This window comes from Paenibacillus cellulositrophicus (genome assembly GCF_009363095.1).
GTDB classification, from domain to species: Bacteria; Bacillota; Bacilli; order Paenibacillales; family Paenibacillaceae; genus Paenibacillus_AQ; species Paenibacillus_AQ favisporus.
The window spans coordinates 2,419,070-2,534,412 of the sequence record NZ_CP045295.1; the positions used below are offsets into that span (position 1 = coordinate 2,419,070).

Consider the following 115,343-nt stretch of genomic DNA (forward strand, 5'->3'; position numbering starts at 1 on the left):
TTGCCGATGGAAGCTTCCAAGCTCGGTTTTCCTGACCGATTCTTTCAGGTGATCAGCTGCAGGCATTCGGAGTTCAATGCGGCCGAAGTGGCCAGGGTGCTGACCGATGACGGAGTGTTCCTCACCCAGCAGGTCGGCGAAAGTGATAAACGCAATCTGGCACAAGCTTTCGGCAGAGGCCAATCCGGGAATGCCAAGCGGGGAACGCTTATGGAGCGGTATGCCGTCGAACTGAAGGAAGCCGGATTCCGGCAGATCGATTGCCGGCAATACGATGCGTTGGAGTATTATGCGACGGCCGAAGACTTGATCTTTTTGCTGAAGCACACCCCGATCATCCCCGGCTTTGGACAGACGGAGTCGGATTTTCAGACGCTGCACCGCTTTATTGCCGAACACCAGACGCCGAAAGGAATCCAGACGAATGCCGACCGGTTTATGATCATCGCTTATAAATGAATGTTTATGGCTAGAATCCGTTTCTTCATCTTCATAGCCTCCTTAGCGCACAGGCAGCAGCTGATCATTATGGTCGGCTGCTGTCTTTTAACATCGTATTATTTATGCCCTCCGTTAGCGATCATCCTTTTAAGATTGTTCCAAAACGGGAGCCAATCCCGCCGCCACGACAACCAGCATCTCCTGCACCATCTCCTCCGCCGGGCGATGTTCAGGGTCTCTGCTCCACTGAATGGCTGTCCCCAATATGCCCCAGCTTATGAGGAGAGCCGTGGATTCCACAGCTTTTTTTGCCTCCGGCGCCTTCGCTTCTTCGCTCAGCCATGTGAACAGGAGATGATAGAGTTCTTTATGAATGGCGCTTTCAAACAGCGGTTCATACGGACTGTTCTCCGGAGTACGAATCATATATTGCCGGGTAAGGGCAAGAAAATCAAAAACGATTTGAATCAAAGACCGCAAGCTGCTCATATTGGATATGGAATGATTAGGTAATTCCCTCTCCAGTTTCTTTTGGAATTTTTGCCTCATCCAACACTCCAGGAAAGCATACTTATCTTCGAAATGCGCATAAAATGTGGCCCGATTAACCGTCGCGCGATCGGTAATGTCCTGCACGGAAATGGAGTAAATATTTTTCTTTTGCTCGATCAGCTCCATAAAGGATTGCAGTAATAACTGACGCGTGCGCTTGACGCGGGGATCGTTTGGGTTTACTGGCATGCTATCACTCCTTGGACTTATAACCTAATAAACAACATAATCGTGCAGATGTTGCCTACACAACGAAAACGGCTTGCTGCTGATTGCCTGCATGGCTGAACCAAATTAATATCATTTATACAGTATAGTTTAGCCGAAAATGACGCTTAAACAACACTGTTAATTAGCTGCTCTCTCTAATAAGTTGGGCCAGCCATAACCTATGAAAGGATGAATTGTTCATGATAGTTATTACGACTCCCACCGGTCAAATCGGCCAGCAAGTCCTTGAACGAATCGTTGATAGCGGGAAGCCGATCCGTGTCATTGCCCGGGACCCTTCCCGGCTGCCGCAGCGGGTGCGCGACCGTGTTGAAGTCTTTCAGGGATCACACGATGACCTGGATGTCGTCTCGAAAGCATTCGCAGGTGCAGAGAGTGTTCTTTGGCTGGTGCCTCCGAACCCTCGATCGGGGAACTCCACGGAATACTATTTGAATTTCACCAGACCGGCTTGCCAAGCCATCCAGAGCCTTGGAGTGAAAAGAGTGGTGGGCGTGTCCAGCTTGGGGCGTGGCTTCGGCAGACATGCCGGGATATTAACCGCAGCGTTTGAGATGGACGCTCTCATCGAAAGCACAGGTGTAAGCTATCGCTCACTGCGTATGCCGTACTTTATGGAAAATATGTTCCATGATCTGGAATCCATCAAAAGCCACGGGACGTTCTATATGCCTATGGCTGGAGATCAGGTGCTCCCGCTCTGCGCTACCCGGGATATCGCCTCGACAGCAGCAGCACTCTTGCTTGATGAATCCTGGAGCGGTCAAGACAGTGTCCCGGTCGTCAGCCCCGATTCTTTAACACCCAATGAAATGGCGCATGTCTTGTCTGAAGTGCTCGAGCGTCCGATTCGCTTTCAGCAGGTTTCCATTGCTGAGTATAAAGCTACCCTATCTCGGTTTGGAACGGAGGCTTGGGTCAAGGATTACATGGATATGGTCATTGCCCAAAATGAAGGCATCTACAACGACGATTTACAAAAGGCACAGCCTTCGGACACCAGCTTCCGCACATGGTGTGAAGAGGTGTTCAAGCCGGTTGTACTAGCCCCCTGATGTCCCTTGAAAAATGACCAAAAGAAATCTATGCATGCGAAACCCGGCGTCCAGTGATACCGGGTTTTTATGATGATTATAGAATTTATAAATTTCTGCGAAGCTGAACCATTCTATAATCGCAAGAAAAACTTCAGCTACATGCGGTCTGTCTTCTTTGAAGGTACGTCGATAGACGTTTTTCTTATGGGTTCGGGTGGACGAATTCGTTCAGGCCCCACGTTTTATCTCGAATTTGCCATAGAATACTATTGTTTTCGCCGATGAATCGCCAAACGTTTGACACATCGGAAACAACGTGCTATATTTATCTTAAATTAAAGATTCTTTATAACAAGGAATTGGCGCAAGCCATTTCATTCATGGAAAAACAGTTTTAAGGGAAGCTTAATTATAAGGAGGAATTATCATGAACGGATTAAAAGGAATTCACCACGTGACTGCGATTACGAGCAGCGCGGAAAAAAACTATCAGTTTTTCACCTATGTGCTGGGCATGCGCCTGGTCAAAAAAACGGTAAACCAGGACGACATCCAGACTTATCATTTGTTCTTTGCCGATGACAAAGGAAGCGCGGGAACCGACATGACATTCTTTGATTTTCCCGGCATTCCGAAAGGCGTTCACGGCACCAACGAAATCGCCAAAACGTCGTTCCGCGTTCCGAGCGATGCGGCACTGAGCTACTGGGTGAAGCGCTTTGACCGCCTGAACGTTCAGCATTACGGCATTAAAGAGATGTTTGGTAAAAAGACGCTCTCTTTCGTCGACTTCGACGACCAGCAGTACCAGCTCATTTCCGACGAGCACAACGAGGGTGTTCCTTCCGGAACGCCGTGGGAAAAAGGGCCAATTCCGCTGGAGTACGCCATCACGGGCTTGGGCCCGGTCTTTGTGAGAATCGCCAATTTCGATTATTTCAAAGAAATGCTGGAGAAAGTGTTCGAGTTCAAAGAAATCGGCCAGGAAGGCTCCTACCACCTCTTTGAAGTCGGTGAAGGCGGCAATGGGGCTCAGGTCGTCGTGGAATATAATGCGGTGCTGCCGCCGGCCCGCCAAGGCTTCGGTACGGTGCATCACGCGGCATTCCGCGTCGAGGACCGCTCCGTGCTGGAACAATGGATTACCCGCCTGGACGAATTCGGGTTCTCGACTTCAGGTTACGTGAATCGTCACTTCTTCGAGTCGCTGTATGCCCGGGTGGCGCCGCAAATTCTGTTCGAGCTGGCGACCGACGGCCCTGGCTTTATGGGCGACGAGCCTTACGAAACGCTGGGCGAAAAGCTGTCCCTGCCTCCATTCCTGGAGCCGAAACGCGAGCAGATCGAAAAGCTGGTGCGTCCGATTGACACCGTGCGCAGCACGATTGAATTTACAAAAGAATAAGGCGTTAGTTAAAAAAAGCAGCTCCTGATTTCGGTCAGGAGCTGCTTTTGTAATAGGACAGCAAGGGCTGAAGCAGGCCAAGAAAGCCTTGCTCGTACAGCTTCCGGTACATCAGATGGCGTTCCGAATCAGGTTCGTACACCTTCGCCTCGGGGTAGGTTACGGCAGCAGCCGCTTCGCGAAAGGACGGGTACAGACCGGCCCCGACGGCAGCGGCCAGGGCAGCCCCGAGCAGCGAAGCCTCCGCTGCGCCGGTCATGGTCAGGCGGACGCCTGAGACATCGGCCTTGATCTGCAGCCAGTGGCTGTTCCGGGCTCCGCCGCCGACCACGTGCATCCGCCGGATCGGACTGCCGCCGACCCGTTCGGCGCGCTCCCGCAGCAGCTCCAGCTGATAGGCGTTTCCTTCCAGCACCGCCCGGATCACGTCCCCCTTCTTATGCTTGGCGTCCAAGCCGATGAATGCGGCACGGGCGCCGGGCTCGGGATGGGGGGCGCCGCTTCCGGTCAAATACGGATAATACAAAATGCCGGTGGGCTGCCCGCCCGCCTCATCCAGCAGCCGCATCATATCCGGGTAGGACATGCCGGCATCCGATAAGGCTTCGCGGGCCCACTCCACCGAACCGCCGGACGAAGAATGTCCTCCCATCCAGTACATGCGGCCCGGCACCGGATGAATGCCGAAAGACAAGCCCGATGCATCGTCGGCATCCCCCAGGGGACGCAGGGGGAACGTCCCGACCAGCGTTTCGGCGGTTCCCATCGAATTGTACGTGCTGTCCGGGCCGTCCGGACAGGCCAGCGAGGCGCACACATGGTCATGTCCGGCCAGGACGACCGGGGCTTCGCCGAGGCCCAGTCCGTTCATGGCCGGCAGCACCGTGCCGACCAGCGTTCCCGCCGGCTGAATGGGCGGAAACAGCTGCGGATCCAGCCCGAAGCTGCGGATCAGCGGCTCATTCCAGGCGCGGCTGTCAATCCGGTATGCGTAGGTTCTGGCCGCCAGCGTCTCATCCTCGGCGATCCTGCCGGTCAGCCGGTAAGCGATGTATGACGCGGCGGACAGCCATACGCTTCCGTCAAAGGCGTCCGGGTACGCTTCCCGCAGCCACAGCAGCTTCGGCAGGCCGTGTTTGAACGACGGGCGCAATCCGGTCATGCGGAAGAGCTCCCGTTCATCCACCTCCTGCCTGATCCGCTCCGCCTGCGGTGCCGAGCAGGTTTCGAACCAGGGCAGCATCGGAGTGCGCGCTCTCCCATCCGCTGGATTCAGCAGCAGGCCGCTCTCCGCCATGCTCGTAATCCCGACGGCATCGATCGCTTCGTCCCGCTCTCTAAGACGCTCTACCGCCTGCTGGATCAAACCGGCCGCGGTCTCCCACAGCACATCCGGGTCATAGACAGTGGTACCGGAGGGGCCCTGCGCCTTCGGGTTCGGTGCCGAGACGACAGCCATTTCCGAGCCGTCGTTCCCGAACACCCCTGCTTTGATATGAGTCGTGCCGATATCCAAAGAAAGCAGCATCCCGATTCCTCCTCTCCAAAAAGGGCTCCTCTACGGGAGCCTTATGTATATTTTTTTATATCCCAATCGTAGCATGTAGGATTTGAAGATAACACCCTCCCAGCCCGGGACGTGCATCACACAGCCCCACTGCCCCCAACAGCATACGCTGCCGGGGTATCCAGCATCCGCCTGGGAGAGCAGTCCTTACCAGGACGAGAGTTCCGTCCGCTTCCAGTTGTCTTGGGCAACGCACACATATACGTACTGGTCGTCCCAGGCCATTTGTCCCTGACTGCAAGGCTCGGTGGATGATTTCGGCGTATGCTTCTCACGGATGCGGAGCTTGTCTCCGTTCACATCCAGCTTGGTGTCCGGTTTATCGGTGCCGATTCCGACATTGCCGTCGCTCCGCTGCATCGTCAGCGGGGAATCGACCACTTCGCCGTCGTCGCCATAGCGGACGAATTGGAGGTCGGACCCTGTGTTGCCGCCCTTCTCTTTCGTGCTGTCCGCCCGTACTGCCCATCTCGGTGTCGTTTTGTTGTCTTCGCCGGCAACGCTGAACTGGAGGTCCCGGTTCGACCCGGTTTCGCCCGCAACCCGCAGGATGCCGTTCATCACATTAAAATTGGATGATTGGGTCCGGATTTCGCTGACGTCCATGTCGTAGGGAATTTCCAGCCGCGTGAACAGCTGGTCCGCATATTGACCGTCCGGCGACATCGTCGTCTCAAACGAGAGGTGTTTATGGTCATGCTGCTCGGGGTTATTTGCTTTGTCGTGGGAGATGATGGCGGTCTTGTCCTTCCCTTTTTCGTCGGCCCAGGCAATCGCGGGCTTGGCGCGGTCGGCCGTCCACTGCAGCCGGATCAGGTCGGACTGATGCCCTTCCTCATTAATCCACTTCTTGTCGGTGGACAAAAACAAGCGCTCATTATGCGGAACGACGATTTCGCTGCCGTTCTGTTTCGTTTGATCCAACACGCCATCTGCCGAGCTCAATGTTCGGTCGGTGCATCCGATGCCTACCAAGCAGACGCCCCCAAGTATTATCTTTGCGATCATCGACTTCGATATTTTCATTGCTATCCCTCCGTTATCATTTCATTCGACTTTATTCATGGAATCAGCCAAAAGCTCCGTTTGATCGTATACTAGACCGCACACTGCGTACATCCATTTCATCAAATTTCCCGGAAAAATGATTCTTTTCGTCTATAAAATTTTAAATCCGATGTGCCGATAGCGGTTTTCAAAATAGGTCTTGCTGGTAATATTTTTCTAAAAGTACCAACACACTGCAAATTACCTCAGCTCCTCCTATTTATATGAATTTGTACCTATACGGCAGTCAACGAGTCCAGCGGAGGGTGATCCATAAATCCGGAAGATAAGGAGGCAAGGAAAATACCAATATATTTGCATCAACTTCAATTCTCCATATTCATCGTCCAATCGTTCTCTCATTGTTCAACATATCGTAGAACTATCAAACCAAAGGAGTTGATATGATTGGCACGTATTCTCGATAAAGCCACCTCTCAGCCGCGCCGCAGATTCAGTCTGACAAACGCTTTTACGATTCGGCGTTCACCGGCAAAATCCCGGCTTGCTTCGATCACGTTACGGATTCCGGCGAACGCTCAACCTAATAGGGTAGATTTAGTAGCAACCGTAGGCGTTCGGGGTGTCACAGGTATTGCACAAGTTCTGTTTAGAGTCTTCCGCGATGGAAGAGAGATTTTCAATACGCTGCAAGGCATTGAATCCGTTGGCTCTGAACAAAACTATGTTGTGACGTTCCAAGCGGAAGATCGAAATGTAAGATCGGGTTCCCATGTGTACACGGTTACCGCCGAAAATACAACGGCAAATACAAGAGTCGATGTTGTAGGGCCGATATCGTTCAGTGGTTTAGCCGTTAAAACCAGAACTTAATGTCGCAGCGAAAATAGCAAAAGCAGCTCGTTCGTCATGAGATGAACTGCTGCTTTTCTATTTTTTTCTTCAAAGCCTTCATGCGGCTTTTACGCCGAGACGATTTCGATCTGCACCGCTTGACCGGGCTCCCCGCAAAGAACCTCATAGAAATCACCGGGTTCGCCCCCGATCGGAGTTGCCTCTACCATCAGGCCGTTTGCGGTAACGCTTAAAGGCGCCGTTTTGGAGGCAAACACGAACCGGCCGCCTTCCCGCAAGCGGACGTTGGTTACCTTGCCTACCTCAGTACACCCGGCAACCGCCGCTGGCGAAATGTATTTGTCAGCCAGCCCAACCGGGTTAACGCTGCCCGTAACCGGGACGACCGCATAGAGGGCGCAGCCTCCTTCCTCCAGACGGATCGGGGTCTGCTCGTCGGCACGCATCAGCCAGCCCTTGCCGGCAAAATGGTCGTACACGGCAAATTCCAAGCCGCCGAGTCCCGGCACATCGGCCGGTCCGATCGAACCCATAACCTGAGCAGAATCCCCACTGATATGAAAGGCAGCCACAACCCCTGCGCTGCCCGCCCGGTTCCACAGTTTAAAAGGAACGTGCTCTTCGGCCGGATTCAGCAGCAGGCAGTCCGGGGTCGGATTGGCCGTCTCGTCGCAGCGGATGACGGCGCCGTCTGCATAGATCAAAGGCCAGATGCGCGACGGATCGGTATTTCCCGGAGCGTCACTGATATAGACCGGACCTCCGCTCACCGCGCGCAGCACCGCACTTTGCACGTCGTCGTGGTTTTTGGACCAGTACATATCCCAGTCTCCCCAGTAAAAGGCCCCATGGTAAAAGGAATTGTAGCCGTTCTGCAGCGCATGCTCCGGAAAACCGCGCTTCTCCTGCGGCACAAAATCGTCGCTGTTGCGCGAAACGGCCGACTTCGGCCGGTGCCATATATTTTCGGACGCCATGCCCATGCAGTTGATGATCGTCCCGTCAAAATGCAGCGCAACCGAAGCCTCCAGCGCCTCGTGCGCAGCGGCGGCAGCTTCGCCGATGGGCATACGTCCCTGCAAGTAGTTCAGAACCGCGCTTTGGCTATCCACCTTGACGAAATCGACGCCCTGGCGGCGCAAAAATCCGTGCCAGGCATGCCAGAAGGCAAAGCCTTTGCCGGCTTCCGGATAAGGGATGAGATTGCCCCGGGGCACCCGGTACAGATGGTCCGCATACGTTCTGGCGATCGGGCTGTCCTCCAGAATGCCGCCCCAGTAACCGGCGATGGTGTGCCATACCCCGACGTGGCGGATGCCATACCGTTCCTTCAGTGCATGCACGGCACGCTTCAAACCGCCGGGAAATTTGACGGGATCCGCTTCAAAGGAAGACAGCTTGCCCGCAGAAATATCGGACCAGCCGTCGTCGATCATCACCCAGCCGACCGGCAGCCCAAGCTGCTGCAGCTCGGCGGCTTTGGCCAGCAGCCCTTCTTCGCTGACCTGATGGTAAAAAGCATCCCAGCTGCACCAACCGAGCTTGTCCAGCATCGCCGGAAACGGCTTCTGTTCCCTCGGCAGCGTCGGATAATCCAGCTCTTTCAGCGCGGAAGCTACATTGCGCTTGACGAGATCGTATGGATCGCTCCCGGCCGCAAAGGCAAACACCAGCGCTTCACAGCGGGTATGCCCTTCCTCATAAGCGGATAATCGAAGCGTAATCCCTTCCTCGGATCCGGCGGCATCCGCACGCCACACCGGTCCCGTCACCGGAAGCAGGTGGCCGTATTTGCCTGCTGTCTTCCACAGCAATGACTGCATTTTCTCCGGCAAACCGGCCAGATCGGTGCTAAAATGAGGGCGGGTCCACCAGTCCTTATGCTGGTAGTTGGCCATCAGCCCCTCGATCTGCCCAACGGGCCGCAGCGTCAGCATGACCGCATGCTCCCCTGCGAACGAGCGCTGCTTGCCGAAATCATTTTCATTGGCGATGCCGGCTTCCACGGATACCAGCATCGTGCCGCCTGCCTTCTCGCGCACAAAAATCCGGGCTTGAATGGACTCATCTTCGCTTCGGTAGTGAAACCGGGTCTCTTCAAAAATCTCCTTTTCCGTCGAACCTTTCTCTGTTTCTGACCCTGTCAGCTGCAGCCGAACCGCTTCCGTCCCCGATTGAAGCCGAACGGAAAGGCCAAACGGCCAGAGCAGAGCTTTCTCTACGCCGTCCGCCCCAAGGTTTTCACTGGATTGAAACGCACCTTGCCCTTCGATACTCATCAACGATTCCCCCTGCTGCTCCCAAAATGACGAACATGCCATCTTCCAACTATCCATACGACAAAGGCCTGAGGGCTGTGCACTTCCATGCCTTCAGGACACGAATCCTGTATCACAACGTTGTGATGAACCTGTTATCATATATTAAAAGTTCGCCGGATCCACCTTCGGTTTCCCGGATCCGTTATTCCCTCGTTCATGCTCCCCCAGCGCGTGAAGCGCAACGGACAAGCTGGCCGCATCCCCGACATGCTCGCCGAGCTCCGACGGCAGAATCCGGCAGGCCGCGAGCGTCCCCGGCAGCGCTTCACGCCGCAGCTCCTCCAGCACGAGCGGCCGGAGCACCTGCTCCTGGCGCGCATAGATGCTGCCGATTACGATCCGCTCCGGATTGAGCGTATCGACGAGGACGGCCAGGCCCCGGCCGAGCTTGCGGCCGATGATGCCCACCGCATGGCGCGCCAGCGCCTCCCCGGCGGCGGCCGCCTCAAACACGTCCTTCGCCGTCCATGCAGCCTCCCCGCTCCCTCCGGATTGCGGGGCCATCCCTCCGGCGCCGGCGGAGGATTGCGCGGCAGTCTCTGCCGCCGCTTCCTTCAAACCGGCAAACAGGCGGGCAATGCCCCCGCCGCTGCAAAAGCCCTCAAAAGAGCCGGCCTTGCCGTAGCCGACCGGCCCCTCCTCCGCCAGGCGGATATGGCCGACCTCACCGGCCATGTCACTTGTGCCGGCATACAGCGCTCCGTTCAGGATCAGACCCGCACCCATTCCTGTCCCGAAGGTCAGGAAGATCATGCTGGACGCGCCGCGCCCGGCCCCCCACCGCCATTCGGCGAGGGCGCAGGCGTTGGCGTCGTTTTGGAGCGCGGCGGGTACGCCGAAGCGCTCCCGGAGCGGCGTGAGGACGTCGATGCCGTCCCAGCCGGGCAGGTTCGGCGGGGAGAGAATTAGTCCCCGCCGGCTGTCAAGCGGGCCGCCGCAACTGACGCCGACGGCCGCAAGCGGCTCGCCCCCGCCGGCCGAAGCGGCCAGGCCGGCCAGCTCGTCGCACAGCGACGCCAGCGCTTCCTCCGGCGTGTCCGGCGTCGGGAAGCTGCGCTTGCCCACGATTTCGATCCGGTCGCCTTCCGCCCTGCCAAGCACGGCTGCGCACTTCGTTCCGCCGATATCGAGGCCTCCCAGCAGCGTGCTCATGCGAAAAATTTCTCCTCCAGCATCATGCACAGTGTATGGTAAATCGGCAGATGCCTTTCCTGGATATCCGGCGTGCCGTCGTAAGGAACGCAGACGGCAATGTCGCACAGCTCCTTCAGGCGTCCGCCGGTGCGGCCGGTCAGGCCGATCGTGGTCATCCCGAGGGATTTGGCCACCTGAACGGCACGAACCACATTCGCCGAGTTGCCGGACGTGCTGAACACGACCAGCGTATCCTCCGGCCGGCCATAGCCGTACACCTGCTGGGCCACCGCCATATCGGCGGCAACGTCGTTGATGAACGCGGTCGACAGGCCGCTCTGGCTGACGAGAGAGATGGCCGGCAGCGCACCCTGCAGCCGGTCGGCGATATAAGCGCCTTCCTCGCCGTGAATGAGCATCTTATCGCGTTCGGCCGGCGGCAAAGTCCGCTTCAGCATAAATCCCTTCATCAGCTCGCCCACGACATGCTCGCAGTCGGCGGCGCTGCCGCCGTTGCCGGCGAGGAGCATTTTGCCTCCCCGGCGAAAAGAAGCCTCCATCGCCTCGTACGCCTGCCAAACCGCGTCCCGGCACGGCTGAAGATCCGGATATTTCGCAAACAGCTGCTCAAAGATCGCGCTCATCGCAGTCACTCTCCCCATGGATGTTCATTCCCTTCAAATGTTCGATGGCTTTGACGATAAACTCAGGGCTGCCGAAGCTGCCCGATTTCAACACCAGCAGACGCGCCTTGCCGTCCAGCGACATGCAGGAGGGCAGCCCCGGCTCAATCTCTTCCAGCACCCGCAGCCCGGTGACGCCCAGCCGGCCGCATACGGCAGCAGAGGTTTCCCCGCCGGCGATGACGACCCGGCGCTGACCGGTACGCACCGCGACATCGGCTACAGCGCCGGCCAGCTCATCCGAGACGATGCGTGAGAGCACCGTACCCGACAGGCCGAGCTCCTCCGCCCGCTTGCGGGTCGCTGCCAGCTTGCCAGCATCGTTCGATGCATGGATCAGCACATCGCGTCCGGCTGCCAGCTTCGCGCCGGCCCGCCGCACGACATCGGCGATGTGCCCGTTCTTACGTGTCGGTTCCAGCAGAAGCAAAGAATCGAGCTCGATGATCGTTACACCCGCCTCCCGGGCGCAAGCAATCTGCGCCGCGGTTTGCGGCATCAGGCTGCCTGCCGCGAGCAGCACCCCTTCGCCCCGTGTGGCATTACCGGCTGAGCCTGCGTTGTCCTGTGAGGCGTCTGCATCTTTGCTCAGTAACCCGCTATTTTCAATAAGGTAAGCAGCCGCCCTATCAACTTGCCCGCCATCCGGCCCGGTCCCGGCAGAGGCCAAGTTCTTCCCTGTTCGTTCTTCTTCATCTGCTCCCAGGTCAGCCCTTTTGTACAGCGCCCCATTTTCCACAGGCCCGGTAGTGGATCGATCTGAGCTTTCCCGGTCCACATCCGCACGCTTCAGCAGCGGCGCGAGCTCCTCATAGAGGCCGGAACTGCCGCACAGCAGCGGCTCATCCAGTACCGCCTCGGCGATGATTCGCAGCGACTGCTGATCGCGGACGTCGAGAATCAGGTAGGCACATTCGCCCCGCATCCGGTTGATTTCCCCGCGTAGAACTTCGGCGCCCTGCTCCACCACGCCGATCGGCAGCATCGCCACCTTCCGCTCCGTCTGCGCCTGCAGGATCGCCGTCAGCTCCGACTCCTGCATCGGATGTACCGGATCATGCCGGAATTCGGATTCGGCCAGCGGCTTGCCGTGAACGTAATGGACGCCGTCCAACGTGACGCGGCCGTTCTTCGGAAATCCGAGCACGACAACCGCGAACGCGGCGGGCACCGCATCCAGCATGGCGTCGAATTCCGCTCCGATGTTGCCGCGGAAGACCGAACACGTTTTGTTGACCAGCCGTGTGCATCCAGCGGCGCGCAGGGCGACGGTAGCCGTGTACACCTTGGCGTAAGCCTGATCCGCGGTATCGAGCCGCGAGTTCGTGTCCACCACGAGCACATCCGGCTGCGGATCCGGCAGACCGTGCCGGAGCTCATCCGCCGGATACACATGCGACGTCAAGCCCGCCTTGGCGAACATGATGCCGATGTCGTTCGCCCCGGTAATGTCGTCGGCAATGACGCCGATCATCCGTCCCACCTCCTCCGCGGCCGGTAGCCGGAGCGCTCCAGGAAGTCCTGCCGGACCGGATCCGGCAGCTCCTGCAGACGTACGCCCGCATTCCCGGATTCAATCACCATCCGGCAGGCCATTTCGAGCGTCTGCAGCGCCATCCGCGCTTCCTTGATGCTGGTGTCATAGACCAGTACCCCGTGGTGCTCCAGCAGCAGCACATTGGCCTGTTTCGCCTTCTCCCTGACCGCTTCCCCCAGATCCAGCGAGCCGGGATGGGCGTACCGGACGCGTTCCACACGCTCCAGGTAGTACATCGTCTCCACAAACAAGCCAGAGGGAAGCGGAATATCGGCGCAGGCGAACAGCGTGCTGTAAAAAGGTGACGCATGCAGCACTGCCCCGACGTCAGGCCGCAGGTCATACACGGCCTGGTGCATCGGCACTTCCTTGGACGGCTTGGGCCCGGCAGCTGCCGGCGCCTCTCTGCCGTCCAGAACGCACTCGGCGAAATCTCCTTCGCCCAGTTCTCCCAGAAACGTCCCCGTGGCCGTGATCAGGAAGCTTGAATCATCCAGCCTGGCGCTGATGTTGCCCGCATTGCCCCAGGCGAGCCCCGTGTCCATCATAAATTTCCCGGCCGCCTGCAGCTCGGCAGCCGTCTCTTCGCGGCGGCCCATATTACAGATCCCACTCCAGAAGGCTGGTTTCTGTCACGGGAAGGCTTTTGTCCGCCGGCACGCGGAACGTTTTGATTTCCGAGGGCTTGAAATCGGCACGGATGCTGCGCTCCCATTTCGGGAGACTGATTTCGGCCGTCGTCGCCTTTTTGTCCGTCTCATACACGCGCAGGATCAGATCATCGTTATCCTCCGCTTTTTTCACAGCGCTGACGATGATGTTGTCCCGGTCCACCGACAGGTACGAATCCGTCTGCGGCAGCTTTCCTTCGTGATACGTTTCAATGATGGCTACCGGCTTGCAGTTCAGCTCCGCGGCCCGGCGCACGGTGCCTGCCTGCTCCCAGCCCTCTTCATGAGGAAGAAGCGAATAGTTGAACTGCTGAATGCCCTGGTCGGTAAAGGCATACTCACCGTCCGCCTCCGGCACGTAAGGATCGTGATGGGCGTAAATCGGGCTGCGCAGCACGGTCAGAGCCAGCTCCTTGTTGTGGATGCTGTAGCTGTACTTGGCGTCATTCATCAGGCTCAGCCCGTACACGCGGTTCGATCCCGGAACGATCCCCGTATAGTCCACCCAGCTCTGGCCCGGCTCTTCCTCGCCGTTATGCTCGCGCTCGATCGTTCCGTAAGGAATTTCGTACGTATGCCGGCTGAAGACACAGTTGACCGGGAAGACGAGCTTCAGCATTTTGAACTTTTCCCGCCAGTCCACGGTCACGCGAACGTCGATTTGGTCCCGGTCCGGATACATCGCAAAATCCTGCACCAGCCGCGAGCTGCCGTATTCGCTTACTACGCGGATGACCGATTTGACCGGCCCGTGCTCGATGCGCAGCACTCTCACCGCCTTGAACTGCCCTGCCGTCCGGTTAAAATGCAGCATGTCGTGGCTCCACGTATCCGAGGTGTCGTCGATGATGACCGGCCGTGCCCCTTCGCCCCGCAGCACCTCATGATCCAGCTTCTTGTCCCGCAGGCTTTTGATAAAGCCCGTGTCCTTGTCGAACTCCAGCCGCAGGCGGCTGTTTTCCAAGACGAGATCGCTGGCCGTGATCGGCTCCCCGACCGGCTTCAGCGATGCCGATTCCAGGAACAGCTTGTAGACCCGGTATCCGAGCGGCGGCAGTTCGGCCATAAAACTCAGACGGTAGCGGCCTCTGGCCGCGGCCTGCGACTTGACGGTCTGGAACGGCACCGGCTTGCCGGTATCGTCTACCAGCACGCTGTTGTCCTTGATTCCGCCAATCTCCAGCTCGACGTTCACTTTGCTGGACCAGGCGTGCGGGTTGAACACGACGATCGGGCGCATCGTTTCATCCTGCTCGATGCCGATGTTCCAGGACAGCGACTGCACCGCATAGTTCAGCGAGCGGTCGGCGATCGCCATCGCCTCTCCGAACAAATATCTCGCGTCCTCATACGCCGGTTCCAGGCTCGTTCCGGCTAGGATGTCATGGAACTGGTTGAACAGCACGTTTTTCCAGGCGCGCGTGAATTCCTCAGGATACGGCTGCCCGGTGATCCATGAAGCGAGCGCGGAGAACTTCTCCGCCGCAATCAGCCGGTTCTCCGCCTGGCGGTTCCACTGTTTGATGCCGGAATGCGCGGCATAACAGCCGCTGGCGTGATGCTGCAGGTCGTCGTGCACAACCGGAAAATCAAGTCCGGAAGCTTCCATGTCCTTGAAGTACCGGTCAGGCGTAGCGAACTCGAGCTTCGGCAGATCCGGCTCCTCGTTCAGGCGCCGAATGCTCTCGATATTTTCCTTGGTCGGCCCGCCCCCGTGGTTGCCCACGCCGTAGAACAGCATCAAGTCGTTCAGCGGTTCCTTGAACTCGCCGAGGCAGCGACGCACGTGATTTTCCAGATCTTTGCCCCAAGACAGGTACTCGAACATAATGCGGAACGTCAGCACCTTGGACCCGTCGTCGGACTGCCACCAGAAGAGCCGGCTGGGCAGGCCTTTTTCGTTCGGCATCGGGCGCATCATCACGTAGTAGTCCATCCCGCTCTTTTTTAAAATTTGCGGGAGCATGGCGTTGTGGCCAAAGCTGTCGACGTTGTAGCCGACTTTGGCGGTCACCCCGAACTGTTCTTTAAAATAACGCTGGCCGTACAAGCCCTGGCGAACGAAGGATTCGCCCCCCGGAATGTTGCAGTCGGGCTGGATCCACCAGCCGCCGACGATGTTCCACCGGCCTTCCTTGACGCGTGCGCGGATTTCCTCGAACATGGCGGGCTCGTTGTTTTCGATCCACTCGTACATGGCCGCCGAGCTGGACGTAAAAATAAAATCCTCCGATTCCTTCATCCGGTCGAGGGCCGAGCGGAAGGTCGCTTTTGCTTCCTGGAAGCCCTCCTGCCACTGCCACAGCCACACCGGGTCGAGATGTGCATTGCCGATCATGTACAGCTTTTTGTCCTTCATACGTGGTTCAGCTCCAATCCATGGTTACTTGGGTGTAAGGATCCATCCGGTTTATTGGAAAAAGCGTCCGGCCTTTCCGGCGCTCAGCACGAAATCCTTCATCTTGTTCATGACCGTCTGCTTGACGGCTTCGCGGCCGGCAGCCAGCTGATCCGGCGCCAGTGCCCGGCACTCCGCATCCGTCATCCGCTCTTCCCGGCCCAGTGCTGCCAGCAGCGACAGTTCCAGGTCGGTCGCGATATTCACTTTGCTGACGCCGCCCCCGTTCAGGGTGAACGCCTGCTGCATCATGTCGGCCGGAACGCCCGAACCGCCGTGCAGCACCAGATGCACCGGGGTCAACGCCCGGATCGCCTTCAGGCGCGCATAGTCGACCTTCGGCTGCTTCACGTTGTAGACGCCATGCGCGGTGCCGCACGATACCGCCAGCGCGTCCACGCCGGTCAGCCGAACGAACTCCGCCGCCTCATCGGGATCGGTGTACAGCTCTTCGTCGGTTTCCGTCTCGACGAAATCGGTCGTACCGATCATGCCGAGCTCAGCTTCAACCGAGACGCCTCTGGCATGGGCGTAGTCGGCCGCTTCTTTGGACTCGCGGACGTTGTCCTCGAACGGCTTTTCCGACGCGTCGATCATGACGGAGGTAAAGCCCGCTTCGATGGCCTCGGCGATGACCGCCATGTCCTTCGTGTGGTCCAGGTGAAGCACCACCGGAACGGTGATCTGCTGCTTCTCCAGCTGGTGGTAGAACTCCTCCGCAAATGCCTTCGGCGTAATGCCGTACCGGATCAGCTCCTTCTGCGAAATCTGGACGATCAGCGGCGAATCTGCCTCCTGCCCTGCCGCCAGAACGGCGGCGATCATGGACGTATAACGCGGTGAAAACGAACCGATCGCGTACTTTCCGGCTTCGGCGGCTTCAAGGGCCTGCTTCAGCGTCAGGACGTTGGACCGGCCCGCAGCTCCTGCTTGGGTCGTCATAGGGTAAAATCTCCTCTCGCTACTCTCTTGTAAATGTGAAAAATGGACCTTGCTTCCGTCCATTAAGTCTGTTCTTCAGTGAAGTCTATTCTATAGTTAAATCTGTTCAGTGAAGTCTGCTCAGCTCATTCTGTTCGCCGACAATTGCTCACGTACGCGCCCCATTCCGAAGGCAGGGCTGGTCAGAAAGCGGCTCCGTTCCTCCGGGGGCAGGCCTTCCACCGCCCGCGCCATCGAGGCCTGAGCCAATACGACGATGTCGGCCGACCTGGCCATCCGGGCCAGCGTCTCGGCCAGCAGGCGCTCGTACGCGGAAGAGATCACCTCCGGCACCAGCCGGACTTCTCTTCCGAGCCGCTCTGCCTGCTGCTGCAGCAGCCGCTGCGTCGGCCCGAGCGTCGTGGCCAGCGTGGCCGCCACGCCGATGGTGCCGGCGGAGCGCACCGCATGCTCCGCCATCGCTTCGTCGATGCGCACGATCGGCACCGCGATCTCCGGCTGTACGGCAGCGCACAGCTCTCCGATGGAAGAGCAGGCGTTCAGGATGCAGTCCGCGCCCTGCTGCTCCGCAATGTGCGCATACTGCCTCCACCGCCCGGCGATGGCTTCCACCCGCCCGCCGTTCTCTGCGAGCTCCGGCAGGATCGAGTCGTCCACCAAATTGATGACGCGGAGGCCGGGCATCAACTGCTGTGCCAGGTCCCTTAAAGGATCGACCGTGACCGGGGTCGTATGAATGACCGCCAGTTTGAAGCTTCCCCATTCCTGCGGCTGGCGCGTTGTACTTGTATCGACTATATCCATGTCCATCGCAAGTTCACCCTTTCCTCATTTCGCTAAGCGCCGACCGGACATCGGGATAATATCCGGCCGCCGCTGCGCCGTACACGGCCGCTCCATAGGCCGCTTCCTCCTCCCCGGGCGAAAGCTCAAGCGCCAGCCTGAGCTTCGCTTCCAGCATCTCTCGGAGGAGAGGGTTCCGGCGGATGCCGTTGCCCGAACCCGCCGCAGCCGAGATGCTGCCGCGCAGCCCCGCCGGCAGCGCGCCGACGTACTGCATCAGCTCGTCGGCCATGCCCTTCAGGAAGCCTGCGGCCAGATGGCCGGGCGTGAAATTGTCCGGCCCGATGCCGCGGATGGAACCCCGAAGGCCCGGATCCTGCCGGGTTCCGTAAAACTGGGTCTGCACTTGAAGCGGCTCATCCCCACTCTGAAGCGCCTCCCGGGCCCATTCATTCATCCGCGCGTAGATCTCGCCTTCATCCGGAGACGTGCCGAAGGCTCTTCCGACCTCTTGAAAGAACGCCAGCAGCATGGCGTAGGACTTGCCCCCGCTAAGGGGGGCACCTACCAGCAGCGAGCCTCCTCCCGGAAACGGTCGGATTTCAAGGCCGGCCGCAGCATCCAACTCCTCCGGAGACACGTCGTTGTCCGTGTAAATGGAAATTTGCGAGCCGGTTCCGACGTTGACGAGCAGCGTCCGCTCCAGCTGCGATACCGAACCGAGGAAGCTCGCCTGGTTGTCGCCGATCGCGCATGCTACGGGCTTGCCGTCCGGCGTTCTACCGGCCGGCTCCGTGCCCTGGCATACGGGCGGCAGAATGGATACATCCATCCCGGCCCGCCGCAGCGCTCCTTCATCAAAGCAGTGCCGGCTCGCCGAGAACAATCCGATCCCGGCCGCGTTGGATGGATCCATGAGCGGTTTGGCGGCGCCCGTCAGCTGCATAGCCACGTAATCGCCGATCGTACATAAGTAAACCGCATCTTTGGGAACGTTCCCGTTTTTCACATGATGAAAGTGGGTCACCAGTCCATAGCCGCTGGCTGACGGATAACCCGTACGTTCCCGAAGATACCGTGCGTAAGAAACATCCCGGTCCTCCATCCGCTCGTCTCCCCGCCCATCCTGCCAGGTGTAGAGCGGGCTGACGCTTTGGCCATCCCCGTTGACATAAAGAATGCCGTGCATCTGGCAGGAAATTCCGACCGCGGCAACGTCCGGCCATTCCTCTTGGCACTCCGCAAGCAACCCTCGGACTTGCTCCATAATCCGCTGCGGATCCTGCAGCCGTTCCCAGTTGTGCTCCCCACGAACCGAAGCATCGTTCGCACATGTTGCCACGCGCACCGCCCGGCCTGACGCAGCCGAAATCAGCACGGCGCTGATCGATGTCGTTCCGATATCAATTCCTGCAAATAACATACGTTGTCCCCTCCCGTATTCGTCCTGCATCTCATCTCGCCTAAGCGATTTCATGGATTTCCTTATTCTTTTTCGAGGGCATAAAGCTAGGCACCTTCAAGCCATCCGCTTTTGCGTTATGAAATCCTTGGCTCGCTGGAAGGCGATTTCGATAGGATGAAGAACGTCTACCGGCGTATTTTCATAAGGAACAGACAGCGTTTCTTTGTCTCCAGCTACCAGCTTTCGGTTTTCGATCCCTTGGTCTTCGAATCTGTTCTCGATCCATCAGACTTTAGATCTGCTTTGATCCTTCAATCTTCGATCTGTTTCGATCCTTTAGCCTTCGATCAGCTCGCTCAGCCCCAGCTCCGCTGCGTATTCCGCCGCCTCCTGGGACGCGTACAGAATCAAGCCGATGCACCAGGAGTGCGACAGGGTCAGCATCATTCCTTTGGGCTGGAAGCAGTTCGTGTTGTAATAACGCTCGGTGACCATGCCTTTATAGGCATTGAAGTCCCCGTCCTCCCGCGCGATAAACTGCAGGAAGCAGGCGATATGGTCGCGGGTACGGTCCAGGTAATACCGGTCGCCGGTATGCTTCCACAACCGCAGCATTTCCGACACGCAGAATAGGCCGTAGTTGTGCAGATGCTGGTTCGACGTGGACGCCTGATCCGCGCCGCGCGAGCGAAAATCGTACTGCGCCAGCAGGGTATGGCGTGGGAAGCACAGATTATACGTCCAGCGGAACGTCATCATCCAGTCCGCCGCGCTGGATGCGAGCTCCAGCCACTTCGGCTGCCGGTCAAACTCATACAGCAGCACATAGGCGGCGACGGCGTTATAGGCGTCTTCCGAGGTCGGCGTCAGATGCACATCCTCCGGAGCGCCGTAAATATATTCATCCCTGATAAACTTCTCGTAATAGCTGCCGGCACGCACGGCGGCTTCGGCAAACCGCGGTTCCCCGAACAAGGCCGCGCCTTCGACCAGCGCCGCGATCCACAGCATGCCGCCGGCGCCGTCCCATTCTTCGACCTCCCCGGTCTCCGCATGGTAATAGGAACCGAAATTGCCGTCGCTCCGCTGGCAGGAAGCCGCAAAGTTCAAGTTCGACAGGGCCGCCGCTTCCCAGTCCGGATGGGATGCCCCATGTTCGCGCTCAAAATCCAGCGCCCGGACCATGAACAGCGTCGCCTCGGCCGCCGTTCTCGCCTGCAGCCAATCGGGCTTCGGATTCCAGCCGGCGGTCCAGCCCCGGCCCTCGATCCAGGACGCCCAGAAAATGCCGCTCGGCGACAAGCCTTCGGCGATTTTGCTCAGCACGTCCATGCCGGCCGCCGTATACTCGGCTATCCCCTGCCTGCGTCCGTACTGCAGCAGCGCATGCGCGTAAGGCGCTCCGCTGACCCAGCCTACGTGCATATGGGGGCGGTCCCCCTGTCCTTTAACGTTGTTGTTCAGCTCGCGGTCAAACGCCGCCGTTTCGTACAATATGCGATGCTCCGGACGATAATGCCACGTATACAGGCCATGGGCGGTCAGCTGCGCCGCCTCGTCCAGATCCATCCAAGGCCGAAGCGGATAGGCCTCGGCATGCAGCCGGTACATCCGCCGCACAAACGGGTCGTACGCGTGGGGATCGCCGGCCGCCGTATACACCCGGTAGCGCAGCGTTACCTGCTGCCCCGGCTCAAACCGTGCGGACGCCAGATCCGCAGGGGCCGGAACCGGATCGCCGACGAACGTCACCGGCTCCTCCCGGTAAGGGAAGTTCAGCCAGACCGCCGTTCCGTCCGCATTGCCCCGAAAACCGAGGCCCGTCAAGCCCAGCTCCGACATTTCTTCCGTGCAGAGCGCCCCGCACAGCGTGTCATTCCAGGCAAACACTACCGGCAGCGCCGCCCGGTCCGAGCGGAAGGACCAATAATCCGATACCATCTGCTCCGGATCTCCGCCCCGGTAGTCATAGCGGGGATAGCGCCGCAAATTTTTCTCAAAGCGATTTTCCTTGTAGAAGGCTCCGGGGATCATCCAGTCCGGCTTCCCCGAACCGATTACCTCTGCCCGCAGCGTCAGCCCCATATTTTTGGGAACGTTCCCGTTATACGTTAAATGAAGGGTGACGTCGTAGCCGCCACAGCTGTCCTTCACCGCTTCCCATCTCGCTTCGGCAGCAAATTCGCCCGAAGAGCCAGACATCGCCAGCCCACCATCCGTCAAGGCATCCACCCTTTCGATCGGAACCTCCAGGGTCGCCCCGTCCAGCGGGCACCATGCTTCGATCAAATGACCGAACCGCAGCGCAGCCTCCCCCTGCTCCTCACCGGGCCGATACACGTTCAGTACGTAACGCTCACCACCGTCTGCCTCTGCCTTCCATCCCACGATTGACTCCCGCCTTTCTTCCAATAGCCTGCTTTTTCCCGGAAACTTTTCTACATTACATATCCAGCTGGTATATCTCGATCAGGTTGTCCCGGAAAATGCGCTTGGCGAATTCCATCGCCGCCTTTTCCGTCATGCTGCCCTCCTGAACTTTCTCGGTTAACACGTCGCCCGCTAGGTTCCGTACCAGCTTCAGGTGCGCGTAGGTTCCTTCGATATGGTTGTAGTCGCCGCCGAATCCCTGGATCTTCGACTGCGGCACCATCTCGATCATTTGATGCAGAATCTGCTTGCCGATCGTCGGCGAGATGATATGCACCCAGGTAAAGTCGGTGTAAACGTTCGGATAATTTTTCGCGATGCTCAAATACGATTGATGGTAAGGAAAACCACAGTGCAGCAGGACGAATTTGGCGTCCCGGTACTGCGCCAGCAGCGGCAGCAACAGCTCTGCGTTCGAGTTGGTCAGGATGTTGCCGTTGCCGGACACGCTCGATTCATGATGGCCGGTGTGAATCTGGATCGGCAGCTCATAAGCGATGGAACGCTGGATGATGAAATGAATGAGGTAGTCCTGCAGCGCCAGCGTCTCTTCCTTCGACAGCCCATCCTGCAGCGTATAGCCCAGCAGCCGGTTGAAGACGATCTCCGCTTCGTGGAACGTCGGCTTAGTGCTGGCGAGGCTCCGCCAATACGCATGGCCCAGCTTCGTTGCGACCATTCCTTCCTGTTTGTATCTATGCAATAAGGCATCCACTGCTTCGAGATAGCCCGGGAACGAATGCACATGCATCCCTGCGGCGTTCTCCACGTCGTGAATATCCTTGAGTGTTCGAAGTTTAAAGGTAAAATCCATAAACATGATCGGCCGGAACAATTCGTAATCCAATTGCGTGGTTTGGATCAGCGTGAACGCCAGGTCAATTTTTGAGCGTTCGTATAGCACCTCCCGGTACCAGTCCGGGTTATTCGTCGCCGCCTTAACTTTATCATTAACCTCCAGAATGCCTTGGACCGTCCAATCTTCAAAGCCGTACAGGTCCTTCATGGCCGTCCGGAACATGTTCGCGTACGTGGTGTTGTTCGCGCGCTGCCAGTACTGCAGGAAGGTAGCCGCTTTCTCTTCGTCACTGCGCAGCCGGCCGCTTAAAGCCCCGCGCTGCATCCCCGCCGTAATAAAGTCGGAATCCAGGTAATGCATCAGGGAGAAAAAATCCTGCTGCTCTCTTTGTCTGATCTGCGGAGTCGCCAAATGCTCGTGTCCGTCGATGATCCGTAGTTCGCTGATATAATCATGTATGCTGCTCATCGGGCCTTTCTCCTTCCAAAAATGGAGCGGCTGCTCCTCTTCTCATCCGAACAGCAGCCGCGTCTATTTATATGTCGTTTCTGCCCATGACCGGGCGATCAGTCCACATTCAGCTCAGGGAAAGCGTTCTTCACTTCTTTTTTGAAATCGGTCACGACGTCGTCAAAGCTGCGGTTGTTCGTTATGCCGTCGCTGGCGACCTTTCTCCACTTGCTCAAAATCTCCTCGCCGTACTTATCCGCTTTGGCTGCCGGAATTTTCACGACGGTTTCGTAATAAGGCTTCAAGACGTTTTCGTCGCCGAACAGCGGGGATTTAAACGTATCCAGATTGGCTTCGTACACTTTGCTGTTGCCCGGCATATTGCCCGTTTTCTCCAGGTTGTGCTGCTGCCATTCCTCGCCGGCGATATATTTGATGAACTCATACGCCAGATCCTTGTTCTTGGATTTTTCGTAGATGCCGCGGTACGTTCCGCCAGAGTAGAAGCCTTCCGGCGTTTTAGCTACACCGTACTTGCCTTTGGCCTTGTCGTCCTTATTATCGACCATAAATCCGGCCCATGCCGGCATCGAAGTCAGCACGACGCTGCCGTCGTTCAGCGCGTTGCCCCAGCCCGCCGACATGAACGGAAGCTTGGCGTCCACGTTGTTTTTACGGATATCCAGCTGGGTCTGATAGATCGTCTGCCATTTCGGATCGATGTTCAGCTTGCCGTCCTTCACCCACGGCTGGGTGTTGTAGGCTTCAATGTCGAACAGGTCTCCGGCGTTTTGGATCAGGTGCACTTTGCCGCCGCTGTCCGCTGCCACCTTTTTGCCGAGCTCAATGATTTTGTCCCACGAGCTGACCATATCGCTGACTTTGTCGGGATCATCCGTACCAAGGTACTTCTTGGCTGTATCGCGCATATACCAGAAGCCGCCCGGTGAAGAGTGGTCGGAAATCGCCCGCAGCTTGCCGTCCTGGGAGCGTCCCAGCTCCTGAACGTAAGGGATGTAATCTTTCACCAGATCCTCGGCGCCCATCGCCGACAGGTCCGTCAAAAACTTCGAATCGATGAATTTGCCGATATACCCGCGCTCCAGGTCGAAAATATCGGGAACGTCGCGGCCGGACTGCAGCGCAGTCAGCAGCTTCGTCTGGTATTGGTCGCCCGGGAACATTTTGACGTCTACGGTGACGCCGGGATTTTTCGCCTGAAACTGGTCGGCCATGTCCTTCACCTGGTCAAAGAACGTCCAGATGACCAAGTGGCCCTTGAGCTCGCCGGATTCGGCGGCTTTGCCCGAGTCGTCTCCGCTTGCCGTACTGCTGCTGTCCGAAGCCTTGCTTCCGCATCCGGCCAGCATGCTGCCGACCAGCAGGACGGACAGCACCATCATCAGCCATTTCTTCGTTTTCAAAACCGATCTCCCCTTTTGGTCGTGATTGAAGTGCATGCGTAACATCTGCCCGCAATTTGTAGAACGCTTTCAATTTACTGTATTATCATGGCAGTCACTGCGCCGTTTCCCGGTCATCACCTCTTTCCCTGGAGTCTGAAAGTCAAACCGGCTTGGATAGCCTGATCCTATCGGTCAGCCTTTGACCGCACCTGCCGCCACGCCGTCGATAATCCGTTTGGACATGAACGAGAAGAAGACGAGGATCGGCACGACTGCAATCACGATGCCCACATACTGTGCGCCAAAGTCTGATGTAAACTGGGATTTCAAGCTCGCGATCATGACCGGCAGCGTCTGCAGGTTGTTGTCGAAGAGGACGATCATCGGCGTGAGAAAATCGTTCCATTTGCCGATAAAAGCGAAGATCCCCAGCGTCGCAAGCCCCGGACTCATAATCGGCAGCACGATCCGGTTAAAAATCTGCCACTCGCCATACCCGTCCATCCGTCCCGATTCAATGATTTCCGTCGGCACCGAGGAATCCGCGAACTGCCGCATCAGGAAAATCCCAAAAGCATTGTGGATCGACGGCAAAATGAGCGGCCAGTACGTGTTCAGCATGTTCAGCGAATCCATCAGCTTGAAGAAACCGATGATGCCGAGTTGGCCCGGAATCATCATCGTGCCGAGCACAAACAGGAACAGTACGTTTTTGTACTTAAAGTTGTATTTCGAGAAGCCGTACCCGGCCAGTGCCGCAAAGTACACGTTAATGATCGTCGATGTGACGGTGATCAGGACGGTGTTCCCGAAGCCCCGCCAAATGTTGACCGTGTCCTTCAGCCTCGCGTAGTTGTCGAGGAACTGGTCTCCCGGAATGAGCAGCAGCCTGCGCGCGATATCCGAGTTGGCATGGGTCGACGTTATGATCATGCTGTAGAAGGGCAGCAGGCATGTCGCCGCCACGGCGATGAGAAAGAGGTACAGAATGCCTCGGGTAAGTATTTTAGCCATGAAGGTGGACCTCCTTAATCCTTCAGCTTCGACGCTTTGGCCGTAATGGCCGTAAAGAACATGACCACAAAGAAAATTCCGTAGGCGACCGCCGCCCCGTAGCTGTAATCAAAGTTTTTGAAAGCCGTTTCATATAAGTACATGACCATCGTTCTGGAGGAGTTGCCTGGCCCGTCTCCGAGCATGAGCGGCGCATCAAACAGCTGCAGGCCGCCGATGACCGACGTAATGAACACGAACAGGAATACCGGACGCAGCAGCGGCAGCGTAATGTGCAGCGCCGTCTGCTTTTTGCTCGCCCCATCCACTTCCGCGGCTTCATACACTTCTCTCGGAATGCCCTGAAGTCCGGCGATAAAGACGATCATGTTAAACCCGAAGTACTGCCAGCAGATGACCCCCGATGCGATGATTCTGGACCACCATGGGCTGTTAAACCAGTTGACCGGATCGTGAATGATCCCCAGACTCATGAGCAGCTTGTTGATCGTCCCGGTCTGCCAGTCGAACATGAGGGAGAAGATGACCCCCAGCGTGACCGGCGTAATGATGTGAGGAAAGAAATAGACCGCCCGGAAGAAATGCTTGCCCCGGATAAAGCGCTCGTTCAGCACCAGCGCGAGCAGCACCGATAAGATGAGCTGGGGAACGTTGGATAGAATCCAAATAATAAGCGTGTTGCCTATCGTCTGATAAAAGAAGCTGTCGTGCAGCAGGCGTGAATAATTCGCCAGCCCCACATAGACCGGATCCGAAAATCCGTCCCATTTCATGAAGCTGAGGTAGAGCGTGTACAGAATCGGCATCAGCCCGAATACGGCAAAGCCGATGAAGAAAGGCGCCACAAAGATGTAACCGTAAAATGACCTGTTGACCTTGGAGCCCATCGTATTCACCCCTTTTTACACTTTACTTGGTTCCGCAAGAGTCCCGGACGATGAGCTTCGGCTTCAGCAGATGGATCGCTTCCTCACTCTTGTCCTGGACGCCTTCAATTTGCTGAAACAATCCTTCCGCCGCTTTTCGGCCGATGGCTTCAAAGGGCTGGCGCACCGTCGTCAGCGACGGGTACACCCATTCCGAGATCGAAATGTCGTCATACCCGACGACCGACATCTGCTTGGGCACGTTCAGTCCGTGCTCCTGGATGGCCCGCAGCGCCCCGGTTGCCGCTTCGTCGTTGGAGCCGATAACGGCCGAGAAGCCTTTGCGCTCCAGCAGCTGCTGCATGGCCTGATATCCGCCTTGGCTGCTCCAGTCCGACTCCACCACCCATTCTGGACGGTAGGTTAACCCAAGCGTTTCCATCGCCTGCAAATAACCGTTAAAACGGTGCTGGTTCGCTGCGGCATGCTGCGGTCCGGAAATGTATGCGATCTCCCGGTGGCCCAGGCTGTGCAAGTATCCGACGATATCGTAGACCCCCGCCGCATTGTCCACGTCGACTGCGAAGATGCCGTCCTTGCCGCCGTGATCCCCGATCAGCGCGATCGGATACTGCGAGTCCCTGATTCTCTCCAGGTCTTCGTCTTTGCGCTTTTGGAAGCTCACCAGGATCACTCCGTCGACCTGCCCTTCGTACAGAAGGTTGAGAAAGGATATTTCTTCGGCATAGTTGGAAGTCCAGCTCAGGAAGGTGCAATTGTATCCCTTCAGATTGGCTACTCCCTCAATGCCCCGGATGATGCCGGAATAGAAAATATTCGAAATGTTGTCGACGACGACCGCGATGCTGTTCGTTCGGTCAAGCACCAGCCTGCGGGCATTGGCGTTGCGGTGGAAATTCAGCTCCTTGATGGCTTTATCCAGCGCTTCCTGCGTTGCTTTTTTAACCTGCTGCCCGTTCAGGTAACGGGACACGGTGCTTTTGCTTGTTCCTGCCAATCTGGCGACATCGTGAATGGTTGGACCCACTGTTATCACTCTCTCCATGTATCGTTTCCCATGTTTCGGCCCCTTCACTTGCCTATCCCACTGATGCGGAATCGTTGGCAAGATACAGCACGAATACCATTTTTGGGAACGTTCCCATTTTACCAGACAGCCTAGGTCCAAGAAAAGGACTTGTTTGGCAGGAGCTGCCATTTCTTTACCGGAAGGATTCACGGCACTAGCAGTTGGTTGTCTGTCCCCCGTCTTAGAGCTATCCATACAGCCTCTCTGAGGTTCCCGTCTTGTTTCCGTCACGGTCCTCCAATCATCCGCCGCCAACTTCATTTTGGGAACGTTCCCAAAATGAAGGAAATGCCTCTCCCACCTTTGCTTCTTCAGGGTTCATGTGGACGGGAAAGGATCTAACAGAAAGCCGAATGACCGGATCAAAACCGATGAAAATTTTGGGAACGTTCCCGTTTTGGTGCAACAACTTGATTAAGATGGGTCTATAATAGCGCTTCCAGGATGGAGTGTCAACGGGTATATCAAAAATAAAAAATAACCATTTTATGGGTGGCGTTTATGGGTGACGGCTTAACATTTTCCCTCCCCACTATTTTTTCCTAAATGAATGACATTTGCCCAAGAAGCTGAATAGGGTGAAGGAAAGCCTATATTTGCGAAGGGAGATACACCAAGGATGTATTACTATACGTGGGACTATCGGGCTCCGGCCTCATCCATCGCCGATCTCGAGAAAGCCATCAACGGAGAATACTCCGCCATCGCCTGCTATGAACGGCTGGCGGGTGCGGCGCCAAGCGAAGAAGAACGCACACAGATCATGGAGATCCGTAAAGACGAAATCAGACACTATCAAACGTTTGCCGGGCTGTACACGTCCCTGACCGGAAGACAGCCGGCACCTGTCATCAATGAGCCCTGCCCCTCCGTCTACCGGGATGGCCTCCTCTTTGCCTTCAAGGACGAACAGAACACGGTGGACTTCTACCATGAAGCCGCCGACCGGGCATCCGATCCGACCGTGAAGCAGGCCTTCCTCAGGGCAGCCGCCGATGAGCAGAACCATGCCGTTTGGTTTTTGTACTTTCTTACAAAGCAGGCCAGGGAATAACCCCTGGCTATTCATTTTTGGGAAACTGTCTTCCGTTCACCAGGCAATAGCCCGCCGTTCCCGGAAATATCCACCGCTGGGGCCGTCCTCTCCCGCAGTGGCCAGCCATACGGCCGTATCGGCCCCCTCCGCCACCGAGAGCGGAGCGTCCGTCCCGCCCATATCGGTCTGCACTCTGCCGGGGCAGACAGCATTCGTTTGAATGCCGTACGCCGCGGCTTCCTGGTCCACCAGCACCGTCAGCGCATTTAGCATCGTTTTGGAAATCCGATAAGCGGAGGAAGAACCCTTGAGCCCAAGAAGACCCTGCATCACCTCAAAGGAACCGAGACCGGACGACATGTTGACGATCCGCCCATACCCTTGCTCCTTCATCAGCGGCACCACTGCCTGGATCATGCGCAGCGCGCCGAAGAAGTTGGTCTCCAGCGTTTCTTTCATCACATCCTCCTCCACGTCCAGGACGGATACGCTCCGATCCAGAATGATGCCCGCGTTGTTAACAAGGACGTCCAGCCTGCCGTGCTCCTGCCGGATTCGATCCATCATCGCATCAATGCTTCCCGGATCTTGCAGATCCACTGCCTGGACCTCCAGCTCAAGACCTTCCGAGCGCAGTTCGGATACGGCTTGCCACCCCTTCTCTTCGCTCCTGCAGCCGATGATCACATGCAGCCCTTTGTGCGCCAACTGTCTGGCGATTTCTTTGCCGATACCGCGATTCCCGCCGGTGACCAGCGCTACCCGCTTGCTGCTCATCAGTAATCGCCTCCTTCCTTCAGTTGACGTCTCCAAACGGTCAGGCATTCCCGCAAATGGTCTTCCGCTTTTCGAAGCGTGTCGATCCGCTCCCCAATCTCCGCCAGCTTGGCTTCCCCCACCCGGATTGCTCCGGGCAAGCATTCCCGCCGAACCTCCTCCGATCCGGCGCACGGATAGGCATCGCTGATTTCTTTGGCGCTTAGTCCAAGGCTGAAGTACAGCTGGATGATCCGGACGCGCTCGACATCGGACAAGCTGTACTCCCGGTATCCGTTATCCAGCCGGACGGGATGAAGCAGCTCCTTCTCCTCGTAATACCGCAGTGAGCGCAGGCTGACGCCCGTCGCGCGGGACAGCTCGCTGATATGCATCATCGTCACTCCTTTCATCGGCCTTGCAGCCATCTGTTAAAACAAGTGTAAACCCTCACATCATGTGAAGGTCAAGCGGTGGTTTACGGTATTTTTATCATCAACTCTGATCGATGGGCTGTCCGTTAATTTTTCTGGTAAGTGCACTGGAGAACGGGGCTGGTTGAGGCCATGACCTCGGTCTTTATGGAGGCTGGTTAAGATGTAATGAAGTCATACTTTCTCGTTTTTAGGACGTCTATATTTAGGAATATCTAAACAGAAGGGACGAATGATGAAGAAAATCACCATGGCCTCGATTTCATTTCTCTGTGCAGCAGCTATCATGCTGCCGGATCACAGCATCGGTACGGCAGCAGCCAGAACCAATAGTGGAACTCATGTCATCATCAATAATCAAGATCTGGCACCAAAAGATGTCCTTATAAAAAACAATCAAATATTTATTAGCTTCACTGAAGCTAAAGCGCTAGATAATATAACTTTCCAATGGAATCATGCTGCAAAACAAGTGACCGCAAAAGTCAAGGATACCCGTCTATTGCTTACCATTAACAAAACAACTGCCCTGAAAAACGGAAAAGCTGTGAAGTTGAACACGGCTCCGTTTATCTATGATGGAAAAACGATGATCCCCCTGCGATTTGTCACGGAAACCATGGGCGGCTCTGTTACCTGGAATCCATCCACTCAGACAGCATTCATCGCAAAGGTAAGCTCATATTTGACCAGCGATCTCCTGAGTGATGAGTTAAGCGTTGCAAGGAATGCAGCAATCAATCTTCCAAGAGTGTCACTGCTGCCTAAAATAAATACTCCCACTTACGAGACTTCAAGTATCCAGTATTATTTTCCAAAAAATGTGCATGATCAATTTTTTGAAACAAACAACAATGTCATCAGTTATTTTGAAATTTCTGGTCATACTGCTTATTTGAAATGGCAAGGTCTAATCACCAATACAGCAAGTACTCAGAAGCAGCTGTATTTTATTTACGGAACGATAACCAACGAAATTGGAATACGGCCTTCCGTTAAAGACTCCACATTCGCCGCCTTCCGTTGGATGCCGCATATCGGATCGACCGGCTATAGCTTGATTCATAAGGACAAATGGAACGATGTTGTGTTCAAGGAAACGGAAGTAGACTCAAATAACGCAAAACCAAACTATATTATTGTTCAAATTCCTGAAGAAGAATAGAAACTGGCCTAGTTACCCGGTGGATCGAAATGTTGGACTGATCAGGCAGGATCTCCCTTCCGGAGAATCGAATTTATCGTTAACGGGAGGCGAGGATCATGGCAGTTTATAGACCGGACAGTGCGAAGACACCTGACAAAATTCGCATTATCGGCTCGGTCGGCAGCGGCAAATCGACTTTGGCAAGAGCGTTGTCCGACCAATTGGGCATCCCTTATTATGAATTGGATAATATGGTGTGGAGGCGCACGGACCATGGAGACGTGAAGAACAGCTTCGAGGAAAGAGACCGCATCCTGAACGGCATTCTCGAGCAGGACCGGTGGATTATCGAGGGCGTCCATTATCAGTGGGTGCAGCGGAGCTTCGCGGACGCGGACCTGATCGTTTACGTCGATACGCCGATCTGGGTCCGCAATTACCGCATACTGAAGCGTTTTACCGTGCAAAAGCTGGGGCTTGCGCAGGGGAACTACAAGCAAACGTTCAGCATGCTCCGCAAAATGTACCAATGGAACTACCGGCACGCGAAAAAGGAAAAGCCGGAAATTATGCAGATCGTGGAGCCATACCGCGGAAAGCTGCGGATGATCCGCAATTCGTCAGTGCGGCAAGCTTTAATGCTGCCCGAAAAGGCCCGGCCCTGAATGGCCGGCAAGTCACAATAACGTAATGAGGTAAAATTCTTTATGAAAAATTTCACATCTCATCATTCTTCTCCTTCAATTTGGATCTATTTTGGTTTGGTTTTTGTCTTATCTATTCCGTTTTGGTTATTAGGTATGGCGGCAAACATACAAAAGGATATCCCGATCAACCTTCCCATTAGCGCTTTGATGTTTGTATGTCCTATGATTGCTGCTTTGATCCTGGTTTATCAGAAAGATCGAACTCAAGGTGTTAAAGATTTATGCAGGAAAATACTTCGCATTAAAATAGAGCGCAAAAGCTGGTATATTCCGGTTTTTCTTTCCATGCCGCTGATCATGGTTATTTCTTACGGAGTTATGAAGAGCCTGCTACCGTCCGTACCCCCACTGTCATTTTCTCCTCTAACAGTCGTTGGTTTGTTTTTGCTTTTTTTTGTTCCTGGGCTATGTGAAGAGATTGGTTGGCAAGGATATGTATATGACAAGCTTGAAAATCGATGGAACGCATGGACTGCTAGTGTAATGCTAGGGGTCATTTGGCAAGTATGGCACGTCATTCCGCATCTTCAAACGGACCATTCTGCAATGTGGATCGTATGGCAATGTGCAAGCTCCGTCTTATTACGGGTTTTGATTGTTTGGGTCTATAAAAACACAGATAAAAATATCATTGCGGCAGTTATTGTTCATACGATGAATAATGTTTGTTCCTTCCTGCTTCCTAATTATGATTCGAGCTACGCTACTTTTTCCGTTTTTCTTGTAACAGCCTTAGTGGTTATGCTGATCGCTTTTTTATGGGGAAAAACATTAACACAGTATAGATTTCATTCCAAGGCGTGAGTCCCCTAAAATGTAACATAAATGCCCCAGCCTCTTCTAAGAAGTGGCCAGGGCATGGCTGCCGGCTTATTTAAAACCCTTGACCTCGAACAGCACCCGTGCTCCCTCCCGGCGCAGTTTTTACTCCTTCACCGGATAGGCCATGACGCTCATCAGCGCGTTCTCGGCCTGCGTAGAATCCAGCCGGCTGTACTGCACAAAAATCGGCGCACTGCCGGTGACCTCCATGGCATAAGGAATCCCTTTCGGTATGTACTTCCCTTCCACGTTCAGATGGGCCGTGCGGATATGATGCGTCCGCTGCCCCCCCACAGTCGCTGTCATGCCTAGGAGCGGTTCCCGGTCTTCGAAAAAAGCGTTGACCGTCACCGTCACTTCTTCTCCGCTTAAGTTCAGCACGCAAATCGATTCGTGGCTTTCCAGCTGGCCGCTGCTCGTCGGTGGAATGTACCCGTCGGGAATAATCCACTGTAACTGACCCTTGGACATTCGAATCCCTCTTTTCGAAAAAAGTTTTGCCGTGCCTCCTTAGCTAGGCCCATAAGACGGAGACGCGGCTTTTTTCCATTATAAACCTCTCAGGGAAGCGATTACATCCAATATTCCTTTCTTTTTGGTTAAAAAACAGGGCGCGCTGCTAAGCCGTAAATTATTACTCTACGGCAGCCTGCTCCACCTGCCGCTTCGCCAGCGGTTTGCGGACGAACGCCAGAAAGATCAGCGCCGATACGGCGACGGACCCGGCGCAGACGCCGAACAGCGTATTGTACCCCGTATACTGCGACACCCAGCCCAGCAGGATGGAACCCAGGCCGATGCCGAGATCGAAGGCGGTCATGTACGAAGCGCTGGCCGCGCCCCGCCGCTCCGGATCGGCAAGCCGAAGGTTCACCGCCTGCATGGCCGGCTGAGCCGAGCCGAAGCCGATGCCGTACAGCACGGCGGCGGTGATGACGCCGGCAAGCCCACCGGCGAAGGCAAGGACGAGCAGCCCCGCCGCCGTAACGGCCAGCGCCGGCACGATCACGTAAGCTTCGCCGAGCCGGTCGGCCAGCTTGCCGGCCACCGGCCGCGCCAGCGTCAGCGCCAGGGCGTAGACGAGAAAGAAGGTGCCGGCGTTCACCCGGACCGATTCGGCAAAGAGCGGCAGAAACGTCGTGATCCCCCCGTAAGCTGCCGACAGGAAAAACAGTGACGAGGTGACGGGAAGCACCGATTTTTCGAAAAAGACGATTTTCCGCCGCTCCGCCTTGACCTGAAACGGAATCCGGGTCAGAAAGACGAGAATGAAGGCTGCGGCGGACAACCCGGTCGCCAGCAGAAACAAATCGTGAAATGAGCCGCTCTGGTGCACCCAGGTCCCGAGCATCGGTCCGACCGCCATGGCGATCGTCATCGCCAGGCCAAACCAGCCCATGCCTTCGCCGCGCCGCTGGACGGGAATAATGTCGGTGACCGATGTGCTCACTGCCGTGGTAGAGAGCGCCCAGCTGGCTCCATGAAGAATCCGCAGTCCGAGAAGAACGGCGATCCCGCCAACCCAGTCATACAGATACATGGACAATACGAAGAACAGCAATCCCCAAATCATGAAGGGCCTTCGGCCGTAACGGTCGAGCAGCCCGCCGACAATGGGACGAAACAGGACGGCGCTCAGCGTGAACACGCCGGTCACGAGCCCGACTTGGGATTCGTCTCCGCCCATCTCCTTGATAAAGAGCGGCATCGTTGGCAGCAGCAGATAAAACCCGGTGAAGAGCACCAGCATGCCGGCCGTGATTTGAATAAAAGACCTCGTCCAGAGCCTTTCCATGGATGAATTCCTCCCTAACCATAAATTAAAGTGGTTTCATGCGCTCCAAATCTTCTGGAATCATAGTGCTGGTTCAATCCCTATGGCGATATTCCTGATCGTCATCTTTCACGACATTTCCATCAATCTTCCTCGGCCTGGATCCGCTCGATCTCTGCCGTGATCCAGGCTTCATCCGCCTCTCCCAGCCGTTTGCGGTAATCGAACATCCGGAGTAGCTGTTTCCGCTGCTTGGCGGGTTCCGGCTGCTGCGATTGCAGGTACGCCTCAAACCGGGACACATACTCCCGGCTTCTTCGGATGATCTGCAGGTAATCCTCCAGACAGGCAAGGCGGACCTCCTTGGTCACGTAGCCGAAATACACCATTTTAAACCGGAAAATCAGCGCGGCCTCCGCTTCCGGATTCGGCTCAAGCGTCTCCTTCATCAGCTCTTCGAACCGCTCCCGGCCGGCATCGGTAATCGCGTATATTTTCCGGGTTCGCCCGCCCTTCGTCTCTTCTTCGATCCGCAGATGAATCCAGCCGGCCTCCGTCATCCGCGACAGAAGCGGGTACAGCGTGCCGGAGCTAATCTTACGGCCAAGCCCCACCGCGTTATTCAAGACGTCCTGGAGCATATATCCGTGCTTCTCACCTGTCATCAGCTCGCCTAGAACGAACAATTCGTACACCTCTCTCACCTCCGTTAAATATGTCGGTCCGATATATATTATATGTCGGATCGACATATTTGCAAGTCCCTATTTTGAAATGATTACCATTATTTTTGGATAGAAAAAGACGTTTTCAGCAGAGAATCCCATATTAGGCTTCGGTCTAATAAACATGCAAAATCACGACATCAGACCATCCCAATACCGATACCCCAAAGGTTTCCGAATCGTCCCTAGGTCCCGGTCCTAGGCCTCTCCTGCCTGTTGACAGCGTTTCCAAAGCGATGACATAATGTTGTACAAAAATCCCGCCTAGGCGGGCGGAGGGAGTAGCCGTGCAGACTTGGAAGAGCCGTTTCAGGCATATGAAAATCAAGAACAAGCTGTCCATCCTGATCGCATTTATCGTTGCCATGACCTTTGCCTTTGCCCTGATTGTGCAGCAGTACGCCTTCTCGGTGTACGACGAGCAGCTGTACGTGAAGTCCTCCCGCGTGCTGTACCTGTCGTCTTCTGCGATCGAAAAAGAGCTCGAACGCCTCGAGCAGCTGTCCTTCAACATCATCACCGACACGCAGATCCAGTCCCAGCTCAAATCCATCGCCCAAAGCGACTCCGATTACGATCGCCTGACCCTGCGCAAGCACATGGTTGACAGGCTCCTCACCTATGTCGGGTCCGAGCCCTCCCTCTACTCGATTCACATGGTCGATGCGGCCGGAGCACAGCAGGATGTCGGCAGCCTGGTTCCCATCCAGGCCGGAAAGCGGGATGTGATCCTCAGGCTGGCGGACAACGCCGAAGGCCAGGCGCGCTGGACCTTCCCCGACGCATCCGATCCGGCCCTGATCCTGACCCGTCAAGTCCGTTCCTACTCGGGCACCATGTTCGACCTGCAGGATATCGGCACCATTTTCATGCGGATCAACATGGAGCGGATCGTGCACGAGCTTGGCGCCGGGGAAGGCGACCTCATCGTGACCTCCGGGCCGGACGTCATTTATCCCTCGCAGCCGCATTTCGATCCCTCCCTCATCCAGAGCTCCATCACTTCCGAGACCGGATATTTTATCAAGGAAATTCAGGGAAAAACGTACTTTGTTGCCTATAACCGTTCTTACGCCACCGGGTGGACCTATCTGAACGTGACCCCGTTCAACCAAATTTTCCGGCAGATCGTCCTGATCAAGGAAATCGTTATCGGCGTCTTCATTCTGATATTCGCCTTCGCCATTCTGTGGGGCATCCGCTTCTCCCGGGGGTTGACCCGCCCGATCGAGAATCTGATCGCCCGCATGAAGCTCGCAGAGAAGGGGAACTTCGCCGAAGCGAACATTCTTGCCGGCGATCAGGAGCCGCCCGCGATGGACGAACTCGGCCTGCTGCACCGGACGTTCCGCCTTATGGTGGAGAGGATCAACGATCTGATCACTGAAAATTACGCCAGCCGCCTCCTGATCAAGGAGACCGAGTTCAAGGCGCTGCAGGCACAGATCAACCCGCATTTTTTGTACAACACGCTGGAGTCCATCAACTGGATGGCCAAAATCAACAAGCAGACGCAAATTTCCCAAATGGTGCAGGCGCTGGCGTTTCTGCTCCGCAATTCGGTCAGCCTGAAGGAGCCGATCCTGACGCTGAAGGAGGAGCTGGAAATGGTGCAGCATTACATCACGATCCAGGAATTCCGCTTTGAAGAGCGACTGTCCTTCCACATGGACGTTTCCGAACGGGAGCACTTCCGGAAAATTCCGAAGCTGACGCTCCAGCCCCTGCTCGAAAACGCGATTCATTATGCGCTGGAGCCTTCCGTCGGCACGTGCACCATTTCCTTGACCAGCCGGGAGGAAGCGGACGCGTTCATCCTCATCGTCGAAGACGACGGCCCGGGCATGGCGTCAGATACGCTCGAGCTGCTGCGGGAAGGGAGGCTGACCACGGCGGGGAATGGCATCGGCCTGCTTAACATCGACGAGCGAATCCGCTTTGCGTTCGGCGAGAATTACGGGCTCTTCATCGACAGCGCTCCCGGTCAGGGGACCCGCATTCATATCAGGTTACCGAAAGAACTGGAGGGATCCGAGCATGTATAAAGTGCTATTGGTAGATGATGAACGCATCATATTGGACGGCATTTCGCAAATGGTCGACTGGCAGGCCTTCGGAACAGAGCTGACGGGAACGGCCCAGAACGGATTGCAGGCTTACGACCTGATCGCAGCCGATCCGCCGGACATCGTCATCAGCGACATCCGGATGCCCGGACTCGACGGGCTTGGACTGGTCGCCCAAACCCATGCCACCCACCCGAACGTCAAATTTGTGCTGCTGTCCGGATTCGGGGAGTTCGAATACGCCAACCGGGCCATGCAGTACGGGGTCAAGCACTACCTCCTTAAGCCGACCGACGAGACCAAAATCGCCGAGGCGCTGAAGGAAGTGACGGCCGAGCTGAATCAGGAACGCCGGCGTGAAGCTTTTACCCTGGACATGAAACGGCGCTTTGAGAAAGTCATCCCTCACGTCAAAGAACAGGTCCTCCGCGAGTTCGTCACTAATAAAACCTACGGACGGCGGGATCTCGAGGAATACCGCAGCCTGCTTCCCTGCGACTTCGGGCGCCCCGTCCGGCTGCTGCTCTGCCATATTGAGGGCGAAGCCGATTATGAGCACCAATTTGCCGTGAAAAATATCGCCGAGGACCTGCTGCAAACGGCGCTGATGAGCACGACGCTGGGCGACCACGCGCTGATCCTCATCTCCGATCCGGAGGACCAGGAGCTGCTTCACAGCCGGCTGCAGGATATCCGCCGCACCTTCCGGCTGTATTACAAAATGAACGTGACCGTCGCCGTCAGCGATCCCGGTCCAATTACGTCCGCGCGGAAGCTGTACCGCGAAACGCTGCAGTGTCTGAACTACCGCTTCTATCTGGACGAAAGCGGGATCATTACACGGAAGGATACGTTTGTGCCCGACGGCGGCGTCAGCGAGTTTGGCTTTGACGAAGAGCGCCTGATGCTGCCCGTGCGCTCGGGTGACCGCGAGGAGGCTGGGGTCGCCCTGGCCGAGTTCATCGCCGAGCTCAAACGGGCCCAGCTCAGCATCGAAATGACGAAATCGTACGCGATTTCGATGTATGCCGCGCTGGTGCGCCTGGACGGCCCGGAACGGATGGCGGAGGCCTACAAGCGGATCTCCGAGATCGCCGACATGGGCTCGCTGCAGGCGATTCAGTCGTTCCTGGAGGAGACGGTCCGGGATATGACCGGGCGCAACTACGAACGGAACGCGTTCAAATACAACGCCATCGTGCGGAAGGTGATTGACATCGTAGAGGAGCAGATCGGCAACGCCTCCCTGTCGCTGAACCTCGTCGCGCACGAAATGCTGTACATGAACGCCGACTATCTAGGCAAGCTGTTCAAAAAGGAGACCGGCGAGAAGTTCTCCAACTACGTCATGCGCATCCGAATCCAGCGGGCGACCGAGCTGATGGCCGAAAATCCCGATGCCAAAATCTTCGAGATGGCCGAGCAGCTCGGCTTCGGCGACAACCCGCAGTATTTCAGCCAGGTGTTCAAAAAACAGATGGGCTGCACGCCGTCGGAGTATATCCGGAAGCTGACGGGCGGCATCTCTGCTTTTTAAACAAACAGGTCGGTTTTTTTCCTTACCCGGATCGCCGCAAGCGTTGATAATTGGAAATGTAAGCAGTATCAGATAAAGCACACCAATCTACCGTTAATCCTATGGGGGAGGAAATGACATGAGAAAAGCGTTAAGCGCCGTTCTTCTTTTTTCCTTAATCACCGGCCTGATCGGCTGTTCCGCCGGGGGCAGCAGCGACAAATCGGCCAGCGGAGGCGACGCCGCGCCTGCGACGACTACATCGGCCGGCGAGAGCAAAGATCCGGTCAAGCTTCGCATCGCCTGGTGGGGCGGCCAATCCAGACATGATTACACCCTGAAAGTGATCGAAATGTACGAGAAGCAGCATCCAAACGTCACGATCGAGCCCGAATACGCGCCGTTCGACGACTATTGGAAGAAGCTCGCGCCGCAAGCCGTCGCCGGCGGGCTGCCGGACATCATCCAGATGGACATTTCGTATTTGAGCCAGTACGCCAGCCGCAACCAGCTGGCCGACCTGAAGCCGTTTACCGACAGCGGTACGCTGAATGTCGCCGACGTCAGCGAGAACGCCCTGAAGGGCGGCGAGGTCGACGGCAAGCTCGTCGCCTTGAACCTCGGGGTCAACGCCCTGCAGACGACCTTCGACGTCGAGACGATGAAGGAGAACGGCATCGACATCCCGTCCAAAGACTGGACCTGGGACGATATGGGCAAGCTTGGGGAGCAAGCCAAGGCCAAAGGCTTCCAGATCGGCGGATTCGCCTATCATCACGAGGTGTTCTTCCCGTATTACCTGAGAACGATCGGCCAGAAAATGTACAGCGACGACGGGAAAACGATCGGCTATGCCGACGACCAGGCTTTTATCGATTATTTCACGCGATATCAGCAATGGTATGACAAGGGCTACATCCTCTCCCTCGACAAAGAAGCGCAGAAGAAGGGCGTCGCGGAAGAGGACGAAATCGTTCTCGGCCACTCCATCTCCGGCATCGGCTGGTCCAACCAGTTCCTGGCGGTGGCGAATCTGGTCAAGGACCGTCCGCTCGAGCTGAATCCAATGCCGGGTCCGGGCACAAAGGAAGGGCTGTTCCTGAAGCCTTCCATGTACTTCTCCATCGCGGAATCGTCCAAGCAGAAGGAGGAAGCGGCCAAGTTCATCAGCTTCTTCATCAACGACATCGAAGCGAACAAGCTGATCAAGGGCGAACGCGGGGTGCCGGTATCCTCCAAAGTGAAGGATGCGCTGAAGCCGATCCTGACCGAGAACGAAGCGAAAATCTTTGATTATGTCACCTGGGCCGAATCGAACAGCAGCCCCGCTGACCCGCCGAACCCGATCGGATCGGTGGAAGTCGAGAAGCTTCTGCGGGATTTGAGCGAAAAGATTCTGTTCAAGAAAATTCCGATCGACCAGGCGGCGGCGGAATTCCGCAAGGAGGCCAATGCCATCCTGGCCCGCAGCCAGAAATAACCTGAAGGGGAATCCTCATACTGCCTGAAGGAGCCGGGCCCCGGTCGGGTTCGGCTCCTTCCTTTTAGCTTAAAAAAGCCGTGGTTTCTTCAACGGTGGGCTACTTTCGCTCACAACACCGTACGTATCCAATTTTGTAAGCTTAGGGGTTGACGATAATGAAAAGGCTGCGGGATAACGAGCACCTCACCGGTTACGTGTTCACGTCTCCGTTCGTGCTGGGCTTTCTGATCTTTACGCTGTATCCGGTGCTGTCTTCGCTGTATTATTCCTTCACCGACTACAACCTGATGGAGGCGCCGAACTGGCTCGGCCTGGACAACTACAAGCGGATGTTCATGGAAGACGATAAAATCGGCAAATCGTTTCAGGTCACCTTTACGTATGTGCTGGCCAGCGTGCCGCTCCGTCTGATCTTTGCCCTGTTCGTCGCCATGATCCTGAACGTGGCTACGAAAGCGGTGGGGCTGTACCGCTCCGCCTTCTACCTGCCGTCCCTGATCGGCGGCAGCGTCGCGGTGTCGATCATGTGGCAGCAGATCTTCGGAGATCAGGGGCTGGTGAATTCCTTCCTGAACCTGATCGGCATCCACACCTCGACCTCGTGGATCGGCAATCCGAGCACCGCGCTGTGGACCTTGATCGCCCTGTCCACGTGGCAGTTCGGCTCGTCGATGATCATTTTCCTGGCGGGGCTGAAAAATATACCGAAAGACTACTATGAGGCAGCGGGTGTGGACGGCGCCAATGCCGTCCGGCGGTTCTTCAACATCACACTGCCGATGCTGAGCCCGATCATCTTGTTCAACCTGACGCTGCAGACGATCTCGGCATTTATGACGTTTACGCCGGCCTACATTATTTCCCGCGGGGAAGGCGGTCCGCTCGACCAGACGCTGCTCTATTCGCTGTACCTGTACCGCAAGGCGTTCTCGCACTTTGAGATGGGCTACGCTTCGGCGCTCGCCTGGGTGATGCTGCTTATCGTCGGATTTCTGACCCTGCTCATCTTCAAATCCTCGACCCGCTGGGTTCACTACGAGACGAAGGGAGACTAACGGCCATGACCATGTCCACACCCAAGCGCGTTTTGTACCATGTGCTGGTCGGCATCTTCGCCCTGTTCATGATCTATCCGATTCTGTGGCTGGCGGCCAGCTCCCTGAAGCCGAACGACGAAATTTTCTCGACCGCCTACAGCCTCATTCCAAGCCGGCTGGAATTCGCCAACTACGTCTCGGGCTTCATGGGGTTCGGCGGGACGACGTTTGCGACTTTCTTCAAAAATTCGTTTATCATCGTCGTTCTGTCAACGGTCGGCGCCGTCGTCTCATCGGCTCTCGTAGCCTTCGGCCTGGCGCGTACGAAATTTTTCGGCCAGAAGTTCTGGTTCGCCGCCATGATGGCCACGATGATGCTGCCGCAGGACGTCGTCATCGTGCCGCAGTACGTCATGTTCGCCAAGTTCGGCTGGCTCTCGTCCTTCAAGCCGCTGATCGTCCCGCATTTCTTCGGCACACCGTTTTTCATCTTTCTGATCATGCAGTTTATCCGCACCATTCCGGGCGAGCTGGACGAAGCGGCGAAAATCGACGGCTGCAGCAAATACGGCGTGTTCTACCGGGTGGTCCTCCCGCTCATCGGACCGGCCTTGATCACCAGCGCGATCTTCTCTTTTTACTGGAGATGGGACGACTTCATCAACCCGCTCATCTATTTGAACAGCCCGGATAAATTCCCGGTCTCCCTTGCGCTGAAGCTGTTCCTCGACGGCGAATCGCTGAACAACTGGGGCGGCATGTTCGCTATGGCCACACTGTCGCTTCTGCCGGTCGTGATCGTATTTTTCATCTTCCAAAAATACATCGTTGAAGGCATCAGCACCACCGGTTTGAAAGGATAACAATAATGTTTTTATAAGCATGCCGTCCACTTGCTCAAAATAACGGAAAGACCGGATTCCTTAAGTAAGGATATCCGGTCATTTTCATGTTAACTTTCAATTTCTACGATTCCACTCTTCACCATAGAATCAATCGTAATGCCCGACAATTCGTTCTCCATCGTCGTTTGGACTTTCGTATAAACTCCGTCTAATAAGTACGGCATTTTACTTCCTACCGGACAAGTCGGGTTGGTATCCCGATGAATCATAAAAATCTCCTGGTTATCTTCCATCGTAGCTCGGTATACATCCAGCAGCGTGATTTGATCCGCCTTTTGAGCCAGGCTTATCGCGGCATTCGTTCCAAGAGTCGATGTAATAAGACCGGCTTTCGTAAGCTTTCTCATGATTCTTCTAATTACCGCCGGATTGGCGTTCACACTCATCGCAAGCAATTCGGACGTGGTTCGGCCCTTTTTATTAAATTCAAGAAAGCATAAAATATGAACCGCGACAGAGAACTGTTGGCTTCGATTTCCCATTTTTGCAAGGTCCTTCTTTCCGATTAAAACTTATGTTTAGTGTATTGATTTTCGAAAAGCAAATCAAATTTAAAATAAATGAGGATCAAAGAGTCAGCTTGACTTCTTAAGGATGAATCGTTAATATGTAACAGTAACTGTTACTGATACTATTAATTGGAGTGGTTGATATGCATTATCATGTTAACGGCGTCGAACTTCATGTGGAAGAGCATGGGCAAGGAGACACGGCTCTTGTGTTTTTGCACTTTTACGGCGGATCCGCACGAACCTGGACTAGAATTGTTGACGTTCTCAAGGAGGATTACCTTTGTATAACCTATGACCACCGGGGATGGGGAGACTCAGATAAGTCCGCTTCATCTTATACCATTAAAGATCTGGCCGATGATGCGCATGCGCTGATCCAAGAGCTTGGTTTAAAGCGGTATGTACTCGTGGGTCATTCTATGGGCGCTAAAACGGCGCAATTGTTGGCTTCACGTCATCCGGCCGGTTTAGAAGCTTTGGTCTTAGTTGCACCATCTCCCCCGACACCTCAAGATATGCCGCAAGAAATGAGAAATGCCATGGTTCATTTTTATGATTCGCGTGAAGGAGCGGAAATCGCTTTGGGCAATATCGCCCTGCTTCCTCTTGAAGAACATATCCGCGAAATGGTGCTTGAGGATATGCAAAGGAGCGCACCTTTAGCCCGTGCGGCATGGCCTGAAGCCGCAATGCTTGAGGATATATCTGCAGAAGTGAACAACATCCATATTCCCACCCTGGTGCTCGCCGGAGAATCTGATCCGGTAGACCGGTTGGAAACACTAAAAAGCGAGCTGCTGCCGCGCATACCACATGCAGAGCTGCACATCATTCCCCAGACCGGCCACCTTTCTCCCTTAGAAGCACCCGGCGATATCTCAGAAGGAATCTCACACTTTTTGGCCAAGCAGAAATGGGGTAATGGCGAGTGATAATGGAAAACGGCAGGTCAGCTGTAAGCTGAATCCCTGCCGTTTTTTTGCGCTTACACTCCTTGTGACGGAAAAGCAGAAGCTGCGCATTTATCATGCTGTTGTATGGTATGAGGTGCCTCTGCCGAGGCCTGCCGTTTACTTTTTCTCGAACAGACCGTGACGGTTATTGGGCCGGCCGTTCAACCGGATTCCATCGCCATTCTTGCTGTTCTTGCGCTTGGTACCGTTCAGGCGGTCTGTCAATTCGTTAAACCAGGCTTCGTCATAGGTGGCCAGTGCTATGTCAATCAGACTTTCGACGTTGTTCTTATCTGCAAGCGGGTTGACCGGCAGCGATCTCAGCCAGGATTCACGTACACCGATCACGCGTCCAACCGCTTCCTCGTTGTCGGACTGAACGACGCGTACTCTCGCGATGCCTTTCTGAGCGTCCACCGTCTCAATGTATCCGTGAATAAACTCACCGTCTACCGTCTTCCCTTGGACCCAATCGCTAACTTCGAATCTCATCATTCCACCGCCCATCTTTAAGTATATACAAACTGTAACCAGAAAAATCACAAAATGAATATACTGTAATGATACTAAACACAGTTGGGAATGTCAAATCTGCCAACGACCATTTCGCAAACGACCGATTACATGGATGAGAAGCCACCTGCCGCCATATCCCCCATCTATAGTGTATGCAGTCAGCAGGCGATAGGTTCGTTACTGCCTTTGGAATGCGACCTTTAAACCTAGTCCGATATACAGCGCTCCTACAACTTTGCCGCTAAGTCGGCCCAAACGACGGATCCATGCCGTCCGCCGTACCATCCTTCCGAGAGCAGACACACTTAATACAATTATGGTTGTATATAGTGCACTTAATACCACAAAAATGAGTCCGAGGATCAAAAACTGCCGCCCCCCCACTGGGGCTGTCATCGTACGGGACGGGTTCATGCGCCAATCCATGAAGAAGGAACAGCCGCAAAACGCCGCCCGCCTGAAAGCCGTCCTTACAGGCTGACCTGTGGAACACACCGGGCTGATGCACGCTAACTGCCGATTCCCAACGGATCCAACGTGTGCATGAGCTCTCAGTTTTTTAATGAAGATCATCGCTGCGGCTCTGCAGCCATTGCTGGAATTCGGCGGGGGTACCCACATTATCATCCAATACGGCCGAATAAATATCGAAGCTCTTCACTTGATTTCCATATTCGGCCCGCTTTGCCCATTCAGTTTTGATGCTTAAAATAGCAGCGGTCTTGGCAGGAGTAAGGCGTGCGGGCATCGTTTGAATATGCAGCAAATCAGGCTGTTTGTCAGGCTCGTCTACAAACCAGATATCCAGCTCCCACCGGTGGCCGCTTGCGGACCCATAGGTCAATCCAAGAAAATAACCGTCTGGGTAAGCCGGATCGGTGTTCCATTGGCCCGTATCGTTAATAAATTTCATCTCCCGTACTCCCGGATTGGACATCAGCTGCAAAGAAATTCCAGAGACAGCAGCCATATCCAGTTTGGAGCAGACCACCGTCACATCCAAGTCTCTCCAAGCCATTAAACCTAGCGCAGCGCTCCCTACGATTACGGGCTTACCGGCTGCTGCCAGCAATGGCATCAGGTTCATTTCTTCAGCAACCGAACCCGCTTCAACCTGCAGCTGCTTTTGGCGGGCAAGCAAATCCTCTTGGTTCATCATCATTCCTGCACCCTCTCTATATCCGCTAAATTGGTCTTATTTTCTCCGGCTGTCAAATTCGCCACTTCCAGCAGCATCATGTTCTTCGTCCTCTCAGGAAAAGATAGCCGGGTACCCTCCAAAATGTTCTCTTAACATCATTATAATGTTTTTAGAGGAATTTTTAGAGGAAATCGATAGATGAACTGCATGATTTGGTGAGCACGAAATGTGGTAGGATCATTATGGAAAGCTGTTGTAGTATCTGTTGTAATATAATGTAAGAACCTTAATGAACGAATCAAAGGCGGTGAAGATTTGAAAGGTCTGATTAGAGCATATAAGGTATTCATTGCCGTGTTTGCCGTCATTGTGGTTGCTGCCATTGTGATTGGGACAAGGGGGCTGAATGGGCAGGAAAATCATACTTATGTGCTGCCGGCCGGGTACACAGGATGGGTAGCGGTCATTTACAATCAAAAGGGTTATCCCGAGCTCCCGAAAGAGGGAGACGCCATTGTAAACCGCATTCCGAAAAACGGAGTTTTGAAGACGTCAAGCGCACCGACAGCCGGCGGGATGACATTTTTTTATGCAGATGATCATGGTCAACGGACTGAAGTGGGGATGGGAATGATTCAAGGCCAGCACATGGGCACGGATACGATCCCGCGTCCGGACGGTACGAAAGAAGAAAAAACGATCAATGCGTTTTATGTCGGCACCGAGCAGCAGTATTACGCTCATTTACAGGAGCAGCCGTGATAGATCAAACTTAAAGCCACACTGCTGTTATCCTCCAATCATCCACCATGAAGAGCAGCTGTAGCGCCTCGTCCACTGAACCCCTCCCCCAGACTCCTTCTTTTATGGAAAATACAAATAACCCACAGGAGGGTCACGGGCAAAGTGTCCTTCCTGTGGGTCACTGATCACAGATCATCTGCGGTCAACGTGTAAAACGTCTAAACTCCATGTTAATGAGACGAACTTACCTTATTTCTAGGGTCCGCCCCGCTCGGTTTCGGTCTGCGGTTCGTGCGTCCATTGGAATTTCCATTTCCATGCCCCTTGGACTTGTCGTTCGCATTTCCCTTCGAATGGCCTCCCGCATCACGCTTCAAGCTGCTGTTCGCGTTCCGATCAGGTTTGCGGGCACCGCTCACCGCCGCCTTTGGGGCACGATCCTGCTTCGGTTTGCCCCGCTGCTGCCCATCGTCCGTCCGCCCTTTACGAGCATCTCCAGCTTGCGGCTTGCGGGAATGGCCAGCTTGCGCCTTACCCGGCCGGTTTGCCGTGGAATTCCCCAATGGGCGATTTGCCGCTGCCGCTTGGGGCTCCATCGGATAGTCATGCCCCTTCACTTCGGGAATGGCCTTGCCGATCAGCTTTTCGATGTCCTTCAGGTACGGCAGCTCGTCTGCTTCGCAGAAAGAGATTGCAGACCCGCTCATTCCCGCCCGGCCCGTGCGGCCGATACGATGAACGTACGTCTCCGGGATATTCGGAAGATTAAAGTTAATGACATACGGAAGCTCGTCAATATCGATCCCCCTGGCAGCAATGTCGGTCGCCACCAAAATGCGCGTCGTTCCGTTTTTGAAATGGTTCAGGGCGTTCTGCCGGCTGTTTTGCGATTTGTCGCCATGGATCGCCTCCGCCGTAATATTCGCTTTCTTCAGCGCGCGAGCCACCCGGTCGGCTCCCCGTTTGGTGCGGGTAAACACCAGGGCCGACTCGATCGACGGATCCTGCAGCAGTTGGTTGAGCATCTGCAGTTTGCTTCCTGCCGCCAGCAAATAAACCGACTGCTCGATCCGCTCGGCAGTTGAGGAGACCGGCGTCACTTCCACTTTTACCGGATTGACGAGCAGCGTTTGGATCAAGCCGTTGATTTCCGGAGGCATCGTCGCCGAAAAGAACAGCGTTTGTTTCCGCTTCGGCATGACAGCGATGATCCGCTTCACATCATGGATAAAGCCCATGTCCAGCATCCGGTCGGCTTCATCCAGCACGAGCATTTGAATATGCTGCAGATCGATGTGCTTCTGATGGATCAGGTCGATGAGCCGGCCTGGCGTGGCGATCACGATATCCGCGCCCTGCTGCAGCGCCCGTTCCTGCGGCTTTTGCGGAACGCCGCCGACAATGACCACCGCACGCAAATCGGTATACTGGCTGTACGCCTTCACGTTATCCATAATCTGAATGGCCAGCTCTCTCGTCGGCGTTAAAATAAGCGCGCGGACCCTGCGGCCCGCCCCCGGTTTGCGGGGCTCCCGGCTCAACAACTGTATGATGGGCAGGGAAAATGCAGCGGTCTTGCCGGTTCCCGTCTGGGCGCAGCCCAAGAGATCCCGTCCGGCCAGCACGGCCGGAATGGATTGTGCCTGAATCGGCGTCGGCTCGGTATAGTTCTGTTTGGCCAGCGCTTTTAAAATATTCGGGTCAAGCTTCAAATCTTTAAAGTTCATATATGCTCCTTTTACTTTAAACCTGTATTCTTTAATCACGAAACCTGTGTACTTTTCATCCAAGTCACCACAAGCCGTTCTTTTATGTCGTAATACATAACGATACCACATTTGGACACCAAAAAAGAAGCGGAATCTTTCTCCGCTTCCTTAAAAATGATTCATATGGACTAAATTGGCAATAAGCTTCACGGAACTGAGCACGGATCAAGGGAATGAATGCACAATGAAAGTGTTCTACCAGCTATAATACGGATGATGGCAAAAGAGACCGGCAGGGTCAGCTCACCAAGCTGTTCCCCGCCGGTCTTCTTGCTGTTGGATCAGTAAATAGTTGGATCGTAAATTACCGGATCGTTACCTTCGTTTATTTTCCCGCCTGCCCCAGCTTGGCCAGGGCGTTATACAAGATCTGGGCCGTTTCGGCCCGGGTGGCCTGGCCATCCGGATGAAACCGGCTAGGCCCCTGCCCTTGAATCAGTCCGGCGGCGTACGCAGACCGGACGGCTTCCTGCGCCCATGCCGGCGAACCGGCGACGTCCGTAAACGGCGCCGTTTCCCCGCCGGTTGCGGCGGTTCCGCCCGCGGCCCGGTAGGCGCGGACGATCATGGCCGCCGCTTCCTGGCGCTTGATCAAGGCGTCCGGCGCGAAGCTTGCGCCGCTGACGCCTTGGACGATGCCCGCCTTGGCGGCGGCTGCGACAGCTTCCGCGTACCATGCCGCGGAAGGCACATCGGTGAAGGGCGCGCTGCCGTCGCCCTTCAGGTGCAGCAGGCGAACCAGCATCGCCGCCATTTCGGCGCGGGTCACCGGCTGATCCGGCGCGAAGCTGCCGCCGCCGACGCCGTCAATGAGATGCTTCGCCGCCAGCTCCCGGATCACACCGGAAGCCCAATGTCCGCTCGTATCGGCGAAGCTTTTGGTGTACTCCAGAACGGCGTAAGCGGCATCCAGCGAGCTCACTTCGGCTTTCAGCTTGCCGCCTGTGACCGTTCCGCCGATATACGTGAGCACGCCTTGGCTGTTCAGGCCATACAGGCCGGTCAGCTTGGCATCCAGCCCCGAAACCACGGGGAGCTCCAGCGTTATCGGCTGCTGCAGCGCCGTGATCGGGTGAACCTGGCCATCCTTCGATATGAGGATCAGGTTGAGGGTAACGAGGCTGCTTCCTGCGCGGAGCACCGCACCTTCCGCCTGCCCGGCCTTCGCCACCCGCTCTGCGGCCTCCGTCTCCGAGGCGCGGGATGCCGCCAGCCGAATCGTGCTGCCTTCGAGCTGATCGGCGGGCACCTTGCCGCTGGCCGCCTGCAGGATGCCTGCGGGCAGCGTCAGCTTCAGGTCAGCCGCGTTCACCGTCAGCGGCTGTCCCTGGAGCAGCGAGGCGGCGCTGCCCGGCAGAATCAGCTCTTCGAAAGGCTGATTGGAATCCAATACGGCTCCGCCTTTCGCCAGAATCGCCGTCAGCTGCGCGGCGTTCAGCTTCCATTTGCCGCCTTGGCCCGGCTTTGGATCGGGCTGGGCAGGCGGAGTTACCGGCGGCTGCACCGGTACAGGAGAGCCTCCTCCACCGTTGCCTGAATTCCCTCCGTTATCTCCCCCGCCGTTACCCGGGTCGCCTCCGCCAGGGTGATCTCCCCCGCCATTACCCGGATCGCCTCCGCCTGGATTATCTCCCCCGCCGTTGCCCGGGTCGCCTCCACCAGGGTTGTCACCATCTCCCCCTCCCGGCTGCTCCGGAGCTTGAACGGTAAGTTCATACTCGGCCGACAACGATCCGTACGCGGCCGATATCACCGTCTTCCCTTCGGCCAGCGCAGTCACTACGCCCTGTTCGCTCACCGAAGCGACGTCCTCATGGCTGCTGCTGAAGGTTACACCTTCTAGCACCTGAATGCGCGTGCCGTCTGCGTAGACCGCTTCCGTTACCGTCTGATCGGTCTCCCCTTCCTTCAGCACTACTTTGCCCGTCAGCGACAACGATTCCGGTTCACCTTCCGGCACCGGGTTTACGCTGACGATCGTCTCCGCGAACAGATCCGGGTTCACCGTGCTTGCCGCCCGGATGACGGCCGTTCCCGTGCCGGCCGCCGTCAACCGGCCTTCCGGCGATACCGTCACCACTTCGCCGCCCTCCCCTGTCGGCTCGGCGCTGTAGACGGACCACGTGACGCCAGGGTCCGCTCCATCCGGCTTCACCTTGGCGGTCAGCTGCCGGGTTTCGCCGACGGCCAGCTTCACGTCCTGCTGCTCGATCTCGACCGACTCCGGAGCCGGAGCCTCCGTCTGCTTCGACAGCGTAAACTCGTCGACGGTTCGTCCGCCGACCGTCTTCGTCACAAAGTGCAGGCTGTCGCCGTCCACTTCGACCGAAGCGTACATTTGCGTCGCTTCATCGTCGGTGATCCGCTGCCAGTCCCGCTTGGTCAGCGAGTAAAATTTCGGTCCGGTTGAGCCGGCCACGACATAGGTCGTCCCCTGCCCGTCCGGGACGATCTCGTTGTTCATCATCGGAAAGGTCCGCAGGTAAATATGATCATGCCCGTTCAGGACGAGATCGACCCGATGCCGCTCGAGCACCGGCGCCCACAGCCGCCGGATGTCGGCCGTATCGTAAATGCTGCCGTACGGGCCGCGGTGAAAGATGGCGATCTTCCATTTTTTATCCGTCCTGGACAGGTCCTGGTCGAGCCACTCCTTCTGCTCCTCGTACTGGTATTCGCTGTTCAGAACGACAAAATGAATGTCCTTGTAATCAAAGGAAAAATTGCTTCCCGTCAGGCTTGGCACACCGTTGCCCGGCTGGTTGAAATGGGCAAGGAAATCATTGTTTTCTTTCGTTCCCATCACCTCATGGTTGCCGATCGCGCCGACCAGTGTCGTGTTCAGGAACGCCTCCTGCGCTTCACTGAACCACCACTTCCATTCCTGCTCGTTGAAGCCTTTGTCGACCATGTCGCCGACATGGACCATAAACTCGGCGTCCGGCGAATCTTCCACCGCCTTCTTCACCGTGCTGCCCCACAGCTTGAACCCTGCCAAGTCTCCCGCCTGAGAGTCGGCGAAATACAGGAACTTGGTATGATCGCCGTCAGCCTCAGCGGTCTTGAACGTGCCCTGCGGACTGTAATGACCGCTTCCGTCACCGACGCGGTACACGTATTCGGTGCCCGGCTCCAGGCCGTTCACCGTCGCCTTGTGCACCCGGACCGCACCCAGATCGAGTGTCTGGTACAGATAGCTTGTTCCTTCCGTTTTCACCGCATTCGGCTGGTCAAACCCGGTAAAATCCGCTTTTTTCACCACTTCAACCACGGTCTGCTCCACAGCCGGGCTCGTATGCCAGATGAATCCGCGGGATGCGGCCGGATCCTCGCCCATGCCGACGTTGATGTTGTACGGCGTTTCGGTACCGGACAGCGGCGACACCTTAAACTCCGCCACCGGGCTGTACTGGTCTCCCTTCATTGCCTGCACCTGATACGTCTTGACCTCAGCCGTCAGCAGCTTGGTGCTCAGCTCGCCCTGTGCATCGGTCGTTCCGACCGGACTGCCGTCCGCGGTGATCTGCGCGCCTTCTACCAGTTCCCCCGACTCGTCTTTGACCGAAAAGACCGTTTCGTAGCCCTGGATGTTGCCGTTCTCGTTCCAGGACAGCGACAGGGCGCTCTTGATATCCGATTTCAGCGGCAGCCCGAAAAAGGGATACACCACGCTGCCTGTACCGGCAAAGGTAACGTTACCGGACTCGAATCGGATTTCGTTTGTTCCGGCGGCGTCCTTTTTCACGTCAAAGCTGATTTGTCCGATCAAATCGCTGTCGGTCAGCCCCGCTTGGTCCAATTGGCTGAAGGTCAGCGCGGCCGTGCCGTCCTCGCCGATAACTGCGCTTGCCTGGGTCGCATCCAGCTTGCCGCCCGGAATAAACTTGAGATTCTCCACCTTGCTCAGGTCAAAAGCAAGCCGGAGCTGTCCTCCCTGCAAGCCGGAGGCCTTCACCCCTTTGATATCCACCGTGTAGGTACGGCCCCCGTACAATTCCTTCGGCGTGTCATACGTCAGCTTCGAGCCGCCCGTGTCCACGTTGAAGGTCCACGCCTCGGTCGTCCGGTTGCCGGCCAGGTCCGTCACCGACACCTTGGCCTGATGCAGCCCGTCCGCCAGCGGCGTCGCCGGGGTGTAATAAATCCGGCCTTCCGGAGGATACAGCGTGTGCTGCACGCGCTGGCCATCCAGGTCGAACCGGATCGAGTCCGGATCGATCAGCGTCGTGCCCGGATGCTGCGCCGGATCATATCCCGCGTCTTCGCCGTACACCTTGATCACCGGCTGGTTGCTGCGGATCGTCTCCCCGTCCGCCGGCGAGAAGTCCTTCAGGACCGGCGGCTCCATGTCGTCCTGATTCGGACCGTACAAGGCTCGGATCTGATCGACGTAGATCGCCCCGGCATCCTTCTTGGCCGATGAAGTTTCCATGTAGCGCACCGGCATATCCATGATCAGCGGGAGCGTCCGGCCTTTGGGCACTTCTGCCTCCAGGTACTTCCACCCGGTCCAGTCAATGCCGATACTCTGGTCGGTAAAGTCGAGCGGTATCGTTCCCTTGCTGTCGCGCAGCTGTGCACGCAGCCAGTGGGTTTTGCCGTCCCCGTACACCCACATGCTGATCTTCTCCGGATAACCCGGGATTTGAATGGCCTCCGCCTGCGTCTTGCTCTGCAGGTAGGCGCCCGAAGTTCCCGGCGTGCCGGTAAAATCATACTCCAGCTTCAGCGAACCGCTGCCGAAACGGACCAAATCTTCATTCGTCTCGATGCTCACCTTGGACGTTTTAAACTGCGCGCCGGCCGACGGCAGGTACTTGTCCAGGCCGTTTTCGAAATCCTCCAGCACCATCGGAGGCTGGCCGATGGTCACATCCATCTGAGCTTCCACCCCCTTGTAGCTCACCACAATTTTGCCGCTCAGCTCATTGCCTCCCGCCGCGGTAAAGACGCCGGCTTCGTCGATCGAGCCGATCGGACCCTCGACGCGCCATGTCAGCAGGCGGTTGTCGGCCTGCACCATCTGGCCGTCGCGGAGCGCTGTTACCTTCAGCGTCTCCGACTGGCTAGGCGGGAAGCTGCGCAGCTGATCGCCAAATTTCAGTTCGGTCAGCGTATCGACTACCTCGACTTTGCCGGCTCCGCTTGCGCCCCCGGACGTGACGGCGATATCCGCCTGTCCGGGCGTGGAACCCGCCGTAAAGACGCCGCTGCCGTCGATCGTTCCGATCGCCGGGTTGACGCTCCACTCCGGCGTGCCGTCCATCGCGGCCGGATGCAGGTTGGCATCGACGCCGGCCGCCTTAAAGGCCGCCGTGGAGCCGGCCAGCACCCTCGCCAGCTGCGGCTGGACGACCAGCTTGTCCACCGGCCCTTCCGCCGCCTTGTTCACAAGCAGCAGCCCGTTGGCCGTCTTGCGCTCCCCGCCGTCCGAGGGAGAGTTCAGCAGCGTACGGCTGGTGTCGCCCGGCATGCGGGCGATAAATGTCGACGAGCCGCCGCCGTCCAGGTTGATGGCGTTCACGACGCCCATCTCCTCCATGATCTGCCCCAGCTCAGCCAGCGTCACGCCTTCGCTGAAGCCCGGCTGGCGCCCGTCGATTTCCAGCATGACGACGGAGCCGTCCGCTTTCGTACCGATCGCCGAGCGCGGATGGGCCGCCGGGTCGCTGTTCGGCTGCGCCGCCCCGTCCTTGACGAGCAGCGCGGAGCCGCCGATGGCCATCGTCACGCCGCTCCAGGCCGGCTCGAGGCCGAAGGAGACCGATGCCGTATCGCCAACCTTAAGGCCGGCGAGCACCGCGCGCTGGCTGCCGGAAGCCGACAGGATGACCTGTCCCGGGGCTATCGACGTGCTGCCTTTGTCTTTATGGACTCCGGCTACCTTCATCCCCAGCGTCTCCCCGCTTTTGACCTCTCCCTTCACGACATCAAGAACGACTTCGTCTCCCAAATCGTTGGTCATGGTCGTGCCGTAGAAGTCGGGTGTGTACAATACGAGATCGTTATTGCCCCGCGTCCGGTTGATGGACGTCAGCTCAGTCTTCTGTCCATCGATCTCCAGCGTCCGCGTAAGCCTCGGACTCGGTCCATATATCGTCGTGCCGTCCTCCTTGATGCCAAACGCGTACCAGTCATTGGGCGGACTCGTCAGTATTTTTCCGCTGCCCATGAAGTAACCGAGCGGGACGCCGGAGGACATATCATAAAAGTCCCCGTTGATCCCGGCGATCACCCGATTCCCCGCTTTGTCGATATCCGCAGCCATTTTGCTGACCGGCTGCATGCCGTATACTTTGCCGTCCGTCATGCCGGGCTCAAGCGCCAGAGCCGGATTGGACGGATCGAACTCCACCATGTGAAGCTTCTCCAACCCGCGGTCCAGCTTCATGTCCTTCCAGGTATAGACCGCGCCCGGTCCGATCTGGACCTGCCGCTCGTCGACGATGCTTCCGGCTGCCGCGGCCTGTGCGCCAGCTTCCGCCGCCAATACGGGCCGCCCGCCGGGCAGAGCCAGGGTCAGAACCAGCGTACCGGCCAGCACCGACGCCCATAGGCTCCTCGTCCGTTTTCTTATCATTCCATCCTTGCCTCCCCTTCGATCTGACAGAATTCGGGTCCTTCATAGAACGCCTTGACAGCAAAGTATAGCGGTAGCGTGTAAAGCCATCCCCCTCTCTTCGTAAAATTTTGTCAGGTTAATGTAAAATAAAATTAAATATTCACTAATAATATAAAATTATATTTCATGGCTGGATAGGAGCTTTGTAACTAAGATCGAGACAAAACCAGAGGTTTGAAGCCCTGTTTTAGCAGCAAATTTCGACAGTGAACTTGAATCCGGCAGGCGCGGCGCACCGCGAACAAAACGAAAGCCCCCCCCAAACTCCGGTCGGATGGCCATGTACCGTCATCGAAAACGACATGCAGCTCGGACTTAACATTATTGGCCGCCTGGACAATGGGGCTTGTGGTCGGCTGCACTGGCACACCTCCAATTTTGAACATAAAAAAGAGCCCTTTGACGGGGCTCTTTTTGAATCAATCATTATTGCCGAACTTCAAACTGTATTCCAGTTCTGTAAGCTTACCTATTTGGTTCTCGAGCTCTTGCTTCATTGTAGCTAATTCGATCATTTGAACATCGGCACTGATTCCCTGTGCTTTTCTCTCATCCACTTTTTTCTGGATGTCTTCAATTTTTTGCTTGATCGATTCAATATCTGCTTTTTTACTTGCGATTTTATTTTGCAGATCAATAATTTGTATAGAATTATCGTCAACAACTTTTTCATTTGCCTTATCAGTGCTCAAAGCGATCCCTCCACTGCTTGCACTATCAACTTTTCCACCAAAGCCATTCGTCAGATCCCGTACCGGCGCGAAGCTTTTACCTTTAATGATAATTGCGTCGCCAACAACTTTACCGTTAATCGTTACAGGGGCTTCCCCCTCTACTTTTTTACCGATAAATGATATTCCGTCGCCGAAGGCTTGGGCAGAAACCATGAACAATGCTCCAGCAATAAAACCTATTACTACCTTTTTCATACACTCACCTCTAAGCCATTTACTCTCAGTATAGCAACCAAATTAAGGAAGTGTAAATTTTACCCTGCCCGGAGAAGAGCTCTATTCTGCCTTGAGTTGATAAATTTATATGGGCTACGTTGCTACATAGCATGATATATCATGTCTTTTCTACCGCAGCTTCCTCCTCTCCGGACTAGATTGAAAAAACAAATCCGGTATCCACGCTTGTTCGCTGCACGCAATAAAAGACATGAGCTCGCCCCTCTGCCCAGATTTGTCGGTTATACCCCAGTTTTGTCGGTTATATCCCATTTCGGCACGCTCCCGCTTCCGATTCACGCTGCTGCCATGACGAACGCCGAACCACTTTATTCAGCCTCCTCCCCATTCGCCTCATATGATATGCGCATTAAATTTACAAATAATATAACAGCAGTTATAAAAAACTTAATTTAGTATATTGACACTATACTGTTATGTCATTATATTGAGAAATGTAAGCGGTTTATTTATGTGACTTTGCCTAATTAAGCAGATGAAATTGAAGAAAGGAGCAAAAACAGGGGGCCGGAGTGCAGCCAGAACGGACCGATCCACGGATCGCCTGCATTCCGAATGCAGTTGGTTACACCGTACTTTACTTTTACGCACGGGGCCGGGACATAACGGCGGGTACACGCACCGTTCCTGTCCGGATGCTGAATGAGGGAGGTATATGAAAAATGACGGTAAGCAAAAAGAAGCTTCGCGGCTGGGCCAAAGGCTATCTGTTTATTCTGCCTTCCATTATTGGCTTCAGCGTGTTTGTCGCCTATCCGCTGTTGTCGTCCATTTATTACGCCTTAACGGAATGGAGCGGCTACGATAAGCCCCGTTTTGTCGGCTTCGACAACTTTAAATACATGTTCACGGAGGACCCGGCCTTCTGGCCTTCGGTCCGGGCGACGCTGTATTTTGTCATCATGAGCGTTCCTTTATCGCTGATTCTGGGCCTTTTGCTGGCCATGCTGCTGAACAAAAGCCTGCCCGGCATCAAATGGTTCCGCACGATTTATTACCTGCCGACCGTCGTGCCGTCCATCGCGACACTCACGCTGTGGCTGTTTATCTATCAGCCCCAGTACGGGCTCGCCAACTCGCTGCTCAGGCTGCTCGGACTGCCCGAAGGCACCTGGCTGACGAGCGAAACGACCGCGCTTCCCTCCATCGTGCTGATCGGCCTGTGGCAGGTCGGATCCGGCGTCATTATTTTCTTGAGCGGTCTGCAGTCTGTTCCCCAGGAGCTGTACGAGGCGGCCGAAGTCGACGGAGCTGTCCGCTGGCGGATGGCCCTGCACATTACGATTCCCATGATTACTCCTATCCTGTTCCTTCAGCTCATACTCGGCATCATCGGCGCCTTCCAGGCCTTCAACCAGGTACAGGTTCTGACCGGCGGCGGCCCGAACTTCTCCACATCCCTGCTCAACTTCAAAATTTACAACGACGCCTTTAACGGCCGCATGTTCGGCTATTCGATCGCGGAGGTCTGGGTGCTGTTCGTCATCATCATGATCTTCACCGCGCTGACTTACCGGTACTCGAACCGGTTCGTGTATTACGAAAGCGACAATTCGAAATAAGGAGGCTCCCTGCTGATGGTGATGCAAACGGAAGTACGGACAACAACCCGCAAACCCAGACGGAAATTCAGCATCCTGGACACCATCCGGTTTATCATTCTGACCATCGGTGCCATCGCCATGCTGTTTCCGCTGCTGTGGATGGTGACCATTGCCCTGAAGGGCAACAATGACGTGTTTAAAATCCCGCCCGAGTGGTTTCCCCGGGAGCTTCACTGGTCTAACTTCGTAACCGGAACGCGGGAGATCAACTTCTGGCAGACGTTCGGCAACTCGATGTTCATCGCGGTGGTGTGCACGATCGGCCAGATCGCCAGCTCCGTGCTGGTCGGCTACGGGCTTGCCCGATTAAGCTTTCCCGGCCGGAAGCTGTGGTTCTCGCTGTTTGTGGGCAGCCTGATGCTGCCGGGCTTTGTCGGCATGATCCCGCTCTTTAACCTCTACACGAGTCTGGGCTGGTACGACTCCTGGCTGCCGATCATCGTGCCTGCTTTTTTCGGGAACGCGACATTTTCATTCCTGTACGTCCAGTATTTGAAGACAATTTCCGTTTCCTTTGACGAGGCGGCCAAAATCGACGGCGCTTCCGACTTCTACATTCTGATGAAAGTGCTCGTACCCATGACAACGCCGGTCATCATGACGATGGTTATCTTCTCCTTCCAGGGAGCATGGAACCAGTACCTCGAGCCGCTGATTTATATTATCGACCCGAGCAAATGGACGCTGTCCCTGGCGATGGCTTCCTACAAAGGCACCTATGCGACCGCCTGGAACCTGTTCATGGCCGCGGATCTCATCTACATTCTGCCGATGCTGCTCATCTTTTTCTTCGGCCAGAAGTTCTTCATGCAGGGGCTTGGCTCCGTCAATTCCGCTTCATTAAAATAATTCGGCCGCCCCGGGCGGATAGGAGGTGGTGCCTGCGGCGGTGGGATCAAGGAAATGATATATCAGGTACAGGTGTCAATTGTATTCGAAATGAGATATCAGGGAGGTCTTTCTATGACAAAGGGTGCAAAAAAGTGGTTTAGCGGCATGCTCACGTTACTCCTGTTCTCCAGCCTGCTCGCCGCGTGCGGCGGTGGCGGGTCATCCGATTCCGCCGGTTCGGCGGGCACGTCCGATTCGGGTGGCACGTCCGGTTCGGAATCGTCCGGCAAGAAGGTCGAAGTAACGATGATCACCTGGGAATCGAAAGAAATGAACGATAAAATCATGGCGGCCATGAAGCAGTTTGAGCAGGAAAACCCCGACATTACGGTGAAACTCATCCCTACCCCACTCGACAATTACGGCGTCAAGGTCAACGGGATGCTGACCGCCAAGAAGGCTCCGGACATTTTTATGACAGGCAACGACATGCTGCTGGACAACGCGTCCAAGGGACTGCTGTACGACTGGACGTCCCAGGCGGAGCAGGACAAGGAATTCATGGACGGCTTCTACAAAGGCGTCGTGGACAGCTGGCATTATGACGGCAAGCTCGTCGGTCTGCCCGGCCTGCTGAATACGTATGGCATTTTCTATAATAAAAAAGCGTTCCAGGACGCCGGTCTGACCGAGCCGAAAATCGGCTGGACTTATAACGATCTGTTCACAGCTATGGAGAAGCTGTCCAGCAAGCAGGGCGGTGTGCAGCAGTTCGGCTATTACGCTCCGCTTGATCCGTTCTATCTGTCGCTCTATTCGGTCTCCTCGGGCGCCGCTCCGTTCGCCGACTCCATCCTCAATCCGACCAAAGTGGAGATCAGCGACAAGTTCGTGGAAGGCGTGGAGAAATACAAAACCGCTATTGCAAACGGTTACATGAATCCGCCGACCTTTGATTTGACCAACGTCATGAGCTCCTTTAAACAGGGCAAGGTGCCAATGACGCTTCAAGGCCAGTGGGTTGCGGACGATTTGATCCGTACGGCGCCGAAAGATCTGCAGTGGGGCTTCGTGCCGATGCCGGTCGTGAACACCCAATCCGAGATTTACGACGCGGTGGGCTGGTGCAGCCCGACAACGGTCAAAAATCCGGAAGCCGTCTGGAAAGTGCTGAAATTCCTGGACTCCAAAATGTACGAAGAAGTGCTTCCGCAAACGCCGGTCGCTCCGGCAGCGTACCAGGCATCCTCTTCCGCTTACTTTGAAGCGCTGAAGACGGCGGGCCATGCCGATGTCGGGGAAGGTATCGACCACATTTTGAAATCGCCTGATACGCAGCCGGTCCGCTTCCTCTCGTCCTGGGCAGGCAAAGCGAATCCGTTCATCGAAGCTTCCTGGAAAAACGTCCTGATGGGCAAAGCGCCGATCAGCGAGCTGAACACGATGGCGGATAAGATCAACAAGGTCATTTCGGAAGCCAAGTAACAAGTCGCGGGATTAACGGTCCCCTCTGCCCTTCAGGCGTGTATACTCCTGCAAAACTCCTGCCTTTTATTTATCCGGACGCCGGATGCAGGCGGGGACCGTTCATATAATCCATCGTTACAGCGTTCCACAACCACCATAAAGGAGGAGACTTTAATGACTAAGAGCAAACGCCGCATGAACCGGCTGTTGAGTGTGCCGCTGGCGGCTGCCCTCACCCTCGGCTCCGTCACCGTCTGGGGACCGGGCACAACCTATGCGTTCAGCGCCGAGGACGGAGACACGGCCATCGAAGCGTTTAACGCCAAGTTCTGGGATCCGGCGGCCAATATGTTCTGGAGCAGCACCGATCACAAGGATCACCAGGGGTTCTGGGTGGAAGCCGAGCTGTGGGAATTGGTGATGGACTCGTATCTCCATACGTCAGATCCCGAGCTGAAGGCGCAGCTGCGCAAGCAGATCGACGACGTGTATACCGGCACGGTAGCCAAATACGGCAGCAACTGGACGAACAACCCCTTCAACGACGACATTATGTGGTGGGCGATGGGCAGTGCGCGGGCGTACCAAATTACCGGCGACCAGAAGTATTTGGACGCGGCAAAGTACCATTTTGACTGGGTATTCAATACGCAGTGGGACGAAGACTTCGCCGGCGGCGGTATCTGGTGGCTGAACAGCGAGCATAACACCAAAAATGCCTGCATCAACTTCCCGGCGGCTGAGGCGGCGGTCTATCTGTACAACGTCACCAAGGATCAGCATTATCTGGACGCCGCGAAGCAAATTTTCAAATGGGGCAAAACGATGCTGACCGACGGCAACGGTAAAGTGTTCGACCGGATCGAAAAGGAAAAAGGGCCGATCCCGGACGCGACGCACTACAACCAGGGTACATACATCGGGGCGGCCGTAGGCTTGTACCGCATTACCGGGGACACCTCTTATCTGGACGAAGCGGTTAAGGCGGCGGTTTTTACCAAAGATCATTTGGTCGATAACGGCGGCGTGCTGAACTTCGAGGGACCAAACGGTGACCTGAAGGGCGGCAAAACGATCCTGCTCCGCAACCTGTCCTTCCTTCAGAAGGCGCTGGACGAGCGGACCGAAAGCAAATACAAGGACTTCGGCGCACAGTTTGACGCCTGGGTCTCCTTCAATGCCGAGCTCGCCTGGACGCACCGGAACGCCGACAATATCGTCGATGGCAACTGGGCGGGACAGCTGCTCTCCGGCACTTACGAGTCCTGGTCGTCCGCTGCAGCCGTGGAAGCGCTGAATGCGCTGAAGCCTCAGGATGCCGAGATTCATTATCCGGAAAAGGACCCGTACAGCAAACTCGAAGCCGAGCGTTACAACATCGGTCAAGGCTTCATCCTGGAGGGTGCGCTGGAAGGAACGCTGCAGCTGGGCGGCATCGAGGCGGGTGACTTTGCGGCCTATAAAAACGTGAACTTCGGCACATCCGGCGCCAAAGGATTGATCGCGAGAGCGGCCAGCGGAACCGGCGGCGGCAACATCGAAGTCCACCTGGATTCGCTTGACGGGCCGAAAGCCGGAACGCTGAACGTCGAAGGTACCGGCGGGTGGAACAACTACATCGATGCCGTCACCGTGCTCAAGGATGACCAGGGCAATCCGGTTACCATTACCGGCACGCATGACGTCTATCTCGTTTTCACCAAAACGAAAGACCAATACCTGTTCAACCTGAACTGGTTTAAATTCACCACCGGCGACCCGACCCGCACCGATGCTTATGCCAAGCTCAAGGGCGTTAATTATGACAGCAGCGAGGGCCTGAGCAAAGCGCAGGGCGGTTTCCTCGACGCGATCCACAACAACGCCTATGCCTCTTATAAAGGCATCGATTTCGGCTCCGGCGCCGCCGGCATAACGGCACATGTCGCCAGCGGCAATCAGGGCGGATCGATCGAGGTGAAGCTGGATTCCCTGAACGGCCCTACCGCAGGCGTCGTGGAGATTCCGGCCCTCGGCGGCTGGGATCAATGGGTGGACATCATGGCGAACCTTGATGATAAACTCGCGGTTGGCGTGCATGACGTGTACCTCATTTTCCACGGAAAAGACGGCAGCGACTTCCCCTGCAACCTGGACTGGTTCACCTTTACGACGATGAAGGGCACGGCGAGAGATGCTTACGCCAAGCTGGAAGCTGAAAACCGGACGAACGGCGTCGGTTTCGGCACGGAAAGCGGCGGCGGCCAGACCTATCTGGCCGGCATTTTCGGTCCGAACAACGGGTACGCCATGTACAACTACGTTGACTTTGGCGACACGAGCCCGACAAAGTTCCATGTCAATGCGGCCAGCGATACGAGCGGAGGCACGGTCGAGGTGCGCATCGATAGCCTGAACGGTCCGGTCATCGCCAGCAACAAGGTCACCGGAACGGGCGGCTGGCAGAACTTCAAAGTGTTCTCGACCGATGTGACGACACCGGTGACCGGTAAACATATCGTGTTCCTGCTCTTTAAAGGTTCGGACTATCTGTACAATCTCGACAAATTCACCTTTGGCGATCCGTCCGTCTTTACGAAACCGAACCCGCCGACGGAACCGGTGGAAGATCACGTGCCGCCGGGCGACGTGGAGAACGTGCTCGTCAGCCGCGGTGACGGCCAGCTGACCCTGACCTGGGACGGCCCGTACGATTTGGACGCGGACAAAGTACGGGTCACTGTGACGAGCGGCGGCCAGCAAGTGGGTGACGTTCTCGAAGTGAAGCGCGGCATTCAAAAAGCCGTCATCCCGGGCATCGAGGACGGCAAGGACTACAGCATCCTGCTCCAGGCTGTGGACAAATCAGGCAACGTGTCCAAAGGCGTTACGGTGGACAGCAAGGTTGAGCCCGCCTTCGCCCTGACGGTGAACGGTAATGCCGTGAAGGACGGCGATACGCTGGACGACAGCGCGGTACTGTCCTTCCAGGCCGGCGGTGGCCTTGCCGCAGGCGGATCGGCCGTGCTGACGCTGGCCGGCAAGGAATACAAGGTCGATGCGCAGCAGGCTGGCGTTGACGTGGCCCTGGCCGGCAAGCTGGGCGACCAGACGGTCACCGTCGACGTTTACGGCGGCTCGGGTGAGCCGTCCCGGACGACGCTGCAGCTGCATGTGACGACCGGCCCGGCCTCCATCCAGCAGCTGATCGACCGCTACAGCGCCGCCGGCGACCTGGGCGGCGGACTCGTGCCGCAGCTGACCAATGCACTGAAGCAGGCGCAGCACCAATGGGACGGCAGCAAACCGGACCAGGCCGTGAAGCACCTGCAGGACTTCCTGAAGCATCTGGACAACAAAGGCCAGAGCGGCAGCGTCACAGATGACGCCAAAGCCGTGCTGACCGCGGATGTGAACGCACTGATCGCCCAATGGCAGGGTGCGGGGAAGTGATTTGCGCGTAGGTTGTGGATAGTGGTAAACGAGGGGCTGTCTTTCACGGAATCATCCGTGAGGGGCTGCCCCTTTGTGGTTTTGGCGAGAGAACGAGGTTGAAATCGTTGCAATCATGCAGCTATTTTGTGCGGGAGCACTAGAGGTAACCACTTCGAAATTACGAATGTCCGTGCCAGTATTTTTGTGCAATATTTTTGTGATCCATCCCGCTTTATTTTTGTTGACAAATCAACAATGTAGATGCTATATTCCTCATACAACGTTGATTCATCAACCATATGAAGGGAAGGAGCTTATTTTTATGAATAGGATGGACAGCACCACAATACTGCCGTTTCGCATCGAAATTGCGCAAAGTGCACTCGACGACCTGCGGGACCGTCTCGCCCGTATCCGTTGGCCTGACGAGCTGCCGGATGCCGGTTGGGATTACGGCGTGCCGCTCGGCTATCTCAAGGAACTGGCGGAGTACTGGCTCAATTCATACGATTGGCGCAAGCACGAAAAGCTGTTAAACGGGCTGCCACAGTTTACTGCAACCATCGACGGGGCCAACGTTCATTTCCTGCATATCCGTTCCCCGGAGAAAGATGCGCTGCCGCTGATCCTTACCCACGGTTGGCCGGGCTCGATCGTCGAGTTCCTCGATCTCATCGGACCTCTCTCTGATCCACGGTCTCACGGCGGCGATCCGGCTGACGCTTTCCATCTGGTCATTCCCTCGATCCCAGGCTTCGGGTTCTCGGGCCCCACCCTGGATAAGGGATGGAATATGCGCCGGGTTGCCCGGACTTGGGCGGAGCTGATGAGTCGCCTCGGGTACGGCTGTTATGGCACCCAAGGCGGCGATTGGGGCGCAGGCATTTCCCGATTGTTGGCCGAATATGACAGTGAGCATGTGTGCGGCGTCCATGTGAATTATTTGCATACCGTTCCAGCGGAGGACTTCGATCCGAGTGAACTGTCTAAAGAAGACCGTGAAAGGCTCGAACGCGCACAGAGTTACCGGTCCGCGCCGGCAGGGTATGCGAGGCTCCAATCCACCAGGCCCCAAACTTTGTCCTATGCGCTCACGGACTCGCCGGTCGGGCAGCTGGCATGGATCACCGAGAAGTTTTACGAATGGACCGATCCTGCCTGCAGGGTGGACGCCGACCGGCTGCTAACGAATGTGATGCTCTATTGGCTTACGGGAACCGCCGGATCATCAGCCCGATTGTATTACGAAAGTTCGAAATCGAAGGGGCCCCTTCGGTGTCCCGTACCATTGGGCGTGTCCGTGCTGCCTTACGACTTGGCATTACCGGTATATTCTCTTGCACAGCGCCAACATCCCATCGTTCATTGGACCGAGTTTGAACACGGCGGACATTTCGCCGCCATGGAGGTTCCGGATCTGCTCGTTGAGGATATACGAACCTTCTTTAGAAGATTCCGCACAGAACTTCAACCGTCTTAACCCAGCCGGTGGCTTTACACTTTAACGAACCATGCCCTTAGGCCGTCCTTGAAGTTTGGACTTTAACGAACTATATCCCAGGCCATCCCCAAAGGATGGCTTAAGGTTGCTCCCCCTACTCTCTCACCTCACTCCCCCTCAAACAGCTCCGTATACTTCCCGTACCCCTCGCGCTCCAGCTCCTCCCGCGGCACAAAGCGCAGCGCCGCTGAGTTGACCTGGTAATGCTGCCCGGCAGGCGGAGGGCCGTCGTGAAACAGGTGGCCCAGGTACGAACCGGACAAGCGGCCAAAGAGAGCGGTGCGCGCTTTGCCGCTACGCAGGTCAGCCTTTCGGCGGAGGAAGCCTTCGTGGATCGGCCGGGTGAATGCCGGAAGGCCGGTCCCCGCATCGAACTGATCCCGCGAGCAGAACAGCGGATCGCCGTTCACGACGTCCACGTAGATCCCTTCGCGCTCGTTATTCCAGTACGAATTCTCGTACGGCGGCTCATCCGCGCCGTGCTGCGTGACCTCATACTGAAGGCGGGTCAGCCTTTTGCGCAGCTCGGCATCATCCTGCTTTCTGCGCCAATACTTTTCGGCAAACGTTCCCCGCCCCGACCCTTCATGGTAGAGGTTGTAGTCGTAGCGGTGTGTTTTATAGTAGTCCTGGTGCTCATCCTCCGCCGGATAGAACGGCCCCGCAGGCAAAATTTCGGTGACGATGTTCCCCTTAAACCGCCCGCTTGCAGCAAGCTCCCGCTTGGAAGCCTCCGCTTTAGCCCGCTGCTCCCCGCTATGTACAAAAATGGCCGTCCGGTAAGAGTTCCCCCGGTCCATAAACTGCCCGCCCGCATCGGTTGGATCGATCAGCTGCCAATAGATATCCAGCAGACGCTCATACGGAAACACATCGGGGTCAAAAGCGATCTGAACCGCTTCATAGTGCCCGGTCGTTTCGGTCCCAACTTCTTCATAAGTCGGATGCTCCGTATGGCCCCCGGTATAACCGGACACGATCGAATGGATCCCCGGCAGCTCGTCAAAGGGCTGCACCATGCACCAGAAGCACCCGCCCGCAAACGTGGCAAGTTCCCACCCCTGATGTTTGTCCTGCTCCATGCCTTCCTCCCCCTTCTTTTAAAAGTAAACATACCACAGTTCCGCATACCTTGCCCGCCCGGCATGAATTGTCATCCTTGTCCGCAGACAAGCATACATTTTAGTAAGGCTTGACCAGCTTATGACCACCAAACTATTCTCCAAAGGATGATCGGGTTGAAAATACAGTTAATTCCCGGCCGTTACCGGCACCACCGGCACCTGTTTTACCGCCGCCTCGGCAGGAAAATCTCCCTCATTACAGCGGGAGCGGTGCTTCAAGGCTTTGCGATGGCGGTGTTTTTATTCCCGCACAGCATCCCTTCCGGGGGAGGTGCCGGTATTGCCGTGCTGCTGAACCACGGGTTCGGCCTGCCCATGAGCCTCGGCTTCTGGGTTGCCAATTTCGCCTTTCTCATTTTTACCGCCCATCATTTGGGCATATTCAGTGCCATTGGCACCATTTACGTGATTACGGCCACGTCCGTATCGGTCAATTTTTTTGAGGTATATGTCCGGCGGCCGCTGCTGAATGTGTGGCTCGATCTCTTGATCGGCTCCCTTATTCTCGGTACAGGCGTCGCCATGCTGATGAGGCAGCGGGTATCCAACGGAGGCATCGGCTATACCGCCTTGGTGATATATAAGTACAAAAAAATAAAACCCGGCACATCCCTTTTCTGGATGAACGGGGTTATCTTTATTCTGGCGGCCTATGTCGTCAACTGGAGAATCATCCTTTTTGCCATCGGATGCCAAATGATCTCCACCCGGGTCATCAACTACATCCTCGGCCGCAAGCCGCAGCGGAGATGGACGGCCGGATTCGCCTGGCGCAGCAAAAAATAGCAGCTTGCTCCTGCCCATCTGCCGAGACCACAGGATCCATCCAATAGAAAAAGCCGGATCAAGATCCGGCTTTTTGGCGTCCGCCGAACGGCCGAATGAGGCTTGCTGGCTTGTTACGGTAGGCTTTGGCGCGTTTGCCTCCGGACGGCTTTCCTTCCCCGGAATCGACCCGGATCAGGAAAAGGGCAAGAAGCCCGATCACAAACGTCAGTCCGGCAATGGACAGAAACATGCCCGGCCGCGACCATCCCATCATCCACCCGAACAGCGGCGGACCGACGGCCACCCCGAAGAAGCGTACCGACCCGTACAAAGAGGTCACAAACCCCCGTCTTTCTTTGCCGACCGCCCTCGTGATAAAGCTGTTGATACACGGCAGGATCAGGCCCGTTCCTAAACTGCTGACGGCCAGCACCGAGATAAACAGAGTCAAGTGCCCGATAAACGCCAGCAGGACATAAGCAATTGTCATCAGGGTGAATCCGATCACGATGAGCCGTTTCATCAGCTTTTTATTTTCCCCGATTTGGCTGCCCGTCACATAGGATGTCGTGCACATGACAAGCAAAGGAATGGCCAGCACCAGCCCTTTGACGGCTCCCACGATATTGTGTTCCTTTTCCAGCATGTCGGACAGGTAGAAAAGGATCCCGAACAGCGCAAACAAACAGGTCGCTCCGGCCAAGTATGCAGGGATCAGCCATCGGCCCTCATGCTTGAACACACTGCCAAGGCCGTGAATGTATTTCTTGAACGGCATCGGCTCTTTCTCTTTTTTCTTCTCTTTGATCAGGAGCCACGTGAGCGTGATCGAAATAATCACGACCGCCGGGAAGGTGAAAAATACACTGTACCATACGATCAAGGCCACAAGCGACCCGAGAATCGGAGAAATGACCTTGCCGAACCCGTTGGATGCCTCGACCAGGCCGAGCACTTTGCTCTCCTGGGATCCCTTGAACAAATCACCCGTGAGCGCCATGGCAATCGGGGCTGTCCCCGCTGCACCTATGCCTTGAAGCGTCCGGCCCACCATAATCCAGAGGAACGGCTTGGGAAACAGAACTGCCGCAAATCCGGCCAGCAGCCCGCCGATGCCGTACAGAATCAGCGCTGGCACAATGACGACTTTTCGGGAATAGCGGTCGGATAAATACCCCAGAATCGGTATAAAAAAAGCAGCAACCAAAGAGAACACGGTGATGGTCAGACTCGTTTGAAACGATGAAATATGCAGCTTGGACTCCATTTGGGGCAGGATTGGAATCAGCATGGAATTGCCGAACGTCATGATAAAGGGAACCGAGGCAATGGCCGCGATCGTTTTCCCTGATGGACGTTCCTGCTGTTCTTCAGCCATCGCAGGATTGCTCCTTTCTTAGGAAAGTACAACCTTTTCTGCTTAGATTGTCCCTGGAAACGCCGAGTTATGCTTTCCATGCGATGTGACTTTTGTCGAAAGGTCCCTCCTCTTCTGCCCTCCTTTTTTAACGAACCTGATTACCTGTGCCTCTACAGCTGCCCCTGGGAGCGTAAGGTTTATCACTGATTTTTTGTTAAAAAACCCCATCCATAAAGTCATAAAAAAAGTTATACCAATAGTAATAACTTTGAAATGAGGCAGAAAAACACGGATAGGACAACGGTTTGAAGATTATAGTCTAAATTAATCGTTTTTGACGTTTGATGAGGACAAATGTAAACGGTTGTCGTATGGTATTCCCCAAAGATAGTTAGTTACCCGAAGCCCCTCCTCCCAAGGCGCGTTACATGGGGCAGACCTTCGGGTAACCAGCAAGGCCAATTTAACAAGAAAAGAAAGGGGGATCATTTAACAGAACGGCAATTGAACGAAGAGGACATTTCGCGGTCTTGTCTGAAACATTGCAGTCCTGGCGGTTTTGCGCAACCATGTTGCTCCGATCTCTGCTCAATGAACACGTTACATAATTAAGCTTCACAAAGGCGCATCAGAAACAGCATAAGGGGAACCTCAGGGGCAAGAAATCAGATAAGTTTACGCAAAAGGAGGCGAAGGAGTACCATGCGGTCCGTCATTGGATGGCATTTATCTCTGGAATTTGTGACAACATTGGAACGGCTCCAAAGCTTTCCCATTGGAAGATATGGAGGATATCAATGAAAAGAAGATCGATAATCAGCTTGCTGACTGCTTTGATCATCTCGTGCAATCCGGTTCTACCTTTGAACCATCAAAATACAGTGTCTGCTGCTGCAGATAGCCACTGGCTGAATTATAAGTTTGATGGCTTCTCCAGCGATACCTTGAATCAAGGCTTTACCGCAAGTGGTGCTGCCGAAGTTCCCGCGGGGTCGAACTTTATACGATTGACACCGACAACTCCTAACCAAAGCGGAGCAGTATTCAACAATAGTGCCCTCTGTGCTAAAAACAATTATTCATTCAGTACAGCCTTCTCATTTAAAATGAGCGAAAGCCCTGACGGTCCCAGTGACGGGTTAACATTTACACTCCAAACAGGGACATCAAGTCCGTTGTCAGTCGGAGGGGGATTGGGATATTACGGGATTCAACCGAGCTTTGCCATCAAATACGATACTTTTCTGAACACCGTATATAATGACCCTTCTGCTAACTACATCGGAATCGCTGAAAATGGAACGGTGACGAATCAGGCGGGTTGGTACACTGATTTGGATCAGTATAATACAGCGAATGGTACCAATTATGTTTTATCGAACGGTACTCAGTACTATACATGGATCGATTACGATGGTGTGAACAAGAATGTCCAGGTGCGTTTAGGTACTGATTCGGATCGGGCAAGCTCTAAAAAAGTATTGGATGTAGATAACATTGATCTCGGTACTATATTCGATGGAAAACCCTTCCATGCTGGTTTTACCGCCTCGACGGGATATCCAAATTACGAAAATCATGATATCTACAACTGGTATTTTGTAAACGAGTACGCACCGATCGAAACGCTTGACCCTCAAAACGATTATAAGCTGAACGAGGCGCCAGCCCTGCCTGACGATACCAAGACTACAGGAGTAAATACGCCAGTTTCGGGAAAATCAGCGGGAACGGATCTAGATGGTGATACGTTAACGTATTCCAAAGGCAAGGATCCGGGGCATGGAACCGTCACAGTAAATCCGGACGGAAGCTGGACTTATACGCCAGAGACTGACTTTGTCGGTAAGGATAGCTTCACCGTCATCGTAGATGACGGCAAATGCGCTGAGGCGGAGGCGACGGTTACCGTCAATGTCACGTCCAATAATCCGCCAACGGCTCCGGATGACAAAGTAACGACGGATAAGGATATACCCGTGAACGGTACGGTTAAAGGAACGGACCCGGATGGAGATCCTTTGACGTATACCAAGGGGCAGGATCCGAAGAACGGTACAGTCACAGTAAAACCGGACGGAACCTATACCTATACGCCAAACTCGGGCTTTGTAGGTGAGGACAGCTTCACCGTCGTCGTAGATGACGGACAAGGCGGCAAAACCGAAGTTCCGATTACGGTAAGTGTCACGGATCCAAACTCCCCTCCTTCCCCGCCTCCTTTGTGTGGGAATAGAGTGGCATTGATTAACGGGAGTTTCGAGGAAGGTCCCGAACACGGCTCATTTGACCCGGTTAATGGCCCTTTTATGTTCTATGAATCCGAAGTGCCCGGGTGGAAAACAACAGATGATGCCGCCGGGGAAGACAAGCACTTGATTGAAATTTGGGATTATGCCCAAGGTTACGCCGAAGCTGTAAAGAGCGGACCTCCTCCAGCAGACGGCAATCGATATGCCGAAATTAATGCTGTTGAGAATGGAATGCTGTATCAGGACGTCGAGACCACGCCAGGACAAAAGATCTATTGGAGATTTTCCCATAAAGGTCTGTATGGAGTCGACACGATGCAGCTTCGTATAGGTCCGGCAACAGATAACCCATACGATACCTCAGTGATTCAGCAGATGTCGGATGGCAATACGGCCTGGGGAACTTATACGGGAAGCTATACAGTGCCGGAAGGTCAAACCACGACACGGTTTGGGTTTGAAGCCGTCTCGACGTCCAACGGATCCATCGGACACGGCAACCATCTGGATAATATCTTCCTGGGTACCGGACCATGCGGTATCGTAACCAAGACCGTGGACCAGACCCAAGATGTTAAAGCAGGCGATACCCTCACCTACACGGTAAATTTCAAAAATGAAGGCGGAGATGTCGCGGATCATACCGTATTGGCAGATCCCATCCCTGCAGGCACCGAATACGTTCCTGGATCCTTAGAGATTACCCAAGGTCCGAACACAGGAAGCTTAACGGATGCAGTTGGCGATGATCCAGGCGAATTTGACTCAGCCGCCAACAAAATTGTTGTTCGTATAGGAACTGGTGCAACAGGGGACGATGGCGGAAGAATCCCGAATACGGATGCCCTTCCTGAAGGAGCGACCGTTCAATTTAAGGTCAAAGTACTTCCTGACTTTAATGGAGATCAGATTACGAATAAAGCTGTCGTCCATTATGATGACTTGTTAACCAGCCAAACCGAGACTCGTGAATCGAATGTAACCGAAAGTGCAATTACTCAAAACCAGTCTCCGCCGGCCCCATGTGTTGGAACCCAAGTGGCATTGACAAACGGCAGCTTTGAGGAAGGCCTTGCCAGAGGAACTGCTGTTGATGGATCAGGACTCTACTACAATGAATCTGATGTGCCTGGTTGGAAAACAACAGACGATGCTAAAGGGAAGCCTATCATTGAGCTTTGGAACTGGAAACAAAATATCCCAGCAAATGTTAAGGACTGGCCAGCCCCCCCTGATGGAGAGAGATGGGCAGAACTCAATGCTTTTGAAAATGGCATGCTTTACCAAGATGTAAAGACAACGCCTGGACAAACCATTTATTGGCGTCTATCCCATATGGGTCGGCAAGGATCTGACACCATGCAGCTTCGGATCGGTGCAGCAACGGCTAATCCCTACGATACGGCAGTGCAGCAACAGATGACCGATGGAAACACTGCTTGGGGAACCTATACGGGAAGCTATACGGTTCCGGCCGGTCAAACGGTAACCCGATTCGGTTTTGAGGCTGTGAGTTCAGCTGGCGGAAGTATAGGCGCAGGCAACTTCATCGACGACATCTTCCTAGGTACCGGACCATGTGGTAGCGTAACCAAGACTGTGGACAAGTCCCAAGATGTAAAAGCAGGCGATGTTCTCACCTACACAGTAAACTTCAAGAATACTGGTGGAGACGTCGCGGATAACACGCTATTGGAAGATACCATCCCTGCAGGCACCGAATACATTCCTGGATCCTTGGAAATCACCCAAGGACCGAACCAAGGAAAGCTAACGGATGCCGTTGGCGATGATCAAGGCGAATTTAATCAAGACGCCAACAAAATCATCGTTCGTTTAGGGGTAGGTGCAACAGAGCAAGATGGCGGTAGAATTCCGAATACGGAAAGCATGCCTGAAGGGTCGGCCGTTCAATTCCAGGTCAAAGTGCTTCCCGACTTTAGCGGAGATCAGATAACCAACAAGGCTGTCGCCCAGTATGATAATTTGTTAGACAACAAAACAGAGACTCATGAATCGAACGAAACTAACAGTACTGTCATTAAGAACCAACCGCCAACGGCGTCGGATGACAAAGTAACAACAGAGAAAGACAAACCGACAACTGGCACAGTTAAGGGTACAGACCCGGATGGAGATCCTTTGAAGTATACCAAAGGCGAAGATCCAAAGCACGGTACAGTCGAGGTAAACCCGGACGGAACCTATACCTATACACCGGACCCGGACTTTGTCGGCGAAGACAGCTTCACTGTCATCGTCGATGACGGCAAAGGCGGCACCAAAGAGGTTACGGTGACCGTGGACGTGAAGGAGCCAGGAACTCCTCCTACGCCACCTGCTAACCAGCCGCCAACGGCGCCGGATGATTCTGTAACGACGGAAAAAGATAAACCGACGACTGGCACAGTTAAGGGATCGGACCCGGATGGAGATCCTTTGACGTATACCAATGGCGAAGATCCAAAGCACGGTACAGTCGAGGTAAATCCAGACGGAACCTATACCTATACGCCGGACCCGGGCTTCGTCGGTGAAGACAGCTTCACCGTCATTGTAGATGACGGCAAAGGCGGTACCAAAGAGGTTACGGTGACCGTGGATGTGAAGGAGCCAACGAATCCTCCTACTCCGCCGGCTAACCAGCCTCCAACGGCTTCGGATAGCAAGGTAACGACGGATAAAGGGACATCCGTGACCGATAGCGTTTACGGTACAGACCCGGATGGAGATCCTTTGACGTATACCAAAGGCGAAGATCCAAAGCACGGTACAGTCGAGGTAAATCCAGACGGAACCTATACTTATACGCCGGACCCGGGCTTCGTCGGTGAAGACAGCTTCACCGTCATTGTAGATGACGGCAAAGGCGGTACCAAAGAGGTTACAGTGACCGTGGACGTGAAGGAGCCAGGAACTCCTCCTACGCCACCGGCTAACCAGCCGCCAACGGCGTCGGATGATAAAGTAACAACAGAGAAAGACAAACCGACAACTGGCACAGTTAAGGGGTCGGACCCGGATGGAGATCCTTTGACGTATACCAAAGGAGAAGATCCAAAGCACGGTACAGTCGAGGTAAATCCAGACGGAACCTATACTTATACGCCGGACCCAGGCTTCGTCGGTGAAGACAGCTTCACCGTCATTGTAGATGACGGCAAAGGCGGTACCAAAGAGGTTACAGTTACTGTGGGTGTGACGGAGCCAAGTATTCCTAGTACACCTAGTACGCCGAGTACTCCAAGCACTCCAAGTACACCTAGTACGCCTCCTGCAACCAACCGGCCTCCGGTAGCGTCGGACGACAAGGTAAAGACTGATAAAGGGTCCCTCGTCACCGGTACCGTCAAGGGAACAGACCCGGATAACGATCCTTTGACATATTCCAAAGGGAAGGATCCTGAGCACGGGAAGGTTACGGTGAATCCGGACGGAACCTGGTCTTATACTCCAAATCCAGGCTTTGTCGGTGAGGACAGCTTCACCGTTATCGTAGATGACGGAAAAGGCGGCAAAACAGAGGTTCCGATTACGGTTGACGTTAAGGAGACAAATACTCCGCCGGTCATTTCTGATTCTGGAAACGGTACGACCCCATCGAATCCTGGAAATGGAACTACACCTGCAGAACCAGGAAACGGGACTAATCCAACGGAAACGGGAGGCGATCAAACCTCTCCAGCGGTTCCAGGAGAAGATTCATCGCCGGAAGTACCGGTGAGCCAAGAACTTCCTCCTTCTGCCGTTGAGGTTGATCATGAATTCCCGGCAGGAGAATCTGCTGCGGCAGGTTCTGAACAAACAGGCGTCCAGTGGGGCAGCAAGCTGCCGAATACGGCCACCAACCTGTATAACTTAGGCTTCCTTGGCATCATCATGCTGGTAACAGGCTTGATTTTGCGGCGGAAAAATAAAGCATAATGGCTTTTATTGCATCAGAAGAAAACACTTTTCATTTCGAAAAGTGTTTTCTTCACTATTTAAAAAAAGAAGGGACGCGATGTTAATGCGAAGGAAAGCCGGAGCAATCATGATGGTCCTTGGCATGATCATCGTATCCATCGCCATTTTCCAATATACTGACCACCAACTAAAGTTAAAACATGCTTTGGCTCAAGCAGAAGCCCTGACCGAGGCCAAGTCCAAGGATGCTCCTGCTCCAATCAAGCCCTTGAACACCACAAGTTCTCCTTCCAAGAGCTTGATCAATCGGCAGCAATTCCATCCAAAAGAGAACGACGTGATCGGATTGCTCGAAATACCAAAGATCGGCGCCAAACTGCCTATCATTGAAGGTACCGACGAAGAAATGCTGGATAAAGGTGTCGGTCATTATAGCCCCAGCGTGTTTCCATCGGATGGCGAACAAATATTGCTGTCGGGACACCGGGATACGGTATTCCGAAAATTTGCCGATCTCAAGATTGGAGATCGGTTCATCGTTAACATGCCGTATGGAACATTCGAATATGAAATGAAGAGCTCCAAAATTGTAGATAAAGACGATACGTCAGTCATTCGTTCCATGGAAAAAGAGGTTCTTGTCCTCTCTACCTGCTACCCTTTTCATTATGTGGGACCTGCTCCCGACCGATACGTTATTTACGCCTATCCGGTAACAAAAGATAGGGAGACATAAAACCGATGGTTACCCATAGGTGGTGAAGACCGCCGCCAGTCATCCGTTCAAAAGGAAGGCCCCTTGGAATAAGGATTTCCGAGCGGGCCTTTTTGCCTTGAAACACGTGAATCGCAGTCCCGAGGACTGCTGCAGCTCGCATTCACCTCCCTATAGCTTTATTTATTCAGAACGTATTCAGAGCCATATGATCTAATAGATATATCGGTCTATACGGAGGAATGCAAATATTTTATCAGTCAAAAGTGAGTTATTGGTGGTGAAGGAATGTTATCGAAAATACAGCAAGAAGCATTAAAACAAGCCTGGAAGCATGGAGGTAAGCTCATTCGTTGGAATGACGGAGGCTTTTGGACGTATGAGGGCGTTCTGCCGAAGGCAAGAAATGCCTCGACAAGGTTGCCTGATGTCGAATGGTGCTGTACGACAAATACGATTTTTGCGCTGGTTCGCCGCGGGTACATGGCTATGGATGATTGGCATACCTGTTCGGTCGTACAAGAAGAAACGCCTGAGCAACCGGGAACAATGGAGTGTTAGAAGTTTCAGAGTACATAAATATACCGTATCCGAGAAAACGCTGGGCTGTTAGGGGAGAGAAAGCCGCTTGAAGGTAATTATCGTCGATGATGAGCATCTGGCATTATTAAAAATGGAAAAACTGCTTCAGACACAGACCGCTGTTCATGTTCCGTGGAATGTGATCGGATCCTATATGAATCCGCACGATGCGCTGGCGGCATGCCGGATCGAGGTACCCGATGTGGCCTTTTTGGATATCGAATTGCCGGAGATGTCCGGCATGGAACTGGCTGAGCAGCTGCTCGCCATTCATCCGCAGATGCACATCGTTTTTGTGACTGCCTTTCAACAGTTTGCAGTTCACGCATTTCAGGTGAATGCCCTCGATTATTTATTGAAGCCCGTTCAACCCGCGAGATTGGCTGTCACGCTGAAACGAATCGCACAGTGCTTGAGCCTGAAAGCTGCGGGTTCCGGAACGATCCTGGTCTCACTGGAACAAAGCTTGTTGGCAAGCCAAACCGAATAAGCCAGGGAATGAAACGCTGAATACGATGAACAAAAACACAAAGCAGCCTGCAGAACAGGCTGCTTTGTGCTTTATTCTATGCTTTGAGGGGGCTCGAATTCCCGATGGTCCCCGGAGCTCTGGCTCGGAATCACGAAGGACATCACTGTCCCCTGCCCCAACTGGCTCTCGATCTGAAGTCCTCGGCCGTACCGCTGCAGAAGCCTCCGGTTCGTATTCTTCAGTCCAATGCCACCGGATGACGGTTCGCTCTTGGAATGCGGTTGAAGCAGATTCTGTACTTCCTCGGGAGTCATGCCCTTTCCGTTATCCCTGACTTCAAATCGCGTGCCATCCTCTTCCCGGTGGATGATAATCTGTACGGTTCCGCCTTGAATCCGGCTCAGCAGCCCATGCTTAACTGCATTCTCGACCAGCGGCTGCACCGTGAGTGGCGGTATAAACAGCGATAATTGCGGATCGATATCCCAAATGACCGCCAGCCGCGGCCCGAAACGCGCCTTCTCGATGTATAAATATGCCCGGACAAGCTCGAGTTCATGGGAGAGCGGCACCGCTTCCTCCGAGTTAATAAAATCGATGCTGATCCGCAGATAGGAAGTAAAGGCATCAGCCAGCTCCCGCATTTGATCTAGGTCGATATCGCTTAAAGCCATAATCGAATTGATCGTATTAAACAGAAAATGAGGCTGAATCTGTGCCTGCAGATATGCTGCTTCAAGACGGAGGCGCTCTTTTGCCGATTTTTTAAGTGTCGCCAGGGAACGTACCCGGTATTTCAGCTCAAGCGCATCCACCGGTTTCGCCACATAATCGTTGGCGCCGGCCATAAATCCGGCATAAATATCCTCCGGCCGGCTTCTTGCGGTCAGCAGCAGAATCGGCAGCTCGAAGCTGTTGTACCGTTCACGGACGATTCGCGTCAGCTCATAACCCGACGTATGCGGCATCATGACATCCGAAATGAGCAGGTCCCATGTCGAGGACGAGAGCTGCTGCAGCGCTTCCTTCGCCGATAAAGCGGTTTGAATCTCATACGGCTCCTCCGCAAAAATGCCTGCGAGCACCCTCAGGTTTACCGGATCATCCTCGACGACTAAAATTTTGATTCCAGCGGATATCGATTCGTCCAGCGGTCCACCGGCATGGCCAGTATAAACCGTCTCCATGGAGACTGCCGCTTCTGTGATGAGCAGGGAATCCGATGGAGCATCCTTCAGATCCTGATCCAGATCCGGCTCGTTACGGCCTCCTTCGGAATTCTCATTCTCTAGATCCGCCTGCAGCCAACCTTCAGCCTTAGGAAGCGTGAAGCTAAATACTGCTCCTTGTCCATGGGCCGATTCGGCGGTCAACCTCCCCCCGTGCAGCTCGACCAGCTGCTTGCAGATGCTGAGGCCAAGCCCGATCCCCCCATGATCGTCTTCATCCTCAGCCTGTTCATAGGGAAGAAAAATCCGTTCCAATGCGCCCTGTTCCAGCCCTCGGCCCGAATCGGCCACCTGAATGACAACCGCCTCTTCCTTGGCCTTGGCCGAAATTTCGATGACGCCTTCATCGGTAAATTTGATCGCGTTGTGCAGCAGGTTGAACACAATTTGGGTCAGCCTTTGTTCATCCGCATCAACCGGAGGAAGCTTGTCCGGTATCGACAGGACCACTTGAACGGGTTTCCCATCCGTCATATGAGCCAGCATGCTGACCACGCCGGACACGACAGATTCAACCTGCAGGGCTTCCCGGCGCAGCACGATCCGCTGATCCTTCAGCATGACGGCGTCAAGGAGGTCATTCAGCAGCTGTGACATCCGGCGGCTGATGGTGACGAGCAGCTCCATATTTTGCTGGCTTGCTTCCGACAAGGAGCGTCCCTCGCGGGAAAGGACTGATTGTGCAATGTTGATGATCCCGTGCAGAGGTGTCCGAAGCTCATGGGAAGTGTTCGCCAAAAATTGATCCTTCCGTTCGTCCGCCCTGCGAAGCTCGGCGTTCAGCCTGGCATTTTCCGCCGCATTCCGGAAATACCGCTTAAACCAGTACACCGAAAAGCCGACGACCCCAGCCACGATATCGAGCGGATAATAAATCGGGGTGAAACTCCAGTCGAAATTGACAAAGCCCCAAACGATATTGGAAATGACGCTTGTTGCCGCCAGCAGAATGATAAAGGCATCCTTCCGCTTTTGATACACCATCTTGACGATGAGCGCAAAGAACCAGATGCTCGGAATCAGGTATAACCAACCGAAGACATGATGGGTCCTTGTGATATGAACCAGATTGGCGGGGGCTGCAAGTATAAAGATCCAGTACAGCGCAGAGGCGCTCAAATAAGTAAGGAATACCGGCCCGCGCCGGACTTGCCCGGTAAACCCCCTGCCCATCAGCAGCATGCAGAACGGAACACCCAAATAAGACAACAGCCGTATTTTCAGCATCCAGGTATAATTCAGGGGAAACCAGCTCATCAGCACATACTCGTGGTCCGAAACCACCGTCAATCCCGCGAAAATGAGCAGGAACACAAAGGCAAGCAGCAGCTTCTCCCGCGGGTTGATCAAGACCATAATACCGGCGTACAGCGCATGAAGAAGCAGGATCGTAAACACGACCACCTGAAATACAATCGAATACCACCACTCAAAATCAATCGCCGCCTGCGTTCCGAACCGCATGGACTCGATGATGCCCCCGCGCGTGGGATCATGATAATTCGCCGATTGTACGAAAATATCAATCACGTTCTGCTCGTTCGGAGCAGCGTTTTTGGCGAAAGACTGGATGACCGGAATATACGCTTTAGCACTCGCCGCCGGTTTGCCAGCCTCACCGACGATGTTCCCGTTGACGATCACAACCGATGAAGCTTTAATTTCTTTAATCCATAATTTATAACGCTCGTCCGGCTGCTCATCGACAAGAATCCGGAGCCTGTAGGTCCCGTACCCGAACGACGAACTGCCTTTGTCCTGCCAAGCCGTGCTCCAATCTCCGGGAACATGGATCATACGCCTATCCTGATCAGCTTCGTCTGCCTGGCGGCTATCCGAGATCAACTGATCCGGATAAAACTCCCAATCCCCGTCCAACAAGAGGGAATGCCTGTCTTCCATAGGATGCCCGCGCAGGTCAAGAATGCCCTGCACAACCTTGGGCTGCTCATCCGTACCAAACGTATCCCACCAGAACCATCTTGCCCCCAGCATGAGGGCTAAATATGTAATGAATATGATGATTTTCTTAACCAAATTCTCCTGAGCCTCGCTTCACTTGAAGTCGTCCATATTCATAGTAACGGAAACAACTGCATCCCGCTATTGCAATCTTGGAGCGCCGGAAAAAAGAGGCTGGAAAGTAAGAGGCGTCAGCAACAAAAAAGACGGCTTCCTGTAACAGAAGCCGTCTAATATTGGAACCTGCTATATCTTCAATCCAAACGGTACAGCAGCCAAAACTGCGCGGTTCCGCCGGGAATGTCCTGCCACGTTCCTACATCCGTACCACTATTAATGCTTGCTCCGTTAACGTCAAGCGCTTTTCCCGTCTGCACATTAAACCATTTGCAGTAACCGTTGCCGGTATCCACGAGTTTCCACTTTTGCGTATCCAAGCCTTGATACTCGGCTAATCCCGCTCTCCCCCAAGCGGCCGCAGGATCGATCACAGTCAAAGCTTTGCCGGAGTCCGGATTCACGAATGAATAGGTTCCGTCCTCATTTAGGGTAACCTTCCAGCGCTGCGCCGCCCCTCCATCGGAATCGTCCTTCATTTGGGTCCATGTCTCGCCCGCTGCATTTGGGTCGGCCACACTGAGAGCTTTGCCGCCATTCGGGTTGATCAGTTTATACTCGGCTCCTGGCTTAATCGAGAATGTGTTGCTGCCAGCAAGTTCAATGTAGTCGATGTCAATGGCATGTTTGCTTTTCGCAAATTCGATGACGTTGTTGTAGCCTTTCTTCAACTCGACTTGGATCGAAACCGTTGCATATTGCTTGCTTCCCGTGTGAGGCAATGCCACCGTCACGGCCGGATGACCGTTCACCGACACCTGTTCCGAGGCATCGGGACCTGCGGTGTTCGAATACCTAATGTTTAAGGTATAGCTTCCTTCTTCGGGCACAATGACATCCTTGACCGATAAGGAGCTGTTCGTGTTATTGAGCCGCACGACTTTGCCGCCGGATGCGCCTGCTTCCTCCTTGATTAACGCTTTGGCCGGTGTTCCATGCTCCGCTTCAATCCGATAATCGCCGGACGGAACCGAAAGCGGACCGTTGGTCGGAACTCCGAAATTCGGGGAACCGTCGTTATTCCAGGTAAAAGGCTGTACCCTGGTCGGCCGGGCGCCGCAGCCTTGGCCGGGTCCGCTGTTGCCGTGGTACACGATCAAATCCTGCGTCCCGTCCTTGGATGGAACAAAGGAGTTGTGTCCCGGAGCGTAGACGCCATTGGCCGCAGACTTGGCGAAAACCGGCTGATCGCTCTTCGTCCATGACGCGGGATTCAGCAAGTCGCTTGCAGCATCCGCGCTCAGGATACCAAGCGAGTAGTCATCCTCCCAGCAAGCGCTTGCAGAAAAGACAAGGTATATTTTCCCCTGGTTTTTCAAGATGACAGCGCCTTCATTAACAGGCATGCCTTTCATTTCCCAGTCGTATTCGGGCTTGGTCAGAATACTGCTGTCTCCGTCCAGCGTCCACGGATTCGACATAGGTGCGATGGCGATCGCGCTGCCGTGGCTGCCCGACCAATCCCCATATGCCGCATACAAAAAGTACAGCCGGCCATTATGGTCGAATACGGTGCCGTCTAGTCCCGCATATTGTGTATTCAGCTTGCCTTTGTCCGTCCAGCTGCCCTGTAAAGGATCCGGGGAATCATTCTCCAGGACGTATACTCCCCGGCAATCATCGCCGCAGCCGGTATTCGCCGTATAGTAGATATACCATTTGCCGTCGATATGGTGGATCTCAGGCGCCCAAATATCCTTCAAGCCGGAAGGGGGCGTCCACACCGTCTTCCGTTCTCCCAGATCGATCGCGGTCAGTGATCTGGATTTCCAAATGTCCAGCCTGTTGCCTAACGTGCGTGTAAAGTAATAGTACCCATCCGAATGCAGCATCACGTACGGATCCGCTCCCGCCGTATTGATCGGGTTTGAATAGTTCATCGTTGACGCAGCTGACGTGGGGTAAGCCCCAAAAGAAGTCCATGTCAGCATAAAGAGAAGAATGAGCGATGTGCATTTAAAACCGATTCTTCTGACAGCATACATTGTTCTGGCACCTCCGGTATGTAGTGGTTTTGTTGATCGCGATCACGCAAAAACCATTATAGGCCAGGAAAGGCATGTAAAGTTACGGAAAGCGGCATATTTCTGCCGGACAAATTAACATAAGATAAACCGGATTCGACGGTCGAAAGCAAGAAAAACGTGTATCGACGTACATTTCTAGAACAGACAGACCGCGCGCAGCTGCCCCAAAAACCAAAGGCCGGCTCAGGAATGAGCCGGCCAACGAAATTTTCAACGTTAACGTTCGGATTAAATTCAACCTATGATTACGTGCAGATTATTCATTAAATCTATTTGGCCCGCTTGATGTCAAAAAAGTCGATTTCCCCGTAGCCTGCACCCTTGGTGAAACGGATGGTGTTGCTGCCCTTTTGAAGCTGAATGCGCGCCGTGGACAATCCCCAGTTCTCCCAGCCTTTATTCGTGATGTAAAAGGGACTCGGCATGCCTGAATTGACAGCCAGCTGAAGATGGGACCAGTCCCCTCCGGCCGTTCCGTTCGCGGTTCGCGCCATCAATATATATTCGCCGGCTTTCGGCACCTTCACGGCATATTCCACGTAGCTGCCTTGCGTATCGATATGTCCGGCCTTCATGCCGCCCGACCCGTTCGGACTTTGCGAAGCGTACGCTGCTCCGCCGAACGTCCCTTTTTCCCCTTCGACGCGGATATGCGGCGTTTCACCGGAAGGCAGCGGAATCGGGACATTGGGATCGGCCGGTACGCCCAGATTGGGCGTATGGTCGGCATTCCACGTGAATTTCTGCATGCGGATCTCCCGGTTCCATCCGGCACCGTCGAATTTGGCCGTATGGTACACAATCCAGTCCTCGGTTCCGTCGGACGATTGGGTAAACGAATGATGTCCCGGGCCATATAGCCCGTTTCCAGACGCGAAGATCGGCTGGCTGCGTTTCGTCCAAGAAGCCGGATTCAGCAAATCGCTGGAAACGCTGGCTGTGATGAGCCCGAGGCAGTAATCGTTCGTCCAGCTTCCGCTCGCCGAGTACACCAGGCTGATGACGCCATCCCGCACAACAACCTGCGGACCCTCGTTGACATAAGGCGAGTGGTTGGTCTCCCACGGATAGGTCGGCCTGGAAATTTCAACGCGGTTCGAGTCGATCGTCCAAGGATTGCTCATATGGGCGATGTACAAGTTCTGACTTACGTTGACATCCCCCTCCCAACCCGACCAAATAAAGTAGAGCTGTCCGCCCGCCTGCAGTACGGTGCCGTCAATGGCCCATTTATTCGCCTTGTCGGTGATCTGCCCCTTGTTCTGCCAGGTTCCCTGCGTCGGGTCCGCCGACGTATTTTCCATCACGTACATGCGGTGATTCGCGTTGTCTCCGTCATCCTTGGCGTAATAGATGTACCAGGCCCCGTCAATATAATGGAGCTCGGGAGCCCATATATTGCAGCAGCCCGTTTCGACGACTCGGGTCGGGGCCGCGTCGATCGTCGTCAGCTCGGCCGATTTCCAGATCGTTACGTTGCCGCCCGTCGTTTTCGTGAAATAGTAATAACCGTCCGTATGTTTGTAAACCCAGGGGTCCGCTCCATCCTGCATGACGACGTTATAAACATTGTTCCGGCTGGAAGCCGCGTCCGTGACCTGCCCCATGGGGACGAGCAGCAGCATGCATAACGCAAGCAGCAGCGGATTACGCACTATGGCCTTCATGTACAGGCATCCTCCTCTTCGGGAATATAAACTCGTACCGTCACCTTCACCTAACCCTTAATCTTCAATGGCCGCTTTGCGGGAATTGATGCGGCGAATCACTTCCGGATCAAACTTCTGTCGTCTGTCGTAGGTGTACAGCCCGTTTACTTCCTGTTCCACGTCATACAGCTGGGTATAACAAAATCCGAACATCATCGGGTGCTCCAGCAGAGCGCTCGTCAGCCCTTCGTACCGCTGGAGAAACGCCTCCTCGGATGTCGGCCGGTCGCCGTAGCCCCAAGCCTTGTCGTCCTTCTGGTCGGGGTTCCACCAGATGCCGCCGTATTCGCTGATAAAATAAGGCTGCCCGCCGTACGTCTGCCGGTTCGGAAACGTGTTATACACCTCGCCGCCCGTTTTCATCGGCTCGTATCTGGCCCGGAACGTCTCCGGATTTTGATCATAATCATGCAGGTCGAAAATATCCGTCACGACGTGGAAGTTGCCGCTGGTATCGATCACCGGGCGCGTCGGATCCAGCCGTTTCGTCGTCTCGTACACGATGCGCAGCACTTCGTTATCCTGCTTGGCGCCGTCCCGGTCCCACGTCTCATTGAACGGGCACCAGCCGATGATCGCCGGATGATTGTAATCCCGCTCCACACCTTCAAGCCATTCTGGCAAAAACCGCGACAAGCTTCCGGAAGTGGTAATGTCCAGCCCCCAGTTGGCATGCTCTCCCCAGACGAGGTACCCTAGCCGGTCGGCCCAATACAAGAAGCGCGGTTCGAACATTTTCTCATGAAGTCTGGCGCCGTTGAATCCGAGCCCCAGCGAAATCTCAATATCCTTCCGCAGATCCTCGTCCGTAGGTGCGGTATAGATGCCGTCCGGATAAAAGCCTTGATCCAGCACGAGCCGCTGGAACACCGACTTTTCGTTGATCCGGAACGCCAGGCCGTCCAGCCGCACCGTCCGCAGGCCGAAATACGAATCAACCGCATCGGCATCGGCGTCCGTCAGGTCCGGCCGACCGAGCGACAGCTTCAGGTCATACAGCCGGCCGTGGCCCGCCTCCCACAAATGGACTTCCGATACAGGCACGGTCACCTTGACGCATGGCCCTTGCACCACAGCCGTGGCCTCACCGACCTCCTTTCCTTCATAGAAGGCGGACGCCTTCAGCTGCGCTCCAGCGGTATTTCCGCTGACCTTCACTTCCAGGTGCACGCATCCATTCGCCGGATCCGCCACCACTTTCATGTCCGCGAGATACGTTTCAGGGACCTGCTCCAGCCATACGGTCTGCCAAATGCCCGTCGTGCGCGTGTAGTCGCAGCCATGCGAGTGGAAGCGCTCACTTTGCTTGCCGCGCGGCTGGCTACCCGAGCGAACGTCATCCTCCGCATAGACGGTCACCACGTTGGCGCCTTCCTTGACATGCGGGGTAATATCGAAGCTGAACGAGGAGTACCCGCCGCGATGCGTGCCGACGGAGGTTCCGTTCACCCACACCTCGGTTTCGTAGTCGACCGCGCCGAAATGAAGCAGGATTCTGCCGCTGTTCCAATCCTCCGGCAAGGTGAATTCCCGCTTATACCACACGGCGGCCATGAAGTCCTTATATTCTACGCCGGACAGCTTGCTTTCCGGACAAAACGGAACGGTGATCGTTCCTTCGAGCGCATGCTCCGGCTGGTGGTAGCCGCGCTCCTTCCCGCTCTTGCCGTGATCGATTTCGAACTGCCAAGGGCCGTTCAAATTCAGCCAGCGGTCCCGCACCCATTGCGGACGCGGGTATTCGGGACGGGGGATGCTGAGGTTGGATTCCATAGAATAGCTCCTTTTCGGGTTGATTTTAGTTAACTAATTAGTTAATCATTAATCCTAAAATACTCACATAGATAGTAAAATACCCGTGATATTTAGTCAATGATTTTCTTGTTTAGTTAACCTTTTGGTTATACAATGGATAGACAACACCTATCAGACCGAATCGGAGGCATCTATGGAAATCAAGGTAAGCCACGAAAATCTGCCGTTATTCGTTGCGCTGGCGTCGGATACGCGCATTCGGATGGTCGAAATGCTCAGCAAAGAAAACCTCAATATTAGGGAAATGGCGCAAAGGCTGAATCTCTCCTCCGCCATCGTCACCAAGCATGTTCAGCAGCTGGAAGAAGCGGGCATTCTCCGTACAGAGGTGACTGCGGGCAAGCGCGGTATGCAGAAGCAGTGCTCTCTTCGTCTGGAGCAAGCATCGCTGGTGTTCAAAACGGACGAAGGCCTGCCGTCCGAGCCGCATCAAGACGGCTATGACGTCGACATTCCAGTCGGCCAGTACTCCAGCTGCCAAGTCAAGCCCACCTGCGGACTGGCTTCCGAAACCAAGCTGATCGGCATGCGCGACGACCCGCGGTATTTCGCCGAGCCGGAGCATGTCAAAGCTCAGCATATTTGGTTCGCCGCCGGCTATGTCGAATACCGCATTCCGAACTACGTCTCCGGCAAAAACAGCATCAGCGAGCTTCGCATCTCCCTGGAGATCGGCTCGGAAGCACCCGGCTACGCCGAAGATTGGCCGTCGGACATTACGTTTCTGCTCAATGACGTTCCCGTGTGCGTCTGGACTTCTCCGGGCGACTTCGGCAGCGTACGCGGAAAGCTGAACCCTTCGTGGTGGGATCCCGGAAGCTCCCAGCACGGCCTGCTGAAAACGCTGCTGGTGACCTCTTCCGGCACGTATATGGACGGCGTGCGGATGTCGGATGTATCGATACAGGATATTCCGATCCTGCCCAGAGAAGAAATCCGATTCCGGATTCTGTCGCCGGAGGATGCGCGGAACGCCGGCGGCGTCAGCTTGTTCGGCAGGCACTTCGGCAATTACGGGCAGGACATTCAAGTCCGAATCCGCTACTAAGCCAAAGGCTCAGGCCAAACGGTTATGTTTGCAAGAACATGCCGCTTAGTCTGAGCCTTTTGTGATACTTTTTTCATATACTTGGCCTTCCTTCGATCATTCCTCTCCAGACGGCACAGGGAGATAATGCATATCGCTCCAGGGAACGCCGAAATCGGGCGTACCATCCGGATTCCAGCCGAACTTCTGTATGCGCGTCGAGCGGAGGCTCGTATCGGAGCCGGGCGAAGGAAGGGCATGAAAGACGATCCAGTCCTCCTGATCATCCGGAGACTTCGTAAAGCTGTTATGGCCTGTTGCATATACTCCGTTTTCTACACTTTTGCGAAATACAGGCTGCATCGATTTTTGCCATGAAGACGGATCCAGCGGATCGGCATCTTCATTCATCGTGAGCATACCTAAGGCATAATCCTCAGACCACGTGGTGCTTGCCGAATACACCAGAAAAATCCGGCCGTTGCGATGCAGCGTGACGGGACCTTCATTAATGGCCATTCCGCCTTGCTTTTCCCACGGGAGTGTCGGGGCAGTGAGCAAATGATGTTCCCCTATTAATGTCCAAGGATTGGCCATTTGGGCAATGTATATCGCAGATCCATAATCGGGGAAGTTTCCGTAGCCGGCATACAGAAAATAGAGCTCATTCCGCAAGGACATCACGGTGCCGTCCAACCCCGGGACTGGCGTCTCCAGCGCCCCTTTCCAGCTCCAATCGCCTTCCAGCGGATCAGCATTTTCGTTCTCCAGTACGCATATCCGGCGTGATTCATCGCCTCCCCCATCGTTCGCTGTATAGTAGATGTACCATTTGTGATCCAAATAATGTATTTCCGGCGCCCACAAATTACAGCTGTAGGGACCTCCCGGTTCGGGCGTCCAGATGGTCTTCTTGCGCCCCCAGACCAATCCCGTCAAGCTGGAAGATTGGGTAAGCTCCAAGCAGCCTGATCTTGTTGCCATAAAGTAGTAGCTGCCATCCTTGTGCTTAAGCACCCAGGGATCGGCGGCGTTGGCTACGATGGGATTGCAAAACGTCTTCGTTTTGGTGGACATCTTCTCACTCCTTTTCCCTGAACAAAGCAGTCATCCCTCTAATTATCCCGTGCGATCCTAAGGTAAACAATGTTGAAAGCGATTTACTTTTTGCGCATAAAAAGGAATTACCGAATCGTTTTCGACCGACGAAAAAGAGAACCGTCCTGCCGAACGGTCCTCATCATCATTCAATTCATGGATTCTGTTTGCGCCATTCCAGCGGAGTGACTCCAGTCGATTGGATAAAGAACTCATAAAACCGGCTGGATGAAGTAAACCCAACCTCAGAGGCAATCAAATCGATCGCCTTGCTCGTTTGCTGTAACAGCCGTTTGGCCTCCATCAAACGAAGGCTGATGATATATTGCTTGGGCGAGACGCCGACCGATTCCGTAAATTTCTTCCGAAGGTTGCTTTCGGACAGAAAATGACGCGCTGCCAGTTCGTTAACAGTAATCCGGGTATGATAGCTGCTGTGAATTTCTTTTAACACTTCTTCTATGACCCCGTGACGGATATCTGCTCCAGGCACCGCCGATTCTAAGTTACGCTGGAATACCAGCAGTGCTGTCTCAAAAGCGATCCTCATCATGTTGTAGGAGTCGATCGTTTTCCTTTGGGAATTCCATTCTTTCTCCAACTGAAACAAACTGATTTCCACCCAGCGCGTATCGTCAGCGTCGAGATGGCTGCTCCGGATGCGCTGCGACTCACTCTCCGCTTCATGAAAGAGATATTGGCAGTGGACCGGAAGGAGATCATGGAGAAAATGAACGGAAACACCCTTCCAAGGTTTTGTACACACGAAGCCATGATGAAGCCCGGAAGGGATTAGGATCAGGTCACCGGCAGCTACCTTGATATTCTGTTCGGAAGAGCTGTAGTATCCATCCCCTTCCAAAATAAGCGTTAACTCATCATATTCATGGGAATGCGACATAAAGAGGCCCTCACCTTGACTTGCCTGAAAGGTGTGAGGTTTAAAGCGCTCCATACTGACTACAAAACTCTTAACACGGTTTCCCAAAGTTAGCATCCTCTTTCCCTTGACGCTTCTTTCTCCTTTTCATTCTATGAAGTCCGTATCGCCCCGTCAATGATCCCGATAAGCCGAAATTTCAATCCATCAGAGCAATGAGCCAACCCCCGCTCGCTTTGTCCTTCAATAAAGAATAGGTCATGACGCCTTGCTCTATCTCTTTGTCGTTTATATTTCGATAAAAAGTAACGACCACTTGAATACGTTTCGAGTCTTCCTCATAAGAAATTTCATTAACTTCGGAGAATTCAAACTTCACTCCATCTCCGTTCATATAATCGAACCAATCCATATTCGCCTTGATGTCATTCTCACTAAGCATATTTTGTTTGAATTTCGCTCCATCATGATCAACAATGGCTTCCATATTATTTTGGACCTTGTTTGCTATATCCTCCGTAAAAAAACCTTCCACGTAATCCGATAGTTCAAAAGAAACGCCCTCTTGGAAATTCTCCAGACTCGGTTTATCCTGACGGAAGTCTTTTTGATAAAGAAGCGTTTTGCTGCCTGTTTTGGCATGGGAAGTAGTGGGAGTAGTGTTCGATTCATTGGCTTCCCCAGTGTTTTCTGCACGGTGAGTAGCCACTTCCCGGCTGACATCCACACGTTTCGGTTCTTGAACACATCCAGAAGCAGCAACGATCGCTAGAATAGCAATGACATGAAGCCCCTTTTGAAACCTCATTGTAATCAACTCCAATTCACAGACGGCATCCATCCCTATATATTCCAATATATCACATTAAAAAAATGCACCCTCCAACCGGTCAAATGAGCACAAGAAAATTGCATCGTTTGATCCTATGGAAAGATGCATATGAGAGTATACGACCCACTCTTTTGCAGAAGGATGAACCCAGCTCTCTCAGGACACCGGAATCGTCGGGGCCTTCGGCCGGCTGCGCAAAGCCCGGGTCGCCTGCAGGGTGATGGCATACACGAGCAGCGATACAAGAATGGCCCCAAGCAGCGCAGCCGTCGCACCCAGCTGAACATGCTGTTCCAGGAAACGATGCGCGGCCAGCCCCGTCACCGTCATGACGATCCCCCCGATGCCCGCTTTGATCACCATGCGGAAGTCAAAATAAAAGCCGATCGAGCCCGCTACCGCGTAGAAGTTGAGCACGGTCAGCATCAGGATGCCGAGCCCGAACCCGAGCGCCACGCCGCGGATCCCCAGGTTCGAACCGAGTACGAAGATCAGGCTGATCTCAAAAATATTGGTCATGATATGGTTCCACATCACGGTGGATGCTTTGCCCAGTCCAAGCAAAATCGCCTTCAGCGGCGCCTCAAAATAGTGGAGGAAAAACAGCGGTGCCAGCAGCTGCAGCAGCACCCCCGCTTCCGGCGAATGATACACGACCGTCGTCAGCGGCACCGCCCACATATACAGAATGACGGTGCAGGGCACGCCGACCAGCAGCCCCGTGCGCATCGCCATGTCCATGCGGCTGTGCATGAGCCGGGTGTCGCCCTCCGCGCTGGCTTCGCTGATCGCCGGAATCAGCGCCGTCGACAGCGACTGGGTGAAGAAGCCGGGGAGGAACAGCAGCGGGATCGCGTACCCTGCGAGCATGCCGAACTGCTTCGTGGCCATCTCCACGCCAACACCGGCAAGAACGAGGCTCTTCGTAATAACGAGCGGCAGAAATGCATGATAGATCGAATGGATGAAGCCGCTGCCGGTCATCGGCAGGCCGATGCGCAGCAGGTCCCGCAGCGTGCGGTCCCCCTTGAGCCGCACGCTCGGAACAAACCGCCGCTGCTCCTTCGATTTTCCCCGGTTCGCCCACTTGAACACGGAGAACAAATACAGCAGGCCGACGCCTTCGCCGATCACCGAGGCCCCCATGGCTCCCGCCGCCGCGTAGGCGATGCCATAAGGCAGCAGCATGTTGACGACGCCGATGATGACGATGATCTGCGCCACATTCTCCAGAATGTCGGATAAGGCGAGCGGGTTCATGTTCTGCCGGCCGCGGAAATACCCTTTCAGCACGGCAGACATGGCGATAATCGGGATGATCGGCGTAATCGCCACCATCGCATAATACGCCCGCTGGTCGGCCAGCACGATCGAAGCGATCCACTTGGAGCCGAACAACGCGGCCAGGGTCAGCACGACGCTGAGCGTCCCCGTTACCGACAGCGAGACGGCGAGAATCCGTTTAATCCTCGCCTCGTCCCCTTTGACTTCCGCCTCGGACACCAGTTTCGAAATCGCAACAGGCAGCCCGAGCTCGGTCATCGTAATAAACAGCGGAAGCAGCGGATGGGCAATCATCAAGAGCCCTACCCCTTCCGCTCCCAGAAAACGCGCCAGCACAATGCCGTTCACAAACCCAAGCCCTTTGGTAAAAAAAGACGACAGGGTCAAAACGAACGTTCCACGGATAAAGCTTTGCTTGTTTAATCCCATTGGTCACATCCCACCCACTGTTTGTCCTGATCTCTCTTTTATTAGCGTATTCGGACAAGGGGCAATACATGCAGACAACCCTGGTTTCTTCGAATGCCTTTCCGGCTCTATGCAACCAAAGAAAAACATAAAGGAAGTCAATGGCGACGCATATCTCACCATTGACTTCCTTCGAAAGAGAATATGAACTAAAGGATTACTTGTAAGTTCATAGCAGTTCATTACATAGGGGACAGTTTACCAAAGGAACGGATACGGATTTTTCGTCTTGCTCTATACGACCTTTTAATACGATATTTTTTGGATCGTCTGCAGCAGCAGCTCTTCCATCTCGGCATCATCCACGGAATCGAGCATGTCCGGGACGAACAGCTGGTATTTTTTCATCTTATAAAATTCAAACAGCGCCTGCTTCAACGAGAAGTCATGCCTCACAGCGAACGAAGGCTCTACCATCTGGCGGAGCATGAGATCGTCTTGTACAACAGACAAGGTGGAATTAACCGGATGAAAAACATTCTTCTCCACGCCCGCCTCATAAAACCGGCGCAAATTCCGGTGCCGCTCCAGTTCCGCCGTAACCAGCCTGTCGTATAGAACCGGATATACTCCCTTGAGGTCCTCCAGCAAAATATCGGGCATGTACAGCACGCATTGCAAAGATTGGATATACAACATATGGAATCTCTTGCCCCATGAGAGCTCCTCGTCCTGCAATTGGACGTCGGCATTTTGCAGAAAGGCGATGCAGTGATCCACAAACATTTCAATGATTTCGTCTTTGGATGAAAAATATTTGTACAGCGTCACTTTGCTGATATCCATGTGGCGGGCCATGTCGTCCATATTGATGGTGCTGAACTTGCTTTTTCTCAACACCGGCTTGATTTTATCCAGGAACAAATTTTTGTTCTCTATCTTTTTCATGTTGTCCTCCGCTCCAAACGCTTAATACTCCTATTATATCATATTGGACTCCTTTCATTCCGTGCATTAGCTTATATGAAAAGAACTAAGTTAACGATCTTTCAGAAAACCAGTTAAATTTAAGGCGACTGGATCCGTACCGTCGGCTCTTCACACCACGGATCATTAACACGTTTAACTTTTTGCCGCACAAAAAAAGCTGCCAAGCGCTCTAAACCCGCTTTGGCAGCACTTTCTGATATCTGCGCCGCAGCTCGTGCAGCTCCACGCTTCCCGCAACCGCCTGCTCCTCCATCTGCTTGCCGACCGCCACGATCAGCGTCTCGAGCAAGGCCACCGGCGCCACCATGGAGTGGAACTCCCACAGCTGGCCACGTGCGGTGTACAGGGTCACGTCAGCCTTCTCCAGCATGCCGCTGACCGCAAGATCGGTGACGAGCAGCGTGCGGTACCCCTTCACCTTGGCGTGGTCCAGCAGCACCGATAGCTCCGGCGACTCGGACACGAAGCCGAAGATGACAATGACGTCCTGGGCCTGCACATGCACCAGCAGGTTAAACAGCTCGTGCCCGCCCCGGTCGAGCCGATTCCTTTCCGAAGCGTCCAAGTTTCCTCTGTCTTCTCCTGCGATCGGCATGCCCAAGGCGCCCTTCGGTCTTCTCGTATCCTCTTCTTTTGATCTATAAAAATCATTTTCATAGCCGTGTCTGCGAACCCCAACGTTTGCTCCAAAGCGGCAAATCCCTTGATTATTGTGCGTTTTACAATCTCTCTATGCCCATTCCCTTTCTCTCTTCCGGCATATGATACTCATACATTTGATATTTGGAGATGAGCAGATGACAACCCCCATTGATGTGTTTATTCCGGCGATTGAGAAGGATCTGGCAACCCTCCCCCATGTCATTGATGCCGTCAGAAAATATGTACAGCACCCGATCCACGAAATTATCATCGTGGCCCCCCGGAAGCAGCGGATTGTGGATTTGTGTGCGAAAAAGGGCTGCCGATTCGTGAACGAAGACACGGTTCTGCCCATTACGAAAAAGGACATACACTACCAGTCCAAAACGTGGGACCGGTCCGGCTGGTTGTACCAGCAGCTGCTGAAGCTGGGCGGCGATAAGGTATGCTCATCCAAATACTATTTGGTGATCGACGCCGACACGGTGCTCATTCGCCCCCATACGTTCAAGACGGGCGACAAAACCGTGTTTTACTGCCGGAACTGGAGCCAGCCCGAATATTTCAACACGTACAAGAAGCTGATGGGCAAAAGCCGCGCCTCCAAGCGCTCCTTCGTCACGCATTACATGCTGTTCGAGAAAGCCAAAGTCAAACAGTTAAAGCGGGCGATCGAGGCCAAACATCATACGAGCTGGTACTCCGCCATTATGAGAAGCATGAACAAATCGAAGCAGTTTGCTTTTTCCGAGTTTGAAACGTACGGCAACTTCCTGTATTCGTCGGAGCCCGGCAGGATGGTGCTGAAACAGGCCAACAACAAAAGCCTGCATACGAGCTTTTCCCAAATCTCGCCTTCCAAGATGTCATCCCTGCAGCAAAAATACCGGTCTGTTTCTTTTCATGAACGAAAAGGGTATTCGAAATCTTCCAAGGTGAGACCGAAATGAAGCCCTATGTCGTTGTCTGGAAAGGCCCCGTCCACAAAGCCAGCGGTCTTGGCCGTGCCAGCAGAGCCTATGCCAAATCCTTGAAGCGGCAAGGGGTCGCCGTCCGGTTAAGCCCGCAAGACCACCGCAAGCCAAACGCCGCCCAAGTCAAAAAGGTTCTCATATACCATCATCTTCCCAGCCGCATGCAGTGGAAAAAAGAGCGCAGCACGTATGACTTCATCCTGTTGAACACGGTTTGGGAAACAAGCAGGCTCCCCAGAAGCTGGCTGCCCCATATGAACAAATTCGATGCCGTGTGCGTGCCGTCCCAGCATAATCGGCGGGTTCTCAGGAACTGCGGCGTCACCGTCCCGATTTTCGTCGTTCCCCATGGGGTGAATGCCCGGGAGTTTCATCCGAACCATCCGAAGCTATCGTTGCCGGCAGCCGCCGGGAAGTTTACGTTCGTATCCGTCTTCGGCTTTCAGCACCGCAAAAACCCGGAGGGACTGCTGCGGGCGTATTGGGAAGAGTTCTCTTCCAAAGATAACGTCATCCTGGTCATCAAAACGAACGGATATGCGGCCAATGAGACGGAGGCGTGGATTAAGCAGCAGGTCATGCGGTACAAAAAGAGGCTGGGCATTCAGAAGGATACGGCCCCTGTCGTCATCATCGGCCACCATATGAGTGAAAGCCAGCTTAAAGGCCTGTATGCGCTCGGCGATGCCTTCGTCCTTCCTACACGCGGCGAGGGTGTCGGGCTGCCTTATTTAGAAGCGCTGGCAAGCGGCATACCGGTCATCGCCACCGGCTGGGGCGGGCAGATGGATTTCCTGACGCCCCGCAACTCCTTCCTGGTCCCCTATCAGCTCAAGAGCCCGGCGAGCAGCATGAACCGCGCCATTTCCAGAAGGTTCAGCAACTTGTTTGCGCAGAAGGGCCAGCGATGGGCCGAGCCGGATTTAAGCAGCCTCAAAAGGCTCATGAGGCAAGCGTACGAAAATCCTCGGCTTTGTAGACAGAAAGGAAGCCAGGGCCGAAAAGATATGCTCCAGCTGTCGTGGGACCAGGCCGGAAAGCTCATGAAGAAGGCGATTGAAGAGACGATGCGTTCCAAGAAATAAAGATGAAGGGTGATGGTTTTCGAAGGAAGGAGGATGAGAAACATGCGTATTGTACTGTTGTGCGGGGGATCGGGAAAAAGGCTGTGGCCTTTATCCAACGATATACGCTCCAAAGTATTCTTAAGGCTGCTGACCACGGAAGACGGGGTCAAGGAGTCGATGATCGAACGGATCTGCAGACAACTGGACGAGGCGGGGCTGCTCCAATCCACCTGTATCGTCACCCATCACAGTCAAGTAGAGATTACGCGCCGCTATGTCGGCGATGATATCCCGATTATCAGCGAGCCTTTTAAAAGAGGCACGTTCACGGCCGTCGCATTGGCCGCCAGTTATCTTCATGAAAAGCTGCAGGCCGATCCGGACGAAACCATTTGCATCCTTCCGGCGGACACGTACGTCGACACCGCATTCTTCCGGCTGCTGCACCGGTTTCCCGACGTCCTGGGACGCTCCAGGGCGGATCTTGCTCTCCTCGGCACAAAGCCGGTGCAGCCTTCGGATCAGTTCGGCTATATCGTCCCGGCTCTGCCCAAGGCGGACGGCGAGTATGCTTTCGTCCAGCGGTTTATCGAAAAGCCAAATACACGCACGGCCCGCCGCCTCATGGCACATCAGGCGATGTGGAACTGCGGCGTCTTCGCCTTTCCCCTGAGGTTCATGCTGACCTATTTGAAGGACAAGGGCCACCCTGTCCGGATCGCGGAATGGCTGGCAAATTACGAACAGCTCCCCGAAGCCAGCTTCGACCGGGAAGTCGTCGAGACGACCCTCCCTGTCGTTGCCATGGAGTACGGAGGGCACTGGACCGATCTGGGCAGCTGGATGGCGCTTACCGGCCATATGAAGGATCGAGTGATCGGATTCGGGCACATATCGGACGATTCCGCGGATACCCATCTCATCAACGAGCTCCCTTATCCTATTGAAATTATTGGCGTCCCGGGGATCATTGCCGCGGCTAGCACCGACGGCATTCTGATCGCAAGCAAGGAGCATGCGCATCGGATCAAGGAACGGCTTGCCCTGGCGCCTCAAATTCCGATGTACGAAGAGAAGCGGTGGGGCTCCTGCCGGATCCTGAGTTACGGGACAGATGCATCCGGCGTGGAGACGATGATCAAGCAGGTGCGGCTTGCCGCCGGCATGTCTACAAGCTATCACGTTCATCACCGCCGGCAAGAATTGTTGACCGTGGTGATGGGCAGCGCGGAAGTGATCTTGGAGGAGCAGCGGTACCGCCTGAACGCCGGCGACGTGCTGAGGATTCCGGCCGGCGCCAAGCATGGCATCAAGGCCATTACTCCTCTGGAGCTGGTGGAAGTCCTGCTCGGCTCCGATCTTGCTCAGGAGGATATCACCCGCATTGCTGTGGACTGGTAGAATGGCGTTTCGGTCCAAAATGTCGTAAATTTGCAGTAGGAATTGTGACCGGCCGAGCCGAAGTAGTCATCGATCGAACATGATTCCGCGGATAGCGGAAAGAGGAGGCCGATGATGGAGCCGATGGTGGAGCCTGTGATCAAGACGGAAAGAAAGGCGTTTACCTTGTTCGGATGTTCCAAAGCTCATGATCCGGGCAAGCCGTACAGTGAGACGATTTTCGAATTGTTTGACCAGGTCTGGCATGAAGTACGCAGCAAAGAACTCGCTCACAAGGGGATCAATCACGTCGTCTATGAGCAGGGAAATATGGTATTTGCGGGAATCGAGCTGGTGACCCCGCCTGAGGAAAATTCCTTCTTGAAGAAGAAGGACGTCGTGCTCGAAAAATACGCCTACGGCAAGCACATCGGGCCTTACAGCGAATTGGACGCAACGTACCGGCGTATTGATGCGCTTCTCCAAGCCTCAGGAGAACACAAAGTGCTTCCCCTGATTGAGGTGTATGGCCACTGGAACGAGGATGAGTCCAAGCTGGAGACGGAAATTTATCACAACCTCATTGGATAGATCCCTGTGTGCAATGAGGCCGTGCAAGTTTCTAGTTCGTTAGGATTATATGATCAATCTTAGGAGCAGTTTGTCTACTGCTCCTTTTGCTATGTAGAAGTTCGGCAAGAACATGGTTCTATTGCTGTTTTTGGTCAACTTCCTTGTAATTTTCATGCAAGTTTTTTTAGATTTCCTGTATGATGATGCTATGAAAAAAATATTATCTTTCATGGATTGGGGTATATTCGCTCTTCGTTTATACCATTATATTTTGCTGTTGTCCCGGGTTCTGGCAGTAAGCGAGTTTTCGAACCGGACGTTACTAAACGTGATCTGGCTGAGCATGGCCCTTATCGTCCCTTTGCTGTTCTGGTTTCCCGGACGCCGGATGAACAAAGTCTGGTTTTGCATATTGGAGCTATTGCTTGGCGGTTCTTATTACGTGAATTCTGTCATTCATCCGGACCTGACTTCAAAAGCGGACTATTTGCTGCCGAGTCTTACCATCGGGTACTTATTAACCAAGCAAACCCTTTGGATCATTCCCTTACTTGTTTTCATTCCTTTCTCCTTCCAGTCCTCCCTAAAATTATCTTGGGAGCAAACCCTGGGTATCGGAACAGATAATCTGTTGTTCTGCTTTATCGGCATGTGGGCAAGCTCCGTAGCCAATGCGTATGATCAGAAGAATAAACTGGCAGCCGAAGTGGAGCATCAAAATAAGCTCTTAACTCACTACTCGGCCGAGGTCGAGAAAATGACTTTGCTTGAAGAACGCAACCGCATGTCCAAGGAGCTTCATGATACACTGGGGCATTCCTTTATTTCACTCATCCTCAGCCTTGATGCTTCTATTGCCCTGATGGATAGCAAGCCTGCCGAGGCCAAAGACCGGTTAATTCGCTTAAGGGCATTGGCTGAGAACAATCTGGAGGAAATGAGGAACGTCGTGCACGAAATGGGCGAAGAAGAGGAATCCAGTCTGATCCGGCAGGTTGAATCCCTTGCAGCCCGTTTCCGGGAGCATACGGGTACGGCTCTGACCTTGAGTCTGCCGGGGACAGAGCGGTCCATACGCTTTGAAGTACGGCAAGCGATTCTTCGGGTCATCCAGGAATCCTTTACGAATGCTCTAAAACACGGAAAGGCAACCCAACTGCATTTGGAGCTTACTTTTTCTGAGAGCCATCTGCAATTGTCCGTTCGAAATAACGGCACGCCGATCGACAAGTTAGATTATGGCTTTGGCTTGACCACGATGAAACATCGGGTTGAGCGGTTGGGAGGCAGCTTACAGATATCATCTGGGGGGAGTACTCCAGTGATCACCGAAGTCAGATGCGAAATCCCGCTGAAAGGAGTCATGCTGCATGGAGAAGATTAAAGTACTGCTTGCTGATGACCAAGAGTTAATTCTTGAGAGCTTACATATCGTGCTGTCCATGGAACCGGATTTGGAAATTGTCGGTTTAGCCAGGAATGGGCAAGAAGCCATAAAGGGCTGCGAGCAGTTGATGCCGGATATGGTGCTGATGGATGTCAACATGCCGGTCATGGACGGCGTCGCCGCAACAGCCCTGATTAAAGAGCGAATGCCTGCAACCAAAATCATCATGCTGACCTCCTATAAGGAAGTAGAATATGTGTTAGCGGCGTTAAGCCACGGAGCGGAAGGTTATCTGCTCAAAGCCATTCATCCGAAAGATTTGGCTGCAGGCATACGGGTTGTTCAGGCGGGAGGGACTTTAATTTCGCAGGAAATGGCGAGTAAAATGATCAAGAACATGAACAGTACCACCCCTGCGAAACATAATGAATTCGGACTCACTGCCCGTGAAATCGAAGTGCTGCATAAGCTGGCTGCCGGCCTGCGTAATCAAGAAATTGCCGAGGCATTGTTTCTTAGCGAAGGGACGGTCAAAAATTATATCTCAACGATTTATTCAAAGCTTAATGTGAAAGGACGCCGGGAGGCCGCCCGGAAAGCCCGGGATTCGGGAATGATGGATCGTTAAATGATGACCAAACGGCACTGTCTCTTTATGACTTTTTCAGCCTATACTCATAGCATCAAACAACAGAGGTGGCGATGTAAGACATGAAGAACAAAGTGTCATTTTGGCGTTTTCCAATCGTCTGGATGATTGCGGGGGCTATTGGTATTGTTCTCATAAATATGATATTCCAGCAACTGACAGAGCAAGGAGAGGGGATCGTCTCTCTTATTTTCACACTGGTGATGGGATTTCTGGCCCTCTTGGTTTATAAGCTCACGCTGACATACCTGGCCCGGCGGTCCACCCCAGAGATATCAAGAAATCGCGCAGGGATTGAAAGTGTCCTAGGCATGCTAACCGGGACCATCTTTATCGCAGGATCCGCTATAATGATTATTGCTCTGGGAGGTTACTCCTTTCAGTGGGCAAGTTCTGCGGATACGAGTTCCGTTCTAATAGCCTCCATTGAATCAGCTTTAGGAGGAGCCATTGTCGAGGAACTTATCTTTCGCGGACTTATGCTTCAAGCCATTGATAAATTGGGGGGAAAACCGCTCGCACTCGCAGTAACCTCTCTATTCTTTGGAGTTGCTCATCTTGGAAATCCAGGGGCGACATTATGGAGTGGGTTCGCCATAGCCCTCGAAGCAGGTGTTCTCCTTGGATCCGCCTTCTTGTGGCGGCGGAACTTGTGGTTTGCCATAGGACTGCATTTTGCTTGGAATGCCATTGAAGGATTGCTTGGCATTCCTGTCTCTGGACACCCTGCTACCGGTCTATTTACTGTAAAGGTGCACGGTGCCGCACTTCTCACAGGGGGCAACTTTGGACTTGAGACCTCTATTGTTCCGGTTGTAATCAGTCTTCTGATCTCCATTCCTATGCTAATCGGGGCTGCACGGAATCAAAGGGTTGACGTCGGAAACCTTCCTGTACCAAAGTAAACGACCGACCTGGTCCTAATTTTCGATAGAAAAAACTGCCGACACTTTGTCGGCAGTCTGGAGCATCCAGATTGGATGACCTAATAATCTAGTAGACGGCCATTATCATTCCATTGACCGTACATTTTGTTTTCACGCGTATTGGTTATGAATTTGTCCAATCTGCTCTTAAATAACTCGGGCTGATTCTTATAGCTTTGGATCGTGTCGATCCGGACTCTAGTATAAAGATCTGGAAATGCCATGAAATTCTCATACACTTGCTTCTCCTCTTGTAACCTTTGCTCTATAACCGGATCGATTCGAAAAGAATCGTAATTCATATCAGGAAGGACCTTTCTCCCTTCGTCTGTCATCAAGCCCAACCTTTCGAGGCGGCGGACACGCTCTTTATTCAATTCAGTCCATGAGCTTTTTTTGCTTCGAGGGGACAGTCTCTGAGCCAGCTCCGTTTCAGATATTTTCTTCTTGACTCCATCGATCCATCCAAAGCACAAAGCCTCCTCGACCGCGTCCAAATATAAGAGCGTATCCGATTGGGGCGTCATACGAACCAAGACCCAACAACATTTTTCAGTCTTGCTATTTTCCTGCAGCCAAACCCTTAATGCTTCTCTCGATATGACCGGAATGAAGCGATCTACTTCTCTCAGCATGAGTTACTGTTTGTTGGAGATTACGTTATCAAGAAACTGATCTGCGTCGCTATTAAATTTCCAGGAAACTCCGAACTTATCGACCAGCACTCCGAAGCACGAAGACCACGGCGTATTGGATAACGGCATGATGACATGACCACCCTCAGATAAATTAGAAAAGTAATTTTCCAATGTCTGTTGATCCTCATTAACGATACTAATCAGTATATTGTTGCCTTTAACCAACTCGCCCGTTACATTCTTCATTGAAGGCAAAATATCCGACATCATGATGTTCCCGCCTGCAAATGCTATTGAAGACTCCATGACCATGTTTAGTTCATTTTCCGGCAACGGATCGTTTGGATCCTGCGGGAAATCCTTAAATTTCACTTTTTTCACTTCAGTTGCGTTTAAAGCTTTCGCATAAAAATCAATCGCTTGTTCAGCAACTCCATCAAAGTTTAAATAGACTACAGCTGACATATAGTAAAACCTCCTTCTTGGGATAAATGTAGTATATTGAATAAGAGGTGACAGCTGTATGTCACCATTTATAAATAAAGTACTTGCCTCCGAAAGGGGCCTATCCAACTGCCATTTTGCGATCGGGAGGTTGGAGTCTGTATTGGATGGGTTTGTATCGCAAAAAAGCTCCACATGTTCATCGCGAACATGTGGAGCCTTCTATTCTGGATGCAGCTGGTTTGATTATGCAAAAGGCTGGAGCATTTGGCCGGCATTCACAAAAATCAGGGCAATATTCAGTACGGCAAAGAACAAAGCCGGCGCCGTTTTGCCAATCGGATCTTTCGTGCGGATATGCACCAGGCTTGCCACCAGCATCGTCACACCAAGCCACACTCCCGCCCATGCGACCAGTCCGGTATACCAGTAGCCGGCGATCAGCGCGGCCGCACCTGCCAGTTGGACCAGGCCCGTTACCTTAAGGAACCAATGCGGCAGGTGAAGGTGTTCGAACATGTCTGCCCAGTACTTAGCCCCTATCAATTTGGCAGTACCCGAAAAGAGGTAGTAAGCAATCAGCAAAGATTGAAGAATGATCGTAAAAATGGCCATTTCGATCTCCTCCTATTCGATCACAACATCATTTGCATTACAGCTCAGCCAATACCACTTCAAGCTGATCGGCCATCTTGACCCAACCGAGTCTGGCTCCGTTATACGACAAGCTCTCGCTTTCAAATCCGGTATGCTCAAGATGAAGGCGGGTTGCGCCATTGGATGAATGAAGCGTCCATGTAACAACCGTACTTACCCCCGCGGTTACCCAGGTGTAGGATAGGCGGTGGTGTTCTTCCACGGCCAGCACTTCTGATTCGACGATTCCATCCCATACTTTCGACGGTTTGGCCCGGAATTGAAAGTGATGGCCGACAACCGGCTTAAAGTCGTTGTCCATCACCCATTTCGCAAGCATGTTGGAATCAGTCAATGCAAGCCATACTTTCTCAATCGGACTATCGAATTGAAAATCCAGCTTCACTTCCGGTTTCATTCCTCTTCCTCCTTCAATAATTGACTCAGCTTGGCCGATCCTTGGTTCCAAAAAGCCGTGTGAAAAGTGACCCAATCTTCAATTTCTCTCAGAGGCTCTGCGTTCAATCGATACCTTGTTTCCCGCCCGGCCTTGCGGTGCCTGACCAGATCGGCGGCTTTGAGGATTGCCAGATGTTTGGAAACGGCTGTCCGCCCCATCTCGAAATGCACCGTCAATTCGTGTAAGGGCAATTCTTCCGCCTCGGCCAGCAATCTAAGCAATTTGCGCCGCGTCGGATCGGCAACCGCGGCATATACATCCCTCGCTTCATGTTGTTCATCCATTCCCATCATCCCTATTCTGCTCGATGATAGGACACCAACCGGTGTCTTATGAGTTCATAATAAGACACCATTTAGTGTCCTGTCAAGCCGTAATTCGGAATAAAGTTTAAATGGCTTGTCACCGAACATTTGGGCCTCTGTATACGCCAGGCATGATGCAGTAAAAAGTTTAAGGCATCCCTGAAGGATGCCCACATGCTGAAATATTGAAGTTTTACGGATCAACTGAATATACATTTACCGGCTCGGCTTTAATCCTTGCACACTTTATATTGCTGTCTCTCCGCCTCTCTCCTGTCCATGCAAAGCCTTCCGCAGTGCACTTACGGCATGCTGCACTGCTTGTCTTCCTTGGTCATAACCGCCGGTCTGAAGCATGAAGCCGTGGACCATGCCGTCATAGCGCTTCGCTTCCACAGGAATGCCGGCGTCTTGTAATTTCGCCGCATAAGCCTCCCCATCATCGCGCAGCGGATCAAATTCGGCCGTGATGACGAGAGCGGGCGGAAGGCTGCTGAAATCGGCAGCCAATAATGGCGAAGCGTAGGGGTTCCTTCCGTCCTGCTCCTCCGCCAGGTATTGGCCCCAGAACCACCGCATCGTGTCCGTCGTCAGGCCGTACCCTTCGGCATTGTCGCGGTAAGAATCCGTATCGAACGCGTAGTGGGTCGCCGGATTGAACAACAGCTGAAACTTGATGAAGGACAACCCTTGGTCCCTTGCCATCAAGGTTACGGCAGCGGCCAAATTTCCGCCCGCGCTGTCGCCGCCGACCGCAATCCGGTTGGGATCCGCTCCTAGCGAAGAGACATTCTCCGCAACCCAGGCTGCAGCCGCATAGGCGTCTTCGAAGGCAGCGGGAAACCGATGTTCCGGTGCCAAACGGTAATCTACCGAGACGACGATAACGTTTGCCCCATTGGCCAACTGCCGGCATAACACATCTGCTGCATCCAGGTCCCCGACGACCCAGCCGCCTCCATGATAATAAATGAGAACAGGAAGCGGGTATTTGTTTTGAGGACGATATACCCGAACCGGTATGTGACCGGCCGGACCCGGGATCTTTCGATTGTCGACTTTCCATACTGCTTCCGGCTGGGCGGCCATGGAGCTTAAGTTGACGGTTCTGGCACTCTCCACGGATAGCGTGTGAAGAGGCGGGACCCCTTGTTTCTTCATATTTTCCAACACAACTTGAACTTGAGGGTCAAGCGGCATGATGGTTCCTCCTTAGGGATCAAATATAATGGATACGAGTCTTCTTATATCCGAAATAAACAACCATTCACGAGCAGCGTCTTTCGGTAAGACAGCTACCATTCCGGTCAAAATGAAGTATACTGAATGGAGAATAACCATGTAAGTACGCACTTTTGCGTGACATAGTACCCATTTGGTAACTTCATGGGACGGATTGGATGTGATGGATATGGGCGGTTGTCCGGTAGAGGCAACATTGTCCGTGGTTGGAGGAAAGTGGAAGGCTGTGATCCTATGGCGTTTGGTTGGTGGGACCAGGCGCTTTAACGAACTCCAGCGTTCGATTTCGCAAATTACCCGTAAAATGTTAACGGAACAGCTTCGGGAACTGGAGCAAGATAATCTCATTATTAGAACCGTCTATCCGGAAGTTCCGCCGAAAGTCGAGTACTCGCTAAGCGAATACGGCAGGACGTTTATTCCTGTTTTGAATGCCATGGCCCAGTGGGGATTGGTCCATCGGGAACGCGTGTCTGACCCCGTTCGCTCTACGACTTAGATTACCGTTCTATAACAAAATCCATAGCCTCGATAAGGATTTTGACATTTCATAAGCTTAGCGGAGGGGTAAGAAATAACGCTCAACTTGTCCCGCGAATAAAAATCCTGAACCGGCAAGGTTCAGGATTTTTATTTTTTGAGACGAACATCATACTCTCGTATGCAGTTTTACCGTTGGAAGATGCGAAGCAGCTGACCGATAGAGCAGCGGCCTGTAACATTACTTAGAGGGCACTACGTTATAGCCGACAGGCTCGGCCGTATTGCCCGCCCGATCCGATGCCGTGACTTCAATCCGGTTCATGCCCGGCTGAAGGTCGATATCCGCGCTGAACGTCAGGTCATCCTTCACGTCAGCCTGTACTCCATTCACGAGAACAATGCCGGGCTCGCTGATTTTACCCGTAACGCGCAGCGTTCCCTTTTCCACATTGTAGTGATTCCCCGTCAATTTCCCCGGTTCATCCAGCACGATGGTCGGCGAGGTCGTATCCAGTACAGTAATGCGGGCGGTCGCGGTATATTCGCCGCCGGCGGCTGCAGCCGTGATTACCGCGGTCCCCGGACTTTTGGCCGTTACCTTACCGGTGTCGCTCACTTCCGCTATGCCGGTGTCGCTCGATGTCCAATTGATCGTCGTATCTCCCGCATCCACCGGTGTAACGATCGCAGTGAGCTGCGCAGTTTCGCCTTCCTTTAACTCTACTTGTTCCGGTGTTACGTTGATGCCGGTTACGTGCGGCTGATCCGTCTTCACAGACACCACATCCGATGGAGCGGATTCCCCGGCTGCGTTGACCGCTTTGACGATGTAGAAATATTCCGTCGAAGCCGACAGGCCGGTGTCGGTATGCGTCGTACTAGACAGTACCTCGTCGTTAAGTTTGACAAATTCGCCGTCGGCCTTATCGGACCGGTAGACGCTGTACCCTTCCGCCTGCTCTACCGCGTTCCAGTTCAAATCAATCGCGCTGTCGCCTGCCGCCTTAGCCGTCAGGTTAGCCGGAGGCGCAGGGACCGAATCTTCACGAACGGGTTCTCCATACACCTTGAATTCGTAGCTGGAAGCACTTCCTCCGCTGTAGTTGGATCCCGTCACCGTTACGCGGAGATAGCGGTACGACGCATCGAGGGTATCCGTCGTCAAGCCCTGCGTTTTATTGTCCGTTCTGTCCAGGAGGGTCGTGTACGTGATATCGTCATTGCTGCCTTCAATTTTGTACTGGTAGTATCTCGGGTAGGTTGCGCTGTTGTACCAGTAGCTCTCGAGCTTCGTGATATGCATGATGTCGCCGAGGTCGACTTTCCACCACTGCGGGTAGGAATTCGTGACGGCCGCCCAGCGCGTGCCGGCTTTACCGTCATTCGCGTACTCGATATTGTTCCCCGTTTGGGATGAGCTTGCCGTTGCTGTCTTACCTTCCGAAATGACCCCCGACGTCGTCGTGGCTTGGACCGGCAGGCTCCACAGGCTCGATCCCGAGCTGCTGCGGGCTCTTACTTGATACGTATGCGTCGAGTTCGCATCAAGCCCTGTATGCTTGTATGGGCTGCTTACTCCGCTGATCAGCACGCCATCCACGAACAGATCATAGCTTGCTGCCCCATTAGCATCGTTCCAGGTGACGTCGATTTGGGATTGGCCCGCTGCCTTGGCGGTCAACCCAGTCGGTGCAGCCAATCCTGCAGCCGTCGGCGTAATCGTCAGCACCTGAGCATTGGAGGCATCGAACTTGATCCCCTGGATGGACGCTTGACCCGACACGAATTCAACAGCACGGTCGCTGGCCCGGTTGACCAGCCTGTACTTGGTGATCCCGGTTAAGCTCGTATTCGTTGCGGCCTCGATATCAGAAACCGAAGAATCCGGGGATAGGTCAGCCGCCTTCGCGTTTCCGACCGGAAGAAGATACCACTGATCGCTTCCGGCCGCGGTGCCGTTTCCTCCGTTGCCGTTCGGATCGGCATTCGGATCCGCAAGCCCCGTGGTGACTGCTGCGCCCATCGCCCGTGTCTGCGCCGGCGTCGATCCGGATACCTTCAGATCATTTCCGGTCTCCACATTTTGCAATCGGTAGAAGCCGCTGTTCTTCGACGGGTCGAATTCGTCAGGTACGGGGACGAACTGCCACTGGCTCGCCGCGCCGTCCTTAAGGTCGCTGCCTCCGACAGAGACCGTGTATGAGGACAGCGGGGAGATATCCGTTCCATCGTTGTCCTTCGGCGGACTGTAAGAAGAATAGTAGGCATGGCCGGCATCGGGTTCGGGCAGGGAATAACTGATCTGCTTGCCGGACAAGTCGGAGATCGCCCGGAACGAATAGCCGCTGACTTGTTGGTTCGTCAGGCTTCCGGAATCGATCTGGGACATATAGCTCCCCACCGTGGCAGGCAGCTTGCCGACGAGGCGGAAGGTGTCCGGCTTGCCGAGATCGTCGGTTTCGTAGACGTAGCCATCGTAGCCGACAGAGCGGTATTTGCCGCTGTACACGTTATACGAAAAGGCGTTCTCATACTGCGTATTGACCGGAACAAAAAGCCGTTCCGTCACGGTATCTTTAAAGATCGGATTGCCTGCGCTGACTTTGACCGAGGTGACATAGCCGGTAGCGTTGTTCTCCTGCTTGATCCACACCGCGCCGCTCTCGACATAGACCGTTACCGTTGCATCCAGTGCGGGATCGGAGTACGTCACCGAAGGGACACTGCCGCCAGGACCGGTGATCGTTCCGCTCACCGTATTCGCCGTATATGTGCTGCCTGCCGGGTCTTTAAAGGTGAAATCACCGCTGCTCGGCACTTTCATATAGCCGATATCGAGCGAAGAGTTATCCATCCCGATGCCGGTCAGCCTCAGGTCATCCGTCTCTGGCGTATAGTTAACCGTGAGATTATGATCGCTGCCTGCCCCCATCGGACTTCCGATCCATCCGGCATACCCTTTTAGAGCAGAGCGCGTCCACGTGCCGTTGTACCATACGTCCCACGAGCCTTCGGCCATCTTTGCGCTGATTGGCGAGCGGGCGAGGTGGAAGTAGGTGAGGACATTGCTGTAGCCCGTTTTCCAATTCATATGGTTGTTGTATAAAACGTAAAAATAACCGTTAACGTTATCCACGAAGAAGCGCGTCCCGGCCACCCCGTACGACCAGGTCTTCCCCGGAAAACCGCTCGCGGTGACCGCTTCGTCACTGTCGTTCCACGGCGAGGTCGCCACCTGTCCGATCAGGTTCCATGTCTTGCCTTTATCGGTCGAGTACATGGAGAGAACGCGGTTGTTGTGCACGCCCGTGGCGATCCGCTGGTTGTTCGTCGGGTTCCCGGTAGCAAATGGATTAAATTGATACTCATCATTGGTGAGCGAGTACCAGTAACCGGTATCCGGATCGACCCAAATGCCGATACCGTCGTTGTGATCATCCTGATAAGGCGTCGGAATGCCGTTCGTTTCGTCGATTTTGTAATTGATCGTCCCCGGCCGGTTCCAGTAAGAATTATAAGTCACAGGGGTGCCCCAATTCGTGTTCAGCTTGCCCAGGTCCGTGCTGGTGTTGTACTTGATCCAGGATCCCCCGTTGTCCGCCTGCTCATAGTTGGAGACGGAATACATCCAGTGAAACTCCCCGTCCTGATCCACAAACGCGGTGCCGGCGATATCGGCCGTACCGGAGGTGAGACTGGGGACAGCGTGCTGAACGAAGGTCGGGAATTTCTCCGCGGCTGCGCTGGCCGGCTGCATTCCGAACGGAACCGTACCGGCAGCCAGCACGATGGCGGGAATGGCTCTAAGCACCGCGAGCTTTGCTTTCCATCTTTTACGCATCAAATTGAATAACCTCCTGTCTAGGTATCGTACACACATCCTCCCCGTCCCGGGAGACTTCCCCACCTCCTTTTGGCGCAAGATGACCTCGACTTTTGCCCAAGCTTTGATGCTGTGAAAGCAGTCAGAACCTTTCGCCAACGAATAAAGCGCTTTCAAAAATGAGTCTAAATCGGCGCAGCCTGCAGCGTACACTTCCGTTTTTTCACATTGGCAGTACTTTCGTAAGAAACACCCTTAGGAATTAAATATCGTTCATGAAACTTAATAATGGTCGGAGGAGCATGATCACGCAAAAAAGCCACCCTTTGCAGGATGGCCCTATGCTTGCCTTTATTTATGCTACCGTATTGCTGATCACCTTCAGAAATCCGTTCTTTCCGGCCGCATCCACCAACGACTGAATGGAGTCTCTTGCCGCACCGCTGAACAGGTACCATTGGTCCTCGTTAGCATCATACAAGAGAACTTCCGGGTAGCCCGTCAACAGCTCGTCGGGAAAAGCGTGAAGGAGAGAATAGACATCAAACCGCTGCACGCTGCTCCCTTTCTCATCCAGAAAATCGTACTGCGCATTTTTGTAATACGACCCGGGCACGTCGATGTTTACCATCCACGAGTAACTGGCGGGGGCATCGACTTTGGCGCCTTTGTTACGCACAAAAGCATCATAAATGGCTGCGTTATACGCATTTCCTTTAACCTGCTGAACGACGCCGCCCATCGTCATGTGGTATTCTTCCTGCAGTGCTTTTACTTTCACGTTGTGAATGACGAGCGGCGCGGTTTCGACCGTAACCTTCGAATTGCTGTAATTCACTGTACAGCCGAACGTTTCGGCGATAAAGCGGAGCGGAACCATCACGCGATTGTTCTTGATGTACGGCTTGACGTCCAGCTGCACCGCTTCACCATTTTTCATGGCCGCCGTGCTGTTCGTTTGCAGCGTCACTTTCATGCTGCTTTTGGTAAGCGTCACTTTCGAATTCGACCAATCGACCTTGGCCCCCAAATTCTCGCTGACCACACGCAAAGGCACCATCGTACGCTTGTTTTTCGTCTCCGGCTTCACATCGGACGCCACCGCGACGCCGTCAATTTGGATGGGATGGTTCGCTGCATAAGCAGGCGACGATGCGATCGCAAGAATGAATGCAAAAATGATGCTTGGGATGATCTTCTTCATGTTTTGTCATCGCTCCTTCTATAAGTTTCTATCTTATCCAATCCCCATCCCTTATCCTACCAATTTCTATTATTAATGTTAAGAGTAAACAGGCAATTCATCCGTACAGCCATTCAAGAGCATTTGTCCCTCGCTCTCCTTTCTGTAATAATCAATTCATCAAGATGGCGACGATCAAAAACGGTTATGGAGGTAGATTCTATTGATCACTGGTGAAAAGGTCGAACTGCGCCCCGTCTCCCTGGATGATTACAGACGGGCATACGCCTGGAGAAATGATGAGGAAACAGCCAAGCTGGAAGCGGGTTCGGCCCTGTTCTTGTTCAGCCATGTTCCACTGGAATATTTGGAGGATGCATACAGAAAGGAAATCCTGGAACTGGATAAACGGGAAAAAGGACGATTCTCCATTTATACGCGCGGCGAACAACCCGAGCATATCGGTTTCATTGAGTACCGAGACGTGAACATCGTCTCCCGCCGCTGCACCGTCGGCATCGGTATTGGAGACAAGGACTTCTGGGGACAAGGCTGGGGATCGGATGCCATGAAAGCGCTGATCCGGTATGTGTTCCAGACGATGAACCTGCGACGTGTTCAGCTCGAAACATGGGGCGGCAACCCAAGGGCCATCCGTGCCTATGAGAAGTGCGGCTTCGTTATTGAGGGAAGGCTGCGCGAGCATTCCTATATTGATGGACAGTACGTTGACACCATCGTAATGGGGCTTTTGAGGGAGGATTTTCTGAATTTAGATGGGGGATAGCATCTTCCGTTCACCAAAAAAGCCGCGGTTCCCCATGACTGGGATCAGCGGCTTCCTACTCAATCCTTGCCTTTCAATGGCATACTCACCAGGCGATCGGAACCATGAACCGCTCGCGATGGCGGAATATGGCCCATTCACGGTAGCCAATGTCATACAAATAGCCGGCGACCGCCGCGAAATGCTCGCCTACGCGCTCGGGTTCGTGCGCATCAGAGCCAAAGGTCACCTTTACCCCGTAACGGTGCGCGCGTTCCAGCAAATCACCGTCCGGCACCCAGTGGTTGTCGGAGGAATTGATTTCAATCACTACATCTCTTTCCGCAACCGCCTTCAGCATGACGTTGGCCGCTTCGGTACGCAGCTCCAAGTATCCGTTGAAATAGCGATGCCGGCGAACTCATGCACGGAGCCAATGACGTAATCCAACGGATAAGCAGCGATCACCGATCGGTACAATCCAGATGCTCCGGCAAAAAATCCGCTTCGATGCCGAGCAGCACCTCGATTTTCCCATGATACTGCTTCTTTAGCTCCAAAACCTCCCGAATATACGTTGGAAACTCAGATTTTGCCATACTCCCCGTTAAGGATGGATGGTCTTCGGCCGATGCGAAAAACGGCGTATGGTCCGAAATGCCGATCATATCCAGTTATTTTCCCGATTTGGGCTTCCTGCACAAATACACCGATGAATATCGTAATCTAATTTCGTCTAAATAAATGAGAAACTAAATTACGATGATCAAGCAGAAAGGACGATCGCATGCGTAAAATTATTCTATTCATTCACAGTACTTTGAATGGAGTTGTCACTGGCGACCCAAGCGAGGACAAAACCGACTGGGCGGCCTGGAGAAATAGCGCTGGCATTGAGGAAGGGTCTCAGTATCTATTAAATATTTTCGAGACAGCTGATACCATTTTGCTTGGCCGCGGAACCTACGAAGACCTCTCTAGAAAGTGGCCGAATACTCGAGGTTCAGGCCTGGGTGATAAGATAAACAACGCCCACAAACTCGTTGTAACAAGCACCTGCCCACACGAAAATCTAAAATGGGGAGAATTTGAAGCTCCAAAACAATTAACTGGCAGTAATATAGAAGAGCAAATTAAGGACCTAAAAAATGGGGACGGTGGTGACATCGTTATTTTCGGTAGTCCAACGCTCGTGCGATCACTTGCAAACGCAAATCTTATTGACGAATATCAGATAGTCATGCACCCGGTTGTGGTCAACGTAGGTGAGCATTTGTTTGACAATCTTAAGGAACAGAAGGAATTCCATCTCGTGGACACCAAAACACTTAAGGTGGGTTCCCTCTTGGTAACCTACAGACCCGCTACAGCTTAGCTCAACCGGGCAGATCATTACTGACAGCACGAAATGACGACGTGCGAGGTCATCATTTCAGCGAAATTGTACATGATCATTCTTGCGAAAATCTCTTCGGGTGATAGACTCCTGTTTCTTTGCGTGAAAATTCGTCAGACCAACGGTAGGGATGTCCACGTTTCTTTTAGCGAATTCGCGTACTCATTCATTGCGAAACCTCCTTTTTTCGCAAAAAAGGAGCGGGCTATCTTTTCGATAACCTGCTCTTTTCTTGATTTTTGGACCGCAGCCTTAACTTAATGACATTGTGCTTAGCCCTCCTTTTTGTGCTGCCTACTCTAATGGTATGAAGTATCTTACCTCTTCCAGCTCCGTGTAAAAACCTACGGATTCATACAGCGATAATGCTGTTTTGTTTGAAGTTAGTACCATGAGATTCGCGTTATTCAATTGATTAGACCGGAGATATCTCAAAGCCTGTGTTAACAAATACTTGGCCATGCCGCGATTCCTCCATGATTCACGGACAAATACGTCCTCAATCACGCCATGGTCTTCCTCCTGCCATGTCATCAGCCCACCAACAATAATGTCCGACTCGCGTATGACCATAGACGTCCAAATTTTATTTTTCTTATATTCGGAAAGTCTATTCAGTCCCAGCGGCGTATCTGGCCAGATTTCAGCTTCTACGTCCAAATATTGTTGTTCCTCGGAAGGTGTCTCCATCTGCCAATACGCAAACTGATACCCATCTTGAAGCTCTAACTCAGGAATGGATTCAGTCAGGTTTCGATTCATACGGTATAGACTATTTAGATGGAGGTATCCTTTTTGGATAAAAAACTGATTGTTTGCGGTTTCTGATGAATCGTTCCCTACACAAAGCATCGTTCTGTATTCTTCAGACAAAGTCTCTTTTAATTGATGGGCTCTGGCCAGGAGATACGGATAGACTTTTTCAAGCAGATCCATGTCATTGTTTCTTTCCGGAATGGTTTTAAGATTCATGTAAATGGAATGACGGTTTTCTTTCGAGCGACCCGGAGGCACAACGTTTATGATGCTCACTTGACCCTTGGCGACCATTTCCCCCTTTTCAAATGCACAATACACGTTATTCCAATTGTCTTCATCTCCGACCCACCAAAAGACGGCATTTCCTTTGGCTGTTACTGATTGGTACAGCTCACCCAGTAAAGGCATGTCTGCATGTTGAAAATTACGGATGACCGTCTCGGGCGATAATTGGCTCAAATATATACCCCTCTTTCCACGGCAGGGCATTTCGCAGTTTATAGAGCTGACTAATGCGAGTTCCCCTTTAATCTTATCGGTTTGACCATTCAAACGCTGCAAGAACTACAACTATATTACTCGAAGAAATAGGGAACGGTACGGTAGAAAATGACTATGATTAAAGTATCCTGTCCGCTAACGGTAAGCTGCGGTTGTATTACTAATATTAAAAGAAGAACCGGCGCGAGGCCGGTTCTATCATCCCTAGTCAATCTTCCTAATAGCCTTTAAGAACCTGCCCCCTCCTCAGCCTCTTTGCCTGCGATCAGCAGCTGCACCCCGATCATCGCCACGATGATTACGAGCATCGCGAGAAGCGCAGCGTGAAAGCTTCCGCTGTAATCATGGATCGTTCCCACCAGCAGCGGACCGAATGCGCCGATAATGTAACCTCCGCACTGAGACATCGCGGCCCATGCCCCCGCTTCCTCCGAAGTGTTCGTCTCGACGATCGGCAGCATCAGCGCCAGCGGGAATAATCCGCCTGCCCCGATTCCCAGAAAAACGATAGCCGGCAGCATCGGCAGATGGAGCAATAACATCACAATGCCGATCAATTCACACACGCTGCACAAAACCAGAAACAATCTTCTTTTGCCAAAGCGGGACACCAGACCCGGAACGATTAAGGAGACAGGAACTTGGATAATCGTAAACAAGGTAAGGAACACCGCCGAGCTCGACGGACTGTACCCGAAGCTGTGCGCAATCGGTGAAATCCATGCGGTAATGGAATAGAACATGCTTGCCATAAAACCGAAAAATAACGTTAATAATATCGCTCTTTTATTACGAATGGGCAGCCTGGAACGAACCAATCTCTTCCGCTCGGCCTTGTTCCGGAGAAATGCCGACCAGATCAAGAGGGCAATAACACCCAAAATAGCCCAGCATGACAAGGTCAACGTTAAGCTGTGATGACTCCGGTCGTAAATCGGAATGGAGAAGGCGGATGCTAAAGCTGCCCCCACAGTCATTGATGCGGAGTAGATGCTGACGATGCCGGGCTTCGTCGGGAAATATTTTTTAATAAAACCGGACAATAGAGGCCCTGCCAAACTGATTCCGATCCCGCCTACCAACGCTGTAACCACCAGGATCGTGACGGAGCCGACGATTCCTCGCAAAGCAGTGCCTCCTGTAATAAGCAGCAAGGCGAAGGCAATCGTGCGTTCCAGCCCAAGCCGATCACTCAGCGCCGTCGCTGCAGGAGCAAAAATCCCCATACATAATACAGGCAGCGTCGTGAGCAGACTTGCGGTCAGCCCGCTCATTCCCAAATCGCTCTGCATGGTACCGAGCAAAGGGGCAACCGACGTAAGAATTGGCCTCAGGTTCAACGCCGCGATAAATATAGCTAATAATAAATAGAACTTTCTCATCGATTTCCTCCACCCATCTGCTTTATGTACATTCAGTATATGGAACCGCCTTTCATTGTTCAATCCTATAATTTATATTATTATGATAGTAAAATACTATTAAAATCAGGAGAACCTGCATGGACACTCGAAATATACAGTACTTTATGGCCGTATATGAGCATCTTCATTTTACAAAAGCCGCCGATGAGCTAGGCATCTCCCAGCCCACACTAAGCCAGCAGATTCGCATCCTTGAAGCGGAGTTCGGCATGCCGCTCTTCGACCGCATCGGCAAGAAGGTGGTTGCGACGGAAGCCGGTAGGCTACTGCGGGAGTATGGAACGAAAATGCTGCAGGCGGAACGGGATGCCAAAAATGCCATCAAGGAGCTCCAGTCCGGCAAACAAGGCACCGTTCGGCTGGCCGTGCTGCCTTCTGACCTGGATTTTCAGCTCGTTCCGCTGTTTGTCCAGTTCAAATCCACCTATCCTGACATCCAGCTGCAGGCCTTCTCTACGATCTTCGTCCAGGACGAAGTGCTTAACCATAAAGTAGATCTTGGCATTGGATTACGCGGGCCGGTCGATAAAAGGCTGACCCAAATTCCGCTTGGATGCGAACCCTATCATCTATTCGTGAATTCGGCAAGCGAGCTCGCCGACAGGAAGGAGATCACGCTGGAGGAACTGAAGGAGCATGCCTTAGTGATGTATCCCAAAGGGTATCTCGGCCGCGATCTGGTTGATGATGTATGCAGACAAGAGGGCTTCGAATTAACGACAGTGATGGAGGCCAGTTCAGCCACTTCGCTGCTGCAATTAGTATCAGCAGGGGTAGGCGCGACGATTCAACCGGCTGGATTGCTCAGACAAAATCCGGAGCGGCCCGAAATTGCATCGATCCCAATTACTGGACCGACGCCTGTGCGTTATCTCGAGCTGATGTATTATGCGGATCGATTTATTAGCGGCTCCCAGCAGCAATTGACGAATTGGCTCGTCGATTACTTTAACGCCAATATAGGCCAGAATCCGCATGACGGTTAGGCTGGAGGCACATCAATACGGCTCCCAGGCTCCAAGATGGCATTTACTAGGCACCGACACCGAGTGGAATGGCTTTTATCAAGCGATTTCCATCTCTTGCGGGCCTTTCTACCCAGTCTGATTGGCATGAGGTACTGAAAAAAAGCCCGATACACCTGCCGGTAGATTCGGGCTTTGCATGCTTATTCCTCGAAAAACTGATTTTTATCCACGCCGGAAACGTTTAGCTGAATGTCCGTCGAATTGGCAACCAGTCTGAACTGATTGTCGTTTACCTTTTCTGCTACGGCAGATACGGATGCACCTTGCAGCTGGCGATTAATGGCTCCAACCAAGGCATCCATGGTGGCATACCGCGAAACTAACGTGACGACGGCTGTATGCTCCCCATCGCTCACGTTAAACGTCCGATTCTTGCTATGGTCGATATCGCTTCCGTTATATTGGCTCTGTGGAAAGAAATATTGCCAGTCAGATCCGCCTAACGTAACGGAAGACTCCGAGCCGGTATTGAATGCAAAGATCGAGAACGTATCCCCGAATCCGACGGCACCCAAAGTTCGCTCCCCCAGGTCGATTCCATGCGCATTGCAGTAATCCTGAATAAAACTGTCGACGGCCGAGCCCACGACTTGCCCTGCAGTAAACTCACCTAAGGGAATATTCCATGTCAAATCAATAGGGATCGTTATCTTCCCGTCGCTGATCGTGAAATGTTTGGGCGCGCTTTGGAAGTCAGTCGTTTGGACCTGGAAGCTCTCCCCTCGGGCTTGCGTTGCATAGATGGTGGAAAAGTCAAAATCGGCGATGGTTTTGCTCGTGATCACCTCTGGTTCGTCCTTGATAGCTTTCACGCGAATACTAATCTCTTTCGTATCGGAAGCAGCTCCTGCGACGATGTTCGCGACAAGGACGACGTCCGTGTTTTCGTTCAATCCTTCATGCTGCACGCTGCCGGTCGTTATATCCACGATCGTTGATTGCTCTGTATTTTTCAGGATCCAAGTAATTGTCGCGCCGTCTTGGGCGTTTGGCAGCTCGATCTTTTCCGCAACGCCGTTGTAAACAACCTGCAAATTCCCTTTGGCCACGGCCACGATTTTCAAATCCCTGATCATGTCCTCGGCGTCCGTCAGTTTGCCGATATCGCCTACCCGCTTTTTTTGGCTATCCGTTAAACCATCGTAATGGGCGCGGGCTGACGTTACAGCCAGTTCATCGGTCAGCTTGGTATTCGCTTTCGCTGGCAATGCTGCGATTTCTGCTCGAACCGGAGCTGCCGCCGCTTCATCCAACGCTGCTTGGGCTTCCAGCTCGGCAATCGTTTGTTCGGCCTCCGTCAACTTGGCGATATCGCCTACCAAGGCTTTTTGCGCATCTGTTAACGCATCATAGTGTGCGCGGGCTTGGACGACGGCCGGTTTGTCGGATAACTTGATATTTGCTTTTGCAGGCAATGCTGCGATCTCGGCTTTTACCGGTTCTGCAGCGGCTTGATCCGGATTCTGATGATGAGTTTCTCCTCCTCCATTGGAGGGAGCGCCCCCGCCGGAAGATGGCGTCGACGGAATCGGAGTCGGAGTCGGTGTTGGTTTTGGTGTTGGGGTAGGAGTTGTGGGCGACATTGGCGTTGCGGGCGGTACTACGGGCGGCTGGGTGCTGCCTTCGTCAGCCTTTGCCTTGTCGTTCAGAAACTGGACCGTCACCAGGGCTGCGTCCTGGCGGGTCGCCTGATTTCCGGGATTGAATGTACCGTCGGGGTAACCATGTATGAGTCCTAATTCAACGGCAGCGGCAACAGCATCTTTGGCCCATGCGGAGATGGATCCAGCGTCGGAGAACGTTAAATTACTTCCTTTTCCTGCAGGGTTGACGCCTAGGGCGTTCACGAAAATCACTGCCATTTGCTCGCGGGTGAGGTTTTGGCCCGCTCCGAAAATCCCGTTCCCCATGCCTTTGAACAATCCGGCCTTGAACGCCGCTTCCACGGCAGCATAGGCATAGTTTTCTTTCGGTACGTCTTTGAAGGTCGGCGTTACCGGCGGATGGCTAAGATCCAATTGGAGCGCTCTGGCCATGATGATCGCAAAATCCTGCCGCTGGATACCGCTAGCCGGATTGAATATTCCATCGCCTGTTCCATGGATGATTCCTTTACTAACAAGCTCATTTATCGCGTCTTTGGCATGACTGTTTGAAATGTCGGACAGGGACGCATCTGCGGATACATGCGGCACCAGGGCGCCCAGCAGGGCAGCCGCCGATAGAATCGATATCGATTTCCCTTTTAAACTCATCAGGATATTTCCTCCCAAATAATAAAATCGCTAGAATCAACGCGTTGATCTGCCGACGGCATAAGCCCCGGGCTATAACGATGCGATCGAATCCATGCGGATGCTGCCTCTCATTCTAGCGCCGATAGATTAACGTCATGTTAATCCCCCATGGTTTACTCCTCTAAGGCATGGGTTCCGGCGCGTATTCATGATCCCCCTCCTTTGCATCCTTATTTGATTGTTTAGAGCTGTATTTTAATACTATAAAGCGATTTTGTATAATAGAAAATCCCCCGTAAGGGGGACGCCGGGAGAAGGAAAAGGGGAATATCTTATTCTCATTATTTATGTGTACCCTTCCCCATCTATTTTTCAGGAAAATTCG

General features: G+C 54.0%; 90 protein-coding genes and 1 pseudogene (2 of these 91 running past the window's edge). 36 read left to right on the top strand and 55 right to left on the bottom strand.

Going from position 1 to position 115,343, the window contains the following annotated elements:
• Positions 1-459, top strand: the 3' portion of a protein-coding gene (locus GCU45_RS10945; RefSeq protein WP_152398941.1) for a class I SAM-dependent methyltransferase. Its footprint begins 291 nt before the window's first position; the window shows 459 of its 750 coding nt (coding positions 292-750); its start codon lies off the left edge, out of view; its stop codon occupies positions 457-459.
• Between the two features lie 129 nt (positions 460-588).
• Here the strand turns inward: GCU45_RS10945 and GCU45_RS10950 are convergent, their stop codons facing one another.
• Entirely contained in the window at positions 589-1,182 is a 594-nt protein-coding gene (locus tag GCU45_RS10950; RefSeq protein WP_152398942.1) for a TetR/AcrR family transcriptional regulator, read from the bottom strand.
• Between the two features lie 221 nt (positions 1,183-1,403).
• Here GCU45_RS10950 and GCU45_RS10955 point away from each other — a divergent pair, with 221 nt between their 5' ends.
• Together GCU45_RS10955 and GCU45_RS10960 are read left to right on the top strand one after the other, a co-directional pair.
• Entirely contained in the window at positions 1,404-2,279 is an 876-nt protein-coding gene (locus tag GCU45_RS10955) for an NmrA family NAD(P)-binding protein (protein WP_152398943.1), read from the top strand.
• Between the two features lie 409 nt (positions 2,280-2,688).
• Positions 2,689-3,666: a ring-cleaving dioxygenase gene (locus tag GCU45_RS10960; RefSeq protein ID WP_152398944.1), complete on the top strand. Its 978-nt coding sequence runs from the start codon at positions 2,689-2,691 to the stop codon at positions 3,664-3,666.
• A 34-nt stretch (positions 3,667-3,700) separates the two neighbouring features.
• Here the strand turns inward: GCU45_RS10960 and GCU45_RS10965 are convergent, their stop codons facing one another.
• Together GCU45_RS10965 and GCU45_RS10970 are read right to left on the bottom strand one after the other, a co-directional pair.
• The gene (locus tag GCU45_RS10965) at positions 3,701-5,194 is read right to left on the bottom strand and encodes an FGGY-family carbohydrate kinase (RefSeq protein ID WP_152398945.1); all 1,494 of its coding nucleotides are present in this window, start codon (positions 5,192-5,194) and stop codon (positions 3,701-3,703) included.
• A gap of 186 nt (positions 5,195-5,380) precedes the next feature.
• Positions 5,381-6,259: a hypothetical protein gene (locus GCU45_RS10970; protein ID WP_152398946.1), complete on the bottom strand. Its 879-nt coding sequence runs from the start codon at positions 6,257-6,259 to the stop codon at positions 5,381-5,383.
• A 429-nt stretch (positions 6,260-6,688) separates the two neighbouring features.
• On the opposite strand from GCU45_RS10970, the gene GCU45_RS10975 reads away from it, so the two are divergent.
• On the top strand, positions 6,689-7,114 hold the full coding sequence (locus tag GCU45_RS10975) for an exosporium protein C (RefSeq protein ID WP_152398947.1): 426 nt from the start codon (positions 6,689-6,691) through the stop codon (positions 7,112-7,114).
• Positions 7,115-7,203: 89 nt separating this feature from the next.
• Here GCU45_RS10975 and GCU45_RS10980 read toward each other — a convergent pair whose 3' ends face one another.
• From GCU45_RS10980 to GCU45_RS11050, 15 genes are all read right to left on the bottom strand, one after another.
• The gene (locus tag GCU45_RS10980; RefSeq protein ID WP_167527115.1) at positions 7,204-9,375 is read right to left on the bottom strand and encodes a Sip1-related alpha-galactosidase; all 2,172 of its coding nucleotides are present in this window, start codon (positions 9,373-9,375) and stop codon (positions 7,204-7,206) included.
• A 144-nt stretch (positions 9,376-9,519) separates the two neighbouring features.
• Positions 9,520-10,599, bottom strand: a complete 1,080-nt coding sequence (locus tag GCU45_RS10985; RefSeq protein WP_244364519.1) for an ROK family protein — start codon at positions 10,597-10,599, stop codon at positions 9,520-9,522.
• A complete protein-coding gene (locus GCU45_RS10990; RefSeq protein ID WP_152398949.1) occupies positions 10,566-11,195 on the bottom strand; it encodes a D-sedoheptulose-7-phosphate isomerase in 630 nt (209 codons plus the stop codon). The genes GCU45_RS10985 and GCU45_RS10990 overlap by 34 nt, the downstream gene beginning before the upstream one ends.
• Positions 11,179-12,708 carry a four-carbon acid sugar kinase family protein gene (locus GCU45_RS10995; RefSeq protein WP_152398950.1) on the bottom strand — a complete coding sequence of 510 codons (1,530 nt, stop codon included), beginning with the start codon at positions 12,706-12,708 and terminating at the stop codon, positions 11,179-11,181. Before GCU45_RS10995 ends, GCU45_RS10990 begins: the two co-directional genes overlap by 17 nt.
• Positions 12,705-13,370 (bottom strand): class II aldolase/adducin family protein, encoded by a 666-nt coding sequence (locus tag GCU45_RS11000; protein ID WP_152398951.1) that lies wholly within the window; start codon positions 13,368-13,370, stop codon positions 12,705-12,707. Before GCU45_RS11000 ends, GCU45_RS10995 begins: the two co-directional genes overlap by 4 nt.
• A gap of 1 nt (position 13,371) precedes the next feature.
• A complete protein-coding gene (locus GCU45_RS11005) occupies positions 13,372-15,801 on the bottom strand; it encodes an alpha-mannosidase (RefSeq protein WP_152398952.1) in 2,430 nt (809 codons plus the stop codon).
• 51 nt (positions 15,802-15,852) lie between these two features.
• The gene (locus GCU45_RS11010) at positions 15,853-16,782 is read right to left on the bottom strand and encodes a class II fructose-bisphosphate aldolase (protein WP_152398953.1); all 930 of its coding nucleotides are present in this window, start codon (positions 16,780-16,782) and stop codon (positions 15,853-15,855) included.
• 120 nt (positions 16,783-16,902) lie between these two features.
• Entirely contained in the window at positions 16,903-17,592 is a 690-nt protein-coding gene (locus tag GCU45_RS11015) for an aspartate/glutamate racemase family protein (protein ID WP_152398954.1), read from the bottom strand.
• Between the two features lie 7 nt (positions 17,593-17,599).
• Entirely contained in the window at positions 17,600-18,988 is a 1,389-nt protein-coding gene (locus tag GCU45_RS11020; protein ID WP_167527116.1) for a sedoheptulokinase, read from the bottom strand.
• Positions 18,989-19,306: 318 nt separating this feature from the next.
• The gene (locus tag GCU45_RS11025) at positions 19,307-21,358 is read right to left on the bottom strand and encodes a YyaL domain-containing protein (protein WP_208837115.1); all 2,052 of its coding nucleotides are present in this window, start codon (positions 21,356-21,358) and stop codon (positions 19,307-19,309) included.
• 55 nt (positions 21,359-21,413) lie between these two features.
• Positions 21,414-22,667: an amidohydrolase family protein gene (locus tag GCU45_RS11030; protein WP_152398956.1), complete on the bottom strand. Its 1,254-nt coding sequence runs from the start codon at positions 22,665-22,667 to the stop codon at positions 21,414-21,416.
• A gap of 98 nt (positions 22,668-22,765) precedes the next feature.
• Positions 22,766-24,073: an ABC transporter substrate-binding protein gene (locus GCU45_RS11035; protein WP_167527117.1), complete on the bottom strand. Its 1,308-nt coding sequence runs from the start codon at positions 24,071-24,073 to the stop codon at positions 22,766-22,768.
• Positions 24,074-24,247: 174 nt separating this feature from the next.
• Positions 24,248-25,069 (bottom strand): carbohydrate ABC transporter permease, encoded by an 822-nt coding sequence (locus GCU45_RS11040; RefSeq protein ID WP_105444272.1) that lies wholly within the window; start codon positions 25,067-25,069, stop codon positions 24,248-24,250.
• 14 nt (positions 25,070-25,083) lie between these two features.
• Positions 25,084-25,956, bottom strand: coding sequence for a carbohydrate ABC transporter permease (locus GCU45_RS11045; protein ID WP_152398958.1), 873 nt, complete (start codon positions 25,954-25,956; stop codon positions 25,084-25,086).
• A 22-nt stretch (positions 25,957-25,978) separates the two neighbouring features.
• On the bottom strand, positions 25,979-27,001 hold the full coding sequence (locus GCU45_RS11050; RefSeq protein ID WP_163881144.1) for a LacI family DNA-binding transcriptional regulator: 1,023 nt from the start codon (positions 26,999-27,001) through the stop codon (positions 25,979-25,981).
• A gap of 643 nt (positions 27,002-27,644) precedes the next feature.
• Here GCU45_RS11050 and GCU45_RS11055 point away from each other — a divergent pair.
• On the top strand, positions 27,645-28,079 hold the full coding sequence (locus tag GCU45_RS11055) for a ferritin family protein (protein ID WP_152398960.1): 435 nt from the start codon (positions 27,645-27,647) through the stop codon (positions 28,077-28,079).
• A 36-nt stretch (positions 28,080-28,115) separates the two neighbouring features.
• On the opposite strand, the gene GCU45_RS11060 is transcribed toward GCU45_RS11055, so the two are convergent.
• Positions 28,116-28,838 (bottom strand): SDR family oxidoreductase, encoded by a 723-nt coding sequence (locus tag GCU45_RS11060; protein WP_152398961.1) that lies wholly within the window; start codon positions 28,836-28,838, stop codon positions 28,116-28,118.
• A complete protein-coding gene (locus GCU45_RS11065) occupies positions 28,838-29,215 on the bottom strand; it encodes a MerR family transcriptional regulator (RefSeq protein WP_341874553.1) in 378 nt (125 codons plus the stop codon). The genes GCU45_RS11060 and GCU45_RS11065 overlap by 1 nt, the downstream gene beginning before the upstream one ends.
• Positions 29,216-29,483: 268 nt before the next feature.
• Between GCU45_RS11065 and GCU45_RS11070 the strand changes: the two genes are divergently transcribed.
• The 3 genes from GCU45_RS11070 (at position 29,484) to GCU45_RS11080 (ending at position 31,909) form a co-directional block, all read left to right on the top strand.
• The gene (locus tag GCU45_RS11070) at positions 29,484-30,416 is read left to right on the top strand and encodes a copper amine oxidase N-terminal domain-containing protein (protein WP_244364520.1); all 933 of its coding nucleotides are present in this window, start codon (positions 29,484-29,486) and stop codon (positions 30,414-30,416) included.
• Between the two features lie 98 nt (positions 30,417-30,514).
• Positions 30,515-31,063 (top strand): AAA family ATPase, encoded by a 549-nt coding sequence (locus GCU45_RS11075; protein WP_145948376.1) that lies wholly within the window; start codon positions 30,515-30,517, stop codon positions 31,061-31,063.
• Between the two features lie 42 nt (positions 31,064-31,105).
• Positions 31,106-31,909 carry a CPBP family intramembrane glutamic endopeptidase gene (locus GCU45_RS11080; RefSeq protein WP_152398962.1) on the top strand — a complete coding sequence of 268 codons (804 nt, stop codon included), beginning with the start codon at positions 31,106-31,108 and terminating at the stop codon, positions 31,907-31,909.
• Positions 31,910-32,029: 120 nt separating this feature from the next.
• Here GCU45_RS11080 and GCU45_RS11085 read toward each other — a convergent pair whose 3' ends face one another.
• The 3 genes from GCU45_RS11085 to GCU45_RS11095 form a co-directional block, all read right to left on the bottom strand.
• A complete protein-coding gene (locus GCU45_RS11085; RefSeq protein ID WP_152398963.1) occupies positions 32,030-32,398 on the bottom strand; it encodes a sensory rhodopsin transducer in 369 nt (122 codons plus the stop codon).
• Between the two features lie 163 nt (positions 32,399-32,561).
• Positions 32,562-33,722: an MFS transporter gene (locus tag GCU45_RS11090; RefSeq protein ID WP_152398964.1), complete on the bottom strand. Its 1,161-nt coding sequence runs from the start codon at positions 33,720-33,722 to the stop codon at positions 32,562-32,564.
• 122 nt (positions 33,723-33,844) lie between these two features.
• Positions 33,845-34,396 (bottom strand): PadR family transcriptional regulator, encoded by a 552-nt coding sequence (locus GCU45_RS11095; RefSeq protein WP_152398965.1) that lies wholly within the window; start codon positions 34,394-34,396, stop codon positions 33,845-33,847.
• Positions 34,397-34,713: 317 nt separating this feature from the next.
• On the opposite strand from GCU45_RS11095, the gene GCU45_RS11100 reads away from it, so the two are divergent.
• From GCU45_RS11100 to GCU45_RS11120, 5 genes are all read left to right on the top strand, one after another.
• A complete protein-coding gene (locus GCU45_RS11100; protein ID WP_152398966.1) occupies positions 34,714-36,471 on the top strand; it encodes a cache domain-containing sensor histidine kinase in 1,758 nt (585 codons plus the stop codon).
• Positions 36,464-38,029 carry a response regulator gene (locus GCU45_RS11105; protein ID WP_152398967.1) on the top strand — a complete coding sequence of 522 codons (1,566 nt, stop codon included), beginning with the start codon at positions 36,464-36,466 and terminating at the stop codon, positions 38,027-38,029. Before GCU45_RS11100 ends, GCU45_RS11105 begins: the two co-directional genes overlap by 8 nt.
• Positions 38,030-38,147: 118 nt before the next feature.
• On the top strand, positions 38,148-39,488 hold the full coding sequence (locus GCU45_RS11110; protein ID WP_152398968.1) for an ABC transporter substrate-binding protein: 1,341 nt from the start codon (positions 38,148-38,150) through the stop codon (positions 39,486-39,488).
• A 158-nt stretch (positions 39,489-39,646) separates the two neighbouring features.
• Positions 39,647-40,546 (top strand): carbohydrate ABC transporter permease, encoded by a 900-nt coding sequence (locus GCU45_RS11115; protein WP_076173801.1) that lies wholly within the window; start codon positions 39,647-39,649, stop codon positions 40,544-40,546.
• Between the two features lie 5 nt (positions 40,547-40,551).
• Entirely contained in the window at positions 40,552-41,391 is an 840-nt protein-coding gene (locus tag GCU45_RS11120; protein ID WP_425281275.1) for a carbohydrate ABC transporter permease, read from the top strand.
• An 89-nt stretch (positions 41,392-41,480) separates the two neighbouring features.
• Here the strand turns inward: GCU45_RS11120 and GCU45_RS11125 are convergent, their stop codons facing one another.
• The gene (locus GCU45_RS11125) at positions 41,481-41,915 is read right to left on the bottom strand and encodes an Rrf2 family transcriptional regulator (RefSeq protein ID WP_152398969.1); all 435 of its coding nucleotides are present in this window, start codon (positions 41,913-41,915) and stop codon (positions 41,481-41,483) included.
• 170 nt (positions 41,916-42,085) lie between these two features.
• Here GCU45_RS11125 and GCU45_RS11130 point away from each other — a divergent pair, with 170 nt between their 5' ends.
• On the top strand, positions 42,086-42,877 hold the full coding sequence (locus tag GCU45_RS11130) for an alpha/beta fold hydrolase (protein ID WP_152398970.1): 792 nt from the start codon (positions 42,086-42,088) through the stop codon (positions 42,875-42,877).
• 138 nt (positions 42,878-43,015) lie between these two features.
• Here GCU45_RS11130 and GCU45_RS11135 read toward each other — a convergent pair whose 3' ends face one another.
• Both GCU45_RS11135 and GCU45_RS11145 read right to left on the bottom strand, forming a co-directional pair.
• Positions 43,016-43,393 (bottom strand): hypothetical protein, encoded by a 378-nt coding sequence (locus GCU45_RS11135; protein ID WP_152398971.1) that lies wholly within the window; start codon positions 43,391-43,393, stop codon positions 43,016-43,018.
• A gap of 580 nt (positions 43,394-43,973) precedes the next feature.
• Positions 43,974-44,576, bottom strand: coding sequence for a hypothetical protein (locus GCU45_RS11145; RefSeq protein ID WP_244364522.1), 603 nt, complete (start codon positions 44,574-44,576; stop codon positions 43,974-43,976).
• Positions 44,577-44,870: 294 nt separating this feature from the next.
• On the opposite strand from GCU45_RS11145, the gene GCU45_RS11150 reads away from it, so the two are divergent.
• Positions 44,871-45,317: a DUF6843 domain-containing protein gene (locus GCU45_RS11150; protein WP_152398972.1), complete on the top strand. Its 447-nt coding sequence runs from the start codon at positions 44,871-44,873 to the stop codon at positions 45,315-45,317.
• Between the two features lie 212 nt (positions 45,318-45,529).
• On the opposite strand, the gene GCU45_RS11155 is transcribed toward GCU45_RS11150, so the two are convergent.
• The 3 genes from GCU45_RS11155 to GCU45_RS11165 all read right to left on the bottom strand — a co-directional run bounded on the left by GCU45_RS11155 (position 45,530) and on the right by GCU45_RS11165 (position 54,619).
• Complete coding sequence (locus GCU45_RS11155) at positions 45,530-47,026, bottom strand: DEAD/DEAH box helicase (protein WP_152398973.1); 1,497 nt, start codon at positions 47,024-47,026, stop codon at positions 45,530-45,532.
• Positions 47,027-47,393: 367 nt separating this feature from the next.
• Positions 47,394-53,648, bottom strand: coding sequence for an S-layer homology domain-containing protein (locus tag GCU45_RS11160; RefSeq protein WP_152398974.1), 6,255 nt, complete (start codon positions 53,646-53,648; stop codon positions 47,394-47,396).
• 461 nt (positions 53,649-54,109) lie between these two features.
• Positions 54,110-54,619 carry a hypothetical protein gene (locus GCU45_RS11165; protein ID WP_152398975.1) on the bottom strand — a complete coding sequence of 170 codons (510 nt, stop codon included), beginning with the start codon at positions 54,617-54,619 and terminating at the stop codon, positions 54,110-54,112.
• Positions 54,620-55,323: 704 nt separating this feature from the next.
• Here GCU45_RS11165 and GCU45_RS11170 point away from each other — a divergent pair.
• The 5 genes from GCU45_RS11170 (at position 55,324) to GCU45_RS11190 (ending at position 63,457) form a co-directional block, all read left to right on the top strand.
• Positions 55,324-56,223 (top strand): carbohydrate ABC transporter permease, encoded by a 900-nt coding sequence (locus GCU45_RS11170; protein WP_076173809.1) that lies wholly within the window; start codon positions 55,324-55,326, stop codon positions 56,221-56,223.
• 15 nt (positions 56,224-56,238) lie between these two features.
• Positions 56,239-57,114, top strand: coding sequence for a carbohydrate ABC transporter permease (locus tag GCU45_RS11175; protein ID WP_152398976.1), 876 nt, complete (start codon positions 56,239-56,241; stop codon positions 57,112-57,114).
• Between the two features lie 114 nt (positions 57,115-57,228).
• Positions 57,229-58,581, top strand: coding sequence for an ABC transporter substrate-binding protein (locus tag GCU45_RS11180; protein WP_145164195.1), 1,353 nt, complete (start codon positions 57,229-57,231; stop codon positions 58,579-58,581).
• 156 nt (positions 58,582-58,737) lie between these two features.
• The gene (locus GCU45_RS11185; protein ID WP_152398977.1) at positions 58,738-61,995 is read left to right on the top strand and encodes a carbohydrate-binding protein; all 3,258 of its coding nucleotides are present in this window, start codon (positions 58,738-58,740) and stop codon (positions 61,993-61,995) included.
• A 304-nt stretch (positions 61,996-62,299) separates the two neighbouring features.
• Positions 62,300-63,457 (top strand): epoxide hydrolase family protein, encoded by a 1,158-nt coding sequence (locus GCU45_RS11190; RefSeq protein WP_152398978.1) that lies wholly within the window; start codon positions 62,300-62,302, stop codon positions 63,455-63,457.
• 128 nt (positions 63,458-63,585) lie between these two features.
• On the opposite strand, the gene msrA is transcribed toward GCU45_RS11190, so the two are convergent.
• Positions 63,586-64,560: a peptide-methionine (S)-S-oxide reductase MsrA gene (msrA, locus tag GCU45_RS11195; protein ID WP_152398979.1), complete on the bottom strand. Its 975-nt coding sequence runs from the start codon at positions 64,558-64,560 to the stop codon at positions 63,586-63,588.
• Between the two features lie 156 nt (positions 64,561-64,716).
• Between msrA and GCU45_RS11200 the strand changes: the two genes are divergently transcribed.
• On the top strand, positions 64,717-65,388 hold the full coding sequence (locus GCU45_RS11200) for a YitT family protein (RefSeq protein WP_244364523.1): 672 nt from the start codon (positions 64,717-64,719) through the stop codon (positions 65,386-65,388).
• 58 nt (positions 65,389-65,446) lie between these two features.
• Here the strand turns inward: GCU45_RS11200 and GCU45_RS11205 are convergent, their stop codons facing one another.
• Complete coding sequence (locus GCU45_RS11205; protein ID WP_152398980.1) at positions 65,447-66,748, bottom strand: MFS transporter; 1,302 nt, start codon at positions 66,746-66,748, stop codon at positions 65,447-65,449.
• A 779-nt stretch (positions 66,749-67,527) separates the two neighbouring features.
• Between GCU45_RS11205 and GCU45_RS11210 the strand changes: the two genes are divergently transcribed.
• The 3 genes from GCU45_RS11210 (at position 67,528) to GCU45_RS11225 (ending at position 74,675) form a co-directional block, all read left to right on the top strand.
• Positions 67,528-72,906: an Ig-like domain-containing protein gene (locus GCU45_RS11210; RefSeq protein WP_167527118.1), complete on the top strand. Its 5,379-nt coding sequence runs from the start codon at positions 67,528-67,530 to the stop codon at positions 72,904-72,906.
• Positions 72,907-72,991: 85 nt separating this feature from the next.
• On the top strand, positions 72,992-73,624 hold the full coding sequence (locus tag GCU45_RS11215) for a class D sortase (RefSeq protein ID WP_152402976.1): 633 nt from the start codon (positions 72,992-72,994) through the stop codon (positions 73,622-73,624).
• 607 nt (positions 73,625-74,231) lie between these two features.
• Complete coding sequence (locus GCU45_RS11225; protein WP_152398983.1) at positions 74,232-74,675, top strand: LytR/AlgR family response regulator transcription factor; 444 nt, start codon at positions 74,232-74,234, stop codon at positions 74,673-74,675.
• A 71-nt stretch (positions 74,676-74,746) separates the two neighbouring features.
• On the opposite strand, the gene GCU45_RS11230 is transcribed toward GCU45_RS11225, so the two are convergent.
• From GCU45_RS11230 to GCU45_RS11245, 4 genes are all read right to left on the bottom strand, one after another.
• Entirely contained in the window at positions 74,747-77,923 is a 3,177-nt protein-coding gene (locus GCU45_RS11230; protein ID WP_341874556.1) for an ATP-binding protein, read from the bottom strand.
• A 179-nt stretch (positions 77,924-78,102) separates the two neighbouring features.
• A complete protein-coding gene (locus tag GCU45_RS11235; RefSeq protein WP_167527119.1) occupies positions 78,103-79,845 on the bottom strand; it encodes a family 43 glycosylhydrolase in 1,743 nt (580 codons plus the stop codon).
• A gap of 416 nt (positions 79,846-80,261) precedes the next feature.
• Positions 80,262-81,659: a family 43 glycosylhydrolase gene (locus GCU45_RS11240; RefSeq protein ID WP_152398985.1), complete on the bottom strand. Its 1,398-nt coding sequence runs from the start codon at positions 81,657-81,659 to the stop codon at positions 80,262-80,264.
• A gap of 57 nt (positions 81,660-81,716) precedes the next feature.
• Positions 81,717-83,474, bottom strand: coding sequence for a glycoside hydrolase family 2 protein (locus GCU45_RS11245; protein WP_152398986.1), 1,758 nt, complete (start codon positions 83,472-83,474; stop codon positions 81,717-81,719).
• Between the two features lie 175 nt (positions 83,475-83,649).
• On the opposite strand from GCU45_RS11245, the gene GCU45_RS11250 reads away from it, so the two are divergent.
• Complete coding sequence (locus GCU45_RS11250) at positions 83,650-84,564, top strand: ArsR/SmtB family transcription factor (protein WP_152398987.1); 915 nt, start codon at positions 83,650-83,652, stop codon at positions 84,562-84,564.
• A gap of 96 nt (positions 84,565-84,660) precedes the next feature.
• Here GCU45_RS11250 and GCU45_RS11255 read toward each other — a convergent pair whose 3' ends face one another.
• From GCU45_RS11255 to GCU45_RS11280, 6 genes are all read right to left on the bottom strand, one after another.
• On the bottom strand, positions 84,661-85,620 hold the full coding sequence (locus GCU45_RS11255; protein ID WP_152398988.1) for a glycoside hydrolase family 43 protein: 960 nt from the start codon (positions 85,618-85,620) through the stop codon (positions 84,661-84,663).
• A 175-nt stretch (positions 85,621-85,795) separates the two neighbouring features.
• Positions 85,796-86,638: a helix-turn-helix transcriptional regulator gene (locus GCU45_RS11260; RefSeq protein ID WP_280117528.1), complete on the bottom strand. Its 843-nt coding sequence runs from the start codon at positions 86,636-86,638 to the stop codon at positions 85,796-85,798.
• 82 nt (positions 86,639-86,720) lie between these two features.
• The gene (locus GCU45_RS11265; protein ID WP_152398990.1) at positions 86,721-87,329 is read right to left on the bottom strand and encodes a hypothetical protein; all 609 of its coding nucleotides are present in this window, start codon (positions 87,327-87,329) and stop codon (positions 86,721-86,723) included.
• A gap of 180 nt (positions 87,330-87,509) precedes the next feature.
• Entirely contained in the window at positions 87,510-89,066 is a 1,557-nt protein-coding gene (spoVB, locus tag GCU45_RS11270; RefSeq protein ID WP_089548742.1) for a stage V sporulation protein B, read from the bottom strand.
• 285 nt (positions 89,067-89,351) lie between these two features.
• Complete coding sequence (locus GCU45_RS11275) at positions 89,352-89,993, bottom strand: TetR/AcrR family transcriptional regulator (protein ID WP_116233768.1); 642 nt, start codon at positions 89,991-89,993, stop codon at positions 89,352-89,354.
• Positions 89,994-90,204: 211 nt separating this feature from the next.
• Positions 90,205-90,630, bottom strand: coding sequence for a MurR/RpiR family transcriptional regulator (locus tag GCU45_RS11280; RefSeq protein ID WP_152398991.1), 426 nt, complete (start codon positions 90,628-90,630; stop codon positions 90,205-90,207).
• A 202-nt stretch (positions 90,631-90,832) separates the two neighbouring features.
• On the opposite strand from GCU45_RS11280, the gene GCU45_RS11285 reads away from it, so the two are divergent.
• From GCU45_RS11285 to GCU45_RS11315, 7 genes are all read left to right on the top strand, one after another.
• Positions 90,833-91,627 (top strand): DUF6492 family protein, encoded by a 795-nt coding sequence (locus GCU45_RS11285; RefSeq protein ID WP_152398992.1) that lies wholly within the window; start codon positions 90,833-90,835, stop codon positions 91,625-91,627.
• Entirely contained in the window at positions 91,624-92,736 is a 1,113-nt protein-coding gene (locus GCU45_RS11290) for a glycosyltransferase family 4 protein (protein ID WP_152398993.1), read from the top strand. The genes GCU45_RS11285 and GCU45_RS11290 overlap by 4 nt, the downstream gene beginning before the upstream one ends.
• 42 nt (positions 92,737-92,778) lie before the next feature.
• The gene (locus tag GCU45_RS11295; RefSeq protein WP_167527121.1) at positions 92,779-94,119 is read left to right on the top strand and encodes a sugar phosphate nucleotidyltransferase; all 1,341 of its coding nucleotides are present in this window, start codon (positions 92,779-92,781) and stop codon (positions 94,117-94,119) included.
• 111 nt (positions 94,120-94,230) lie between these two features.
• The gene (locus tag GCU45_RS11300; protein ID WP_152398995.1) at positions 94,231-94,689 is read left to right on the top strand and encodes a GyrI-like domain-containing protein; all 459 of its coding nucleotides are present in this window, start codon (positions 94,231-94,233) and stop codon (positions 94,687-94,689) included.
• Between the two features lie 112 nt (positions 94,690-94,801).
• The gene (locus GCU45_RS11305) at positions 94,802-96,055 is read left to right on the top strand and encodes a sensor histidine kinase (protein WP_244364526.1); all 1,254 of its coding nucleotides are present in this window, start codon (positions 94,802-94,804) and stop codon (positions 96,053-96,055) included.
• Entirely contained in the window at positions 96,042-96,686 is a 645-nt protein-coding gene (locus GCU45_RS11310; protein ID WP_152398996.1) for a response regulator transcription factor, read from the top strand. Before GCU45_RS11305 ends, GCU45_RS11310 begins: the two co-directional genes overlap by 14 nt.
• Positions 96,687-96,769: 83 nt before the next feature.
• Complete coding sequence (locus GCU45_RS11315) at positions 96,770-97,612, top strand: CPBP family intramembrane glutamic endopeptidase (RefSeq protein ID WP_152398997.1); 843 nt, start codon at positions 96,770-96,772, stop codon at positions 97,610-97,612.
• 80 nt (positions 97,613-97,692) lie between these two features.
• Here GCU45_RS11315 and GCU45_RS11320 read toward each other — a convergent pair whose 3' ends face one another.
• The 6 genes from GCU45_RS11320 to GCU45_RS11345 form a co-directional block, all read right to left on the bottom strand.
• Positions 97,693-98,268, bottom strand: a complete 576-nt coding sequence (locus GCU45_RS11320) for a YdeI/OmpD-associated family protein (RefSeq protein WP_152398998.1) — start codon at positions 98,266-98,268, stop codon at positions 97,693-97,695.
• Positions 98,269-98,271: 3 nt separating this feature from the next.
• Complete coding sequence (locus GCU45_RS11325) at positions 98,272-98,736, bottom strand: VOC family protein (protein WP_152398999.1); 465 nt, start codon at positions 98,734-98,736, stop codon at positions 98,272-98,274.
• Positions 98,737-98,961: 225 nt separating this feature from the next.
• The gene (locus GCU45_RS11330; RefSeq protein ID WP_152399000.1) at positions 98,962-99,330 is read right to left on the bottom strand and encodes a DoxX family protein; all 369 of its coding nucleotides are present in this window, start codon (positions 99,328-99,330) and stop codon (positions 98,962-98,964) included.
• 37 nt (positions 99,331-99,367) lie between these two features.
• On the bottom strand, positions 99,368-99,769 hold the full coding sequence (locus tag GCU45_RS11335) for an SRPBCC family protein (protein ID WP_152399001.1): 402 nt from the start codon (positions 99,767-99,769) through the stop codon (positions 99,368-99,370).
• Positions 99,766-100,095, bottom strand: a complete 330-nt coding sequence (locus tag GCU45_RS11340) for an ArsR/SmtB family transcription factor (RefSeq protein WP_152399002.1) — start codon at positions 100,093-100,095, stop codon at positions 99,766-99,768. The genes GCU45_RS11335 and GCU45_RS11340 overlap by 4 nt, the downstream gene beginning before the upstream one ends.
• A gap of 267 nt (positions 100,096-100,362) precedes the next feature.
• Complete coding sequence (locus tag GCU45_RS11345) at positions 100,363-101,316, bottom strand: alpha/beta hydrolase (RefSeq protein ID WP_152399003.1); 954 nt, start codon at positions 101,314-101,316, stop codon at positions 100,363-100,365.
• Between the two features lie 211 nt (positions 101,317-101,527).
• On the opposite strand from GCU45_RS11345, the gene GCU45_RS11350 reads away from it, so the two are divergent.
• Positions 101,528-101,857: a winged helix-turn-helix transcriptional regulator gene (locus GCU45_RS11350; RefSeq protein WP_306433704.1), complete on the top strand. Its 330-nt coding sequence runs from the start codon at positions 101,528-101,530 to the stop codon at positions 101,855-101,857.
• A gap of 222 nt (positions 101,858-102,079) precedes the next feature.
• Here GCU45_RS11350 and GCU45_RS11355 read toward each other — a convergent pair whose 3' ends face one another.
• Both GCU45_RS11355 and GCU45_RS11360 read right to left on the bottom strand, forming a co-directional pair.
• Positions 102,080-105,682 carry a discoidin domain-containing protein gene (locus tag GCU45_RS11355; protein ID WP_167527122.1) on the bottom strand — a complete coding sequence of 1,201 codons (3,603 nt, stop codon included), beginning with the start codon at positions 105,680-105,682 and terminating at the stop codon, positions 102,080-102,082.
• A gap of 337 nt (positions 105,683-106,019) precedes the next feature.
• Positions 106,020-106,868 carry a stalk domain-containing protein gene (locus GCU45_RS11360; RefSeq protein ID WP_152399005.1) on the bottom strand — a complete coding sequence of 283 codons (849 nt, stop codon included), beginning with the start codon at positions 106,866-106,868 and terminating at the stop codon, positions 106,020-106,022.
• Positions 106,869-107,070: 202 nt separating this feature from the next.
• On the opposite strand from GCU45_RS11360, the gene GCU45_RS11365 reads away from it, so the two are divergent.
• The gene (locus GCU45_RS11365; protein ID WP_152399006.1) at positions 107,071-107,634 is read left to right on the top strand and encodes a GNAT family N-acetyltransferase; all 564 of its coding nucleotides are present in this window, start codon (positions 107,071-107,073) and stop codon (positions 107,632-107,634) included.
• A gap of 85 nt (positions 107,635-107,719) precedes the next feature.
• Here the strand turns inward: GCU45_RS11365 and GCU45_RS11370 are convergent, their stop codons facing one another.
• On the bottom strand, positions 107,720-108,004 hold the full coding sequence (locus GCU45_RS11370; RefSeq protein ID WP_152399007.1) for a PHP-associated domain-containing protein: 285 nt from the start codon (positions 108,002-108,004) through the stop codon (positions 107,720-107,722).
• Between the two features lie 73 nt (positions 108,005-108,077).
• Positions 108,078-108,281 carry a PHP domain-containing protein gene (locus GCU45_RS11375; protein WP_152399008.1) on the bottom strand — a complete coding sequence of 68 codons (204 nt, stop codon included), beginning with the start codon at positions 108,279-108,281 and terminating at the stop codon, positions 108,078-108,080.
• 119 nt (positions 108,282-108,400) lie between these two features.
• On the opposite strand from GCU45_RS11375, the gene GCU45_RS11380 reads away from it, so the two are divergent.
• Positions 108,401-108,988, top strand: a complete 588-nt coding sequence (locus GCU45_RS11380; protein WP_152399009.1) for a dihydrofolate reductase family protein — start codon at positions 108,401-108,403, stop codon at positions 108,986-108,988.
• A gap of 315 nt (positions 108,989-109,303) precedes the next feature.
• Here GCU45_RS11380 and GCU45_RS11385 read toward each other — a convergent pair whose 3' ends face one another.
• Positions 109,304-110,227 carry a GNAT family N-acetyltransferase gene (locus GCU45_RS11385; RefSeq protein WP_244364527.1) on the bottom strand — a complete coding sequence of 308 codons (924 nt, stop codon included), beginning with the start codon at positions 110,225-110,227 and terminating at the stop codon, positions 109,304-109,306.
• Between the two features lie 269 nt (positions 110,228-110,496).
• A complete protein-coding gene (locus tag GCU45_RS11390; RefSeq protein ID WP_152399010.1) occupies positions 110,497-111,651 on the bottom strand; it encodes an MFS transporter in 1,155 nt (384 codons plus the stop codon).
• 119 nt (positions 111,652-111,770) lie between these two features.
• Here GCU45_RS11390 and GCU45_RS11395 point away from each other — a divergent pair, with 119 nt between their 5' ends.
• Entirely contained in the window at positions 111,771-112,679 is a 909-nt protein-coding gene (locus GCU45_RS11395; protein ID WP_152399011.1) for a LysR family transcriptional regulator, read from the top strand.
• 182 nt (positions 112,680-112,861) lie between these two features.
• Here GCU45_RS11395 and GCU45_RS11400 read toward each other — a convergent pair whose 3' ends face one another.
• Together GCU45_RS11400 and GCU45_RS11405 are read right to left on the bottom strand one after the other, a co-directional pair.
• Positions 112,862-114,976: an S-layer homology domain-containing protein gene (locus GCU45_RS11400; RefSeq protein WP_152399012.1), complete on the bottom strand. Its 2,115-nt coding sequence runs from the start codon at positions 114,974-114,976 to the stop codon at positions 112,862-112,864.
• Positions 114,977-115,323: 347 nt separating this feature from the next.
• Positions 115,324-115,343 (bottom strand): annotated as a pseudogene (locus GCU45_RS11405) (hypothetical protein) (it continues 294 nt past the right edge of the window).

Bases quoted from the DNA above. Each gene is read 5' to 3' on its own strand.
- GCU45_RS10950 (WP_152398942.1), bottom strand. From the start codon at position 1,182: ATGCCAGTAAACCCAAACGATCCCCGCGTCAAGCGCACGCGTCAGTTA.
- GCU45_RS10955 (WP_152398943.1), top strand. From the start codon at position 1,404: ATGATAGTTATTACGACTCCCACCGGTCAAATCGGCCAGCAAGTCCTT.
- GCU45_RS10960 (WP_152398944.1), top strand. From the start codon at position 2,689: ATGAACGGATTAAAAGGAATTCACCACGTGACTGCGATTACGAGCAGC.
- GCU45_RS10965 (WP_152398945.1), bottom strand. From the start codon at position 5,194: ATGCTGCTTTCTTTGGATATCGGCACGACTCATATCAAAGCAGGGGTG.
- GCU45_RS10970 (WP_152398946.1), bottom strand. From the start codon at position 6,259: ATGAAAATATCGAAGTCGATGATCGCAAAGATAATACTTGGGGGCGTC.
- GCU45_RS10980 (WP_167527115.1), bottom strand. From the start codon at position 9,375: ATGAGTATCGAAGGGCAAGGTGCGTTTCAATCCAGTGAAAACCTTGGG.
- GCU45_RS10990 (WP_152398949.1), bottom strand. From the start codon at position 11,195: ATGAGCGCGATCTTTGAGCAGCTGTTTGCGAAATATCCGGATCTTCAG.
- GCU45_RS10995 (WP_152398950.1), bottom strand. From the start codon at position 12,708: ATGATCGGCGTCATTGCCGACGACATTACCGGGGCGAACGACATCGGC.
- GCU45_RS11000 (WP_152398951.1), bottom strand. From the start codon at position 13,370: ATGGGCCGCCGCGAAGAGACGGCTGCCGAGCTGCAGGCGGCCGGGAAA.
- GCU45_RS11005 (WP_152398952.1), bottom strand. From the start codon at position 15,801: ATGAAGGACAAAAAGCTGTACATGATCGGCAATGCACATCTCGACCCG.
- GCU45_RS11010 (WP_152398953.1), bottom strand. From the start codon at position 16,782: ATGACGACCCAAGCAGGAGCTGCGGGCCGGTCCAACGTCCTGACGCTG.
- GCU45_RS11015 (WP_152398954.1), bottom strand. From the start codon at position 17,592: ATGGACATGGATATAGTCGATACAAGTACAACGCGCCAGCCGCAGGAA.
- GCU45_RS11020 (WP_167527116.1), bottom strand. From the start codon at position 18,988: ATGTTATTTGCAGGAATTGATATCGGAACGACATCGATCAGCGCCGTG.
- GCU45_RS11030 (WP_152398956.1), bottom strand. From the start codon at position 22,667: ATGAGCAGCATACATGATTATATCAGCGAACTACGGATCATCGACGGA.
- GCU45_RS11040 (WP_105444272.1), bottom strand. From the start codon at position 25,069: ATGGCTAAAATACTTACCCGAGGCATTCTGTACCTCTTTCTCATCGCC.
- GCU45_RS11045 (WP_152398958.1), bottom strand. From the start codon at position 25,956: ATGGGCTCCAAGGTCAACAGGTCATTTTACGGTTACATCTTTGTGGCG.
- GCU45_RS11050 (WP_163881144.1), bottom strand. From the start codon at position 27,001: ATGGAGAGAGTGATAACAGTGGGTCCAACCATTCACGATGTCGCCAGA.
- GCU45_RS11055 (WP_152398960.1), top strand. From the start codon at position 27,645: ATGTATTACTATACGTGGGACTATCGGGCTCCGGCCTCATCCATCGCC.
- GCU45_RS11060 (WP_152398961.1), bottom strand. From the start codon at position 28,838: ATGAGCAGCAAGCGGGTAGCGCTGGTCACCGGCGGGAATCGCGGTATC.
- GCU45_RS11065 (WP_341874553.1), bottom strand. From the start codon at position 29,215: ATGATGCATATCAGCGAGCTGTCCCGCGCGACGGGCGTCAGCCTGCGC.
- GCU45_RS11070 (WP_244364520.1), top strand. From the start codon at position 29,484: ATGATGAAGAAAATCACCATGGCCTCGATTTCATTTCTCTGTGCAGCA.
- GCU45_RS11075 (WP_145948376.1), top strand. From the start codon at position 30,515: ATGGCAGTTTATAGACCGGACAGTGCGAAGACACCTGACAAAATTCGC.
- GCU45_RS11080 (WP_152398962.1), top strand. From the start codon at position 31,106: ATGAAAAATTTCACATCTCATCATTCTTCTCCTTCAATTTGGATCTAT.
- GCU45_RS11085 (WP_152398963.1), bottom strand. From the start codon at position 32,398: ATGTCCAAGGGTCAGTTACAGTGGATTATTCCCGACGGGTACATTCCA.
- GCU45_RS11090 (WP_152398964.1), bottom strand. From the start codon at position 33,722: ATGGAAAGGCTCTGGACGAGGTCTTTTATTCAAATCACGGCCGGCATG.
- GCU45_RS11105 (WP_152398967.1), top strand. From the start codon at position 36,464: ATGTATAAAGTGCTATTGGTAGATGATGAACGCATCATATTGGACGGC.
- GCU45_RS11110 (WP_152398968.1), top strand. From the start codon at position 38,148: ATGAGAAAAGCGTTAAGCGCCGTTCTTCTTTTTTCCTTAATCACCGGC.
- GCU45_RS11115 (WP_076173801.1), top strand. From the start codon at position 39,647: ATGAAAAGGCTGCGGGATAACGAGCACCTCACCGGTTACGTGTTCACG.
- GCU45_RS11120 (WP_425281275.1), top strand. From the start codon at position 40,552: ATGACCATGTCCACACCCAAGCGCGTTTTGTACCATGTGCTGGTCGGC.
- GCU45_RS11125 (WP_152398969.1), bottom strand. From the start codon at position 41,915: ATGGGAAATCGAAGCCAACAGTTCTCTGTCGCGGTTCATATTTTATGC.
- GCU45_RS11130 (WP_152398970.1), top strand. From the start codon at position 42,086: ATGCATTATCATGTTAACGGCGTCGAACTTCATGTGGAAGAGCATGGG.
- GCU45_RS11135 (WP_152398971.1), bottom strand. From the start codon at position 43,393: ATGATGAGATTCGAAGTTAGCGATTGGGTCCAAGGGAAGACGGTAGAC.
- GCU45_RS11145 (WP_244364522.1), bottom strand. From the start codon at position 44,576: ATGATGATGAACCAAGAGGATTTGCTTGCCCGCCAAAAGCAGCTGCAG.
- GCU45_RS11155 (WP_152398973.1), bottom strand. From the start codon at position 47,026: ATGAACTTTAAAGATTTGAAGCTTGACCCGAATATTTTAAAAGCGCTG.
- GCU45_RS11160 (WP_152398974.1), bottom strand. From the start codon at position 53,648: ATGATAAGAAAACGGACGAGGAGCCTATGGGCGTCGGTGCTGGCCGGT.
- GCU45_RS11165 (WP_152398975.1), bottom strand. From the start codon at position 54,619: ATGAAAAAGGTAGTAATAGGTTTTATTGCTGGAGCATTGTTCATGGTT.
- GCU45_RS11170 (WP_076173809.1), top strand. From the start codon at position 55,324: ATGACGGTAAGCAAAAAGAAGCTTCGCGGCTGGGCCAAAGGCTATCTG.
- GCU45_RS11175 (WP_152398976.1), top strand. From the start codon at position 56,239: ATGGTGATGCAAACGGAAGTACGGACAACAACCCGCAAACCCAGACGG.
- GCU45_RS11180 (WP_145164195.1), top strand. From the start codon at position 57,229: ATGACAAAGGGTGCAAAAAAGTGGTTTAGCGGCATGCTCACGTTACTC.
- GCU45_RS11185 (WP_152398977.1), top strand. From the start codon at position 58,738: ATGACTAAGAGCAAACGCCGCATGAACCGGCTGTTGAGTGTGCCGCTG.
- GCU45_RS11190 (WP_152398978.1), top strand. From the start codon at position 62,300: ATGAATAGGATGGACAGCACCACAATACTGCCGTTTCGCATCGAAATT.
- msrA (WP_152398979.1), bottom strand. From the start codon at position 64,560: ATGGAGCAGGACAAACATCAGGGGTGGGAACTTGCCACGTTTGCGGGC.
- GCU45_RS11205 (WP_152398980.1), bottom strand. From the start codon at position 66,748: ATGGCTGAAGAACAGCAGGAACGTCCATCAGGGAAAACGATCGCGGCC.
- GCU45_RS11210 (WP_167527118.1), top strand. From the start codon at position 67,528: ATGAAAAGAAGATCGATAATCAGCTTGCTGACTGCTTTGATCATCTCG.
- GCU45_RS11215 (WP_152402976.1), top strand. From the start codon at position 72,992: ATGCGAAGGAAAGCCGGAGCAATCATGATGGTCCTTGGCATGATCATC.
- GCU45_RS11235 (WP_167527119.1), bottom strand. From the start codon at position 79,845: ATGAACTATTCAAACCCGATCAATACGGCGGGAGCGGATCCGTACGTG.
- GCU45_RS11240 (WP_152398985.1), bottom strand. From the start codon at position 81,659: ATGAAGGCCATAGTGCGTAATCCGCTGCTGCTTGCGTTATGCATGCTG.
- GCU45_RS11245 (WP_152398986.1), bottom strand. From the start codon at position 83,474: ATGGAATCCAACCTCAGCATCCCCCGTCCCGAATACCCGCGTCCGCAA.
- GCU45_RS11250 (WP_152398987.1), top strand. From the start codon at position 83,650: ATGGAAATCAAGGTAAGCCACGAAAATCTGCCGTTATTCGTTGCGCTG.
- GCU45_RS11255 (WP_152398988.1), bottom strand. From the start codon at position 85,620: ATGTCCACCAAAACGAAGACGTTTTGCAATCCCATCGTAGCCAACGCC.
- GCU45_RS11260 (WP_280117528.1), bottom strand. From the start codon at position 86,638: ATGCTAACTTTGGGAAACCGTGTTAAGAGTTTTGTAGTCAGTATGGAG.
- GCU45_RS11265 (WP_152398990.1), bottom strand. From the start codon at position 87,329: ATGAGGTTTCAAAAGGGGCTTCATGTCATTGCTATTCTAGCGATCGTT.
- spoVB (WP_089548742.1), bottom strand. From the start codon at position 89,066: ATGGGATTAAACAAGCAAAGCTTTATCCGTGGAACGTTCGTTTTGACC.
- GCU45_RS11275 (WP_116233768.1), bottom strand. From the start codon at position 89,993: ATGAAAAAGATAGAGAACAAAAATTTGTTCCTGGATAAAATCAAGCCG.
- GCU45_RS11280 (WP_152398991.1), bottom strand. From the start codon at position 90,630: ATGCCGATCGCAGGAGAAGACAGAGGAAACTTGGACGCTTCGGAAAGG.
- GCU45_RS11285 (WP_152398992.1), top strand. From the start codon at position 90,833: ATGACAACCCCCATTGATGTGTTTATTCCGGCGATTGAGAAGGATCTG.
- GCU45_RS11290 (WP_152398993.1), top strand. From the start codon at position 91,624: ATGAAGCCCTATGTCGTTGTCTGGAAAGGCCCCGTCCACAAAGCCAGC.
- GCU45_RS11295 (WP_167527121.1), top strand. From the start codon at position 92,779: ATGCGTATTGTACTGTTGTGCGGGGGATCGGGAAAAAGGCTGTGGCCT.
- GCU45_RS11300 (WP_152398995.1), top strand. From the start codon at position 94,231: ATGATGGAGCCGATGGTGGAGCCTGTGATCAAGACGGAAAGAAAGGCG.
- GCU45_RS11305 (WP_244364526.1), top strand. From the start codon at position 94,802: ATGGTTCTATTGCTGTTTTTGGTCAACTTCCTTGTAATTTTCATGCAA.
- GCU45_RS11310 (WP_152398996.1), top strand. From the start codon at position 96,042: ATGGAGAAGATTAAAGTACTGCTTGCTGATGACCAAGAGTTAATTCTT.
- GCU45_RS11315 (WP_152398997.1), top strand. From the start codon at position 96,770: ATGAAGAACAAAGTGTCATTTTGGCGTTTTCCAATCGTCTGGATGATT.
- GCU45_RS11320 (WP_152398998.1), bottom strand. From the start codon at position 98,268: ATGCTGAGAGAAGTAGATCGCTTCATTCCGGTCATATCGAGAGAAGCA.
- GCU45_RS11325 (WP_152398999.1), bottom strand. From the start codon at position 98,736: ATGTCAGCTGTAGTCTATTTAAACTTTGATGGAGTTGCTGAACAAGCG.
- GCU45_RS11330 (WP_152399000.1), bottom strand. From the start codon at position 99,330: ATGGCCATTTTTACGATCATTCTTCAATCTTTGCTGATTGCTTACTAC.
- GCU45_RS11335 (WP_152399001.1), bottom strand. From the start codon at position 99,769: ATGAAACCGGAAGTGAAGCTGGATTTTCAATTCGATAGTCCGATTGAG.
- GCU45_RS11340 (WP_152399002.1), bottom strand. From the start codon at position 100,095: ATGGATGAACAACATGAAGCGAGGGATGTATATGCCGCGGTTGCCGAT.
- GCU45_RS11345 (WP_152399003.1), bottom strand. From the start codon at position 101,316: ATGCCGCTTGACCCTCAAGTTCAAGTTGTGTTGGAAAATATGAAGAAA.
- GCU45_RS11350 (WP_306433704.1), top strand. From the start codon at position 101,528: ATGGGCGGTTGTCCGGTAGAGGCAACATTGTCCGTGGTTGGAGGAAAG.
- GCU45_RS11355 (WP_167527122.1), bottom strand. From the start codon at position 105,682: ATGCGTAAAAGATGGAAAGCAAAGCTCGCGGTGCTTAGAGCCATTCCC.
- GCU45_RS11360 (WP_152399005.1), bottom strand. From the start codon at position 106,868: ATGAAGAAGATCATCCCAAGCATCATTTTTGCATTCATTCTTGCGATC.
- GCU45_RS11375 (WP_152399008.1), bottom strand. From the start codon at position 108,281: ATGATCGGCATTTCGGACCATACGCCGTTTTTCGCATCGGCCGAAGAC.
- GCU45_RS11380 (WP_152399009.1), top strand. From the start codon at position 108,401: ATGCGTAAAATTATTCTATTCATTCACAGTACTTTGAATGGAGTTGTC.
- GCU45_RS11390 (WP_152399010.1), bottom strand. From the start codon at position 111,651: ATGAGAAAGTTCTATTTATTATTAGCTATATTTATCGCGGCGTTGAAC.
- GCU45_RS11395 (WP_152399011.1), top strand. From the start codon at position 111,771: ATGGACACTCGAAATATACAGTACTTTATGGCCGTATATGAGCATCTT.
- GCU45_RS11400 (WP_152399012.1), bottom strand. From the start codon at position 114,976: ATGAGTTTAAAAGGGAAATCGATATCGATTCTATCGGCGGCTGCCCTG.